The 115343-nt window shown below is 72.4% G+C and carries 92 protein-coding genes, 1 tRNA gene, 1 rRNA gene and 1 other RNA gene (1 of these 95 running past the window's edge); 61 read left to right on the forward strand and 34 right to left on the reverse strand.

Going from position 1 to position 115343, the window contains the following annotated elements:
- Window positions 1-72: ribosomal RNA gene (gene rrf / locus E5083_RS32275) — 5S ribosomal RNA — on the forward strand; the annotation flags it as partial.
- A 93-nt stretch (window positions 73-165) separates the two neighbouring features.
- On the opposite strand, the gene E5083_RS29195 is transcribed toward rrf, so the two are convergent.
- From E5083_RS29195 to E5083_RS29215, 5 genes are read right to left on the reverse strand one after another with little or no spacing between them, the layout of a single operon-like run.
- A complete protein-coding gene (locus tag E5083_RS29195) occupies window positions 166-1476 on the reverse strand; it encodes a DUF58 domain-containing protein (RefSeq protein WP_135788687.1) in 1311 nt (436 codons plus the stop codon).
- Entirely contained in the window at window positions 1476-2465 is a 990-nt protein-coding gene (locus E5083_RS29200; protein WP_135788782.1) for an AAA family ATPase, read from the reverse strand. The genes E5083_RS29195 and E5083_RS29200 overlap by 1 nt, the downstream gene beginning before the upstream one ends.
- Window positions 2465-3640, reverse strand: a complete 1176-nt coding sequence (locus E5083_RS29205) for a DUF4350 domain-containing protein (RefSeq protein WP_135788688.1) — start codon at window positions 3638-3640, stop codon at window positions 2465-2467. The genes E5083_RS29200 and E5083_RS29205 overlap by 1 nt, the downstream gene beginning before the upstream one ends.
- Entirely contained in the window at window positions 3637-4368 is a 732-nt protein-coding gene (locus tag E5083_RS29210; protein ID WP_425276763.1) for a DUF4129 domain-containing protein, read from the reverse strand. Before E5083_RS29210 ends, E5083_RS29205 begins: the two co-directional genes overlap by 4 nt.
- A 4-nt stretch (window positions 4369-4372) precedes the next feature.
- The gene (locus E5083_RS29215) at window positions 4373-5734 is read right to left on the reverse strand and encodes a DUF7847 domain-containing protein (protein WP_135788690.1); all 1362 of its coding nucleotides are present in this window, start codon (window positions 5732-5734) and stop codon (window positions 4373-4375) included.
- Window positions 5735-5874: 140 nt separating this feature from the next.
- Between E5083_RS29215 and mtnA the strand changes: the two genes are divergently transcribed.
- The 7 genes from mtnA (at window position 5875) to E5083_RS29250 (ending at window position 14734) form a co-directional block, all read left to right on the forward strand.
- Window positions 5875-7017, forward strand: a complete 1143-nt coding sequence (gene mtnA / locus E5083_RS29220; protein ID WP_135788691.1) for an S-methyl-5-thioribose-1-phosphate isomerase — start codon at window positions 5875-5877, stop codon at window positions 7015-7017.
- 150 nt (window positions 7018-7167) lie between these two features.
- Entirely contained in the window at window positions 7168-7857 is a 690-nt protein-coding gene (gene mtrA, locus E5083_RS29225) for a two-component system response regulator MtrA (protein ID WP_190045392.1), read from the forward strand.
- 1 nt (window position 7858) lies between these two features.
- The gene (gene mtrB, locus E5083_RS29230) at window positions 7859-9922 is read left to right on the forward strand and encodes an MtrAB system histidine kinase MtrB (protein WP_208754194.1); all 2064 of its coding nucleotides are present in this window, start codon (window positions 7859-7861) and stop codon (window positions 9920-9922) included.
- Entirely contained in the window at window positions 9912-11780 is a 1869-nt protein-coding gene (locus E5083_RS29235) for an LpqB family beta-propeller domain-containing protein (RefSeq protein ID WP_135788692.1), read from the forward strand. The genes mtrB and E5083_RS29235 overlap by 11 nt, the downstream gene beginning before the upstream one ends.
- A gap of 135 nt (window positions 11781-11915) precedes the next feature.
- Window positions 11916-12767: a ComF family protein gene (locus E5083_RS29240; protein WP_135788693.1), complete on the forward strand. Its 852-nt coding sequence runs from the start codon at window positions 11916-11918 to the stop codon at window positions 12765-12767.
- A gap of 325 nt (window positions 12768-13092) precedes the next feature.
- The gene (gene hpf, locus E5083_RS29245; RefSeq protein WP_031182675.1) at window positions 13093-13785 is read left to right on the forward strand and encodes a ribosome hibernation-promoting factor, HPF/YfiA family; all 693 of its coding nucleotides are present in this window, start codon (window positions 13093-13095) and stop codon (window positions 13783-13785) included.
- A 202-nt stretch (window positions 13786-13987) separates the two neighbouring features.
- Entirely contained in the window at window positions 13988-14734 is a 747-nt protein-coding gene (locus E5083_RS29250) for a response regulator (protein WP_135788694.1), read from the forward strand.
- On the opposite strand, the gene E5083_RS29255 is transcribed toward E5083_RS29250, so the two are convergent.
- Both E5083_RS29255 and E5083_RS29260 read right to left on the reverse strand, forming a co-directional pair.
- Entirely contained in the window at window positions 14731-15921 is a 1191-nt protein-coding gene (locus tag E5083_RS29255; RefSeq protein ID WP_135788695.1) for a winged helix-turn-helix domain-containing protein, read from the reverse strand. The genes E5083_RS29250 and E5083_RS29255 overlap by 4 nt on opposite strands.
- Complete coding sequence (locus tag E5083_RS29260) at window positions 15918-16565, reverse strand: GNAT family N-acetyltransferase (RefSeq protein WP_135788696.1); 648 nt, start codon at window positions 16563-16565, stop codon at window positions 15918-15920. Before E5083_RS29260 ends, E5083_RS29255 begins: the two co-directional genes overlap by 4 nt.
- A gap of 252 nt (window positions 16566-16817) precedes the next feature.
- Between E5083_RS29260 and secA the strand changes: the two genes are divergently transcribed.
- Window positions 16818-19661 carry a preprotein translocase subunit SecA gene (gene secA / locus E5083_RS29265; protein ID WP_135788697.1) on the forward strand — a complete coding sequence of 948 codons (2844 nt, stop codon included), beginning with the start codon at window positions 16818-16820 and terminating at the stop codon, window positions 19659-19661.
- A gap of 131 nt (window positions 19662-19792) precedes the next feature.
- Here secA and E5083_RS29270 read toward each other — a convergent pair whose 3' ends face one another.
- Entirely contained in the window at window positions 19793-20239 is a 447-nt protein-coding gene (locus E5083_RS29270) for an Rv3235 family protein (RefSeq protein WP_135788698.1), read from the reverse strand.
- 303 nt (window positions 20240-20542) lie between these two features.
- Here E5083_RS29270 and E5083_RS29275 point away from each other — a divergent pair, with 303 nt between their 5' ends.
- The 4 genes from E5083_RS29275 to E5083_RS29290 all read left to right on the forward strand — a co-directional run bounded on the left by E5083_RS29275 (window position 20543) and on the right by E5083_RS29290 (window position 28798).
- Window positions 20543-21037 (forward strand): DUF6912 family protein, encoded by a 495-nt coding sequence (locus E5083_RS29275; RefSeq protein WP_135788699.1) that lies wholly within the window; start codon window positions 20543-20545, stop codon window positions 21035-21037.
- 58 nt (window positions 21038-21095) lie between these two features.
- Window positions 21096-21764, forward strand: coding sequence for an HAD family hydrolase (locus E5083_RS29280; protein ID WP_135788700.1), 669 nt, complete (start codon window positions 21096-21098; stop codon window positions 21762-21764).
- Window positions 21765-22247: 483 nt separating this feature from the next.
- Window positions 22248-27191, forward strand: coding sequence for an NAD-glutamate dehydrogenase (locus E5083_RS29285; RefSeq protein ID WP_135788701.1), 4944 nt, complete (start codon window positions 22248-22250; stop codon window positions 27189-27191).
- A 209-nt stretch (window positions 27192-27400) separates the two neighbouring features.
- On the forward strand, window positions 27401-28798 hold the full coding sequence (locus E5083_RS29290; RefSeq protein WP_135788784.1) for a hypothetical protein: 1398 nt from the start codon (window positions 27401-27403) through the stop codon (window positions 28796-28798).
- A gap of 7 nt (window positions 28799-28805) precedes the next feature.
- Here E5083_RS29290 and E5083_RS29295 read toward each other — a convergent pair whose 3' ends face one another.
- The 4 genes from E5083_RS29295 to E5083_RS29310 form a co-directional block, all read right to left on the reverse strand.
- A complete protein-coding gene (locus E5083_RS29295) occupies window positions 28806-30464 on the reverse strand; it encodes a glycosyltransferase family 2 protein (protein WP_135788702.1) in 1659 nt (552 codons plus the stop codon).
- Entirely contained in the window at window positions 30461-32659 is a 2199-nt protein-coding gene (locus tag E5083_RS29300; protein ID WP_135788703.1) for a CDP-glycerol glycerophosphotransferase family protein, read from the reverse strand. The genes E5083_RS29295 and E5083_RS29300 overlap by 4 nt, the downstream gene beginning before the upstream one ends.
- Window positions 32660-32763: 104 nt before the next feature.
- Window positions 32764-33594 carry an ABC transporter ATP-binding protein gene (locus tag E5083_RS29305; RefSeq protein ID WP_208754196.1) on the reverse strand — a complete coding sequence of 277 codons (831 nt, stop codon included), beginning with the start codon at window positions 33592-33594 and terminating at the stop codon, window positions 32764-32766.
- Complete coding sequence (locus E5083_RS29310) at window positions 33587-34495, reverse strand: ABC transporter permease (protein WP_135788704.1); 909 nt, start codon at window positions 34493-34495, stop codon at window positions 33587-33589. Before E5083_RS29310 ends, E5083_RS29305 begins: the two co-directional genes overlap by 8 nt.
- A gap of 177 nt (window positions 34496-34672) precedes the next feature.
- Between E5083_RS29310 and E5083_RS29315 the strand changes: the two genes are divergently transcribed.
- Window positions 34673-35296: a TetR/AcrR family transcriptional regulator gene (locus E5083_RS29315; RefSeq protein ID WP_135788705.1), complete on the forward strand. Its 624-nt coding sequence runs from the start codon at window positions 34673-34675 to the stop codon at window positions 35294-35296.
- A 7-nt stretch (window positions 35297-35303) separates the two neighbouring features.
- Here E5083_RS29315 and E5083_RS29320 read toward each other — a convergent pair whose 3' ends face one another.
- Together E5083_RS29320 and E5083_RS29325 are read right to left on the reverse strand one after the other, a co-directional pair.
- Complete coding sequence (locus tag E5083_RS29320; protein WP_425276764.1) at window positions 35304-36896, reverse strand: glycosyltransferase family 2 protein; 1593 nt, start codon at window positions 36894-36896, stop codon at window positions 35304-35306.
- A gap of 25 nt (window positions 36897-36921) precedes the next feature.
- Window positions 36922-38190, reverse strand: a complete 1269-nt coding sequence (locus tag E5083_RS29325) for a glycosyltransferase family 87 protein (protein WP_135788707.1) — start codon at window positions 38188-38190, stop codon at window positions 36922-36924.
- A gap of 154 nt (window positions 38191-38344) precedes the next feature.
- On the opposite strand from E5083_RS29325, the gene E5083_RS29330 reads away from it, so the two are divergent.
- Window positions 38345-39913 carry a glycosyltransferase family 39 protein gene (locus E5083_RS29330; protein ID WP_341869894.1) on the forward strand — a complete coding sequence of 523 codons (1569 nt, stop codon included), beginning with the start codon at window positions 38345-38347 and terminating at the stop codon, window positions 39911-39913.
- Here the strand turns inward: E5083_RS29330 and E5083_RS29335 are convergent.
- Window positions 39855-40367, reverse strand: a complete 513-nt coding sequence (locus E5083_RS29335) for a MarR family winged helix-turn-helix transcriptional regulator (protein ID WP_135788708.1) — start codon at window positions 40365-40367, stop codon at window positions 39855-39857. The two genes, E5083_RS29330 and E5083_RS29335, sit on opposite strands and share 59 nt — an antisense overlap.
- Window positions 40368-40496: 129 nt before the next feature.
- Here E5083_RS29335 and E5083_RS29340 point away from each other — a divergent pair, with 129 nt between their 5' ends.
- Window positions 40497-40910, forward strand: coding sequence for an organic hydroperoxide resistance protein (locus E5083_RS29340; RefSeq protein WP_135788709.1), 414 nt, complete (start codon window positions 40497-40499; stop codon window positions 40908-40910).
- A gap of 16 nt (window positions 40911-40926) precedes the next feature.
- On the opposite strand, the gene E5083_RS29345 is transcribed toward E5083_RS29340, so the two are convergent.
- From E5083_RS29345 to E5083_RS29375, 7 genes are all read right to left on the reverse strand, one after another.
- Window positions 40927-43143: a bifunctional glycosyltransferase/CDP-glycerol:glycerophosphate glycerophosphotransferase gene (locus E5083_RS29345; RefSeq protein WP_135788710.1), complete on the reverse strand. Its 2217-nt coding sequence runs from the start codon at window positions 43141-43143 to the stop codon at window positions 40927-40929.
- A 6-nt stretch (window positions 43144-43149) separates the two neighbouring features.
- On the reverse strand, window positions 43150-45351 hold the full coding sequence (locus tag E5083_RS29350; protein WP_135788711.1) for a bifunctional glycosyltransferase/CDP-glycerol:glycerophosphate glycerophosphotransferase: 2202 nt from the start codon (window positions 45349-45351) through the stop codon (window positions 43150-43152).
- Window positions 45352-45476: 125 nt separating this feature from the next.
- Entirely contained in the window at window positions 45477-47663 is a 2187-nt protein-coding gene (locus E5083_RS29355) for a bifunctional glycosyltransferase/CDP-glycerol:glycerophosphate glycerophosphotransferase (RefSeq protein ID WP_135788712.1), read from the reverse strand.
- Window positions 47664-47803: 140 nt separating this feature from the next.
- Complete coding sequence (locus E5083_RS29360; RefSeq protein ID WP_135788713.1) at window positions 47804-48721, reverse strand: carbohydrate ABC transporter permease; 918 nt, start codon at window positions 48719-48721, stop codon at window positions 47804-47806.
- Window positions 48718-50061 (reverse strand): carbohydrate ABC transporter permease, encoded by a 1344-nt coding sequence (locus tag E5083_RS29365; protein WP_208754200.1) that lies wholly within the window; start codon window positions 50059-50061, stop codon window positions 48718-48720. The genes E5083_RS29360 and E5083_RS29365 overlap by 4 nt, the downstream gene beginning before the upstream one ends.
- Before the next feature lie 7 nt (window positions 50062-50068).
- Window positions 50069-51445, reverse strand: a complete 1377-nt coding sequence (locus tag E5083_RS29370) for an ABC transporter substrate-binding protein (RefSeq protein WP_135788715.1) — start codon at window positions 51443-51445, stop codon at window positions 50069-50071.
- A gap of 174 nt (window positions 51446-51619) precedes the next feature.
- A complete protein-coding gene (locus E5083_RS29375; protein ID WP_135788716.1) occupies window positions 51620-54796 on the reverse strand; it encodes an FtsK/SpoIIIE domain-containing protein in 3177 nt (1058 codons plus the stop codon).
- A gap of 364 nt (window positions 54797-55160) precedes the next feature.
- On the opposite strand from E5083_RS29375, the gene E5083_RS29380 reads away from it, so the two are divergent.
- From E5083_RS29380 to E5083_RS31390, 4 genes are all read left to right on the forward strand, one after another.
- Complete coding sequence (locus E5083_RS29380; protein WP_135788717.1) at window positions 55161-56858, forward strand: serine/threonine-protein kinase; 1698 nt, start codon at window positions 55161-55163, stop codon at window positions 56856-56858.
- A gap of 132 nt (window positions 56859-56990) precedes the next feature.
- The gene (locus E5083_RS29385) at window positions 56991-58205 is read left to right on the forward strand and encodes a serine/threonine-protein kinase (protein WP_135788718.1); all 1215 of its coding nucleotides are present in this window, start codon (window positions 56991-56993) and stop codon (window positions 58203-58205) included.
- Window positions 58206-58736: 531 nt separating this feature from the next.
- Window positions 58737-59843, forward strand: a complete 1107-nt coding sequence (prfB, locus tag E5083_RS29390) for a peptide chain release factor 2 (RefSeq protein WP_135788719.1) — start codon at window positions 58737-58739, stop codon at window positions 59841-59843.
- Between the two features lie 327 nt (window positions 59844-60170).
- Window positions 60171-61049, forward strand: coding sequence for an LPXTG cell wall anchor domain-containing protein (locus E5083_RS31390; protein WP_167513663.1), 879 nt, complete (start codon window positions 60171-60173; stop codon window positions 61047-61049).
- 93 nt (window positions 61050-61142) lie between these two features.
- On the opposite strand, the gene E5083_RS29400 is transcribed toward E5083_RS31390, so the two are convergent.
- On the reverse strand, window positions 61143-61337 hold the full coding sequence (locus E5083_RS29400; RefSeq protein WP_030810994.1) for a hypothetical protein: 195 nt from the start codon (window positions 61335-61337) through the stop codon (window positions 61143-61145).
- 246 nt (window positions 61338-61583) lie between these two features.
- On the opposite strand from E5083_RS29400, the gene ftsE reads away from it, so the two are divergent.
- The 5 genes from ftsE (at window position 61584) to ssrA (ending at window position 65568) form a co-directional block, all read left to right on the forward strand.
- The gene (ftsE, locus tag E5083_RS29405) at window positions 61584-62273 is read left to right on the forward strand and encodes a cell division ATP-binding protein FtsE (RefSeq protein ID WP_030810993.1); all 690 of its coding nucleotides are present in this window, start codon (window positions 61584-61586) and stop codon (window positions 62271-62273) included.
- Between the two features lie 23 nt (window positions 62274-62296).
- Complete coding sequence (ftsX, locus tag E5083_RS29410) at window positions 62297-63217, forward strand: permease-like cell division protein FtsX (RefSeq protein WP_030810990.1); 921 nt, start codon at window positions 62297-62299, stop codon at window positions 63215-63217.
- Window positions 63218-63284: 67 nt separating this feature from the next.
- A complete protein-coding gene (locus tag E5083_RS29415; protein ID WP_208754202.1) occupies window positions 63285-64472 on the forward strand; it encodes a S41 family peptidase in 1188 nt (395 codons plus the stop codon).
- A gap of 66 nt (window positions 64473-64538) precedes the next feature.
- Entirely contained in the window at window positions 64539-65090 is a 552-nt protein-coding gene (gene smpB / locus E5083_RS29420) for an SsrA-binding protein SmpB (protein ID WP_135788720.1), read from the forward strand.
- Between the two features lie 109 nt (window positions 65091-65199).
- Window positions 65200-65568, forward strand: a transfer-messenger RNA (tmRNA) gene (gene ssrA / locus E5083_RS29425).
- 76 nt (window positions 65569-65644) lie between these two features.
- Here the strand turns inward: ssrA and E5083_RS29430 are convergent.
- Window positions 65645-66829 (reverse strand): MFS transporter, encoded by a 1185-nt coding sequence (locus tag E5083_RS29430; protein WP_135788721.1) that lies wholly within the window; start codon window positions 66827-66829, stop codon window positions 65645-65647.
- Window positions 66830-66914: 85 nt separating this feature from the next.
- Between E5083_RS29430 and E5083_RS29435 the strand changes: the two genes are divergently transcribed.
- From E5083_RS29435 to E5083_RS29480, 10 genes are all read left to right on the forward strand, one after another.
- A complete protein-coding gene (locus E5083_RS29435; RefSeq protein ID WP_135788722.1) occupies window positions 66915-67880 on the forward strand; it encodes a LysR family transcriptional regulator in 966 nt (321 codons plus the stop codon).
- Window positions 67881-68241: 361 nt separating this feature from the next.
- Window positions 68242-69033, forward strand: coding sequence for a hypothetical protein (locus E5083_RS31555; RefSeq protein ID WP_208754206.1), 792 nt, complete (start codon window positions 68242-68244; stop codon window positions 69031-69033).
- A gap of 17 nt (window positions 69034-69050) precedes the next feature.
- Complete coding sequence (locus E5083_RS29445; RefSeq protein ID WP_135788723.1) at window positions 69051-71198, forward strand: bifunctional polysaccharide deacetylase/glycosyltransferase family 2 protein; 2148 nt, start codon at window positions 69051-69053, stop codon at window positions 71196-71198.
- Window positions 71195-72379, forward strand: a complete 1185-nt coding sequence (locus E5083_RS29450) for an acyltransferase family protein (RefSeq protein WP_135788724.1) — start codon at window positions 71195-71197, stop codon at window positions 72377-72379. Before E5083_RS29445 ends, E5083_RS29450 begins: the two co-directional genes overlap by 4 nt.
- A gap of 89 nt (window positions 72380-72468) precedes the next feature.
- Window positions 72469-73032 carry a CGNR zinc finger domain-containing protein gene (locus tag E5083_RS29455; RefSeq protein WP_135788725.1) on the forward strand — a complete coding sequence of 188 codons (564 nt, stop codon included), beginning with the start codon at window positions 72469-72471 and terminating at the stop codon, window positions 73030-73032.
- Window positions 73033-73302: 270 nt separating this feature from the next.
- A complete protein-coding gene (locus E5083_RS29460; RefSeq protein ID WP_030810966.1) occupies window positions 73303-73896 on the forward strand; it encodes a sigma-70 family RNA polymerase sigma factor in 594 nt (197 codons plus the stop codon).
- On the forward strand, window positions 73896-74717 hold the full coding sequence (locus E5083_RS29465; RefSeq protein WP_135788726.1) for an anti-sigma factor family protein: 822 nt from the start codon (window positions 73896-73898) through the stop codon (window positions 74715-74717). The genes E5083_RS29460 and E5083_RS29465 overlap by 1 nt, the downstream gene beginning before the upstream one ends.
- Before the next feature lie 98 nt (window positions 74718-74815).
- Complete coding sequence (locus E5083_RS29470; protein WP_135788727.1) at window positions 74816-77131, forward strand: HelD family protein; 2316 nt, start codon at window positions 74816-74818, stop codon at window positions 77129-77131.
- Between the two features lie 324 nt (window positions 77132-77455).
- Window positions 77456-78880, forward strand: a complete 1425-nt coding sequence (locus E5083_RS29475; protein ID WP_135788728.1) for an NAD-dependent malic enzyme — start codon at window positions 77456-77458, stop codon at window positions 78878-78880.
- Window positions 78881-79146: 266 nt separating this feature from the next.
- Window positions 79147-79428: an HU family DNA-binding protein gene (locus E5083_RS29480; protein WP_018549700.1), complete on the forward strand. Its 282-nt coding sequence runs from the start codon at window positions 79147-79149 to the stop codon at window positions 79426-79428.
- A gap of 83 nt (window positions 79429-79511) precedes the next feature.
- Here the strand turns inward: E5083_RS29480 and murA are convergent, their stop codons facing one another.
- Window positions 79512-80852, reverse strand: a complete 1341-nt coding sequence (murA, locus tag E5083_RS29485; protein ID WP_031182632.1) for a UDP-N-acetylglucosamine 1-carboxyvinyltransferase — start codon at window positions 80850-80852, stop codon at window positions 79512-79514.
- A gap of 246 nt (window positions 80853-81098) precedes the next feature.
- Here murA and E5083_RS29490 point away from each other — a divergent pair, with 246 nt between their 5' ends.
- From E5083_RS29490 to E5083_RS29525, 8 genes are all read left to right on the forward strand, one after another.
- Window positions 81099-81674: a YqgE/AlgH family protein gene (locus E5083_RS29490; RefSeq protein ID WP_161191914.1), complete on the forward strand. Its 576-nt coding sequence runs from the start codon at window positions 81099-81101 to the stop codon at window positions 81672-81674.
- 29 nt (window positions 81675-81703) lie between these two features.
- Window positions 81704-81988, forward strand: coding sequence for a DUF3039 domain-containing protein (locus tag E5083_RS29495; RefSeq protein ID WP_030810948.1), 285 nt, complete (start codon window positions 81704-81706; stop codon window positions 81986-81988).
- A gap of 134 nt (window positions 81989-82122) precedes the next feature.
- Complete coding sequence (locus E5083_RS29500) at window positions 82123-83796, forward strand: beta-N-acetylhexosaminidase (protein ID WP_244317688.1); 1674 nt, start codon at window positions 82123-82125, stop codon at window positions 83794-83796.
- A 225-nt stretch (window positions 83797-84021) separates the two neighbouring features.
- Window positions 84022-84915, forward strand: a complete 894-nt coding sequence (locus E5083_RS29505) for an FAD binding domain-containing protein (protein ID WP_030810943.1) — start codon at window positions 84022-84024, stop codon at window positions 84913-84915.
- Window positions 84912-86342 (forward strand): 2Fe-2S iron-sulfur cluster-binding protein, encoded by a 1431-nt coding sequence (locus tag E5083_RS29510; RefSeq protein ID WP_135788731.1) that lies wholly within the window; start codon window positions 84912-84914, stop codon window positions 86340-86342. Before E5083_RS29505 ends, E5083_RS29510 begins: the two co-directional genes overlap by 4 nt.
- On the forward strand, window positions 86339-88645 hold the full coding sequence (locus tag E5083_RS29515; RefSeq protein WP_135788732.1) for a xanthine dehydrogenase family protein molybdopterin-binding subunit: 2307 nt from the start codon (window positions 86339-86341) through the stop codon (window positions 88643-88645). The genes E5083_RS29510 and E5083_RS29515 overlap by 4 nt, the downstream gene beginning before the upstream one ends.
- A gap of 219 nt (window positions 88646-88864) precedes the next feature.
- Window positions 88865-89971 (forward strand): SUKH-4 family immunity protein, encoded by a 1107-nt coding sequence (locus E5083_RS29520; RefSeq protein ID WP_135788733.1) that lies wholly within the window; start codon window positions 88865-88867, stop codon window positions 89969-89971.
- Between the two features lie 29 nt (window positions 89972-90000).
- Window positions 90001-90876 (forward strand): glycosyltransferase family 2 protein, encoded by an 876-nt coding sequence (locus tag E5083_RS29525; protein ID WP_135788734.1) that lies wholly within the window; start codon window positions 90001-90003, stop codon window positions 90874-90876.
- Between the two features lie 44 nt (window positions 90877-90920).
- Here the strand turns inward: E5083_RS29525 and E5083_RS29530 are convergent, their stop codons facing one another.
- The 3 genes from E5083_RS29530 to E5083_RS29540 form a co-directional block, all read right to left on the reverse strand.
- Window positions 90921-91322, reverse strand: a complete 402-nt coding sequence (locus tag E5083_RS29530) for a PIN domain-containing protein (RefSeq protein WP_135788735.1) — start codon at window positions 91320-91322, stop codon at window positions 90921-90923.
- Complete coding sequence (locus tag E5083_RS29535; protein ID WP_135788736.1) at window positions 91319-91567, reverse strand: type II toxin-antitoxin system CcdA family antitoxin; 249 nt, start codon at window positions 91565-91567, stop codon at window positions 91319-91321. The genes E5083_RS29530 and E5083_RS29535 overlap by 4 nt, the downstream gene beginning before the upstream one ends.
- A gap of 88 nt (window positions 91568-91655) precedes the next feature.
- Window positions 91656-91727 (reverse strand) — tRNA-Cys (locus E5083_RS29540).
- Window positions 91728-91904: 177 nt separating this feature from the next.
- Here E5083_RS29540 and E5083_RS29545 point away from each other — a divergent pair.
- From E5083_RS29545 to E5083_RS29570, 6 genes are all read left to right on the forward strand, one after another.
- Window positions 91905-93308, forward strand: coding sequence for an MFS transporter (locus E5083_RS29545; RefSeq protein ID WP_135788737.1), 1404 nt, complete (start codon window positions 91905-91907; stop codon window positions 93306-93308).
- 41 nt (window positions 93309-93349) lie between these two features.
- The gene (locus E5083_RS29550) at window positions 93350-93550 is read left to right on the forward strand and encodes a ribbon-helix-helix protein, CopG family (protein ID WP_016826066.1); all 201 of its coding nucleotides are present in this window, start codon (window positions 93350-93352) and stop codon (window positions 93548-93550) included.
- Window positions 93547-93936: a type II toxin-antitoxin system death-on-curing family toxin gene (locus E5083_RS29555; RefSeq protein ID WP_135788738.1), complete on the forward strand. Its 390-nt coding sequence runs from the start codon at window positions 93547-93549 to the stop codon at window positions 93934-93936. Before E5083_RS29550 ends, E5083_RS29555 begins: the two co-directional genes overlap by 4 nt.
- Window positions 93937-94057: 121 nt before the next feature.
- Window positions 94058-95851 carry a DEAD/DEAH box helicase gene (locus E5083_RS29560; protein ID WP_135788739.1) on the forward strand — a complete coding sequence of 598 codons (1794 nt, stop codon included), beginning with the start codon at window positions 94058-94060 and terminating at the stop codon, window positions 95849-95851.
- A gap of 278 nt (window positions 95852-96129) precedes the next feature.
- Complete coding sequence (locus tag E5083_RS29565; protein ID WP_135788740.1) at window positions 96130-96771, forward strand: IclR family transcriptional regulator; 642 nt, start codon at window positions 96130-96132, stop codon at window positions 96769-96771.
- A gap of 348 nt (window positions 96772-97119) precedes the next feature.
- A complete protein-coding gene (locus E5083_RS29570) occupies window positions 97120-97911 on the forward strand; it encodes a YlbL family protein (protein WP_135788741.1) in 792 nt (263 codons plus the stop codon).
- Here the strand turns inward: E5083_RS29570 and E5083_RS29575 are convergent.
- Window positions 97908-98390: an Lrp/AsnC family transcriptional regulator gene (locus E5083_RS29575; RefSeq protein WP_135788742.1), complete on the reverse strand. Its 483-nt coding sequence runs from the start codon at window positions 98388-98390 to the stop codon at window positions 97908-97910. The genes E5083_RS29570 and E5083_RS29575 overlap by 4 nt on opposite strands.
- A 123-nt stretch (window positions 98391-98513) precedes the next feature.
- On the opposite strand from E5083_RS29575, the gene hppD reads away from it, so the two are divergent.
- Window positions 98514-99659 carry a 4-hydroxyphenylpyruvate dioxygenase gene (gene hppD / locus E5083_RS29580; protein ID WP_135788743.1) on the forward strand — a complete coding sequence of 382 codons (1146 nt, stop codon included), beginning with the start codon at window positions 98514-98516 and terminating at the stop codon, window positions 99657-99659.
- Between the two features lie 53 nt (window positions 99660-99712).
- Here the strand turns inward: hppD and E5083_RS29585 are convergent, their stop codons facing one another.
- The gene (locus E5083_RS29585; RefSeq protein ID WP_135788744.1) at window positions 99713-101191 is read right to left on the reverse strand and encodes a tetratricopeptide repeat protein; all 1479 of its coding nucleotides are present in this window, start codon (window positions 101189-101191) and stop codon (window positions 99713-99715) included.
- 92 nt (window positions 101192-101283) lie between these two features.
- Here E5083_RS29585 and E5083_RS29590 point away from each other — a divergent pair, with 92 nt between their 5' ends.
- Window positions 101284-102702: an FAD-binding oxidoreductase gene (locus tag E5083_RS29590; RefSeq protein ID WP_135788745.1), complete on the forward strand. Its 1419-nt coding sequence runs from the start codon at window positions 101284-101286 to the stop codon at window positions 102700-102702.
- Window positions 102703-102743: 41 nt separating this feature from the next.
- On the opposite strand, the gene E5083_RS29595 is transcribed toward E5083_RS29590, so the two are convergent.
- Complete coding sequence (locus tag E5083_RS29595) at window positions 102744-103157, reverse strand: SsgA family sporulation/cell division regulator (protein ID WP_135788746.1); 414 nt, start codon at window positions 103155-103157, stop codon at window positions 102744-102746.
- 235 nt (window positions 103158-103392) lie between these two features.
- On the opposite strand from E5083_RS29595, the gene E5083_RS29600 reads away from it, so the two are divergent.
- Together E5083_RS29600 and E5083_RS29605 are read left to right on the forward strand one after the other, a co-directional pair.
- Complete coding sequence (locus E5083_RS29600) at window positions 103393-104685, forward strand: RDD family protein (RefSeq protein WP_135788747.1); 1293 nt, start codon at window positions 103393-103395, stop codon at window positions 104683-104685.
- Window positions 104686-104746: 61 nt separating this feature from the next.
- Window positions 104747-105484 (forward strand): RDD family protein, encoded by a 738-nt coding sequence (locus E5083_RS29605; RefSeq protein WP_135788748.1) that lies wholly within the window; start codon window positions 104747-104749, stop codon window positions 105482-105484.
- A 90-nt stretch (window positions 105485-105574) separates the two neighbouring features.
- Here the strand turns inward: E5083_RS29605 and E5083_RS29610 are convergent, their stop codons facing one another.
- Window positions 105575-105868 carry a hypothetical protein gene (locus tag E5083_RS29610; protein ID WP_167513665.1) on the reverse strand — a complete coding sequence of 98 codons (294 nt, stop codon included), beginning with the start codon at window positions 105866-105868 and terminating at the stop codon, window positions 105575-105577.
- Window positions 105869-106239: 371 nt separating this feature from the next.
- Here E5083_RS29610 and E5083_RS29615 point away from each other — a divergent pair, with 371 nt between their 5' ends.
- Window positions 106240-108597 carry an immune inhibitor A domain-containing protein gene (locus tag E5083_RS29615; protein WP_135788749.1) on the forward strand — a complete coding sequence of 786 codons (2358 nt, stop codon included), beginning with the start codon at window positions 106240-106242 and terminating at the stop codon, window positions 108595-108597.
- A gap of 121 nt (window positions 108598-108718) precedes the next feature.
- The gene (locus E5083_RS29620; RefSeq protein ID WP_135788750.1) at window positions 108719-109024 is read left to right on the forward strand and encodes a hypothetical protein; all 306 of its coding nucleotides are present in this window, start codon (window positions 108719-108721) and stop codon (window positions 109022-109024) included.
- A gap of 227 nt (window positions 109025-109251) precedes the next feature.
- Here E5083_RS29620 and E5083_RS29625 read toward each other — a convergent pair whose 3' ends face one another.
- Complete coding sequence (locus E5083_RS29625) at window positions 109252-109845, reverse strand: isochorismatase family protein (RefSeq protein WP_135788751.1); 594 nt, start codon at window positions 109843-109845, stop codon at window positions 109252-109254.
- 59 nt (window positions 109846-109904) lie between these two features.
- Window positions 109905-111251 carry a nicotinate phosphoribosyltransferase gene (locus E5083_RS29630; protein WP_135788752.1) on the reverse strand — a complete coding sequence of 449 codons (1347 nt, stop codon included), beginning with the start codon at window positions 111249-111251 and terminating at the stop codon, window positions 109905-109907.
- Between the two features lie 57 nt (window positions 111252-111308).
- On the opposite strand from E5083_RS29630, the gene clpS reads away from it, so the two are divergent.
- The 6 genes from clpS to E5083_RS29660 form a co-directional block, all read left to right on the forward strand.
- Entirely contained in the window at window positions 111309-111626 is a 318-nt protein-coding gene (gene clpS, locus E5083_RS29635; RefSeq protein ID WP_031182609.1) for an ATP-dependent Clp protease adapter ClpS, read from the forward strand.
- A gap of 9 nt (window positions 111627-111635) precedes the next feature.
- Entirely contained in the window at window positions 111636-112244 is a 609-nt protein-coding gene (locus tag E5083_RS29640) for a DUF2017 domain-containing protein (RefSeq protein WP_135788753.1), read from the forward strand.
- A gap of 348 nt (window positions 112245-112592) precedes the next feature.
- Window positions 112593-114011, forward strand: coding sequence for an amino acid permease (locus tag E5083_RS29645; protein WP_135788754.1), 1419 nt, complete (start codon window positions 112593-112595; stop codon window positions 114009-114011).
- 145 nt (window positions 114012-114156) lie between these two features.
- On the forward strand, window positions 114157-114579 hold the full coding sequence (locus E5083_RS29650; protein WP_135788755.1) for a M67 family metallopeptidase: 423 nt from the start codon (window positions 114157-114159) through the stop codon (window positions 114577-114579).
- 174 nt (window positions 114580-114753) lie between these two features.
- Window positions 114754-115032, forward strand: a complete 279-nt coding sequence (locus E5083_RS29655; protein ID WP_031182605.1) for a MoaD/ThiS family protein — start codon at window positions 114754-114756, stop codon at window positions 115030-115032.
- Window positions 115033-115049: 17 nt separating this feature from the next.
- A protein-coding gene (locus E5083_RS29660; RefSeq protein ID WP_031182604.1) for a PLP-dependent cysteine synthase family protein crosses the window boundary here: on the forward strand, window positions 115050-115343 show its 5' end (the start). 657 nt of this gene lie beyond the right edge of the window; only the first 294 of its 951 coding nucleotides appear in the window; its start codon is at window positions 115050-115052; the stop codon falls past the right edge of the window.

The following is a 115343-nucleotide window of genomic DNA, read 5'->3' on the forward strand; positions in this document are numbered from 1 at the left end:
CCGGAAGCTAAGCCTCACAGCGCCGATGGTACTGCAGGGGGGACCCTGTGGGAGAGTAGGACGCCGCCGAACTAATTTTAAGGGAAACCCCCGCACCATACGGTGCGGGGGTTTTCTGCGTTCAGGGCAGTTTTCCCTCCGAAGAGGGGGAAGCGTGAATACGCCTCAGAGACGGCCCGCCGCTTTCAGTGCCAGATAGGCGTCGGCCAATGCGGGAGCAAGTTCCTCCGGCGTCGCGTCCACGACCGTCACCCCATGGCGACGAAGCTGCTCGGCCGTGCGCTCCCGTTCATGCTGAGCCTGCGCCGCCGCCGCGGCCTCATACAGCGCGTCGATGTTTCCTCTGCCCTGTGCCATGCGCGCGATATGCGGGTCGGCCACCGAGGCCACTAGGACCGTGTGGCGCTGAGTGAGCTGGGGGAGCACCGGCAGCAGGCCCTCCTCGACGGGGGCCGTGTCGAGCGATGTCAGCAGGACGATCAGCGAGCGGCGCGGTGCCGTACGCAGGGTGGTTGCCGTGAGACCTCGGGCGTCGGTCTCGACCAGTTCCGGCTCCAGCGTGGCCATCGCCGTGACGAGGGACGGCAGGAGCTGGCCGGCGGACTTGCCCTGGACCAGGGCGCGTACCTGTCGGTCGTAAGCGAGCAGGTCCACGCGGTCGCCGGCGCGGGAGGCGAGAGCCGCCAGGAGGAGGGCCGCGTCCATCGAGGCGTCCAGGCGGGGTACGTCGTCGACGCGACCGGCCGAGGTGCGGCCGGTATCGAGGACCAGCAGGATGCGCCGGTCGCGCTCCGGGCGCCAGGTGCGTACGGCGACGGCGGACTGGCGGGCGGTGGCTCGCCAGTCGATGGAGCGGGTGTCGTCGCCGGGGACGTACTCGCGGAGGCTGTCGAATTCGGTGCCTTCACCGCGTGTCAGAACGGTTGTCCTACCGTCTAGTTCACGCAATCGAGCGAGTTTCGACGGGAGATGCTTTCGGCTGGTGAAAGGGGGCAAAACCCGTAGTGACCAGGGCACTCGGTGGGTGCCCTGACGGGAAAACAGCCCGAGGGGCCCGTAGGAGCGGATCGTGACGCGGTCGGCTTGGCGGTCCCCGCGGCGGGTGGGGCTCAACCGGCTTGTCACACGGCGTCGTTCGCCGGCCGGGATGTCCAGACGGTGCCGGGAGCCCTCGACCTCGGTGCCCAATTTCCAACTACTGGGTGGCCACGCGTCCCGCAGCCGTCCCCGCAGCGGGCGGCGGGACGGGTTGGTGACGGTCAGAGTGATGTCGGCGGTTTCGCCGAGACGAGTGGAGGTGTCGCCGGAGCGAGTGAGGACAAGGCGTCGTACGGGCGCCGCGAGCGCGAAGTCACAGGCGCAGGCCAGCGCCAGTGAGCCGTTGACCGCGAGGAGGCCCGTCCAACTGGGCTCCAGCAGGCCGACGGGGAGGGAGCCGAGGGCCGCGACGAGGGCGGCGCGTCCGGTGAGCGGCATCAGCGGGGTACCGGGACCTGGGCGAGGACCGAGTTGATGACCGAGTCGGCGGTCACGCCCTCCATCTCCGCCTCCGGGCGCAGTTGGACCCGATGCCGGAGGGCGGGCAGCGCCAGAGCCTTCACGTCGTCGGGAGTGACGTAGTCACGGCCCGTCAGCCAGGCCCAGGCGCGGGCGGCGGCGAGCAGTGCGGTGGCGCCTCGGGGGGAGACGCCCAGAGTGAGTGAGGGGGACTGGCGGGTGGCGCGGCAGATGTCCACGACGTAGGCCGTGATCTCGGCGGAGACGGTCGTCTCGGCCACGGCGGCGCGGGCGGCCTCGAGGTCGGCCGGGCCGGCGACAGGGCGTACACCCGCTGCTCGCAGGTCGCGGGGGTCGAAGCCCGAGGCGTGGCGGGTCAGGACGTCGATCTCGTCCTCGCGGGAGGGCAGCGGGATCGTCAGCTTCAGCAGGAAGCGGTCCAGTTGGGCCTCGGGGAGGGGATAGGTGCCCTCGTACTCGACCGGGTTCTGGGTGGCCGCGACCAGGAACGGTTCGGGGAGGGGGCGCGGCATGCCGTCGACGGTGACCTGGCGTTCCTCCATGGCTTCGAGGAGGGAGGACTGGGTCTTGGGCGGGGTGCGGTTGATTTCGTCCGCGAGGAGGAGGTTGGTGAAGACGGGGCCGGGCTGGAAGGAGAACTCGGCGGTGCGGGTGTCGTAGACGAGGGAGCCGGTGACATCGCTCGGCATGAGGTCGGGCGTGAACTGGACGCGCTTGGTGTCGAGTTCGAGTGCCGAGGCCAGGGCGCGGACCAGGAGGGTCTTGGCGACGCCGGGGACGCCTTCGAGAAGGACGTGGCCCCGGCACAGCAGGGCGACGACGAGGCCGGTGACGGCGGGGTCCTGGCCGACCACGGCTTTGGCGATCTCGGTGCGCAGGGTCTCCAGTGAGGCACGGGCGGCGGCCGCGTCCTCGGTGTTCCCGGCGCTGTCAGTGGTCGGGGCCATCATGAACGGCGTACCTCTCTTTCGAGGGCGTCGAGTCGGTCGGTGAGTGCGATGAGGGCCGCGTCGTCGCGGGGCGGCGCTCCGAAGAGGAGGGAGTGCAGGGCCTGTTCGCCGCTGTCGGGGAGACGCGCGGACAGGGCGGGGAGCAGGGCTTCGGGGGTGTGCGCCTGGGCGGCGGGGACGCCGACGAGCGGGGCCAGGCGGGTGCGGGCCGTGGAGCGCAGGGCGGCGGAGGCGCGGTCGCGGGCGTCGGCCTTGCGGTAAAGGCGGGCGCGGCCCTCGGTGGTCTCGGAGGCGCGGATGACGACGGGCAGCCTCTCGGGGACGAGGGGGCCGAAGCGGCGGCCGCGCCAGAAGGCGGCGAGTACCGCTGCGACGAACAGTTGCAGGGTGCCCCAGAGCCAGCCCGAGGGGAGCAGGTCGAAGAGGCTTTTGCGGCCGGTGTCGGTGGCGGAGGAGTCGGCGAGCGAGGGGAGGTACCAGACCAGATGAGGCCGGGAGCCGAGGAGTTGCAGGGCGAGCGAGGCGTTGCCCTGCTTGTCGAGACGGTTGTTGAGGAGAATGTCGGGCGCGCCCAGGAGGACGGTGTCGCCGGTGCCCGAGGTCGCCGGGAGGCGGAGGAGGGTGGCGCGGCGTTCGCTGGGGTAGCAGGTGTCGGCGTCGTCGGCGGTGGTGCGGTAGCGGATGCCGCCGGTCTCGGCGCTGCCCGCCCGGCGGGCCTCGGGGAGGGTGCAGTCGGGGTCGAGTGTGGTCTCGAGGGTGGTGACGGGGCTCGCGGTGACGCCGGGGGCGAGGCGGCCGACGGACCAGTCGCCGGGGGCGACGAGCACGGTGCGGCCGCCGGAGGACGCCGTGGCCTTGGCGAGCCGCGACTGCTGGCGGTGGCTCAGCAGGTCGGGTACGGCGACCAGGAGGGTGGTGTCCGGGCCGGCGGCCCTGCGTGCCGCGTCGACGGTGGTGACCACGCGGGTGGTGACCCCTCGGTCGGCGAGGAGTTCGGCGACGGCCCGGCTGCCGCGGGGGTCGGCCGAGCGGGGGTCGAGGTCGCCGTGCTTGGTCTGGGAGCGGATGACGGCGATGGCGACGGCGCCGACCAGCAGCAGGACGACGGCAAGGGCGATGCCCCGGTTGCGGGTCCAGATCTGACGGACGGTGAGGGCGGACGAGGTGGTCATCCGGTCTTCCCGTCGGGAGCGGCGCTGTTCACCAGGGTGGGGCGGGCGCGTTCGAGGCCGCTGTCGAGTTGGGTGACGCGTTGGTACGTCTGCTGGTCGGCGGTGCGGCCGCCGTATGTGACGTCGTCGAAGTGGCGGGCCGCCGCGAGGAGTCCGTCCGCGTGGGCGGGGAGGGTGCGGCCGGCCTCGGCGGCGGCTTCGTCGGCGGTGCGGCCGGGGCGTACGTCGAGCAGGGCGCGTTCCTCCAGAGCGCGGACGATGGCCCGCATGCGTTCCTGGACCGCCTGGTTCCAGTGGCCCTGGGCGGCGTGCGCCTCGGCGGCGGCCCGGTGTTCTGCGGCGGTGCGCGGGCGTTCGTCGAAGAGCGGGGCGGTCGCGACGGGGCTGCGGCGTGGGGTGCCCAGCCGCCACCACAGGGCGGCCAGGACGGCGATGACGCACAGGACCACGACGAGGAGGCCGAGCGAGCCGCCCGGTGTCGCCGAGGCGGCCTTGGCGAGGAGCTTGCCGAGCCACTCCCAGAACGCGTTCAGGGCGCGCTGGAACAGACTGGGGTCGTTCTCGTGGTACATCCGCTTGGCCAGCTCCCGGCGGGCCGCCTCGCGGGCGGGATCGCGCGGGACGGTCACGGGCGGCTCGTCGCCGGAGCCGCGCGACGCGAAGGTGGTGAGGCGGGCGGCGCCGGACATGGCCGACGCCGCCGTGAGAACTCCCCCCGTCATGCTCACCGCATCAGCTCCCCGGCACCGGGCCGGGCGTGGCGCCGGGGGTGTAGCCCTGGACACCGGCGGCGCGGGCCAGTTCGAGGTCGAGGGCCTCGCGGCGGATGCGCTGGTCGATGTAGAGGAGCACGGTGACCCCGGCCTTGACCGGCAGGGTGAGCGTGGCGCCGATGACCGAGCCGATGCCGGTGATGAGCAGGAACGACCAGCCGGCCGGCTGGGCGCCGGTGCCCATCAGGGCGGTCATCTTCTCGCCGTTGACGGCGAACGCGATGACGGTGAAGGGGATCACCGCGATCCAGGAGACCATGTTGGCGATGAGCCCGGCGAGGAACTGCACGCCGAGGACGCGCCACCAGGAGCCCTGGACCAGCTTGGCCGACCGGCTCAGCGACTTCCACACGCCCTGCCGCTCCAGCATCAGCGCGGGCGAGGCGAGGGAGAAGCGGACGGTGAGCCAGATCATGACGACGACGGCCGCCAGGATGCCCAGGACGAGCAGGATGACGGCAGGGGCGTCGAAGCCCGCGACGAGCCCCACGACGAGGCCCGGCAGCGCGCCGACGACCAGGACGCCGCCGGTGATGAGGGCCAGCAGCATGAGGAGGCCGAGCAGCTTGAGGAGCTGGCCTCGGGACTCGCGCCACGCCTCGCCGATGGTGATCGGCTTGCCGAGGACGGCGCGGCTGGTCACGGTCGTCAGCAGCGCGGTGGCCGCGATGGTGCCGACCACGGAGACCACGCCGACGAGCAGCGCACCGGCCGTGATCGAGCCGAGGGAGCGCAGCGCTTCGGTCGGGGTCACATCGGGGTCGCTGAGCGTGCTGGTCGTGTCCTTCAGGAGAACGCCCTGGAGGAGGAGAGCGCAGAGCTCGGTGAGGACCGCCACCGTCAGCGAGATGCCGAGGACGGTGCGCCAGTAGGCGCGCATGGTGGAGATGGCGCCGTCGAGTATCTCGCCGATGCTGAGCGGGCGGAGCGGGATGACACCGGGCTTCGCGGCGGGCGGGGGACCGCCCCAGCCGTTGCCCCAGGCCGGCGGGCCGCCCCACCCGGCGGGCGGCTGGCCGCCCCAGCCCGCGCCCGGTGGTGGCGGCGGGGGTGCCTGGCCCGGTGCGGGCGCGCCGGTGGGCGCCGACCACTGTCCGGGCGGCGGCTGACCCTCGGCCCACTTCGCTTGGGGAGCCTCCGGGTCCTTCGCGTCCGAGATCTTCGCGTCCGGGCTCTGCGGAGCCTCGCCCGGCTGCGCCGCCGGTGCGGCGTGCGCGGGCTGGTCGGTGGGCGTGGGCTCGGCCGCGCCGGCCGCGCCGGTCTGCCGTTCCTCGGACGACGGGTCGGGTCCGGGCGAAGCCCAGCCCGGCGTGTCACTCATCGAAGCTCCTTCACGGTGCCCGTCCGCGGTCGCGGCGGCAGGTTGGCAGCCATCGTGCCATGGCCAGGTCACGGTGTGACCTGCTGCGGTGGGCCCCGTACTCCATCAATTCTCCGCCGGATACGGGGCAGACTCACCGCATGGCTGATCAGCAGGCGCGACCCGGTGAGGACAAGCGGCCGAGCGAGATACCGGTCATCCGATGGGAGGAACCACCCGAAGGACCCGTACTGATCCTTCTCGACCAGACCAGGCTTCCGTCCGAGGAGGTCGAGCTGGTGTGCACGGACGCGTCCGCGCTGGTGGAGGCGATCCGTTCGCTCGCGGTGCGCGGCGCGCCGGTGCTGGGCATCGCGGGCGCGTACGGCGTCGCGCTGGCCGCCGCGCGCGGCTTCGACGTGGATGAGGCCGCCGAGGCGCTGGAGAGTGCCCGGCCGACCGCGGTGAACCTGTCCGTCGGGGTGCGCCGGGCCCTGGCCGCGTACCGGGACGCGCTGGCCGCGACCGGCGATCCGACGGCGGCCGCCACGGCGGCGCTCGCGTCGGCGCAGGCGCTGCACCGGGAGGACGCGGAGGCGAGCGCGCGGATGGCCGCGCACGGTCTGGCGCTGCTGGACGAGCTGATGCCGGGCGGCGGCCACCGGGTGCTGACCCACTGCAACACCGGTGCGCTGGTGTCGGGCGGGGAGGGCACGGCGTTCGCGGTGGCGCTGGCCGCGCACCGGGTGGGGCGGCTGCGGCGGCTCTGGGTGGACGAGACGCGCCCCCTGTTGCAGGGGGCGCGGCTGACGGCGTGGGAGGCGGCGCGCAGCGGGATGGCGTACACGCTGCTCACGGACAGCGCGGCCGGGTCGCTGTTCGCGGCCGGGGAGGTGGACGCGGTGCTGGTCGGCGCGGACCGGATCGCGGCCGACGGCTCGGTGGCGAACAAGGTCGGCAGCTATCCGCTGGCGGTGCTGGCGCGCTACCACCACGTGCCGTTCATCGTGGTGGCGCCGGTGACCACGATCGACCCGGACACCCCGGACGGGGCGTCCATCGAGGTCGAGCAGCGGCCGGGCTTCGAGGTGACCGAGATCCTCACGCCCCAGGCGTCGGCGGTGGGCGGAGGCGGCGGGGTGCCGCTGGCGCCGCTGGGCACGCAGGCGTACAACCCGGCGTTCGACGTGACACCGCCCGAACTGGTGACGGCGATCGTCACCGAGGAGGGCACCGTCTCTCCCGTGACCCCCGAGGCACTGGCGGCGCTGTGCGCGAGGTCCCGGGCCACGCCGACCGCCTGAGCCCCGCACCGGCTGCCGGAGCCGCCCGCCCGATCGGCCCCGGCAGCCGCCCCCTGCGCGACAGGGGCAGACAGTGACCGCCCCGTACGACTATCGTCACAGGCCAGTGACGTGCCTCACCTGCGGCTCTGTCGTCGTTATGAGAATGGGATGATGTCGTTTATGAAGGGACGAGTCCTTGTCGTCGACGACGACACCGCACTGGCCGAGATGCTCGGCATCGTGCTGCGTGGTGAAGGTTTTGAGCCGTCTTTCGTAGCCGACGGGGACAAGGCGCTGGCCGCTTTCCGGGAGTCCAAGCCCGATCTGGTGCTGCTGGACCTGATGCTGCCCGGCAGGGACGGCATCGAGGTGTGCCGCCTGATCCGGGCGGAGTCCGGGGTGCCGATCGTGATGCTCACCGCCAAGAGCGACACCGTCGATGTCGTCGTGGGCCTGGAGTCGGGCGCGGACGACTACATCGTGAAGCCGTTCAAGCCGAAGGAGCTGGTGGCCCGTATCCGGGCGCGGCTGCGGAGGTCGGAGGAGCCGGCGCCGGAGCAGCTCACCATCGGTGACCTGGTGATCGATGTGGCCGGGCACTCCGTGAAGCGGAACGGGCAGTCGATCGCGCTGACCCCGCTGGAGTTCGACCTGCTCGTCGCGCTCGCGCGCAAGCCGTGGCAGGTGTTCACCCGTGAGGTGCTGCTGGAGCAGGTCTGGGGTTACCGGCACGCCGCCGACACCCGCCTGGTCAACGTGCATGTGCAGCGGCTGCGTTCCAAGGTCGAGAAGGACCCGGAGCGGCCGGAGATCGTGGTGACCGTCCGAGGTGTCGGCTACAAGGCCGGACCGAGCTGACATGTCCGGGGACAGCGCCGCTTCGGCTCCCGGCCGGCCCGGCGCCGGTCCGGGACGTGCGTCCGGCCGCGGTGCGGGGAATCCGCACCGAGGCCGCCCCTTCACCGCCGCCCTCTTGAGCGGCGGTGTCCAGGGCAGTCCGGTCGTCCGGCTGTTCATCCGCTGGGTGCGCCGTCCGCTGCTGCCCGTCATGCGGCTGTGGCGGCGCAACATCCAGCTCCGGGTCGTCGCCACCACCCTGCTGATGTCGCTCGGGGTCGTGCTGCTGCTCGGCTTCGTCGTCATCGGCCAGGTGCGCAACGGGCTGCTGGACGCGAAGGTCAAGGCGTCGCAGAGCCAGGCCACCGGCGGCTTCGCCGTGGCCCGGCAGAGCGCGGACGAGACCGCGGCCGCCACCCACGGCAGCACGGGCGGCAACGGCACCGACGGCCAGCAGTCCCAGAACGTCATCCAGTGGATGAGCGACCTCGTGGAGTCGCTGTCCAGCGGCGGTTCGGGCGCCTTCGACGTGGTCACGCTGCCCGTCGGCGACGACAGCGGCGGCGGCCGCAGCCCGCGTGGTTCCGGGTACGTCAGCCCGGCCGAGAGCGTGCCGGCGAGCCTGCGCGACCGGGTCAACAGCAGCTCCAGCACGGCCGCCGCGCAGAGCTACACCCGGATCGTCTACAGCAACCGCAAGGACTCCCAGCCCGCGCTGGTCATCGGCAAGCAGGTCAACGACCCCAACGGGCACCCGTACGAGCTGTACTACCTCTTCCCGCTCACGCAGGAGGAGAAGTCGCTCAGCCTGGTCAAGGGCACGCTGGCGACCGCCGGGCTCTTCGTGGTCGTGCTGCTCGGGGCGATCGCGTGGCTGGTGGTGCGGCAGGTCGTCACGCCGGTGCGGATGGCGGCCGGGATCGCCGAGCGGCTGTCCGCCGGGCGGCTCCAGGAGCGGATGAAGGTCACCGGCGAGGACGACATCGCGCGCCTGGGCGAAGCCTTCAACAAGATGGCGCAGAACCTCCAGCTCAAGATCCAGCAGCTCGAGGACCTCTCGCGGATGCAGCGGCGGTTCGTCTCCGACGTCTCGCACGAGCTGCGTACCCCGCTGACCACCGTCCGTATGGCCGCCGACGTCATCCACGAGGCGCGCGCGGACTTCGACCCGATGACCGCGCGGTCCGCCGAGCTCCTCGCGGACCAGCTCGACCGGTTCGAGTCGCTGCTCGCGGACCTGCTGGAGATCAGCCGGTTCGACGCGGGCGCGGCCGCGCTGGAGGCCGAGCCGATCGACCTCAGGGAGGTCGTACGGCGGGTCGTCGGCGGGGCGGAGCCGCTCGCCGAGCGCAAGGGCAGCCGTATCCGCGTCGTGGGTGATCTGCAGCCGGTCGTCGCCGAGGCGGACGCCCGGCGGGTGGAGCGGGTGCTGCGGAACCTCGTGGTCAACGCCGTCGAGCACGGTGACGGCAAGGACGTGGTGGTCAAGCTGGCCAGCGCGGGCGGCGCCGTCGCCGTCGCGGTGCGGGACTACGGCGTCGGGCTCAAGCCCGGTGAGGCCACCCGCGTCTTCAGCCGTTTCTGGCGGGCCGACCCGGCACGCGCGCGTACCACCGGCGGCACCGGTCTCGGGCTGTCCATCGCGCTGGAGGACGCCCGGCTGCACGGCGGCTGGCTCCAGGCGTGGGGCGAGCCGGGCGGCGGCTCGCAGTTCCGGCTGACCCTGCCGCGTACCGCCGACGAGCCGCTGCGGGGCTCGCCGATACCGCTGGAGCCCAAGGACTCGCGCCGCAACCGGGGCCTGGACGACGGCGGTACTCCGCGTGGGGGAGCGGAGAAGCTGGCGACGGTCCCGGTGCAGCAGAACGGCGGCAACGCGTCCGCGCTCCCGCCGCGCCAGGGCGCCGCGCCGGTGGCCGACCCGACGGCGCTGCCCGGCAACGGCAACGGCAACCGTGTGGTGCCCCGGCCCGCGAACGGCGGACGGCGGCCCGACGACAGGACCGGCACCCAGGTGCCCGACTCCCGCCCGGAACCGGCCGGGCAGGACTCGACCGAGGCAGGGGAGGCGTTCCGTGGTCGCTGACCGCGAGGGGGGCGCCCGGCGTACGCCGGGGCGCGCGGTGACATACGCGGTCTGCGGGGCCGTACTGCTCGGCGGCTGCGCCTCGATGCCCGACAGCGGGGATCTGCGCAACGTGGAGTCCACGCCGCGCCAGGACACGGGGGTACGGGTTTTCGCCGTGCCGCCCGCCGAGGGGGCTTCCCCCAGCGAGATCATGCAGGGCTTCCTGGAGGCGCTGACCAGCGACGATCCGCACTACGACACGGCGCGCAAGTACCTCACCGCCCAGGCGGCGCGCGCCTGGCGGCCGGAGCGGTCGGCCACCGTGCTCGCGGACGGGCCCGGCATCATGGCCGAGACCCCGCCGGCCGGCCGGGAGCCCAACACCGGGCGCACCTACGCCCTGGCCGGCGAGCGGGTGGCCACGGTGGACGATCAGCAGGCGTACGCCCCGGCGCACGGCGACTACCGCGCCAAGGTGCATCTGATCCAGGACCCCAAGAGCGGGCAGTGGCGCATCGACGCCCCGCCCGACGGTGTGGTCATGGGTAAGTCGGATTTCCAGCGCAACTACACGTCCGTCGATAAGTACTACTTCGCCAACCACACCAGGGCAGGGACGACCGGGGACCCCGTGGCGGTGGCCGACCCGGTGTTCATGCGCAGCAAGGTCGACCCGATGACCCAGTTGGTGCGCTCCCTGCTGAGCGGGCCCACCACCTGGCTCGGCCCGGTGGTCAGGTCCAGCTTCCCGACCGGTACGGCGCTGAAGGACGACACCACCGGGCTGGCCCCGGACGACGAGAACCGGCTGACCGTGCCGCTGAACGCCAAGGCGGCCCATGTGGGCCCGGCGCGGTGCACGGAGATGGCGACCCAACTGCTGTTCACCCTGCGGAACCTGGCGCCGACCCTGGAGTCGGTCGACCTGCGGGGGCCCGGCGGGGTCCAGTTGTGCGACCTGACGGAGAGCCGCGCGGACTCCGTCGCCTGGCACGCCTCCGCGCAGAGCCCGGACTACCTCTACTACCTGGACGGCAAGCACCGGCTGACCCGGCTGCCCGCCTCCGGCGCGGGTACCGGCGGCACCCCGGTGCCGGGCGCGTTCGGCGAGGGCACCAAGCAGCTCGGGTCGGTCGCCGTCTCGCGGGACGAGCGCACGGCGGCCGGGGTCAGCGCGGACGGCAGGTCCCTGTACGTGACCCCGCTGGCCGCCACCGCCCCGCTGGAGCCGCCGGTGCTGACCAGCCAGGGGCCCGGTACGGACACCCGGCTCAGCCGGCCCGGCTGGGACGCGCGGGGCGACCTGTGGGTGGCCGACCTGAACCCGGCCCGGCCCCAGCTCTACGTCGTCCCGCAGGGCACCGGCAAGCCGGTCGCGGTGACGCTGCCGGAGCTGCCCGGCCCGATCCGGGACGTACGGGTCGCGGCGGACGGGGCGCGAGTCGCGCTGGTGGTGGCGGCCAAGGGCGACAAGCAGTCGCTGCTCATCGGCCGGATCGAGGGCGGGGACAGCGTGAGCGCCGACGTGCAGAGCGGGGACAGCACCCCGGCCGAGCCTCCGGCCGTCGTCGACCCGCGTCCGGCCGCGCCCGACATGGAGCAGGTCACCGCGCTGTCCTGGGCCGGAGACAGCCGCCTCGTCGTGGTGGGCCGCGAGCAGGGCGGTGTGCACCAGATGCGCTATGTGCAGGTGGACGGCTCCGCGCTGGAGGGTCCGGCGCCGGCCGCGCTGTCGCGGGTGAAGGCGATCGCCGCCGCCGAGGACGACCGGGTACCGCTGGTGGCCTACTCGGAGGACGGGATCGTCCGGCTGCCGTCCGGGGCGCAGTGGCAGAAGGTGGACAAGGACGGGACGGCGCCGGTCTATCCGGGCTAGCAGGCCGCTGAGCTGCGGGTTCCCGGCGCTCCTCACTCGTGCGGGTGAGGGGTGTCGGGCCACGGCCGGGGTTGTCCACAGGGGTGTTTTCCACAAAGGTGGCCGGGTCGGCCGGGCCTCGGCACAGTGGTGAGCATGCGGGGATGGATGCGGGACCTCAGCGACCTGGCGCTGCCGACCGAGTGCGGCGGCTGCGGGTCACCACCGGCTGTGCTGTGCGCACGGTGCCGGGCGCTGTTGGAGCGGGCGGAGCCGCGCCGGGTGCGGCCGGTGCCCGAGCCGCCCGGGCTGCCGGTGGTGCACGCCGCCGCGCCTTACGCACGGGAGGTACGGGCACTCCTCCTCGCGCACAAGGAACGGGGCGCGCTGGCGCTCACCGGGGCGCTGGGCGGAGCCCTGGCGGAAGCCGTGCGTGCCGGGCTGGGGGCGGAACCAGGCCGAAGTACGGCGGAGTCACGCGCGGGGCCGGTGCTCCTCGTGCCCGTGCCGTCCGCCCGCTGGGCCGTGCGGCGGCGGGGGCACGATCCGGTGCGGCGGATGGCGCTGGTGGCGGCCGGGCGGCTGCGGCGGGCCGGTGTCCCGGCGCGGGTGGCCGCCGTGCTGCGGCAACGGAGGCCGGTGGTCGACCAGGCGGGGCTGGACGCCCGGCGGCGCCGGGAGAACCTCGCGGGAGCGCTGGAGGTGCGCGCAGGCGGCGCACAGCTCCTCGCCGGCGGACGGGTCGTGCTCGTCGACGACCTGATCACCACCGGCGCGAGCCTGGCCGAGGCGGCGCGTGCCCTGCGCGCGACGGCCGGAACACGGTGGGAGCGGGACATGCCTGTGTATCGCGGCGCAACTCGGGAAGGTAGGGAGGAACGACAGACCGGGCCGCGAGCGCAGAGAGGAAAGTCGGTGCATGGGGCACCGGAAAAGGAGCCGATGAACATCATCGGAAGTGCCGTCCGGGCAGCGGTGATCGCCGCGCCCCGTGATTCTTTCGAATAAGCGGGGAACCGACCGAGAACGTGCGTCGTTGCAGGTAGCGAGGGGAGTAATTCACCTGATCGGAGGTACGCCTCAGTAGAGGGTGACGACATCCGTCCGGGCGAGATATGTTCGGTTGTGAGGAAAGGCCCAGGCCACACCTCTCATATCCGATTGCCGCGCCGTGGGTTTTCCGCAAACCCACGCGCGACGGGGATGGAGATCTCGCCCATGGGGGAGGAGGAGGTGGAAGTCACCGAGTCCGAGGTTCCGGGGCTCACCGGGACCTGGTGCGAAAGGGAGACGCTCCGCCTAGGGCGTGAGCGATCCGGGAACGGAGTTCTGCGTGGACATCGTCGTCAAGGGCCGCAAGACCGAAGTACCTGAGCGGTTCCGCAAGCACGTGGCCGAGAAGCTGAAGCTGGAGAAGATCCAGAGGCTCGACGGCAAGGTGATCAGCCTCGACGTCGAGGTGTCCAAGGAGCCCAACCCCCGTCAGGCCGACCGCTGTGACCGGGTGGAGATCACGCTCCACTCCCGCGGTCCGGTGATCCGGGCGGAGGCATCGGCCAGCGACCCGTACGCGGCCCTCGACATGGCCGCGGAGAAGCTGGACGCACGGCTGCGCAAGCAGCACGACAAGCGAGTCGTGCGCCGGGGCGCACGACGCACCCCGGCCGCAGAAGTACCCGACGTCGTCCCCGGCGTGGCGACGCTCTACCCCGACGGTGAGCCCGTGCCGACCGCCGAGTCCGACGGGGTGCCCACCAAGAGGATCGGCTCGCTGGAGGTCAAGGGCGACGGCCCGCTGATCGTCCGCGAGAAGACCCACGTCGCCTCCCCGATGAGCCTTGACCAGGCCCTCTACGAGATGGAACTGGTCGGCCACGACTTCTACTTGTTCGTCGACTCCGAGACCAAGGAGCCGAGCGTCGTCTACCGGCGGCACGCCTACGACTACGGCGTCATCCACCTCAACACGGACCCGATGGTGGCGGAGGCGCAGCCGCCCGCGGCGGGTGACACGCTGGGCGGCTGACCTGCCCGGCGGGAGCGGAGACGGTGCCCCTGGGACGCGTGTGCGCCCCCAGGGGCACCGGTGTGCGACCAGTTCGCCCCCTGTGCGTCACCGTTCGGGCGCCGGAGCATGAAATCATGACCGCACCGGCCCAACCGGTGGGCCGCTGCCTTGGGTTGGCGATGGCACGGAACACGGGCCACAGCCTTCAGGGGGAGGAACGATGGCGGACACCTTCGGACCGATGCGCGACGCGGGCGCCGACGACGGCGTCATCGGCGTGGAGCCGGACCTGGACCCCGGACGCGACGAGCCGATCCGGGTGCTGGTGGTCGACGACCACGCGCTGTTCCGCCGCGGTCTGGAGATCGTGCTAGCGGCCGAGGAGGACATCCAGGTCGTCGGCGAGGCCGGGGACGGCGCCGAGGCCGTGGACAAGGCGGCCGATCTGCTGCCCGACATCGTGCTGATGGACGTGCGGATGCCCCGGCGGGGCGGGATCGAGGCGTGCACCTCCATCAAGGAGGTCGCCCCCAGCGCCAAGATCATCATGCTGACGATCAGCGACGAGGAGGCCGACCTCTACGACGCCATCAAGGCGGGCGCGACCGGTTACCTGCTCAAGGAGATCTCCACCGACGAGGTGGCCACCGCCATCCGCGCGGTCGCGGACGGGCAGTCGCAGATCAGCCCCTCCATGGCGTCCAAGCTGCTCACCGAGTTCAAGTCGATGATCCAGCGCACCGACGAGCGGCGCCTCGTGCCCGCGCCCCGGCTGACCGACCGGGAGCTGGAGGTGCTCAAGCTCGTCGCCACCGGGATGAACAACCGGGACATCGCCAAGGAGTTGTTCATCTCCGAGAACACCGTGAAAAACCACGTCCGCAACATCCTGGAGAAGCTGCAGTTGCACTCCCGGATGGAGGCGGTCGTCTACGCGATGCGCGAGAAGATCCTCGAGATCCGCTAGGAGAGCGCGCGGGCCAGCTCCAGCGTGAGCGGGGCGCGGAGTTCGGGGGCGTCGACCCGCTCCACCCGTACGTCCGTGCAGCCCACCCAGGACGCGGCCTCCATCAGGGCCTGGGCCACGCCCGGTACCGCTTTCGGGCCGTCCAGCGTGACCTGGCGGGCCACCAGCGTGCGGCCCTCGCGCGCCGGGTCCACCCGGCCGATCAGCCGCCCGCCGGACAGCACCGGCATCGCGAAGTAGCCGTACACCCGCTTCGGCTTGGGGACGTACGCCTCCAGGCGGTGGGTGAAGCCGAAGATCCGTTCCGTGCGGGCCCGTTCCCAGATCAGGGAGTCGAACGGGGAGAGCAGGGTGGTGCGGTGGCGGCCGCGCGGGGGCGTCGCCAGTGCGGCCGGGTCGGCCCAGGCGGGCCTGGACCAGCCCTCGACCTCGACCGGCACCAGCCCGGATTCGGCGATCACCGCGTCGACCTGCTCGCCCCTGAGGCGGTGGTAGTCCGCGATGTCCGCGCGGGTGCCCACGCCCAGCGCCTCGCCGGCCAGCCGGACCAGGCGGCGCAGGCACTCGGCGTCGTCCAGGTCGTCGTGGAGCAGCTCCTTCGGGATCGCGCGCTCGGCGAGGTCGTACACCCGCTTCCAGCTCCGGCGCTCCACGCAGACCACCTCGCCGTACATCAGCGCGCGCTCCACGGCGACCTTGGTGCCCGACCAGTCCCACCAGTCGCTGGTGCGCTTCGCGCCGCCCAACTCCGTCGCGGTGAGCGGGCCTTCGGTGCGGAGCTGCTTGATGACCTGGTCGTACACACCCTCGGGCAACTGGTGGTTCCAGTGCGGGCGGTCGCGGTAGGCGCGGCGGCGGAACGCGAAGTGCGGCCACTCCTCGACGGGCAGGATGCACGCGGCGTGCGACCAGTACTCGAAGGCGTGGGGCGCGCCGGAGGCCGGGGTGTGCCAGTAGGCCGACTCCACGGACGGGCGGCCGATCGCGCCCAGCCGCGCGTACGGGATCAGCTCGTGGGAGCGGGCCAGCACCGAGATGGTGTCGAGCTGGACCGCGCCGAGCGCCCGGAGCACCCCGCGCGCGCCCGAGCGGCGGTCGGGGGCGCCAAGGAAGCCCTGGGCCCGCAGGGCGAGTCGGCGGGCGTCGTCCGCGGTGAGGGTGACAGCGGGGCGCGGCAGGGTCGTCATGACGGGGACGATAGAGGGTGCCACTGACAGTCCCCGCCGACCTGCGCTTTCGCCTCTGAAGGCCGGGCGGGCCGGGCGGGGGCGGGCAGATACGGCACCGTGGAGCGCAGTCCGAGGTCCGAGGGGAGCAGCGAGCCCACCCAGGAGTCCCGCAGGATGCCCCGGCTGCCCACGCCCGCGCGCAGGACGCCCTCGACGGTGAAGCCGAGCCGTTCGGCCACCGCGCGGGAGGCGCTGTTGCCCACCTCGGCGCGCCACTCCAGCCGGTCCACCGCGAGCGCGGTGAAGGCCCAGCGGGCGACGGCGGAGGCGGCCTCGGTGACGTACCCCCGGCCCCGGTGCTCGCGCGCGGCCCAGTAGCCGAGTTCGCCGTGGCCGGGGCCGCGCATCACGACGCTGAGCATGCCGGTCAGCTCCCCGGCCGGCAGGAAGGCGCCGAAGGTGTACATCGAGTCGTCCGCCCAGCTCTCGGGCACGGTGCCGCCGACGAAAGCCTCGGCGTGTTCCCGCAGGTAGGGCGAGGGGAAGGAGGAGATCCAGCGCTGGATCGCGGGGTCCTGGGCCGCCACGAACACGGCCTCGGTGTCGTCCGGGCGGACGGCGCGCAGCAGCAGGCGTGGGGTGGTCAGTACGACGGGGTCCATCCGGCGAGTGTGCGCGGAGCGGACATTCCGTGCCAACGGATTTCGCCCTGCGTGAGCGACGTATCACCATTCGCGCAAATCATCGGCGTGGCGCGGCACCATCCGGGGTCCCCGGACGTTGTCCAAGGGGAAGGACCACTGCGCCGCCGGGCCTCCCGGCGCGGCGGGGTCCTCGCATACGATGGCCGTTGCTCAATCAAGTCTTATGGAAACCGACCGTCCCAGGCCCGACCGGCAAGGAGACCACCCCCCGTGTCCGTCCTCTCGAAGATCATGCGTGCAGGCGAAGGCAAGATCCTGCGCAAGCTGCACCGCATCGCGGACCAGGTCAACTCCATCGAAGAGGACTTCGTCGACCTCTCCGACGCCGAGCTGCGGGCTCTCACCGAGGAGTACAAGCAGCGGTACGCGGACGGCGAGACCCTGGACGACCTGCTCCCCGAGGCGTTCGCCACCGTCCGCGAGGCCGCCAAGCGCGTCCTCGGCCAGCGTCATTACGACGTGCAGATCATGGGCGGCGCCGCGCTCCACCTCGGTTACGTGGCCGAGATGAAGACCGGTGAGGGCAAGACCCTCGTCGGCACCCTGCCCGCGTATCTGAACGCCCTGTCCGGCAAGGGCGTCCACCTGATCACGGTGAACGACTACCTGGCCGAGCGCGACTCCGAGATGATGGGCCGCGTCCACAAGTTCCTCGGCCTCGAAGTCGGCTGCATCCTGGCCAACATGACGCCGGCCGAGCGGCGCGAGCAGTACGCGTGCGACATCACCTACGGCACGAACAACGAGTTCGGCTTCGACTACCTGCGCGACAACATGGCGTGGGCGTCGGACGAGCTGGTGCAGCGCGGCCACAACTTCGCGATCGTCGACGAGGTGGACTCGATCCTCGTCGACGAGGCCCGTACGCCGCTGATCATCTCCGGCCCCGCCGACCAGGCCACCAAGTGGTACGGCGACTTCGCCAAGCTGGTCACCCGCCTCAAGAAGGGCGAGGCCGGCAACCCCCTCAAGGGCATCGAGGAGACCGGCGACTACGAGGTCGACGAGAAGAAGCGCACCGTCGCCATCCACGAGTCCGGTGTCTCCAAGGTCGAGGACTGGCTGGGCATCGAGAACCTCTACGAGTCGGTCAACACCCCGCTCGTCGGCTACCTGAACAACGCCATCAAGGCCAAGGAGTTGTTCAAGAAGGACAAGGACTACGTCGTCATCGACGGCGAGGTCATGATCGTCGACGAGCACACCGGCCGTATCCTCGCGGGCCGCCGTTACAACGAGGGCATGCACCAGGCGATCGAGGCGAAGGAAGGGGTGGACATCAAGGACGAGAACCAGACGCTCGCCACGATCACCCTGCAGAACTTCTTCCGCCTCTACAAGCGCCAGGACCACCAGGGCAAGGAAGTGCCCGGTCTCTCCGGCATGACCGGTACGGCGATGACCGAGGCCGCCGAGTTCCACCAGATCTACAAGCTCGGCGTGGTGCCGATCCCGACCAACCGGCCCATGGTCCGCAAGGACCAGTCGGACCTGATCTACCGCACCGAGGTCGCCAAGTTCGAGGCGGTCGTCGACGACATCGCCGAGAAGCACGAGAAGGGCCAGCCGATCCTGGTCGGCACCACCTCGGTGGAGAAGTCGGAGTACCTCTCCCAGCAGCTCAGCAAGCGCGGCATCCAGCACGAGGTGCTGAACGCCAAGCACCACGAGCGTGAGGCGTCGATCGTCGCGCAGGCGGGCCGCAAGGGCGCCGTGACGGTGGCCACCAACATGGCCGGCCGCGGTACCGACATCAAGCTCGGCGGCAACCCCGAGGACCTCGCCGAGGCGGAGCTGCGCCAGCACGGGCTCGACCCCGAGGAGCACATCGAGGAGTGGGCGGCCGCGCTGCCCGCCGCGCTGGCCCGGGCCGAGCAGGCGGTGAAGGCCGAGAAGGAAGAGGTCGAGCTGAGCGGCGGTCTCTACGTCCTCGGCACCGAGCGGCACGAGTCGCGGCGTATCGACAACCAGCTCCGCGGCCGGTCCGGCCGTCAGGGCGACCCCGGCGAGTCGCGGTTCTACCTCTCGCTCGGTGACGACCTGATGCGGCTGTTCAAGGCGCAGATGGTGGAGCGCGTGATGGCCATGGCCAACGTGCCGGACGACGTGCCGATCGAGAACAAGATGGTCACCCGCGCGATCGCGTCCGCGCAGTCGCAGGTCGAGCAGCAGAACTTCGAGACGCGCAAGAACGTCCTGAAGTACGACGAGGTGCTCAACCGGCAGCGCGAGGTCATCTACGGCGAGCGGCGCCGCGTCCTGGAGGGCGAGGACCTGCAGGAGCAGGTGCAGCACTTCATGAACGACACGATCGACGCGTACATCGCGGCCGAGACCGCCGACGGGTTCCCCGAGGACTGGGACCTCGACCGGCTGTGGGGCGCCTTCCGGCAGCTCTACCCGGTGAAGGTCACCATCGAGGAGCTGGAGGAGGCCGCGGGCGACCGGGCCGGGCTCACCGCGGAGTTCATCTCCGAGTCCATCAAGGACGACATCCACGCCCAGTACGAGGCGCGTGAGGAGCAGCTCGGCTCCGAGATCATGCGTGAGCTGGAGCGGCGCGTCGTGCTGTCGGTGCTGGACCGCAAGTGGCGCGAGCACCTCTACGAGATGGACTACCTCCAGGAGGGCATCGGCCTCCGCGCCATGGCGCAGAAGGACCCGCTGGTCGAGTACCAGCGCGAGGGCTTCGACATGTTCACCGCCATGATGGAGGGCATCAAGGAGGAGTCCGTCGGCTACCTGTTCAACCTGGAGGTCCAGGTCGAGCAGCAGGTCGAGGAGGTCCCGGTGGAGGCCCAGCCGGTCGGCGAGGGCGTCCAGGACACCGTGCCCGCGCAGGTTCCCGCCGGGGCGCGTCCGGAGATCCGGGCCAAGGGCCTCGACGTGCCGCAGCGCCGCGAGCTGCACTTCTCCGCGCCCACCGTGGACGGCGAGGGCGGCGTCATCGAGCGCGACCTCGAGGACGACGAGCCCATCCGCTCCGAGTCCGACGGCCTCACCCGCGCGGAGCGCCGCCGCCAGGCGAAGGGCGGCCGGCGCCGCAAGAAGTAGCGTGCGCGAGGCTTGAGCAGTGAACCGGGGCCGGGTCCTCCCTAACGGGGGTCCGGCCCCGAGTCGTGTCGTACCAGTGCTAGGGGGCGGGGCGACAGCCCATATGGCTCCTGAGGCCCGCTAGGCGCCCTTCAGGGCGCTGCTGGCCGGCGGGCCGGCGGGGTGGCCAGTTCTACCGCTGTGCAGCGCCAGCGGAGGTCTTCCGACTGTTCGAGGCGGAAGGCGAGGGCTCGGAGGTGGTTGCCGGCGGCGATGCGGGCGAAGACTTCGAGGGCGCCGGTTCGGGGGACGAACCAGCCGAGGTCGTGGACGGTGGGGCGGGGGCCGTGGGTGCGGAGGGGGGTGCGTTCGGCGAGGCGGACCAGGTCGTCGTAGGCGGAGCCGGCGGTGTGGCGGAGCATCCAGTGGACGGGGCGCTGGCCGCTCAGGACGGCCAGCAGGCGGTCGGCGAAGAGGTCGGTGGGGCGCGCCGTCGTGGTGCGGCTGCGTGTGGGGGTGCCGGGGCGGCGGGTGTCGTGGCGGGTCGGCGGCCGGTGGTGCGGCCGGGTCTGCGGCTTGCGGCTCATGACCTTGTTCATGGAAGTCCCCGTTCGGCCGGCCCGGTATGTACCGGGCGGTAACTCAAGTAGGTGGGGACCTTGTACGGGGGCGGGGACCGGCCCGGCAAGGAAGCTCGGCCGGTGTCGCGGGCCTCGCGGGGTTCACTTATCCGTGTGACGGAGGGCTCCGTGGACCCCGTGGTCGCACGGTGCGGGAGGGTGACCCGCGGTGCGGTGGGCTGACGCCGTACGGGGGTCGGGCGGGAACTCGAAAGGGGACGGCCGCACGTATTCTGGAGGCCCTCCTTTGACCAGGAAAGTGACCAGGAAAGAGCGGCCCGCATGCGCGTCTACGTACCCCTGACCCTCCCCGGCCTCGCCAAGGCCCACGAGACGGGTGTGCTGGCGGCGGACCCCTTCGCCGCCTACGCCGTGACGCCCGCGCTGCGCGAGTGGTGCGGTACGGACGACCTGGAGGAGCTGGAGTACACCGCGCTCGGCGAGGCCGCGAACGCCTCGCTTCGGCTGCTGGCCGCCGAAGCCGAGGCGGCCCCGCGCCGCATCGTCGTCGCGGTAGACGTCGCGGACGGCGCCGTCACCCCCGACCCGGACGGCCTCGGCGAGGTGACCGTCGCCGCCTCGGCCCGGCTCGCCAAGGCCGCGGCCGTGCACGCCGACGCCGACGACGCGGAGGCCGACGTCACCGCCGCCGCCCGGGCCGTCGAGGCGGCCGACGCCGGCGACGACACGGCCCGCAAGGCCGTGGACGCCGCCGACGACCACGAGCTGTTGTGGTTCGCCACGCAGGAGATCCCCAGCCTGCTCGCAGCCCCCTGACCTGCATAAACCCCCTCGCCCATACCCGCTGTCAGTGGTCCCCGGTACCTTTTTGGGCATGGGGATGCAGCAGAGCGCACACATCGTCTGGGACTGGAACGGGACCCTGTTCCACGACAACGACGCGATCATCGGGGCGACCAACGCGGCCTTCGCCGAGCTGGGCCTGGAGCCGATCACGCTCGAGCGGTACCGCGCGCTGTACTGCGTCCCCGTACCGAAGTTCTACGAGCGCCTGATGGGCCGGCTGCCCAGTGACCTGGAGTGGGAGGTCATGGACGGCGCCTTCCAGCGGCACTACGCCGAGCACCGGGTGCGCTGCGGGCTCACCGAGGGCGCGGCCGAGCTGCTGGCCGGCTGGGGCGCGGACGGCCACAGCCAGTCCCTGCTGAGCATGTACGGGCACGAGGAGCTGGTCCCGCTGGTGCGCGGCCTCGGCATCGAGTCGCACTTCCTGCGCGTCGACGGCCGCACCGGCCCCTCCGGCGGCAGCAAGGCCGAGCACATGGTCCGCCACCTCAAGGCGATGAGCACCCTGGTCGACCCCGAGCGGACCGTGGTCATCGGTGACGCGGCCGACGACGCGCTGGCCGCCCAGCACGTCGGCGCGCGTGCCGTGCTGTACACGGGCGGCTCGCACGGCCCCGAGAGCCTGCGCGGCGCCGGTGCCCCGGTGGTGGACAGCCTGGCCGAGGCCGTCGCGGAGGCCCGCCGAATAGCGTCGTAACGGTGTCGCGGTCGTTCCCGCCCTGGCGCGAATACGCCACCGGCCCCCTCGTCGCCGCTGTGCAGAACGTCAAACTTCACCCCCCGGTTTTGTACACATACGGCTCATGACGGGGCCCCCGTCGGGAGCGATAGCCTTGTGGCGTGATCAGCGCGATATCTCGCGGGGACGCCACAGTCCCTGCCCTGCGCCCGGACCGCACGGACGAACTCCGTGACCGGGCGGCGGTCGCTGATCTTCCCGGGCGGGACGGGGGCGTCGCAGCCCCCAGGACACCGGGGACGGCCTCCGGCACGACGGTGCGGAGAGCAGCGTCGCTTCCGACAAGTCTGTCGACAATGGCCGAAATCCCCCCGCCCATCTCACCTCGCGGCATAGCGTCGGAACGGACCGGACACCTCGGGCCGTGGCGTCATACCGGAGGGGAAGAGACCGTACTTCCTTCTACGTCACGCAACGGCGCGCGACAGGAGCCAGAGGACAATGCAGACCAAGCTGGACGAAGCCAAGGCCGAGCTGCTCGATCGGGCCGCTCGGGTAGCTGAGAACAGCCCGGTCGGGGGGCACCTACCGACCGGGACCACGAGCGAGGGCACCTCCGGCACCCCGGACAGCGAAGCGGTGCTCGCGTTCCTCCAGCGCTACTACCTGCACACCGCCCCGGAAGACCTGGCCGACCGCGACCCGGTCGACGTCTTCGGTGCCGCGGTCTCCCACTACCGTCTCGCCGAGACCCGCCCGCAGGGCACGGCCAACGTGCGGGTGCACACCCCGACCGTGGAAGAGAACGGGTGGACGTGCAGCCACACGGTCGTGGAGGTCGTCACCGACGACATGCCCTTCCTGGTCGACTCGGTCACCAACGAGCTGACCCGCCAGGGCCGCGGCATCCATGTCGTGATCCACCCGCAGGTCGTCGTCCGCCGCGATGTCACCGGCAAGCTGATCGAGGTCCTGCCCACCGGCCCGCACGGCGAGCTGCCGCACGACGCGCACGTCGAATCCTGGATTCACGTCGAGATCGACCGCGAGACCGACCGCGCCGACCTCAAGCAGATCTCCGCCGACCTGCTGCGCGTCCTGTCCGACGTGCGCGAGGCCGTCGAGGACTGGGAGAAGATGCGCGAGGCGTCCGTCCGGATCGCCGACGAGCTGCGCGACGAGCCCCGCCCCGCCGACCTCCCCGCCGCCGAGGTGGACGAGGCCCGCGAACTGCTGCGCTGGCTCTCCGCCGACCACTTCACCTTCCTCGGCTACCGCGAGTACGAGCTGCGCGGCGACGACTCGCTGAGCGCCAAGGCCGGCACCGGCCTCGGCATCCTGCGCTCCGACCCGCACCACTCCGAGGACGACGAACACCCGGTCAGCCCCTCCTTCGAGCGGCTCCCGGCCGACGCCCGCGCCAAGGCCCGCGAGCACCGCCTGCTGGTGCTGACCAAGGCCAACAGCCGGGCCACCGTGCACCGCCCGTCGTACCTGGACTACATCGGCGTCAAGAAGTTCGACGCGGACGGCAACGTCGTCGGCGAGCGCCGCTTCCTCGGGCTGTTCTCCTCCGCCGCGTACACCGAGTCGGTGCGCCGGGTGCCGGTGATCCGCCGCAAGGTCGCCGAGGTGCTGGAGCGCGCCGGGTTCTCGCCCAACAGCCACGACGGCCGCGACCTGCTCCAGATCCTGGAGACCTACCCGCGCGACGAGCTGTTCCAGACCCCGCCCGCCGAGCTGCAGTCCATCGCCACCAGCGTGCTGTACCTCCAGGAGCGCCGCCGGCTGCGGCTCTACCTGCGCCAGGACGAATACGGCCGCTACTACTCGGCCCTGGTCTACCTGCCCCGCGACCGGTACACCACCGGCGTCCGGCTGCGGATCATCGACATCCTCAAGGAGGAACTGGGCGGCATCAGCGTCGACTTCACCGCCTGGAACACCGAGTCGATCCTGTCCCGGCTGCACTTCGTCGTCCGCGTCCAGCCCGGCACCGAGCTGCCCCAGCTCTCCGACGCCGACAAGGAGCGCATCGAGGCCCGCCTGGTCGAGGCCACCCGCTCCTGGTCCGACGGCTTCGCCGAGGCGCTCAACGCCGAGTGCGGCGAGGAGCGCGCCGCCGAGCTGCTGCGCCGCTACAGCAACGCCTTCACCGAGGGCTACAAGGCCGACCACTCCCCGCGCGCCGCGGTCTCCGACCTGGTCCACCTGGAGCGGCTGAGCAACGAGAAGGGCAACGACTTCTCGCTCAGCCTGTACGAGCCGGTGGGCGCCGCCCCCGGCGAGCGCCGGTTCAAGATCTACCGCAAGGGTGACGCGGTCTCCCTCTCCGCCGTGCTGCCGGTCCTCAACCGGCTCGGCGTCGAGGTCGTCGACGAGCGCCCCTACGAGCTGCGCCGCACCGACCGCAGCACCGCGTGGATCTACGACTTCGGCCTGCGCCTGCCGCAGACCGCCGGCGGCGCCGACCACCTGGGCGAGGACGGCCGCGAGCGGTTCCAGGACGCGTTCGCCGCGACCTGGACCGGCCAGGCGGAGAACGACGGCTTCAACGCCCTCGTGCTGAGCGCCGGGCTGACCTGGCGGCAGGCGATGGTGCTGCGCGCCTACGCCAAGTACCTGCGCCAGGCGGGCTCCACCTTCAGCCAGGACTACATGGAGGACACCCTCCGCAACAACGTCCACACCACCCGGCTGCTGGTCTCCCTGTTCGAGGCCCGGATGTCCCCGGACCGGCAGAAGGCCGGGCTGGAGATCACCGACGCCCTGCTGGAGGAGCTGGACGCCGCGCTGGACCAGGTGGCGAGCCTGGACGAGGACCGCATCCTGCGTTCCTTCCTGACCGTCATCAAGGCCACCCTGCGCACCAACTTCTTCCAGGAAGCCCGCGACGGCGGCCCGCACGCGTACGTGTCGATGAAGTTCGACCCGCAGGCCATCCCCGACCTGCCCGCACCGCGCCCGGCGTACGAGATCTGGGTGTACTCCCCGCGCGTCGAGGGCGTGCACCTGCGCTTCGGCAAGGTCGCGCGCGGCGGCCTGCGCTGGTCGGACCGGCGTGAGGACTTCCGTACCGAGATCCTCGGCCTGGTCAAGGCGCAGATGGTGAAGAACACCGTCATCGTGCCGGTCGGCGCCAAGGGCGGGTTCGTCGCCAAGCAGCTCCCCGACCCGAGCGTGGACCGGGACGCCTGGCTGGCCGAGGGCATCGCCAGCTACAAGACGTTCATCTCCGCCCTGCTCGACATCACCGACAACATGGTGGCCGGCGAGGTCGTCCCGCCCGAGGACGTGGTCCGTCACGACGGCGAGGACACCTACCTGGTGGTCGCCGCCGACAAGGGCACGGCGACGTTCTCCGACATCGCCAACGAGGTCGCCCAGTCCTACGACTTCTGGCTCGGGGACGCCTTCGCCTCCGGCGGCAGCGCGGGCTACGACCACAAGGGCATGGGCATCACCGCGCGGGGCGCCTGGGAGTCGGTGAAGCGGCACTTCCGCGAGCTGGACCTGGACACCCAGTCCGAGGACTTCACGGTCGTCGGCATCGGTGACATGTCCGGCGACGTGTTCGGCAACGGCATGCTGCTCTCCGAGCACATCCGCCTGGTCGCCGCCTTCGACCACCGGCACATCTTCATCGACCCGGTCCCGGACGCGGCCACCGGCTACGCGGAGCGCCGCCGCCTGTTCGAGCTGCCCCGCTCGAGCTGGGCCGACTACGACACCTCGCTGCTGTCGGCGGGCGGCGGGATCTTCCCGCGCAGCGCCAAGTCGATCCCGCTGAACCACCACATCCGGGAGGCGCTGGGCATCGAGGAGAAGGTCTCCAAGATGACCCCGGCCGACCTGATGAAGACGATCCTCAAGGCGCCGGTCGACCTGCTGTGGAACGGCGGCATCGGCACCTACGTCAAGTCCTCGGCGGAGACCGACGCCGACGTCGGTGACAAGGCCAACGACGCCATCCGCGTCGACGGCGCCGACCTGCGCGTCAAGGTCGTCGGCGAGGGCGGCAACCTGGGCCTGACCCAGCTCGGCCGGATCGAGTTCGCGCTGCAGGGCGGCCGGATCAACACCGACGCCATCGACAACAGCGCCGGTGTGGACACCTCCGACCACGAGGTGAACATCAAGATCCTGCTCAACAGCCTGGTCACCGACGGGGACATGACCGTCAAGCAGCGCAACAAGCTGCTCGCGGAGATGACCGACGAGGTCGGCGCCCTGGTCCTGCGCAACAACTACGCGCAGAACACCGCGCTGGCCAACGCGCTCGCCCAGTCCAAGGACATGCTGCACGCGCAGGCCCGGTTCATCCGGCACCTGGTGCGCGAGGGCCACCTCAACCGGGCGCTGGAGTTCCTGCCCACCGACCGCCAGATCCGGGAGCGGCTGAACCAGGGCCAGGGCCTCACCAGCCCCGAGACCGCGGTGCTGCTGGCGTACACGAAGATCACGGTCGCCGAGGAGCTGCTGCACACCTCGCTGCCGGACGACGCGTACCTGCGCGGGCTGCTGCACGCGTACTTCCCGACCGCGCTGCGCGAGCGGTTCGCCGAGGTCATCGACAGCCACCCGCTGCGCCGGGAGATCACCACCACCGTGCTGGTCAACGACACGGTGAACACGGGCGGTACGACGTATCTGCACCGGCTCCGCGAGGAGACGGGGGCCTCGCTGGAGGAGATCGTCCGCGCCCAGACCGCGGCCCGCGCGATCTTCTGCTCGTCCCCGGTGTGGGACGCGGTGGAGGCGCTGGACAACCAGGTCGACGCGGCCGTGCAGACCCGTATCCGGCTGCACTCGCGCCGGCTGGTCGAGCGCGGCACCCGCTGGCTGCTGAACAACCGGCCGCAGCCGCTCCAGCTCGCCGAGACCGTGGAGTTCTTCGCGGACCGGGTCGAGCAGGTCTGGCAGCAGATGCCGAAGCTGCTGCGCGGCGCGGACCTCGAGTGGTACCAGCACGTGTACGACGAGCTGTCCGCCGCCGGTGTCCCGGCCGAACTGGCCACCCGCGTGGCCGGGTTCTCCTCCGCCTTCCCGGCGCTGGACATCGTCTCGGTGGCCGACCGCACGGGCAAGGAGCCGCTGGACGTGGCCGAGGTGTACTACGACCTCGCCGACCGGCTGCACATCACCCAGCTCATGGACCGCATCATCGAGCTGCCCCGCGCGGACCGCTGGCAGTCGATGGCCCGCGCCTCCATCCGCGAGGACCTGTACGCGGCCCACGCGGCGCTCACCGCGGACGTGCTCGCGGCGGGCAACGGCACCTCCACGCCGGAGCAGCGGTTCAAGGCGTGGGAGGAGAAGAACGCGCCCATCCTGAGCCGGGCCCGCGCCACGCTGGAGGAGATCCGCAGCTCGGACGCGTTCGACCTCGCCAACCTCTCGGTGGCGATGCGCACGATGCGGACGCTGCTGCGCACGCACGCGTGACCGGCGCCGCCTGAGCGTAGGGGCGCCCCCGGACCGGAGAACCCGGCCGGGGGCGCCCTTGTCGCTTTAGGAGTGTTCTGTCCGTTTCGGATAGGGTCTGGCCCGTGACAGCGAACCTCACCGGGTCCCGCGCACGGCGGGCCCGTCCGTCGTCGCGGGAGGCCCCGTCACTGGTGGCCGTCGCCCTCGCCGCGCTCGTCCCGCTGCTGATGCTGCTGGCCGTGGTGCGGCTGCCCTGGGCCGGTGACCTGGGCATACACGCGGCGACGGTGCAGCGGCTCCGGCACAGCCTGCTGGACCCCGGCAACCCGCTGGTCGACGCGGAAACCCCGAGCCCGTACTACTCGCCCTGGATACTGGTACTGGGCCTGCTCGCCCGGCTGACCGGGCTGCCGGTGTTCGTGGTGCTGCGGATCGGCGCGCTGGCCGGGCTCGGGCTGCTGTTCACCGGGGTATGGCGGTACGTGCGCACGCTCAGCGCGCACCGGGCGGCGCCCGCGCTCGCCCTGCTGTGCCTGGTCCTCCTGTGGGGGCCCGACCTGCTCAACTGGAGCGGTTTCCTCGGCCTGAACTCCCTCGCGCTGACGGTCGCGTATCCCAGCGTGTTCGCGCTCGGGCTGTCCTTCCACTTCTGGGCCTGGCTCACGACCACCCTCCGCGCGCCCACCGGCTGGGCCCGCTGGCTCGGCCTCGGCGCGCTCTGGGCGCTGATCCTGCTCTGCCACCAGTTCACCGGCGTGGTCGCCACCCTCGGCGCGCTCGCCACGGTCCTCGCCGCCCGCCCGGACCGCCAGGTCCTCCCGAGGCTCGCCGTCGCGCTCGCCGTGGGTATCGTCCTGCTGTGGCTGTGGCCGTACTACGACTTCTTCGCGCTGTTCTCCGCCGGCACCGGGCTTGAGGCGATCCACCGTTCGCTCTACTCCGACCTGCTCGGCCGGTTCGGGCTGGCCCTGCTCGGGGTCGTCGCCCTCGCACTTCGCTGGCGGCGCGACCACCGGGACCCGCTGGTGCTCTTCTTCGCCCTGGGCGCCCTGCTGTTCGCGGCCGGGGGCCTTACCGGGCACTACTCCTGGGGCCGCGCCGCGCCCGCCGCGCTGATCCCGGCCCAGCTCGCGGCCGCGCTGGAGACGGTGTCGGCCGGGCGGCGGGCGTACCGGCTCGGCTGGGCCTGCGTGCTCGGGGCCGCCCTGGCCGTGGGCGCCTGGGGCCAGGCGGGGATGCTCGGCTATGTCGTCCCGCGCGACGCGCTGCCCGCGCCGGTCGCCGCCAAGTACCGCCCGCCGTGGGTCGGTTACCACTGGATCACGCCCTGGGTCGGCTACGGGCAGGTGGTGATGGCCCGTACGGTGCCGTCCCGGCAGATCCCCGCCTACGGCCCGTACACCGTGGCGCCCGGCTACCCGGACGTGTTCCTGCCGGACCAGGGCGGCCGGGACGCGGCGGTGCAGCGGTACTTCGACGCCGGTACCTCCTCCGAGACCCGGCGGGCCATAGCGCGCCGGTACGGGGTGCGCTGGGTGATCGGGCCGGCCGCCGACGCCGAGCCGTGGCTGCGCCCGGTGACGACCGGCCCGGCCGGACAGGTGCTCTACGCGGTGCGCGACTGAGCGGGGCTCACTTCAGCGCGCTCGTCACCAGCCGGAACGCGTTGCGCACCCGCGGCCGGTCGATCCTGCGCACCACCGGCCGCAGCACCCGCGCCGTGACCCCCACCGGCTGCCAGCGGATCTGGAGCCGGCCGGGGTTGCGCCCCTCGGGCTCGACCGTGATCCGGTGCGCCGCGCCCCCCGACTCCACCCGCGCGGACAGCGCCGGGAAGGTGAGCGGTGCCAGCAGCAGCCCCGAGTGCGCGAGGCCCTGCTGCTGGAGGCGGACCTGCGGATGCCGGACCCCCTCGAAGCCCTGGAGGGGGAGCCGGGCGAGGGTCAGGTCCAGATGGACCCGGCCCTCGAACACGCCGGGCCGCACCGGGTCCAGCCGGAACGGCACCGTCAGCCGCCGCCGGCCGGGGGAGAGCAGCAGCCCCGCCCGCTGCGGGCCCACCGGGAGCCGCAGTCCGGGGTCGTAGGTGCGCACCGTCAGGGTCAGCGCGGCGCCCGGGCCGGGCCGCAGGTCGGTGATCTCGTGCCGGAAGAAGGCGGTGGAGAAGGGGCGGGTCTCCAGCTCCAGGTCGGTCAGGTCCAGCTCCCGCCGCCCCCGCTCGGTCCTGGGCACCGAGCCGCCCCAGTAGGGCGTGCCGTCGGTGTCAGCGGTGACCTCGCGGGGGGCCACCGGGTGCCCGAGACCCCGCGCGGCGAGCCGGACCCCGGCGAGGTCGCCCGCGCGCAGCAGCTCCAGCACCACCCGCTCGGGGCGGGGCAGCCGGGCGTAGGCGCCCTCGGCGAGGGTGTCCAGGTAGGGGTTCATGACCTCGGCGAACTCCGCCAGCCAGGCGTCGTCCCGGTAGGGCAGGTCGCCCGCGTACATCCGGAAGTCGTGCTTGAGGAACTTGAAGTCCTTGTCCTCGCGCAGCCCCGCCTGCCCGCTCTCCACCAGGAAGGCGTCGATCAGGCGCTGCACGTGCACCCGGTCGGCGACGTTGGAGATCTTGTGCCGCTGGTTGGAGATGGAGGCGCTGGACTGGTCCGCGTACGGCTCGATGTACCAGGTGTAGACCGGGTCCGGGATGATCGTGAACGCCCGCGCGAGGCCGTACGCCTGGGCCGAGAAGAGCTGGTCCTCGTAGTGGATGCCCTCGGGGAAGCGCAGGTGGTGGCGGTCGAGGAAGGCGCGGGCGTACATCTTGCTGGTCGACAGGTGCTCGAAGAGCAGCCGGGGGTCGGCCGCGATGCCGTTCAGGGTGCGGCGCTCGCGGACCAGGTGCGGCATCCAGGTGGTGCGGCGGCCGTTGTCCACCCGGACCCGGCGCACCGCGCCCATGGTGAAGTCGACCTCGCGCTCCCGGTGCGCCGCGAGTAGCAACTCGACAGCGCGGGGCGGGAGTTCGTCGTCGCTGTCGAGGAACATCAGATACGGGGCGCGGGCGATGTCGATGGCCCGGTTGCGCGGGGCGCTGCACCCGCCGCTGTTCTCCGGCAGGCGCAGGTAGCGCACCCGGCTGTCCTCGGCGGCCAGCCGCCGGGCCACCTCGGGGGTGTCGTCGGTGGAGTGGTCGTCGCTGATGACGATCTCGATGTTCTCGTGGGTCTGCGCGCGCAGGGAGGCGACCGCGCGGGGCAGCCGGGCCGCGTCGTTGTAGACGATGACGGTGACCGTGACGTCGGGGGTCGTCATCCTTGGAGCTCCTCGGGCGTCGGGGCGGGGGAACGTTCCTCCAGCTCAAGCACGGGCGGCAGCGCCTCCTCGGGCTCACCGAGGAACACCCGCCGCACGACCCGTTCGGCGGCCCGGCCGTCGTCGAACTCGCAGAAGCGGCGCCGGAACGCCGTGCGGGCCTTCGTCGCGGTCTCGTCGCGCCAGGCGCCCGAGGTGAGGATCTCGGTCAGCTCCTCCTGGGTGCGGGCGACCCGGCCGGGGGCCTCGGCCATCAGGTCGAAGTAGACCCCGCGCGTGGTGCGGTAGGTCTCCCAGTCGTCGGCGTGCACGACGATCGGGCGGTCCAGGTTGGCGTAGTCGAACATGATCGACGAGTAGTCCGTGACCAGCACATCCGCGGCCAGGCAGAGTTCCTCGACCGGGTCGTAGGCGGAGACGTCGATGATGCGGCCGGTGCGGCGCAGCCCGGTCAGCGGGGAGGCCGCGCCGCCGCCGTAGAAGTAGTGGGCGCGCACCAGCAGCACGGTGTCCTCGCCCAGCCGGTCGGCGAGGGTGGCGAGGTCCAGGCGCGGGGTGAACCCGGCCTCGTAGTCGCGGTGGGTCGGCGCGTAGAGGACGGCGGTGCGGCCGGGCGGGATGCCGAGGCGCTCGCGGGCGGCGCGTACGTCATCGGCCGTGGCGGTGTAGAAGACGTCGTTGCGCGGATAGCCGTGGTCCAGCGAGGTGTAGCGGGCCGGGTAGGCACGCTCCCACATCCGGGTGGAGTGGCTGTTGGCGCTGACGCTGTAGTCCCACTTGTCGATCCGGGACAGCAGGGCGGCGAAGTCGAGCCCCTGGGCGGCCGCCGGGTGCTCCCGCTGGTCCAGGCCCATGCGCTTGAGCGGGGTGCCGTGGTGGGTCTGGAGATGGACCGAGCCGGGGCGCTTGACCACCGCGTTGGGGAAGTTGACGTTGTTGACCAGGTACTTGGCGGTGGCCAGCGTCTCCCAGTAGCGCCGGGTGCCGGGAATGACATGGTCGGTGCCGTGGGGAAGAAGGGCCGCGTTCTCCTTGGTCACCACCCACACCGGGTGGATGTGCGGGGCGAGTTCGGCCAGCTTGGCGGCGATGGCGGCCGGGTTGCAGGCCACTCCCCGGTCCCAGTAGGCCGCGAACACCGCCAGGTGGGGATCGAGCGGGCGGGTGAGCGCCCTGCGGTACTGCTGTTCGCGCAGCCGCACCCCGAGCCGCCGCTTGCGGGCGCGGACCGCCTTGCGGGCCGAGCGCCGGGTGCGGTTGGCGGTCTGCAGCGCCCGGTACCTGGTGTACGCGCCCTCCTCCAGCAGCGCGTGCCGTACGCCTTCCAGGCCCGCCGGGCGCTGGTGGCCCTCGGGGCGCCAGCGGACGGCGGCGGCCGAGGCACGGCGGAAGAACTCGCGGGCCACCGGCTCCGGCATGCCCTCGCGGGCGAAGACCCGCACCAGGTCACGGACCATCAGCCCGTACAGCACCGCCCGCACCGGGCGGCGGCCCTCGGTGAGGGCGAGGAGGCGCTCGTAGCGGTCGATCAGGGCGTAGCGGTCCTCGGGGGTGCGCGGGGGCAGGCTCTCCCGGCGCAGTCTGCGGTCGTCGTACGCCGTCTGGTCGAGGCAGGCCACGCGGTCGGCGCGGAGCAGGGCGGCCTGGGCGGTGAAGTTCTCGTCGCCGCCGGAGAACTCCTCCTCGTGCTCCCGCCAGAACGCGGCGCGCACCGCGCGGGTGCCGAGCAGCGGGGTGAGGCGGAGCAGGTCGGGCGAGTCGTCCAGGGTGACGGCGGCACGGCCGGCCCCGGCGAGCAGGCGGCCGTCGCGGGAGGGGACGGCGGTGGTGCGCCAGGTGGTGGTGACATGGTCCAGCAGCACGACGTCGGTGCGCTCGTCCAGTTCGGCGGTGCGCTCGGCCAGCAGCCGGGGGGCTCCGGCGGGCAGCCCGTCCTTGGCGTGCACGAAGTGCAGCCAGCGGCCCGAGGCCCGCGCGGCCCCCGCCGACCGGGCCTCGGCGTCCGGCGTGCCCTCGGGCAGCGGCACGGTGACCGTCTCCGGGGCGTGGCCCTCGGCCGTCTCCCGCGCCCAGTCGCCGACCGCCGCGACGATCACCTCGGTGTCCGGGAGCGGATGCGCGTCCAGGGAGTCGAGCAGTTCGGTCAGATGCCCCTGCGTGTTGGGCCCGTAGACGATGACGCTGAGTTGGGGCATCTGGAGGGGCTCCTTCGGCTCTTCGTCCCGGCGGTCACCTTTCATAACATACTGTCATTACACGACTGAAAGGGATATCCACGCGTGAAGCGGAAGCCCCTTGGCTACTTCTTCTTGCGGTCGCCCGTGAACGCCTCGTACTCCTTGAGCACGTCCTCGGTGGCGCCGTCCATGCGCAGCTCGCCGCGCTCCAGCCAGAGCACCCGCTCGCAGGTGTCGCGGATGGACTTGTTGTTGTGGCTGACCAGGAAGACCGTGCCGGCGTGCTTGCGCAGCTCGCGGATGCGGGCCTCGGAGCGCTTCTGGAAGGAGCGGTCACCGGTGGCCAGCGCCTCGTCGATCAGCAGCACGTCGTGGTCCTTGGCGGCGGCGATGGAGAAGCGGAGCCGGGCCGCCATGCCCGAGGAGTAGGTGCGCATCGGCAGGGTGATGAAGTCGCCCTTCTCGTTGATCCCGGAGAAGTCGACGATGTCCTGGTAGCGCTCCTTGATCTGCTCGCGGGACATCCCCATGGCGAGACCGCCGAGGTGGACGTTGCGCTCGCCGGTCAGGTCGCTCATCAGGGCCGCGTTGACGCCCAGCAGCGAGGGCTGGCCGTCGGTGTAGATATGGCCGTTCTCCACCGGGAGCAGGCCGGCCACCGCCTTGAGCAGGGTGGACTTGCCGGAGCCGTTGGAGCCGATCAGGCCGATCGCCTCGCCCCGGTGGGCGACGAAGGACACCTTCTTCACGGCGTGCACCCGGCGCACCCCGGCCGCCTTCTCGGCCTTGCCCCGGCGCAGGATGCGGTTGAGGGCGGCGGTGGCCGAGCCCCGGCCCGCGCCGGTGCCGTTGACCCGGTAGACGATGTCGACGCGGTCGGCGACGACGGTGGGGACCTGCTCGGCGCTCGCGCCCTGAGCGGTCGGGACGGGGGAGATGGTCTGCTCAGCCACGGCCGTAGGTCTCCTCAGCCTTCCAGAAGTAGATGAAGCCGCCGATCCCGGCGGCGACCGCCCAGCCGGCCGCCGCGAGCCACACGTGCGGGGGCAGCTTGCCGGCGCCGAAGCTGTCGATCAGCGCGAACCGCATGAGGTCGATGTAGAGCGCGGCCGGGTTGTACTCCAGCAGCAGCGACAGCGCGCGCGGCTGGTCCTTGGTGTGCTGGTCGATGCTCCACATCACGCCGGACACGTACATCCAGGTGCGCAGCAGGAACGGCATGAGCTGGGCGATGTCCGGGGTCTTGGCGCCCATCCGGGCCAGCACCATCGACACGCCCGCGTTGAACACGAACTGCAGGACCAGCGCGGGCAGCGCCAGCAGCCAGGACGCCGAGACCGGCACGCCCACGCAGAGGATGATCGCGATCAGCGCCAGCATCGAGAACAGCAGTTGCTGGAGCTGCTGGAGGCAGAACGAGATCGGCAGCGCGGCGCGCGGGAAGTGCAGCGCCCGCACCAGGCCCAGGTTGCCGGAGATGGCCCGCGTGCCCGCCATGATCGAGCTCTGCGTGAACGTCCACACGAACACGCCCGTCACCAGGAACGGGATGAAGTCGGCGACCCCGCGCTTGGTGCCCAGCAGCACGCCGAAGATGAAGTAGTAGACCGCCGCGTTCAGCAGCGGGGTCATCACCTGCCAGAGCTGACCGAGCTTCGCCTGGCTGTACTGCGCGGTCAGCTTGGCGGTGGCGAAGGCGGTGATGAAGTGCCGCCGGTCCCAGAGCTGCCGGACGTACGCCGGTACGGAGGGGCGGGCGCCGCTGACGGTCAGGCCGTGCCGGGCGGCCAGTGCCGCCAGGTCGCCGTCGGCCGGAACCTGCATCGGGGGCGGTGCGTCGAGGACATGGCTCACATCCGCTGCTTTCGATCGGGTGGTGGGGGAAGCGCGGTCCGGCCGTTGCCCGCCGTTTCCGCACGCTTTCCCGTACGTTTACTTACGTCGGGACGGGACCGTATCGTCGCAACGGGAGAGTAGGCCCATCCGGCGACGGAACGCAACCGTTGCGTCGTCCCGCCTATGCTGGTGGGCATGACGACCAACGCCGACGAACCGCCGGCGCGCCCGCGCCGGGCCCCGGCCGGTGCCGCCGTGCTCCGGGAGGACGTGACGGAGGCGATCCGCGCGGCCGTCTTCGAGGAACTGGCCGCCGTGGGGTACGCCCGGATGTCCATCGAGGGCATCGCGCGCCGGGCCGGTGTCGGCAAGACGGCGGTGTACCGGCGCTGGCGCTCCAAGCTGAACCTGGTGCTGGACGTGGTCTCCGCGATGGCGGTCCTCGGCCTGCCCGCCCCGGACACCGGCTCCCTGGAGGGCGACCTCCGGCTGCTGTACGAGGTGATGTCGCGCGCCCTGCGCCACCCGGTGGCCTCGCAGATCATCCCCGACCTCCAGGCGGAGGCCGCCCGCAACCCGGAGATGGCCGAGACCCTCCAGAAGGCCGTGCGGGACGGGCAGGACGGGGTCGCGTCCAAGATCGTGGCGGCGGCGCGGGAGCGGGGCGAGGTGAGCGCGGACCTCGACCTGGACCTCGCCCTCGACCTGATCTCCGGCCCCCTCTACTGGCGCGCGGTGATCATCCGCAGCCCGAAGCTGCCGAAGGGCTATCTGGCGAACCTGGCGAAGGCGACGGCGGGCGCGCTGAAGGCGCTCTAGGCGGCGATCAGCCGCCGATCAGCCTCCGCAGCCGGCCCCGCGCCACCCGGGCCGCCCCTGCCGGGCCCGTCGCCACGCGCAGGGACAGGGCGCCGGAGTGGGTGGCGTAGGGGTGGGCCAGCAGGACCAGGTGGCGCGGGCTGGGCAGGGCGCGTCTGCGCAGGTGGGGGCTGTCCGTGCGGGCGTGGGCGGTGATGTCCCGGTGGGCGCCGTCCTTGTAGTGGACGGTGAGGCACAGGTCCCAGACGCCCGCGCCCAGCGCATGCAGGTCGACGGCCGCCTCGGCGGTCCAGGTGCCGTTCGGCGCGGGGGCCAGCGGCAGCGTGATGTGCCGGGCCGGGCGGCCGGTCGTCCGGTCGTGCCAGCGGGCGGTCACCGCCAGCGGGCCCGCCTCGGCGAGCCGGCCGTACAGCTCGTGCAGGCGCAGCCGGAGCCGGGCGCCGCGCGCGTGCGGGAGCAGTTCGGCGTCCATCGCGCAGGGCAGCGCCTCGGTGGGGCAGGTCAGCAGGGGGGTCAGGTCGACGCCGGGATGCGCGTCCGACCAGACGGGGGTGCCCTCGGGGGTGCGGGCGTACGGGGGGAGCAGGCGGGCCGGGCGGGCGGCCAGCTCGCGCAGCCGGGGGAGGTCGCGCGGCTCGGGGGACGCCAGCACGAACCGGCCCAGCAGGGTGCCGGGTGCGGCGGGGTCCCGCGCCCAGTCCTCGGCGTCGTACCCGGCGAGGCAGTTGCGGGTGTGCACCCACCAGGCGCGGCGGTACTCCGGGTCGCGCAGGCCCAGTTCGCGCAGGTACATGCGCAGTTCGTGGTCGAGGAACTTCGCCCGCGCCGCCCGCGCCAGCTCCGTCTCACCGGCGCCCCGCAGGATCTCGTACGCCTCGGCGCAGGCGCGGGTGCGGGCGTGCCAGTTGCCGATGTGCTCCCGGTTCAGGGAGAGCGAGAGCTGTTCGGCGGCCCGGCGGACGTGCCAGACGTAGACGAGGTCGGGGACGAGGGCGAGGCGGGGGGCGGCGGCGAGGACGCGGGCGGTGAAGACGAAGTCCTCGTAGAGGTAGCGGCCCTCGGGGAAGCGGATGCCGTTCACCCGGAGGAAGTCGGTGCGGTACAGCTTGTTGACGCACAGGGTGTCGTGGACGAGGTGCGGGCGCTCGGCGGGGTGCCCGATCAGCGCCGGCTCCGCGAACAGGCGTGCCTGCCAGGGGTGTTCGCGGCCCGAGGGCAGTTCCCGGCGCACGCACAGCCCGGCCGTCACCTCGGCGCCCGTCTCCGTCGCCGCCCGCAGCAGCGCGGCCACCGCGCCGGGCGGCAGCAGGTCGTCGCTGTCCAGGAACATCACGTACGGCAGGCTCACCGCGTCGGTGCCGGTGTTGCGCGGGGTGCCGCAGCCGCCGCTGTTGACGGCGTGCCGGAGCACCCGCAGCCGGGGCTCGGCGGCCGCGAGCCGGTCCAGGATCTCGGCGCTGCCGTCGGTGGAGCGGTCGTCCACGGCGATGACCTCGCCCACCGCCGGACCCTGGTCCAGCGCGGAGCGCACGGCGTCGGTGACATGGGCGGCGTCGTCGTAGCCGATGACCACGACGGCGACCTGCGGCGCTTCGGGCATGGGGTCCATGGTCGCTGCCGGGCCGTCAGGAACCGGTCAGAGCGGCGCGGTCCGGGACCCGGCCGGGCTCCGGCAGGGCGCGGCTCGCGGGCACGTTGGCCGGGGGCCGGGTGGACTGCCACAGCCGGACGAAGGACAGCACGGCGGCGCCCAGCAGCAGCAGGTTGCGGGCCAGGATGAGCAGGCAGCCAGGCCAGGTGCCGTCGATGACCGCGCCGTAGTTCATCGGGAAGACCAGGGTGCTCACCCCGGTGGCGATGAGGATCAGTACCGCCACCGGACGCTGGCGGGTGTGCCGGGAGGTCAGGCAGACGGCGGCCAGGCCCAGCAGCCAGATGAGGTACTGCGGGCTGATGACCCGGCTGGTGACGGTGAACAGCAGCACGGCGGTCAGCGCCGCGTCGTACGGCGTCGCCGGGGAGAAGTGCCGGGCCCGCAGTCGCCACACCACCAGCAGCGCGAAGGCGGCCGCCGTCAGGGCGAGGGAGGCGGTGGCGACCGTGTGCACCTGGGGGCCGACCAGTTCCATGGAGCCGTACTGGTAGCGCACCGTGCCGGACCAGCCCGCGTGCCGGGCCAGGTTGAGCGCGGTGCCGCCGAGCGACTCCAACTGGACGCCCCGGCCGCCCTGTTCGCGCAGGAACGCGAAGGGGTTGGCGAACAGCAGCGCCAGTACCGCGAGCGAGGCGCAGCCGGCCGCCGTCGCCCAGGACCACGCCGAGCGGGTCGCCCGTCCGCGTGACACGCCGAGCAGCACCAGCGCGGGCCACACCTTCACCACCGCGCCGAGCGCGCCGAACACCCCGGCCGCGCGCGGCGACCGGCCGAGCGCCAGCAGGGCGGCCACACCGAGCGCGGTGACCTGGACGTCGTAACGCGCCAGCGGCATGTGCAGCAGCAGCGGGAGACCGCCCACCCAGAGCGCGGCGCCGCGCAGACTGCGCCCGGTGCGCCGCCCGGCGACGGCCAGCGCCACCGCCACGGCCCCGTCCGCCACCAGCGTCAGCAGCACGAACGCCTCGAAGTACGACAGCCACGGCAGCAGCCCCGGCGCCAGCAGCACCAGCCCCGCGCCCGGCGGGTACTGCCACAGCGTGTCGTGCGTCGGGAACGTGCCCTGCGACAGCACGCCGTACCAGTGGAAGTACAGCCGCCACACCTCGCGCGACACCGAGCCGCCGCCCAGCACGTGCGCCGAGCCGAGGGTGAGGAGCCCCAGCATCAGCGCGCGGGTGGCGAGCCAGCCGGCGACGAGGGCGAGGACCGGACCGGAGGTGACACGGAGACGGTTCATCGCGTGGGAGCCTAATCCGCGCGGATGGTGTATCTCTGCCGATACGCCGTCAATGATCGGAAAAGACTGGCACATCGCAAAAGATCGGGCCGTGGTGGACGTCGGGCCTCTGGTGGAAACGCAGCCGCCCCGGGCGGCTGGAAGAACGGCGGCCGTGCCGGGCGGCGCGGACGCGGAGCGGACCGGCCGGGTGCCCTGGCGCGTCCGGTGGGGCGCACCCGTGTGCCTGCCCGCGCTGGTGATGCTCGGGCTCGGGCTGTGGGGGGTGGACCGGGGCGGGATATGGCGCGACGAGGCCGTCACCTTCCAGGTCGCCCGCCGCTCGGTGCCGCAGATCTGGCAACTGCTGCACGGCGTCGACGCGGTGCACGGCCTGTACTACCTGCTGATGCACGCCGTCCTCGCCTTTCACCCGGACGAGGTAACGCTCCGGCTGCCCTCGGTGTGCGCGGCGGCCGTCACCGCCGCCCTCGTCGGCGAACTGGGCGTCCGGCTCGCCGGGCCGCGCGTCGGCCTGTGGGCCGGACTGCTGTACGCCGTCTCGCCGTTGGCCGGCCACTACGCCCAGGAGGGCCGCTCGTACGCGCTCGTCGCGGCGGGCGCCACCGGCGCGACCCTGCTGTTCGTCCGCGGGGTGCGCACCGGCGCCTGGCGGGCCTACGGCACGGTCCTCGCGGTCACCTGCTGGCTGCACGAGTTCGCCGTGCTGCTGCTCCTGGCCCACGCGGCGTCCCTCGCGCTGGCCCGCGTCGGCGCGCGGGTGTGGCGGGGCTGGGGGAGCGCGGCCGGGCTCGTGACGCTCACCCTGCTGCCGATGATCCTGGTCTCGCACGCCCAGTCCGCCCAACTGGCCTGGGTGCGCCCGCCGACCTGGGCCACCGCCGACAGCCTGCTGCGCTGGTTCCTCGGTCCCGGCGAGGGCGTGTACTGGACCTGCCTGGTGCTCGCCCTGCTCGGCCTGGCCGGACTCGCCGGGCCACCGGGACGGCTGACCTGCGCGCGGGTCGGCCTGCCGCTCGCCGTGGTGCCGCCCGCCGCCCTGATGCTGGTCTCGCAGCTCTCCCCGCTCTACGTCGACCGGTACGTCCTCTACGCCCTCTCCGGCGCGCCCCTGCTGGTCGCCGCCGGCGCCGACCGGCTCGCCCGGCTCGCCGCCCGGCTGCGGCTGCGGGTGCCCCGGCCGCCGGTGCTGGCCCTGGCCGGGGCCGCGCTGGCCGTCCTGGCGCTGTGCCTCCAGCTCCCGCTGATGAGCGACGACCGCGACCCGGCCCACCGCCCGGACGACCTGGCCGCCGCGGCACGGGTCGCCGCGCGCGAGGTGAGGCCCGGCCAGCCGGTGCTGTTCCTGCCCACCCAGGCCCGCAACGCGGCCCTCGCCTACCCGGCCGCCTTCGCGGGCGTACGCGACATCGCCCTGGACGAGCCGGCCCCGGAGGCCGGGACGCTGTACGGCAGGGAGGCCGACGCGGCCGAACTGCGGCGGCGGCTGTCCGGGCTCGACCGGGTGTGGGTGGTGGCCGACCGGGACCTGCTGGCCGGCCGCTGGAGCCCGAGCGGCCCCACCGAGCGCGCCAAACTGGCCGTACTGGCCCAGGAGTTCATGCCCGCCGAGGAGTCGGCCGACGGCGACGCGAGCGTACGGCTCTACGTCCGCCGGGTCGCCCTCAGCGCGCTGCCGGGCCTTGCTCCAGTTCCCGCACCGCGGCGTCCAGCGCGCCGGTGAGCCGGTCGAGGCGTTCGCGCAGCTCGCCGATCTCGGCCGGGTCGGCCCCGGTCGCGGCGGCGATGCGGCGGGGCACCTCCAGCGCCCGCTCGCGCAGGGCCGTGCCCTCGCCGGTGAGCGTCACCCGCACCGAGCGCTCGTCGCTCGCGCTGCGCTCCCGGCGCACCAGACCGGCGCCCTCCAGCCGCTTGAGCAGCGGGGAGAGGGTGCCGGAGTCGAGCCGCAGATGCTCCCCGAGCTGCTTGACGGGCAGCGCGCCGCGCTCCCACAGCACCAGCATCACCAGGTACTGCGGGTAGGTGAGCCCGAGGTCCTTGAGCAGCACCCGGTAGACGCCGTTGAAGGCGCGGGAGGCGGCGTTCAGGGAGAAGCAGATCTGCCGGTCCAGGCGGAGCCAGTCCGGGTCGGCGGCGTCGGTGGCGGGACCGGCCGACGGGGTGGGCGAGACGCTCATGACACCCAGGATAGCGGGACGGTGGCAGTTTGGTTGTGCACAATTTAATTGTGTGCTCTACTCGATGGCGAGGGTGGCGGTCCTCCTCGGCCCGCCGCCACCGACTTCACCGAGAGGACCGGTCTCCCCATGGACGCGCTCTACACCGCCGTCGCCACCGCCACCCACGGCCGCGAGGGCCGCGCCGTCTCCTCCGACGGCCGCATCGACCTGCCGCTGGCCATGCCGCCCGAGATGGGCGGCGACGGCCAGGGCACCAACCCCGAGCAGCTCTTCGCCGCCGGTTACGCCGCCTGCTTCGGCAGCGCGCTCGGCCTGGTCGGCCGCCAGGCCAAGGTGGACGTCTCCGACGCCGCCGTCACCGCCGAGGTCGGCATCGGCAAGGAGGGCGAGGGCTTCGGCCTCAAGGTGACGCTGCGCGTCGAGCTGCCCGACACCGTGGACGAGGAGACCGGCCGCAAGCTGGTCGAGACCGCCCACCAGGTCTGCCCGTACTCCAACGCCACCCGCGGGAACATCGAGGTCACCCTCGTCGTCGAGTGAGCCCCCGCCGCACGTCTCACGGGGACCGGGTGAGCTGATCGGCTCCCACGGCCGGGCCGGGGATGCGCGCCGCACCGGTGGCGGGCATCGCCTCGCCGAGCAGCAGGGTGCGTACCACCCGCTCGGCGGCCCGGCCGTCCTCGAACTCGCAGAAGCGCGCCCGGAAGTCGGCCCGCAGTGCCGCCGACTCCCCGTCCCGCCACGCCCCGGACTCGAACAGCCAGGCCAACTCCCGCTGCGAGTACGTCACATGGCCCGGCGGCCGGGCGGTGAGGTCCAGATAGGCGCCCCTGCTCGCCCGGAAGGTGTCCCAGTCGTCGGCGTGGACCACGATCGGGCGGTCCAGTACGGCGTAGTCGAACATGACCGACGAGTAGTCCGTGACCAGCACGTCCGAGGCCAGCATCACCTCCGCCGCCTCCGGCTCGTCCGTCGCGTCGACCACCACCCCGCGCCGGGCCAGCTCCGCCAGACCCGCCCCGCGCGCCGGGCCGTTCGCCAGCGACGGGTGCAGCCGCACCACCAGCGTGTGCCCCTCGCCCAGGCCGGCCGCGAACGCCGCCAGGTCGATCCGGTCCGCGTGGCCGCCCCGGACGTAGTCGCGCCGGGTCGGGGCGTAGAGCACCACCGTGTGGTCCTCGGGGATGCCGTGCCTGCGGCGGAACTCCCGGCCCCGCGAGGCGCCCGCGCCCACCAGGACGTCGTTGCGCGGGCTGCCGGTGCGGACCGAGGTGAAGTGGCAGGGGAAGGCCCGCTCCCACACCAGCTCCGCGTGCCGGTTGGCCACCAGGCCGTAGTCCCAGCGGTCCGCCCGGCGCAGCATCCGGGGCACGTCGAAACCGAGCCGGGCGCCGGGCCGGTCCAGCAGATCGGCGCCCAGGTACTTGAGCGGGGTGCCCTGGTGGGTCTGGATGTGCGTGGCGCCGGGCCGCTTGACCAGCGCGCCCGGCCAGTTGACGTCGTTGACGAAGTACGAGGCCCGGGCGGTGACCTGCAGATAGCGCCGCGAGCCCAGCAGCACGTACTCGGTGTCCGGGGGCAGGGTCGCGGCGGTCTCCTCGTCCCGCACCACCCACACCCCGCGCAACTGAGGTGCGATCACCTTCGCCGCCCGGTACACCGCCGCCGGGTCGCCCAGCATGCCCCGGTGCGAGGACGCCGAGTACACCACCAGACCGGGGTCCAGCGGGCGGCGCGACTGCACCGCCGACCAGCCGCGCCGGGCCCGGGCCCCGGCCGCCGTCCGCAGCCGTGCCGCACGCCGTCCGGCCTCCCGGCCCGCCTGCGCGGCCCGGCGGCGCAGGAGGTACGCCCCGTAGCCGCCCTCCAGCACACGGGTCTCACCCTCGGCGCGGGTGCCCTCCGGCTTGTGCGTGCGGAACATCTCCGCCGTGCGCCGGAAGAACTCGGCCTTGTCACCCGGCGGCAGCCGGTCCGGCTTGGCCAGGATGTCCAGGCAGTGCTCACCCATCTTGCGGTGCAGATACGGCCGCCAGCGCCACAGCTCCGGGTTCGCCTCGACGAACGCGAAGACCCGCTCGTACTGCTCGTGCACGTCGAAGTGCTTGCGGCTGGTGGTGGAGAGGATGTTGCCCTGCCTGCGCTGGCGGTAGTGCAGACAGATCCGGTCCAGGGTGGCGATCCGCCCGGCGCTCAGCATGACCGGGAAGGTCCAGGGAGTGTCCTCGTAGTAGCCCGGCGGGAACGCGAAGCCGTGGCCCGTGACGAAGTCGCGGCGGTAGACCTTGTTCCACACCACCATCAGCAGGTCGAGGATCTCCGGCCGCTCGGCCGCCGTGAAGGTGCCGTCCTCGGCGGCGAGGACATGGGCGAGGACGTTGCGACGGGTGCCGCCCCACCAGTAGGTGCGGGCGTAGTCGAAGACCAGTACGTCCGGGTCCCCGGTCTCCGCGAGGCGGCCGGCGACGGCGGCCAGGGCGCCAGGGGTGAGGGTGTCGTCGCTGTCGAGGAAGAGCAGGTAGTCGCCGGTGGCGTGCGGCATCCCGGCGTTGCGGGCCCGGCCGAGGCCGACGTTCTCCGGCAGGTGCAGCACCTTCACGCGGGGGTCGCGGGCGGCGTACTCGTCGAGGATCGCGCCGCAGCCGTCCGGTGAGCGGTCGTCCACGGCGATCACCTCCAGGTCGCCGAAGGACTGCCCGAGCACCGAGTCCAGGCACTCGCGCAGGAAGCCCTGCACCTTGAAGCAGGGGACGATGACACTGAAGCGGGGCACGGCGGATCAGCTCCTCACGAGGGACGCGGCGGCGGGGGCGGGCACACGCTCCGCGAGCGGCACCACCGGCGGCAGCGCCTCCGGCGGTTCACCGAGCAGCACCCGGCGCACGACCCGCTCGGCCGCCCGCCCGTCGTCGAACTCGCAGAACCGCTCCCGGAACACGGCCCGGCGCGCGGCGGACTCCTCACCCCGGTACTCGCCCTCGCGGAACACCCGCGCCAGCTCCTCGGGCGTCCGGACCACCGGGCCCGGCGCCTCCGCCATCAGGTCGAAGTACACGCCCCGCGTCTCGCGGTAGACCTCCCAGTCGTCCGCGAACACCACGATCGGGCGGTCCAGGTTGGCGTAGTCGAACATGATCGAGGAGTAGTCCGTGATCAGCGCGTCCGCCGCCAGGCACACGTCCTCCGCCGAGCGGTGCGCGGTGACGTCGATGATCCGGTCCGAACTCCGGGCCGTGCCCCGGTCGTAGAAGTAGTGGGCGCGCAGCAGCACCACCACGTCGTCCCCGGCCGCCTCGCAGAACGCGGCCAGATCCAGGCCGGGTTCGAAGCCGGTGGCGTGGTCGCGGTGGGTGGGCGCGTACAGCACCGCCGTGGCTCCCTCGGGGACGCCCAGCTCGCGGCGGACGCGGGCCACGTCGTCGGCGGTCGCCGTCACATACACGTCGTTGCGCGGGTAGCCGTACTCCAACTGCTCGTAGGCGCCGGGGAAGGCGCGCTCCCACATCTGCGTGGAGTGCCGGTTGGACGACAGGTTGAAGTCCCAGCGGTCCACCCGGCCCAGCAGCTTGGTGAAGCTGCCCGAGCGCGCGGCCACCACCGGGTACGTCGACTGGTCCACGCCCATCTTCTTCAGCGGGGTGCCGTGCTGGGTCTGCAGATGCGTGCTGCCGGGACGCTTGACGACACCCTCGGCGAAGTTGGCGTTGTTCACGAGGTACTTGGCGCGGGCCAGCACCTCCCAGTACCGGCGCGAACCGATCACCGCGTACTCCACGCCCTCCGGGACCGTGTGCGCCTGGTCGGCCTCCACCAGGAACACCGACCGGATGTGCGGCGCGAGTTCACGCGCCTTGGCGTGGATCGCGGCCGGGTTGCAGGCGTACCCCCGGCCCCAATAGGCGCAGTACACCGCGAGGTTGGCGTCGAGGGGGCGGCGCAGCGCGCGGGCGTAGCGCAGCCGGGTGCGCAGCATGCGCGGCTTCGGCAGCCGGCGCAGCACCCCGGCGGCCACCCGGTTGGCCCCGCGCAGCGCGCGGAACGGGGTGTACGCGCCCGTCGCCAGCAGCCGGTGCTGCACCCCGAGGCTCCCGCCGGGCACCCGGTACCCGGCCGGGCGGTGTCTGCGGTACAGCCGTCCGGCGCGGCGGAAGAACGCCCGGTGGCCCTCGGTGAGCCGCTCGGGGCGGGACGCGGTCTTCAAGACCTGGGTGAAGAGCTGCCCGAACAGGGCTCGGGCCCGCTCCGCCGGGAGCGCGGACTCGGCTGCCCGGCGCAGCACCCGGTCCACCTGGTCCAGCAGGTCCCGCTGGTGCGGTCCCGGTGCGTTCAGCCTGCTGCCCTGGCGCCGGGCCCGGTGCCGGACGACCGGCCGGCGCAGCACCGCGATCCGTCCGGCGGCGACGGTGACCAGGCCGCCCCAGCCGAGGTCGGTGAAGTGGCCCTCGGGGAAGGCGAGTTCGTGTTCGGTGAGGAAGGAGCGCCGGTAGCAGGCGCTCCACGCGGGGAGCTGGGCACCGGTGAGCCAGGGGGCCGCGCCGGGCGCGAAGGCGCCGTTGGGAGCCTTGGCCAGCAGCGGGGCGGCCGGGTTGGCGGGCTCGCCCTCCCACCAGGGGACGCGCTCATACTCCGCGTACAGCACGTCGACGCCCGCGGTCTCGGTCAGCCGTTGGTCCAGCGCGGCCAGCGCGCCGGGCAGCAGCAGGTCGTCGCCGTCCAGGAACAGCACGTATCCGCCGCGCGCGGCCCGCAGCCCGGCGTTGCGCGCCCCGCTCAGTCCGGCCGACGGCGGTGAGTTCACCGGGAGCACCCGCCGGTCGCGCTCGGCGAATCCGGCGGCGACGGCGGCGGCCGGGGCGTCGGGGGAGTCGCAGACCGGGATCAGTTCCAGGTCGCCGAAGGACTGGGCGAGGACCGAGTCGAGGGCCTGCGACAGCCGGCCCGGGACCCCGTGGGAGGGGACGATGATGCTGAAGCGGGGCATGCTGTTCTTTCTGTCGTCTTGCGGCCGCGGCCCGGCCGCCCGGCCGGACGCCAGGTGGACGGCCGGGTCGGCGTGGGCCGCGTCGTGCCGAGGGGCATGGAGACTCCCGGAAGGTCCAACGGTGTTCAGCGGCCCTCGGTGACGGGGAGCGGGCCGGAAGGTTGCGGCACGGCCGCCAGCGGCGCCCTGACCTGGCCCTCGGCCACCGGCCGCACCGGCCCGCGCGCAGCGGGCGGCACCGCCGGCTGCCCCAGCACCACATGCCGGACGACACGCTCACCCGCGTCGCCGTCGTCGTACGGGCAGAAGCGCTCCCGGAACGCCGCCCGCAGCCGGGCCGAGCGCACCCCGCGCCAGTGGCCGGAGGCGAACACGTCCGCGACCTCCTCCTCGGTGCGGGCCAGCGGTCCCGGCGGACAGGCGAGCAGGTCGAGGTAGGCGCCCCGGACGGTGCGGAAGGTGTCCCAGTCCCCGGTGTGCAGCACCACCGGCCGGTCCAGCCCGGCGTAGTCGAACATCAGCGGCGAGAAGTCGGTGAGCAGCGCGTCCGAGGCCAGGCACAGGGACGGCAGGTCGGGATGGGCGGAGACGTCGACCAGCCGGGCGTCCTTCACCGGCTCGTCGATCGGGGCGCGGCTCAGCAGGGTGAACCGGGGCCCGAGCAGGCCGAGCAGCCGGCCGGGGTCCAGCGGCGGGGTCTGGGTGCGCCGGTGGTCGCGGCGCGCGGGCACGTACAGCACGGCGACCGCTCCCTCGGGTACGCCGAGGGACGCGCGCAGCCGGGCCATGTCGGCCGAAGTGGCGTGCTGGAAGGCGTCGTTGCGCGGGCTGCCGTACTCCAGCGTGGTGTAGCCGCCGGGGTGGGCCCGCTCCCAGGTCAGGGTGGAGTGCCGGTTGCCGGAGAGGACGTAGTCCCACTGGTCGACCTCCCGCAGTTGCCCGGCGAAGTCCGTGCCCAGGGCGGCCGCCGGGCGTTCCTGGAGGTCGAGGCCGGTGTGGCCGAGCGGGGTGCCCTGCCGGGTCTGCACGTAGACCTGGCCGGGGCGCTTGATGAGGCCGGGCCCGAAACCGGCGTTGTGCACCAGGTACTTGGAGCGGGCCAGCGCGGTGAAGTGGGCGGCGGTGCCGGGGCGGCCGAGCCAGGCGGTGCGGATGTGCGGGGCGTGCGCGCGGAACGCGGCCTCCAGGGCGCTCGGGTCGCAGCCCTGGTCGGGGGCCGGGTCGGCGGCGAAGAGGGCATGGTCGGCGCGCAGGGGGAGGAGCCGCTGGACGCGGTAGTGCAGGCGCAGCAGGGCCGCGCGCAGCTTTCGTGTCCCACGTGCCGCCGAGGCGCGTGCGTGGCGGCGGAGGGCGGCGGCGAGGCGCAGGGTGCGGAAGGTGCGGTGCAGGCCGTGGCGGACCAGGGCGCGGCGGAGGCCGGGGGGTACCGGGGTGCCCGGGGCGCGGTGGCGGCGGCAGTGGGCGCGGGCCCGGCGCAGGAACGCGGGGTGGCTGCCCCGCGGGAGGCGGTCCCGGCGGGTGGCGATCGTGGTGAGGTGGTCGAGCATGCGGGCGTACAACTCGGGCCGCCAGCGCTCCCGTTCGGGTCTCTCTGCCAGGTACGCGAAGACCCGGTCGTACTGGTCGAACACGTCGAAGTGGCGGGGGCTGGTGGTGCGCAGGATGCTGCCCCGGCGGCGCTGGCGGTAGTGCACGCAGACCCGGTCCAGCGTGGCGAGCGAGCCGGCCGCCATCAGCACCGGGAAGGTCCAGGGGGTGTCCTCGTAGTAGCCCGGCGGGAAGCGGAAGCCCTCGCGGGTGACGAACTCCCTGCGGTACGCCTTGTTCCACGCCACCATCAGCACCCGCAGCAGCCCCGGCCGGTCCGCCAGGGTGAAGGGGGCCGGGCCGTCCTCGGTGAGCCGGTCCGCGAGCCGGTTGCGCAGGGTGGTGCCGTCCCAGTGGGTGCGGGCGTAGTCGAAGACCAGCACGTCCGGCTCGCCGGTGGCCGCGAGGCGGTCCGCGATCGCGCGCAGAGTGTGCGGGGTGAGGGTGTCGTCGCCGTCGAGGAAGAGCAGATAGTCCCCGGCCGCTTCTGCGATGCCCGCGTTGCGGGCGGGGCCCAGCCCGGCGTTCTCCGCGAGGTGCACGGCCCGCACGCGGGGGTCGCGGGCCGCGTACTCGTCGATGATCGCGCCGCAGCCGTCCGGCGAGCGGTCGTCCACCGCGATCAGCTCGAAGTCCGGGAACGACTGCGCGAGCACCGAGTCCAGGCACTCGGCGAGATACGCCTGGACCTGGTACGCGGGGACGATGACGCTGAACCTGGGCAAGGCACATCCATGGGTCGGTCGGCGCGGGCCTTCTGCCCGGCAACGGCCGCCCAGGTGACTTGGTTACGGCTCCTACGGCATACGGGGGACGCCCGGGGGAACCGCACGGATTCCCCCGGGCAACACCTGTACGGGCACGGTTACTTGACCGCGCCCGCCATCACCCCGGACACGAACTGGCGCTGGAAGGCGAAGAACACGGCCAGCGGGATCACCATCGACAGGAACGCGCCGGGCGCGAGCACGTCGATGTTGTTGCCGAACTGCCGTACCTGGGTCTGGAGCGCCACCGTGACCGGCTGGGAGCCGGACTTGGTGAACACCAGCGCCACCAGCATGTCGTTCCACACCCACAGGAACTGGAAGATGCCCAGGCTCGCGATGGCGGGCGCGCCGAGCGGCATCACCACCCGCGCGAACAACCGGAGTTCGCCCGCACCGTCCAGCCGGGCCGCCTCCAGCAGCTCGCGCGGGATCTCCGCGAAGAAGTTCCGCAGCAGGAACACCGCGAACGGCAGCCCGAACCCGATGTGGAACAGCACCACACCCAGGATCGAGCCGAACAGCCCGACCTTGCCGAAGAGTTCGGCGATCGGGATCAGCGCCACCTGCACCGGCACCACCAGCAGCGCGACCACGCCGAGGAACCACCAGTCGCGGCCGGGGAACTCCATCCACGCGAACGCGTAGGCCGCCAGCGAGCCGATCACCACCACGCCCAGCGTCGCCGGGACCGTGATCAGCACGGTGTTGACCAGCGAGTGGGTGATGTCGCCGTTCTCCAGCAGCTTGCCGTAGCTCTCGAAGGTGAGCTTGGACGGCTCGGTGAACACCGTCCACCAGCCGCTCGCGTTCATGTCCTCCGGCGAGCGCAGCGAGGAGATCAGCAGCCCGATGGTCGGCACCAGCCAGAACAGCGCCACCAGGACCAGCACGAACTGGATCAGCCCGCCGCCCAGCTTCTCCACCAGCCGGGCACCCAGTGAACGCCGGCCCCGCACGGTGTCCCGGGCGGGCAACTCGCGCACCCGTCCCGCACTCTCGGTGTGCGTGCTCATGGCCTGCCCTCCCGCCGCAGCCTGCGGATGTTGAACAGCATCACCGGGATCACCAGCAGCAGCAGGAACACCGCGATGGCGCTGGCCACACCGGGCCGCCCCTCGGAGAAGCCCTTGCGGTACAGCTCCAGCGCCAGCACATTCGCGTCGTCCTGGGACGAGCCCGGCGCGATGATGTAGACGAGGTCGAACACCTTCAGCACGTTGATCATCAGGGTGACGGTGACGACCGCGAGCACCGGCGCCAGCAGCGGCACGGTCACCTTGCGGAACACCTGCCACTCACTGGCGCCGTCCACCCGCGCCTGCTCCAGCAGCTCCCTCGGCACCCCCGCGAGCCCCGCCGCGATCAGCACCATCGCGAAGCCCGCCCACATCCAGACGTAGGAGCCGATGATCGCCGGGGTGACCAGCGCCGGGCCCAGCCAGTCGACGCCGTTGTACGCCTCCTTGAAGTTGGCCGCCGGGAGCCGCAGTTGAGCCCCGTCCGCCGAGGCGGGCAGGGTGAAGGTGCCGTCACCGGCCGCCTTCGCCGAGGCCACCACCTTGCCGTCCTTCACGGCCTCGATCCGCATCCCGGCGTACCCGCGCTCGGTCGCGTCCGGGGCGCCGAGCTTCCCGACGCCCTTGCCGCGGGTGAAGTCCTGCCAGACCGTGCCGGTGACCTTCCCCGGCTCCGGCCGGGCGGTGACGGCCCGCTTGGCGTCGTCCGGGAACTGGTCCGGGGCCACGCCGACCATGGGCAGCGCGACCGGGGTGCCCGCCTTCACCGGGTCCTTGGTGACGAAGGCGCCGCCCTGTCCCACCAGCGGCGACTCGCGGCCGGGGTGCGCCTTGGGGAACGCCGACGCCTGGGCGAAGGAATCGTGCACCCCGACCCACACCGCGTTGGCGACCCCCTTGTCCGGGTCCTGGTCGTACACCAGCCGGAAGATGATCCCGGCCGCCAGCATCGAGATCGCCATCGGCATGAAGACGACCAGCTTGAACGCCGTTCCCCAGCGCACCCGTTCGGTCAGCACCGCGAAGACCAGGCCGAGCGCGGTGGAGACGGTGGGCGCGAACACCACCCAGATCACGTTGTTCTTGAGCGCGGTGCGGATGCCGTCGTCCGTGAACAGCGCCTGGTAGTTGTCGAACCCGGCGAACTGGTCGCCCGAGGAGTCGTAGAGACTGCGGACGACCGAGTAACCGATCGGGTAGAGCACGAGCGCGCCGAGCAGCACCAGGGCCGGCAGCAGGAAGAGCGCCGCCACCACCTTGCGCGTCCCGGTCACGCTCCTGCGGCTCTTCGGCGCGGCCGGGCCCGAAGGGGCGCCGGCCGCCGCTGCCGATGCCATGACCGGATCAGCCCCCGTTCCCGTACGCGGCCGCCGCGTCCTTCTCCAGCCTCGCCTGGGTGCCCGCGACGTCCTTCGGGTTCTTCAGGAAGTCCTGGAGGTCCTTCCACTCGCCCTTGCCGGGCGTGCCGCCGAACGCCTGGGGCGCCTGGTCGGACATGTCGAAGCGGAAGTCGTCGCCGGACTTGATGAGCGCCTTGGCGATGGTGCGCTGGGTGTCGTTCGGGTAGGCCGAGTCCGGCACGTTCTTGTTCGGCGAGAGATAGCCGCCGAGCTTGGCCTGAACCGTCGCCGCGTCCGGGGACGCCAGGAAGGTCGCCAGCGCCTGGGCGCCCTTGGAGTCCTTCAGGATCACCGCCGCGTCACCGCCGGAGACCACCGGCGCGGTCGAGCCGACCGACGGGAACGGGAAGACCTTGGCGTCCGCGCCCACCTTCGCCTTGGTCTCACCGATGTTGACCTGCGCGAAGTCACCCTCGTAGACCATCGCGGCCTTCGGCTGGTCGCCGCCGGTGAAGGTCTGCGTCACCGAGGCCGGGAACTCGGTCTGCAGCGCGCCGTCCGCGCCGCCCGCCACATAGTCCTTCTTGCCCCAGATCTGCGCGAGCGTGGTGAGCGCCTGCTTGACCGAGGGGTCGGTCCACTTGATCTCGTGCTTGGCGAGCTGGTCGTACTTCTCCGGTCCGGCCTGGGAGAGATAGACGTTCTCGAACCAGTCGGTCAGCGTCCAGCCGTCCGCGCCGCCCACCGAGAAGGGGGTGACACCGGAGTCGTACACCGCCTGCGCGGCGGTCAGCAGCTCGGCCCAGGTCCCCGGCTCCTTGGCGCCCGCGTTCTCGAAGACGGGGGCGTTGTACCAGATCAGCGACTTGTTGGCGGCCTTGTAGTAGACGCCGTACGGCTTGCCGTCGACCTTGCCGATGTCCTGCCAGCCCTGCGAGTAGTTCTTCGACAGTTCCTTCACGGCCTCCGGGCCGAGCGGCTTGGCCCACTTCTTGTCGACCGCCTGCTTGATCGCGCCCGGCTGCGGCAGCAGCGCCACGTCCGGCGGCTGCCCGCCCGCGATCTTGGAACCGAGGAAGTTGATGATCGGGTCCTGCGCGGGCACGAACGTCACCTTCGCGCCCGTCCGCTTCTCGAACTCCGCCAGCACCTTCTTGAAGTTCGCCTGCTCGGTGCCGGTCCAGACGGCGGCGACCTCGAGTTCCGTGCCGTTGAGCTTCGGCAGGGTCACCGTGGAGCCGGTGGCCCCGCCGCCGCCCTCGTCGGCGTCCTTCCCGCCGTCGCCGCCGGAGCAGGCGGTGAGCGTCAGGGCCCCCGCCAGCAGCGCGGCGAGGGCGGCTCCGGCCCGGTGTCCTCGGATGGTGTCGCTCGGCTTGCGCATCACTTCCCCGTTCGTCGTTCTCCGTTGAACGCCTGAACTCTGCGTGTGCGCTCCGGTGTACGCCGGGCCGCCCCGGTGCGGCAAGAGCACCCGCACGGTCCGGCCACGCATCGTGACCGGCTCGTGATCATCGGGGTATGCGCGCCGGAGAGGGGGAATTCCGGTGCCTGACGGTCAGAGCAGCGAGGGCACCTGACCGGCCGACACCTGGCGGGCCGCCCGCTCCACCGCGCTCGCCAGCAGGGCCAGGTCGGTGGGGCCGTTGCCCAGCTCGCGCACCGGGCGCCGGGTGGGGGGATCGCCCATCCGCTGCCAGTCCAGCGGCAGTACGGTCGGCCGCTGGGTCGCGGTGCGCGGGATACGGCCCGTCACCCGGCCGCCCTGCACCCCGGTGACCCGGCCGTCGGGGTACGCCAACACCCCGCGCCCCGGCGCCGGTTCGCCCTCCGCGCCGCGCTCGGCCGCGCCCGTACCGCGTCCGCCGGAGGGCGCGTCCAGCGTCACCCGGAGGGTGGCCCGCCGCGCGGGTTCCGTCTCCGCCGTACGGCCGCCGGTGCCGGTCGCGGTCACCAGGTGCACGCCGAGCCGCTCGCCCTCGCGGGCCACCGCCTCCAGCGCCCGGACCACCGAACCGGCGGCGGGCCGGCCCGGCGAACCCAGCGCGGGGGAGACCAGGGCGTCCAGGTCGTCGACGACCACCACCAGCCGGGGCAGCGGGGGCGCCGCCTCCGTGTGCTGCCGGGCGGCACCGGGCCGCAGCCGCAGCGTGGAGCTGGGCGGCGCCTCCAGGTCACCGTTGCCCGGACCGCGTCCGCCGGGGCCGCGCTGGGCGACCATCCGGCCGGACACCTCGTGCGCGGTGTGCCAGTGCGCGAAGTCGGTCAGCCCGACCAGCTCCGCCCGGCGCTTCAGCTCCGCGCTCAGCGACTGCGCGAACTCCCGCATCCGCACCGGGTCGTTGGCGATCAGATGCGTGGTCACATGCGGGATGTCCGTACAGGAGCGCAGCCCCTCGCCGGCCCCGGCCGCCGTGCCGACGCCGTCCCGGCCGTCGATCAGCACCATGCCGAGCCGGTCCGGGCGCTCGGCGGCGGCCAGCGACGCCACCACCGCCCGCAGCAGCTCCGTACGCCCGCTGCCGGGCGGGCCCTCGACCAGCAGGTGCGGGCCGTCGGCCACCAGGTCGGCGGTGACCGGGCCGCGCGGCCCGGCGCCCAGCACCGCGCGGGCCCGGCCGCCCAGCGACTCGGTGTCGTCGGCCGCGTCCGCCCAGCGGGCCATCAGCGAGGCCGGGGTGGCACGGGCCAGCCCCAGTTCGTCCAGCAGCCGGGCCGACAGCGGCAGCGGCACCGCCACGCGCGTGTGCCGGTCCTCGTCCGGGGCGTCCGGGCGCAGCGGGGCCAGCGCCCGCGCGAACCGCTCCGCCCAGGCGGGCGACACCGCGTCCACGGCGGCGAGGGTGCCCGGTCCCACCGGACCGGTCGGCGCCACCCGCATCAGCCGCAGCGCGGTCGCCACGTCACCGCTGAGCAGCGCCACCGCGCCGCACTCGCGGAAGGTGGGCGTCGCCGCGCAGGCCGCCTCGTAGGTCTGCATGAGCGGCGAGGCGGGGGAGGCGGGCACGGTCTCGGCCAGGCACACCACGTGCACCCCGGCGCGCGGCCCGCTCACCGCCAGCCGCGCCACGTCCTCCCGCAGCGCCGAGCCGCCGGGGTCGCCGTCCACCACGACCACCGTGTACGGCCCCGGATGCCCGTCCGGGCCGGGCCGGAAGGAGGCGGGGTCGGCGTGGGACTCCACGCGGCGCAGCAGCTCGCCGGTGCGGGCCGCCGCCTGTTCCCGGTCGTAGGCGAGCAGCAGCCGGCAGTCCTGGCCGTGGCCCGGCCGGACGTGCGGCAGCCAGCCCAGCCAGGACCACTCGGCGGTGCGCTCCTCCACCGGGCGGGCGCGGTCCGCGCTGATCAGCACGATCTCCAGCAGGTCCGGCGAGTGCAGCGCGGCCAGTTGTGCCAGCACCGCGCGGGCCAGCCCCGCGAGCCGGGGGCGCGGCCCGGCCAGGCCCAGGGCGCCCGCCTCGCGCAGCGCGGCCGTCACCGGCACCGCGGGCAGCGCCGAGCCGTCGGGCGCGGTCCGGTCGGCGGTGCCGAGCCGCACGGCCAGCGCCTCGTGGTGTCCCGGACCCCGCTCCCAGAGCCGGGGGCCCGGACCGAGCGCCGTCAGCAGCAGCGCGGCCGGGTCCGGCCAGGTCTCCGGGCGCCGGAACGCCTCGGGGAGTGCGACGGGGGCCGCCTCGGCGTACGGCGCCTCCTCGGCGGGGAGGTGCTCGCCCCGGCCGCCGGTCAGCTTGCGGGCCCAGGCGCCGATGCCCCGGCGCCTGGGCATCTCGGTGCCCCTGAGGGGGGTGCCCTTACGGGTGGGGGAGTCCAGCTCGTCGGGGTGGGCGTCGTCGGGGCGGTGGCCGGCGTGGGTGTCGTGCTCCCGGTATCCGCCGGTGAGGTGGTCGGGGGCCCGGCTCTCGATCCGGGGTGCCCGGCCCTGCTCCGGTACGGCGGCCCGCTCCATGCGCTCGGCGCCGATCCGGTCCGCGGTGCCGTACGCGTGCCCGGTCGGGCCGTCCGGCGCGGTCGCGGGCGGGGCGTTGTCCGGGGTTTCCCAGGGGCAGGCGTCCGGGTCCTCCCCGAGGGGCACCCGGACACAGCCCTCGCCGTCCGGCACGGTGCGCACCCGCGCTCCGGGTCCCCCCGACGGGGTCACCCGGAGCGCGGATTCACCCAGGCGCAGCAGACCGCCCGACGGAAAGCGCAGCGGGCGGCCGGTGACGCGGGCACCGTCCAGCGTGGTGCCGTTGGTGGAGTCGAGGTCGGCCACCGAGACTCGGCCCTCGGCGGTGACCGTGACCGCGCAGTGCAGCCGGGACACGTCAGGGTCGTCCAGGGGTACGTCGGCGTCGGCGGAGCGGCCCACCGTTATCCGGCCGCCGTGCAGCAGATGGACCCCGCCCGCGTCCGGGCCCGCGACCACATGGAGCTGGGTCGGGGCGTCGTCCAGCTCGGGATGCGGCTCCGGGGCCACCGGGGCGCCCAGCGACAGCACCGCGCCGTCGACCAGCGGGGGCTCGCCCAGGGTGTGGCGGCGCGGGTCCAGGCGGTCCGTGCCCGCGTACAGCACCACGGGGGCCCCGCCGCCGTCCCGGCCGGCCCCGCTCTCGCCGGTGACCGCCGAGGCCAGCGCGGGCGCCACCGCCGCCAGCTCGGTGCCGGTGGGCGCGGTGACCAGCACGTCGCGCGTCGCGGCGCCACCCCGCCTCGGGGACGCGCCCTGCGGATCTACGACGGTCAGCCGGATCTGCATCGCCGTCAGCGGTCCCTTCCGCCCGGCCGCGGAGGTCCCCCACTCCGCGCGGGCACGTAGGCCAGTACTGCACGCATCCTCGCACCTGTCGTGGCCCTCCCGCCCGCCTCCCGGTACGAAGTGATCTTGATTGGTCAGCTCTGCCCCCAAAAGTGCCTGACCGGTAACGCGGCGGCGATCACTTGAGATCGGTCACGCACCTCGATGGGCAACCGGTGGACCCGAGGTGAGCGTCTTTCCTCCGAACATGGACCGGATGCCGCGCGTATCACTCAGGGAGCGGCTTCGGGACGGGCCACTACAGTGGTCGGAACGCCGGAACACCCGGCGGAGATCAGCGAACAAGCAGCAGGGAGCGCGTGACGTGCGGCCAGTCGGCAGCAAGTACCTGCTCGAGGAGCCGCTCGGACGCGGCGCCACGGGCACCGTCTGGCGCGCCCGCCAGAGGGAGACGGCGGGCGCCGAGGCGGCCGTGGCGGGCCAGCCCGGCGAGACGGTCGCCATCAAGGTCCTGAAAGAGGAGCTGGCCAGCGATCCGGACATCGTGATGCGCTTCCTGCGCGAGCGCTCCGTCCTGCTCCGGCTCACCCACCCCAACATCGTCCGGGTCCGCGACCTGGTCGTCGAGGGTGATCTGCTGGCGCTCGTCATGGACCTCGTCGACGGTCCCGACCTGCACCGCTACCTGCGTGAGAACGGCACCTTCTCGCCGGTCGCCGCCTCCCTGCTCACCGCGCAGGTCGCCGACGCGCTCGCCGCCAGCCACGCCGACGGCGTCGTCCACCGCGACCTGAAGCCCGCCAACGTGCTGCTGCGCCAGTACGACGGCCAGATGTACCCGATGCTGACCGACTTCGGCATCGCCCGGCTGGCCGACTCACCCGGCCTGACCCGCACCCACGAGTTCGTCGGCACCCCGGCCTACGTCGCCCCGGAGTCCGCCGAGGGCCGCCCGCAGACCTCCGCCGTCGACGTCTACGGCGCCGGCATCCTGCTGTACGAGCTGGTCACCGGGCGTCCGCCGTACTCCGGCGCCACCGCCCTGGAGGTGCTGCACCAGCACCTCAGCGCCGAGCCGCGCCGCCCCTCCACCGTCCCGGACCCGCTGTGGACGGTGATAGAGCGCTGCCTGCGCAAGAACCCCGAGGAACGGCCCAGCGCCGAGAACCTCGCCCGCGCCCTGCGCGTGGTCGCCGAGGGCGTCGGGGTGCACGCCAACCCGGCGCAGATCGCCGCCGCCGAGGGTGTCGCCGCGCTCCTCGCGCCCGACCCCGCCCCGGCCCCTGTGCCGGACGTGCCCGGCGCCTCCGATGCCACGCAGGTACTGCCCCCGAACACCGCCCAGGCGGCCTACGACCCCAACGCGGCCACCAGCTTCCTGCCGCACACCGCCGGTACGCAGGGCGCCGCCGACCCGACCACCGTCCTCCCCAGCACCGGAGCGGCCGACCCCACCACGGTCATGCCCCCGATGCCGCAGGGCCGGCCGGGCCAGTACGACCCGCAGGACCCCTACGGGCAGAACCAGCAGAACCAGCAGAACGCCCAGAACCCGGACCAGCCGCACCCCTGGCAGACCCAGCTCCGCGCGGCCCGCGACCGCAACGAGCAGACGCAGGTGCAGTACCTCGACCCCGACGAGGACCCGCTGCGCCGCCGCCCCCAGCGGCAGGCCGCCCGCCCGCAGCACCAGCCCCAGCAGCCCCGCCAGCAGCAGCCGCAGCAGCGTCCGGCGCCCCGGCGCTCGACCCCGCAGCCGCAGCAGTACGCCCCGCCGCCGCAGCCCCAGCGGTACGCGCCTGAGCCGCAGCGGCCCGCGCGCGAGCCCCGGCCGCCCCGGCAGCGCAGCGCCAACCCGATGAAGATCCCCGGTCTGGGCTGCCTCAAGGGGTGCCTCTTCACGCTTCTCATCCTGGTCGTGGCGAGCTGGCTGATCTGGGAGCTGACCCCGCTGCACACCTGGGTCGGCCAGGGCAAGGGCTACTGGGACCAGCTCAGCGACTGGGCCGGCTCCATCTCCGACTGGTTCAAGAACCTGGACAGTTCCTCCGGCGGCAACTGAACTGCCGCTCGCGGGGCCGGTTCTGGGGACTTGTCGACACCCAGCGGGTGATTTCCGGCTCCGCGGTGAAGGTGGCCCCCACGGGCGCGTAGTTTTGTCGACCGGGGCAACACGCGTCTGGTGGGAGCAGTCTTGGCACGGAAGATCGGCAGCCGGTACACCGCCAACCAGATCCTGGGGCGGGGCAGCGCCGGGACGGTGTGGCTGGGCGAGGGACCGGACGGGCCCGTCGCCATCAAGATGCTGCGCGAGGACCTCGCCTCCGACCAGGAGCTGGTCGGCCGCTTCGTGCAGGAGCGGACCGCGCTGCTGGGGCTTGAGCACCCGCACATCGTGACCGTGCGGGACCTCGTGGTCGACGGCAACGACCTCGCCCTCGTCATGGACATCGTGCGCGGCACCGATCTGCGTACGCGGCTGGACCGCGAGCGCCGGCTCGCGCCCGAGGCGGCGGTGGCGATCGTCGCGGACGTCGCGGACGGGCTCGCCGCGGCGCACGCGGCCGGGGTCGTCCACCGGGACGTCAAGCCCGAGAACATCCTCCTCGACATGCGCGGCCCGCTCGGGCCCGGCGGCGCCCACCCGGCACTGCTCACCGACTTCGGGGTGGCCAAGCTCATCGACTCGCCCCGGCGCACGCGGGCGACGAAGATCATCGGTACGCCCGACTACCTCGCCCCCGAGATCGTCGAGGGCCTGCCGCCGCGTGCGGCCGTCGACATCTACGCCCTCGCGACGGTCCTGTACGAGTTGCTCGCCGGCTTCACGCCCTTCGGCGGCGGCCACCCCGGTGCGGTGCTGCGGCGGCACGTCACCGAGACCGTCGTCCCGCTGCCCGGCATCCCCGAGGAGCTGTGGCAGCTCATCGTCCAGTGCCTCGCCAAGGGTCCCGCCTCCCGGCTCCGCGCCTCCGAACTCGCCGCCCGGCTGCGTGAACAGCTCCCCACCCTCGCGGGCATCCCCCCACTGGAGGTCGACGAGCCCGACCCCGAGGCCGCCCCGGAGGAACCCCCCGCCCCCCTCCCCTCCGGCGAACCCGCCCGCCGCCGAGGCGCCGTCTCCCTCGTCCCCGGCCCCAAGCCCGACTCCAACCGCGACACCCACACCTCCATGCGAGTCCCGGCCCCCGACGAACTCGCCGGCGGCGCCCACGGAACGGCTCGCGCCCCGCGCACCCCCGGCGCCCCCCGCCCCGGCTCAGCCCGCCACCGAGCCGCGGCCCGCCGCCGAAAACTCACCCTGACCATCGCAGGCACCCTCCTCCTGGCAGCAGTCGGCTATGGTCTGTGGACCACCTCCACCAACGACACCCCACCCCAGGAAACCCAGACCACGTCGACCCCCTGACCCCCTGGGGCTCCGCCCCAGACCCCGCTTTCCCACCCGCCCACCCACCCGTCTCGGTTGGCGGAGAGGCGAGGCACGGAGGTGGGCGGGCGAGGGGGTTTCCGGCGAGCGCCGGGGCCAACGTCCGCGGACCACGCGCCCCCGGCACGGGTTTCCCACCCGCCCACCCGTCTCGGTTGGCGAAGAGGCGAGGCACAGAAGGGGTGGGCGAGGGTTGCCGGTGAGGGCTGGGGCCGGTGTCCGAGGACCGCACACTCCTGGCAGCGGTGTTACCCACGCGCCCGTCTCGGTGGGCAGTGCGGTGAGACCGTGAAGGGGGACGCGGGCGAGTGGGCGGCCGTGAGTGCCGGGGCCATGCAGCCCAGGTCAGGCATATTCAGCCCGTCCGGCGTTTGAGGACGAGGCCCCTTCGGGCCGACAGCGGGGGTCCGGGGGCGGCAGCCCCTGGTACGCCGGGAGCAACACCCCGCAGGCCGGTGGTACCGACCGCCGGGGACCGACCCCGCCCGGCGGAGCCGTTACGCTGGGGGCGTGGCAGTCGTCGATGTATCCGAAGAGCTGAAGTCCCTCTCCTCGACCATGGAGTCGATCGAGGCCGTCCTGGACCTCGACAAGCTGAGGGCAGACATCGCCGTGCTCGAGGAGCAGGCGGCCGCGCCGTCCCTCTGGGACAACCCGGACGAGGCGCAGAAGATCACCAGCAAGCTCTCCCACCTCCAGGCCGAGGTCAGGAAGGCCGAGGGGCTCCGCGGCCGGATCGACGATCTCGCCGTCCTCTTCGAGATGGCCGAGGAGGAGGACGACCCGGACACCCTCGCCGAGGCCGAGTCCGAGCTGGTCGCGGTGAAGAAGGCGCTGGACGAGATGGAGGTCCGTACCCTCCTCTCCGGCGAGTACGACTCCCGCGAGGCGCTGGTCAACATCCGCGCCGAGGCGGGCGGCGTCGACGCCGCCGACTTCGCCGAGCAGCTCCAGCGCATGTACCTCCGCTGGGCCGAGCGGCACGGCTACAAGACGGAGATCTACGAGACGTCGTACGCCGAGGAGGCCGGCATCAAGTCGACCACCTTCGCCGTGCAGATCCCGTACGCGTACGGGACGCTCTCCGTCGAGCAGGGCACGCACCGCCTGGTGCGCATCTCGCCGTTCGACAACCAGGGCCGCCGCCAGACCTCCTTCGCGGGCGTCGAGGTGCTCCCGGTGGTGGAGCAGACCGACCACGTCGAGATCGACGAGTCGGACCTGCGCATCGACGTGTACCGCTCCTCCGGCCCCGGCGGCCAGGGCGTGAACACGACGGACTCCGCGGTCCGCCTGACCCACCTCCCCACCGGCATCGTGGTCTCCTGCCAGAACGAGCGCTCGCAGATCCAGAACAAGGCCACGGCGATGAACGTCCTCCAGGCCAAGCTGCTGGAGCGCCAGCGCCAGGAGGAGCGCGCCAAGATGGACGCCCTCAAGGGCGACGGCGGCAGCTCGTGGGGCAACCAGATGCGGTCGTACGTGCTGCACCCGTACCAGATGGTCAAGGACCTGCGCACCGAGTTCGAGGTCGGCAACCCGCAGTCCGTGCTCGACGGTGAGATCGACGGCTTCCTGGAGGCCGGAATTCGCTGGCGCAAGCAGCAGGAGAAGTAAGTTTGTCGACATGACAACCTCTCGCAACTGCCGTCCGATGGGCGGCAGTTGTTTTATGTGTGGGGTTTAGGTCACAGTCACATCAACCAACTCCCGCCAAACGCACCCCCCATGGGACATTGCGCCCGCAACGCCCTTGACGTTGCTTAAAAAAATGGGAAAGGTGAAGCGCGGCATGCGTATCCGTGGGGCGCATGTGAACCGGGGGAACGGGAGAGTGCCAGGTGCCGGCCGAGAGCCGGTACCGGTGTCGTCAGCTACCTCCGTCGAGCACGGCCCGCCCCATGCGCAGCCACATCGACAACAGCTACTGGGGGTAGCAGCCATATGACGAAGAAGACGCGCGTCCGCGTCGCACGCATAGCCGCCGGCGCCGTGATGGCCGCCGGCGCCTCGCTGATGGTGGCCGGCGTGGCCTCCGCCGACCCGGGCCCCGAGCCCGACCCGACCTGTGGCGTCCTCGTCACCTGCACCGACCCGGACCCCGGCACGGACGGCGGCACCTCCGAGGGCGGCAGCGAGGGTACGACCGGCGGGGACACCACCGGCGGCGACACCACCGGTGGTGACACGACCGGTGGTGACACGACCGGCGGCTCCGAGGGCGGCGACGTCAGCATCGGCGGGGTCATCGGCGGCGTGATCGGCGGCGGCGACTCCGGTGGCGACACCACGGGCGGCGACACCACGGGTGGTGACACGACCGGGGGCAACACCACGGGCGGTGACACCACCGGCGGCAACACCACGGGTGGCGACACCACCGGCGGCTCCACCACGACCGGCGGCGGCGACACCACGGGCGGCTCGACCACCACCGGTGGCGGCTCCACGACCGGTGGCGGCTCCACGGGCGGCTCCACCACGGGCGGCGGCTCCACGGGCGGCGACCAGTCCACCGGCGGCACCTCCGGCGGTTCCGCCACCGGCGGCAGCTCCACCACGGGCGGCAGCGACACCACCGGCGGTACCACCCCCGACGGTGGCAACGACAACGTCTCCCAGGAGGAGGGCACCTCCGCCCTCACCGACACCGGCTCGGACACCACCGCGCAGCAGAACGGGAACGGCAAGCAGCTCGCCGAGACCGGTGCGGGCGAGACCACGTTCCTGCTGGCCGGCGCCGCGACGATGATCGCGGGCGGCGTCGCCTTCCGCGTCCTGCCGCGCCTGGCGGGCAACCGCGGCGGCGGCACGGCCGCCTGAGGGTAGCCGAAACGTCACTCCGCGCAACCCGGGCGGAGAAAGGGAAGGGCCCGGAGCACCCGCTCCGGGCCCTTCCCCGTGCTTGAAGGAGACCTAGACGGTCTGGTGCGCCAGCAGCGCCGTCAGCGCGATCAGCACCACCAGCAGCGCGACCAGCGCCGCCGGGCTCACCCCGCCCAGGAACCCCGCCTGCTGCTGGAGCCGCTCACGGCTCGCCCGGCACACCGGGCAGCGGCCCTCGCTCACGGGGGCCGCGCAGTTCGCGCACACCAACCGGTCGTACGTCATGCGCTCGCCCTCCTCGTGCCAGGCCCTCAACCCCGTACAACGCCGACGGGAACGAGAACGTTCCCCCTCCACTCTGCCAGGTTCCCCCCGAAAGAGCGCGGGCGCTCGGGAAAGCGGGGAGAGCCGCCCGTAGAACCGCCCGTACAAAAACGCACAAGTCTCTCCCAACGCGACCGGGCCCTGCGTAGGCACTCCCGGTTCGCGTATGGTCACGCTCATCATCCCCCGGCGACCCGTGGTGCATCCGTGATCCGATTCGACAGTGTCTCCAAGGTCTACCCCAAGCAGACCCGCCCCGCCCTCAGGGAGGTGTCCCTGGAAGTGGAGAAGGGCGAGTTCGTCTTCCTCGTGGGGTCGTCCGGCTCCGGCAAGTCGACCTTCCTCCGGCTCGTCCTCCGCGAGGAGCGGTGCAGCCACGGCCAGGTGCACGTCCTCGGCAAGGACCTCGCCCGGCTGTCCAACTGGAAGGTGCCGCAGATGCGCCGCCAGCTCGGGACGGTCTTCCAGGACTTCCGCCTGCTGCCCAACAAGACGGTCGCGGAGAACGTGGCCTTCGCGCAGGAGGTCATCGGCAAGTCCCGCGGCGAGATCCGCAAGTCCGTGCCCCAGGTGCTCGACCTCGTCGGGCTCGGCGGCAAGGAGGACCGCATGCCGGGCGAGTTGTCCGGCGGTGAGCAGCAACGCGTCGCCATCGCGCGGGCGTTCGTCAACCGGCCCAAGCTGCTGATCGCGGATGAGCCCACCGGCAACCTCGACCCGCAGACCTCCGTCGGCATCATGAAGCTGCTCGACCGCATCAACCGGACGGGCACCACCGTCATCATGGCGACGCACGACCAGAACATCGTGGACCAGATGCGCAAGCGCGTCATCGAGCTGGAGAAGGGCCGCCTCGTACGCGACCAGGCCCGCGGCGTCTACGGCTACCAGCACTAAGCGGAAAGGCTCGACCAGACGCCATGCGCGCCCAGTTCGTCATGTCGGAGATCGGTGTCGGTCTCCGCCGCAACCTGACGATGACCTTCGCCGTCATCGTCTCCGTCGCCCTGTCCCTGGCCCTCTTCGGCGGCTCCCTGATGATGAGCGACCAGGTGAGCACCATGAAGGGCTACTGGTACGACAAGGTCAACGTCTCGATCTTCCTCTGCAACAAGAGCGACGCCCAGTCGGACGTCAACTGCGCCAAGGGCGCGGCCACCGAGGATCAGAAGAAGCAGATCCAGGCCGACCTCGGCAAGATGTCCTCCATCGTGGAGAAGGTCACCTACGAGTCGCAGGACACCGCCTACAAGCACTACAAGGAGCAGTTCGGCAACTCCCCGCTGGCCAGCTCGCTGACGCCGGACCAGATGCAGGAGTCGTACCGGATCAAGCTCAAGGACCCGCAGAAGTACCAGGTGATCGCCACCGCGTTCAACGGGCGGGCCGGGGTGCAGTCGGTGCAGGACCAGCGGAGCATCCTCGACAACCTCTTCCAGTTGCTCAACCTGATGAACCGGGCCGCGCTGTTCCTGATGGCGCTGATGCTGTTCGTGGCGCTGCTGCTGATCGTCAACACCGTGCGGGTGTCGGCGTTCAGCCGCCGCCGGGAGACCGGGATCATGCGGCTGGTCGGCGCCTCCGGGTTCTACATCCAGGCGCCGTTCATCATGGAGGCCGCGGTCGCCGGACTCATTGGCGGCAGCCTCGCGTGCGTCTTCCTGGTGCTGGGCCGGTACTTCACCATCGACCACGGCATGGCCCTGTCCAGCAAGCTGACGCTCATCAACTTCATCGGCTGGGACTCGGTGTTGACCAAGCTGCCGCTGATCCTCGCGACCAGCGTGCTGATGCCTTCCCTGGCGGCGTTCTTCGCGTTGCGCAAGTACCTGAAGGTGTGACACATGCCAAGAGGGCCGTACAGGCATCCGTCTGTACGGCCCTTCGCGTTGTCCTAGACTCACCGCCATGTCAGGCAACGCCCTGTTCCGCCAGCCCCGCCGCAAACGCCGCGGGGCCGCCCTGACATTGGTGTTCGCCGGAGCGCTCACCGCGGGGGCCGTCACCGGCTCCCTGCCGGACACCGCGCAGGCCCGCCGCCTGGACGCCAACGCCCAGTCGGCCGAGGGCAGTCGGGCCACCGGGAAGCCCCGCCCCGAGGACGTGCGCCGGGCCGCCGCCGAGGCGATGGCGAAGGGCGAGTCGCCCACCGAGGCCGCCGAACAGGCCGTCAGCCGCAGCGGGGACCGCTGGGCCGCCGTCTACTCCGAGGACGAGTACGCCGAGTTCCGCGACGCCCTGGACGGCGAGTACACCGGCGTCGGACTGTGGGCCAAGCGCGCCCGCGACGGACAGGTCACCGTGAGCCGCGTACGGTCCCACTCGCCCGCCGCCGACGCCGGCATCCGCAAGGGCGACCGGCTGCGCAGCGTCGACGGGCGCGGGGTCGACGGCCGCCCGGTCACCGAGGTGGTCTCCCTGCTGCGCGGCGACGCCGACGACGCCTCCGCCGGCACCCCGGTCACCGTCGGCATCCAGCGCGGCGCCGACTCCTGGTCCCGCACCCTGCACCGGGCCCGGCTCTCCACCGACCCGGTGACCGTCACCGACCCGGTCGCCGGGGTCGTCGTGGTCCGGGTGTCCGCCTTCACCAAGGGCTCCGCCAAGGCCGTACGGGACGCCGTACGGCGTGCCCCGGCCGGCAGCGGGGTCGTGCTCGACCTGCGCGGCAACTCCGGCGGCCTGGTCACCGAGGCCGTCGCCACCGCCTCCTGCTTCCTCGACGGCGGCCTGGTCGCCACCTACGACGTGGACGGCGCCCAGCGTGCCCTGCACGCGGCCTCCGGCGGCGACACCGCCCGCCCGCTGGTCACCCTGGTCGACGGCGGCACGATGAGCGCGGCCGAGCTGCTCACCGGCGCCCTGCAGGACCGGGGCCGGGCCGTGGTGATCGGCTCGCGCACCTTCGGCAAGGGCTCGGTCCAGATGCCGACCGCGCTGCCGGACGGCTCGGTGGCCGAGCTGACCGTCGGCCACTACCGCACCCCCTCCGGCCACGCCGTCGACGGCCGGGGCATCACCCCGGACCTGGAGCCGGGCCCGAGCGCCCTGAAGCGCGCGGAAACGGTCCTCACCGGCCTCGGCGATCCCCGATAGCCCCCTGACCTCACCCCTAATCCGCTTCCCTTCGCCCCCCTCCATGGTGCGAAAATGGGCGGCACTATGAGCAAGGGAATGTACGTACCGAAGGAGTCCCAGCCCAAGCAGGGCGGGGCGGCCTTGGCCAAGGGCAAGGTCAAGGACGGCAAGCGCAAGCTCGTCGCCCAGAACAAGAAGGCCCGGCACGACTACGCGATCATCGACACCTACGAGGCCGGGATCGTGCTGTCCGGCACCGAGGTGAAGTCGCTGCGGCAGGGCCGGGCCTCGCTGGCGGACGGATTCGTCCAGATCGACGGGAACGAGGCGTGGCTGCACAACGCCCACATCCCCGAGTACAGCCAGGGCACCTGGACCAACCACGCCGTGCGCCGCAAGCGCAAGCTGCTGCTGCACCGCGAGGAGATCGACAAGCTGGAGGCGAAGTCCCAGGAGACGGGCCACACCATCGTGCCCCTCGCCCTGTACTTCAAGGACGGCCGGGCCAAGGCGGAGATCGCGCTGGCCCGCGGCAAGAAGGAGTACGACAAGCGGCAGACCCTGCGCGAGAAGCAGGACCGGCGCGAGTCGGACCGGGCCATCGCGGCCGCCAAGCGCAAGCAGCGCGGCGTCTGACCGGGCCCGCGGGAATAGGCTGGCACACTCCCGCGTTGGTCACGTACGATGGCACAGCACTCCATCGAGGGTGCGCCGCCTCCTGCGGGGGGCATTGAAAAAACAACATGGGGATGATCGGTTTCGACAGCGGATGTCGAAGCAGGGGAAGCGTGTCGAGGAAGCGGCAATGATCTCGTAAACCATATGTCGCAAAAAATAATCGCCAACACCAAGCGCGATTCCTTCGCCCTCGCTGCCTAAGTAGCGACTTGCGAAGTGTCAGCCCGGGGCTGTTCCCGACCCGGTTCCTGGCATCAGCTAGGGAACTAAACCTTGATCCCGGTCACGGGGTGAAGAGGGAAATCTAACAGTGACTGAGCCCGTCGGAGACTTGTCCGCGTGATCTCCGGGGCCGAGAAAATCGAAGCGGACTGCACACGGAGAAGCCCTGTTTCTGCACCGGTGGACGCGGGTTCGATTCCCGCCATCTCCACGATCGGAAGGCCCTCGGGCCTTCGGAACCCATGTGGGCAAAGGCCCCGTCGCTTTCGAGCGGCGGGGCCTTCGTCTTTTCACCGGGCGCCCCGCAGCACCCAGCCCAGCAGACAGGCCGCCGAGGCCGCCAGCGCCGGTATCGCGTACGCCGTGCCCGCGCCGAGGTGGTCCGCCGCCCAGCCGCCGGAGGCCGAGCCGCAGGCGATGCCGGTGAGCAGCGCGGTCACCACCAGGCTCATGCCCTCGTTCAGGCGCCCCTCCGGGGTGCGCTCCTGGACCAGCGTCATCGCGGTCACCATGGTCGGCGCGGTCGCCGTGCCCGCCACCAGCAGGGCACCCGCGAGCACCCAGAGCGACCCGGTGGTGGCCGCGAGCCAGGGCAGGGTCATCAGCGCGGCCATCGCGGGCAGACACCGCCGAAGCCGCCGTGCGGCCGGCCCCGGAGGCAGCGCCCCGTACAGCAGGCCCGCCGCGCACGACCCCGCCGCCTGGAGGGCGAGCACGACCCCGGCCAGCGCGCGGTGTCCCTGGGCGTCGGCGTACGCCACCGTGACGACCTCCATCGACCCGAACACCGCCCCGGTCGCCGTGAAGCAGACCAGCAGGGGCCGGATACCGGGGGCGCGCAGCGGGGACGGCGCCTTGGTGCGGGGGCTCGGAGGCGGCTCGGTCGCGCGCTGGGCGGTGAACAGCAGCATCCCGGCCGCCAGCAGCGCGGCCCCGGCGAGGGTGCCCGCCTCGGGGAAGAGGGTGCCGGTCAGGAAGGACGCCAGGGCCGGGCCCAGCATGAAGCACAGCTCGTCGGCGGCCTGCTCGAAGGAGTTCGCGGTGTGCCGGGCGTCGGGATCGTCCCGCAGCAGGTGGGCCCAGCGGGCGCGGGACAGCCCGCCGACGTTGGGCGTGGCCGCCCAGGAGGCGTACGCGGCGAACAGCGTCCAGTCGGGGGCGTCGTACCGCACGCACAGCAGCAGGGCGAGGGCGCCGAGCACCGCCACCAGGGTCGCCGGCCGGGCCACCCTCGCCTGCCCGTACCGGTCGACCAGGCGGGCCAGCCAGGGCCCCGCGAGCCCGCTCGCCACCAGCCCGGTCGCGCTCACCGCACCGGCCAGGGCGTACGAGCCGCGCGCACCGGCGATCATCACCACCGCGCTCACCCCGGCCATGCCCACCGGGAGGCGGGCGAGCAGGTTGCCGGCGGTGAAGGCGAGGCTGCCGGGGCGGGCGAAGAGCCGGCGGTAGGCCGGTGCGGTCTGCGGGGGCATGACGCTCACGCTCTCCCGCGCTGCGGACGCCGGTCCAACACCTGTTCCGCGCCGATTCACGCACCCGCGTTGTAAGTTCGCCGCCATGCCTCCCGCGATCGAACCCCGGCTGCTGCGCGCCTTCGTGGCCGTCGCCGAGGAACTGCACTTCACCCGCGCCGCCGCCCGGCTCTACGTCGCCCAGCAGGCGCTCAGCCGGGACGTACGGCGGCTCGAACGGGAGCTGGGCGCCGAGCTGTTCGTCCGCACCACCCGGCAGGTGACGCTCACCGCGGACGGCGAGCGCCTGCTGCCGCACGCCCGGCGGGTGCTCGCCGCCCAGGACGACCTTCTCGCCGCCTTCGGCACCGCCCGCCCGCTGCTGGTCGACGTCAACTCCGAAGGCCCCCTCACCGCCCACCGGGTGCTGCTCCGGGCCCGCGAACTGGCGCCCGCGCACGAGCTGTTGGCCCGCTACGAGCGCGGGCTCACCGGAGCGGCGGCCGCGTTGCTCGCCGGGCGGCTTGACGTCTCCTTCGGCCGCTACGCCGGTCTGGACCCGGCGCTGCGCTCCGACCTCGCCCAACAGCCGGTGCGCTACGAGCAGATGGCGGTGCTGCTGCCCGAGGACCACCCGCTGGCCGCGCTGCCCGAGGTGCCGCTCGGGGCGCTCGCCGGGGAGACGGTGTACGCCGGCGCGGGCAACCCCGGCACGCGGGAGTGGACCGAGCTGGCGCGTCAGCTCTTCGAGGGACGCGGCATCCGGCTCGCGCCACCCCATCCGGTGGTTCTCGGCGCCGAGGAGTTCGCCCGCGTGATGGCGGCGAGCCGGATGCCGGTGCTCGCGGTGGTGGATTTTCCGGCCATGTCGGGCGCGGCGCTGCGGCCGCTGGTCGATCCGGTTCCGCTTTCGCCCGTCTCGCTGGTGTGGCGGAAGGGGCTGGTCCATCCCGCGCTGGACGCGCTGAAGGCGGCGGCTGCCGAGCTGGCGCGCGCCGAAAGGTGGCTTTCGCCGCCCGGTGACCGATGGATTCCAGCCACCGATTTCGAGGTGATGAGCCGCCCTTTCTGACACTCCGAGCACACGCGGACTCACCTTGCGCTACATTCGGGGACCCGAGCACTGGGGTAGAGGGGGGCGCTCGGACCGGGTGGGGGCCTGGTCCGGCCGGCGCGTGCTCGGTGTCGCCGGCGCACCCCGGAACAGTCCCGTGGGGGGATGCGCGTACATGGAACAATGGCGGGAAGAACGCCGACCGGAATGGCCCGACGTGGCCTCGGCGGCACAACACATGCAGGTGACAGGGGGTTCCACCCAAGCTTTCCCGGAAACCGGAACCGTCGCGGAAGCCGACTTGGCGCCACCGCGCGGGGACCGGCCGGGCGGGGGACGCGCCGCGTTCCCACGCGTCGTACGTCCGTCCGACGCAGGAGTGTTCGCCGCGACGGAGATGCTCCGGGGCGGTCCGGCCGCCCTCGCCGGGGCCGACGCGACAGCCCTGCTCCCGCGCTCCGGGGCCCCGGACGTGGCGGCCGAGTTCCGCCCCTCCGGCGACCGCTCCGGCACGGCCGGCTCCGAGGCCCACGATCCGCACGAGGTGACCGTCCAGCTCGACTCCGTCCAGGCCGAGGGCCCGGAGCCCGCCGACGCCTCGGACCGGCCGGTGTTCGTGGACGAGTCCGGCCGCCGCAGCCGTACCTTCCGCCGCCTCGGCCTGCTGGTCGCCGGGCTCTGCGCGGGGTACGCCGTCGTCATCGGCGTCACCCTGCTCTCCGGCAGCTCCGACGCGCCCTGGCTGCCGGTGCCGCAGAAGGAGGACAAGCCCGCGAGCCGCGTCGACTCCTCGCCGGTGCCCAGCGCCTCGGCCCCGGCCGCGCCCGGCGGCGGCCACCCCGGCACCGGCACCGGTACGGGTACGGAACCGACGGCGCCGGGCACCGCACCGGCCACCGTCGCCGCCGTACCCGTACCGGGACGGCAGAGCCCGGCCGCCACCGGTACCACGGCGGCCCGGCCGCCCGCCGCCGCGAGCCCGACGCCCCGGCGGTCCGCGCCGCCCGCGCCCGGCGGGGTCAGCCCCAAGCCGACGCCCACCGCGACCGCGTCCACCGAGGCGTCCCCGGTGCCGAGCACCACCGCGCCCAGCCCGGCCGCCACCGAGTCCCCGGCAGGCGGAGGCGGCCCGCAGCCCCAGGGCTCGGCCGGCCGGCCCGCCGCGTCCTGAAACCGGAAGAACCTCCGATGACTCCGCGAACCGCCCGCCGGGCGCTGCCCCGGCGCCGCCGTCTTCCGCTGCGCCCGCTGCTGGCCTTCCTGTTCCTGCTCGCCACGCTGGCCATGCTCATGCTGCGCGGCTACGTCCACAACGAGATCCTCGCCGACCACCGCGTCCGGCCCGAGGCGCCCGGCGGGCACGTACCCGCGAAGGTCACCGACGGCGGTCCCGTCATCGACACCCGAGGGGGGCGCACCGACAGCCTCCGGGTGCCGAAGCAGCGCATCGTGCTGACCTTCGACGACGGCCCCGACCCGACCTGGACGCCCCAGGTCCTCGACGCGCTCAAGCGGAACCACGCGCGGGCCACGTTCTTCGTGACCGGCACGATGACCTCCCGCTATCCCGAGCTGGTCCGGCGCATGGTGGCCGAGGGGCACGAGGTCGGCCTGCACACCTTCAACCACCCCGACCTCTCCTACCAGTCCCAGCGGCGGGTCGACTGGGAGCTGTCCCAGGGGCAGTTGGCCCTCGCGGGCGCGGCCGGAATCCGCAGCTCGCTGTTCCGGCCCCCGTACTCCTCCTTCGCCTCCGCGATGGACGACCGCTCCTGGCCGGTGGCCAAGTACATCGGCGGGCGGGGCTACTTGATCGTCCTCAACGACCGGGACAGCGAGGACTGGCGCAGGCCGGGGGTCGAGGAGATCATCCGCCGGGCCACGCCCGCGAAGGGCAGGGGCGCGGTCGTCCTGATGCACGACTCCGGCGGCGACCGGAGCCAGACCATCCAGGCGATCGACACCCTGCTGCCCCGGCTCCAGGCCCAGGGCTACCGCTTCCAGACCCTCACCCAGGCGCTCGACGCCCCGAGCGCCGACACTCCCGTCACCGGGGTCGGCCTGTGGACCGGCAAGGCGTGGATCGCGCTGGTCAAGGCGGCCGACGGCATCACCGCCGCGCTCGTCGTGGGCCTCGCCGTCATCGGCGTCCTGGTCTTCGGCCGGTTCGGGCTGATGCTGCTGCTGTCCGCCACGCACGCCCGCCGCACCCGCCGCCGGGGCTTTCGCTGGGGCCCGGAGCCGGTCACCGAACCGGCGACCGTGCTGGTGCCCGCGTACAACGAGGCCAAGTGCATCGAGAACACGGTGCGTTCACTGGTCGGCGGGGAGCACCCGGTGGAGGTCATCGTCGTCGACGACGGCTCCTCCGACGGCACCGCCCGCATCGTGGAGGGGCTCGCGCTGCCCGGCGTCCGGGTGGTCCGGCAGCACAACGCGGGCAAGCCCGCCGCCCTCAACCGGGGCCTGGCGAACGCCAGTCACGACCTGATCGTGATGATGGACGGCGACACCGTCTTCGAGCCGTCCACCGTCCGCGAGCTGGTGCAGCCCTTCGCCGACCCGCGCGTCGGCGCCGTCGCGGGCAACGCCAAGGTCGGCAACAAGGACACCCTCATCGGCGCCTGGCAGCACATCGAGTACGTGATGGGCTTCAACCTGGACCGCCGGATGTACGACGTGCTGCGCTGCATGCCCACCATCCCCGGCGCCGTCGGCGCGTTCCGCCGTACCGCGCTGGAGCGGGTCGGCGGGATGAGCGACGACACCCTCGCCGAGGACACCGACATCACCATGGCCCTGCACCGCGACGGCTGGCGGGTGGTCTACGCGGAGAAGGCCCGCGCCTGGACCGAGGCCCCGGAGTCCGTACGCCAGCTCTGGTCCCAGCGCTACCGCTGGTCCTACGGCACCATGCAGGCCATCTGGAAACACCGCCGGGCCGTGCTGGAACGCGGTCCCTCCGGGCGGTTCGGCCGGGTCGGACTGCCGCTGGTCTCCCTGTTCATGGTGGTCGCCCCGCTGCTGGCCCCGCTGATCGACCTCTTCCTCGTCTACGGCCTGGTCTTCGGCCCGACCGGCAAGACCATCGCGTCCTGGTTCGCCGTGCTGGCCGTCCAGGCGGTGTGCGCGGCCTACGCCTTCGCGCTGGACCGGGAGCGGCTCACCCCGCTGATCTCGCTGCCGCTCCAGCAACTCCTGTACCGCCAGCTCATGTACGTCGTGCTGCTCCAGTCCTGGATCACGGCACTCACCGGCGGCCGGCTGCGCTGGCAGAAGCTCCGCCGCAAGGGCGGGGTGTCGGCCCCGGTCCCGGCCGAAGGAGCGCTGCGATGACGACGGCTCTCACTCCCGAAGTGGCTCCCGAGCCGGTACGGCGCCGAGCGCCGGTCCGGGACCGCTACTTCGACCTGCTCCGCGCGGTCGCCCTCTTCCGGGTCGTCTTCTACCACCTCATGGGCTGGGCCTGGCTGCCCGTGGTCTTCCCGTCCATGGGCGTGATGTTCGCCCTCGCCGGCAACCTGATGGCCCGCTCGCTGAAGCGCCCCGCCGTGGACGTCGTACGGGGCCGGCTGCGCCGACTGCTGCCCCCGCTCTGGCTGTTGGGGGCGCTCGGGGTGTCCGGCATGGTGCTCCAGGGCTGGCGGCCGGACGCCGAGGGGCACCCCGCCTGGTGGTTCGTCCACCTCGGCTTCTGGGTGCTGCCGCTGAGCGACCCGCCGTACGCGGGCACGCTGCCCGGCGTCCACGGGGTGCTCGGCCCGGACTGGGCGGCCGAACTGGCCGGACCGCTCTGGTACATCCGCGCCTACCTGTGGTTCGTGCTGCTCTCCCCGCTCCTGCTGAGGGCGCTGAAGGCGATCCCGTGGACCACCGTGCTGGCACCCGTCGCGCTGGCCGCGGCCTTCGAGTTCGGCCACCTCCAGCTTCCCGGCGAGCGCATCCCGTCGGCGCTGACCGACTTCAGCACCTTCGGCGCCTGCTGGATTCTCGGCATGGCCCACCAGCAGGGGGTCCTGAAGCGCATCCCGCGCTACGTGGTGCCGTCCGTCGCCCCCATCGTCGCCGGGCTGGGCCTCTGGTACGCGCTCACGCACGGCTTCCGGCCGGGGCACGACCTGGACGACATACCGTTCGCCCAGTCCCTCTGGTCCCTGGCCACCGTGCTGCTCCTGCTGCACATCAGCCCGACCTGGACCGAATGGCCCCGCCTGCTGCGCCCCTTCGACCGCCTGGTCACCCTGCTCAACTCCCGCGCGGTGACCATCTATCTCTGGCACAACCTCTGCATCCTGACCGCCTCCACCCTCTGGGACCAGCTCTGGCGCTACGACGTCCTGGACGAGAAGTGCCCCTGGCTCCTGGAGAGCCCCTGGCCCGTCCTCGCCCTCACCTGGACCCTGATCTGCGCCTGCGTCGTCACCTTCGGCTGGGCGGAGGACCTGGCGGCGAAACGCAGGCCCCAGCTCTGGCCGGACGGACGCCCGCGCCCGGCCGGCCACCACCGCGCGGCCTGACGGGCACGGGGGGTTCCGGCCGCCGGGCCGGAGGCGCACTGTGGAGGGGAGCGAGAAGACGCCCTCCTGCCCAGGCGGTGACGCAGCGCATGGCACTCGGTACGCCCCGATTCGACGCCGGGCGAAGTTGCCTGGACCTCCTGGCCACCGCGCACCCGGAGGAACGGATCGGTACGGCGGGGGAGTTGGCGGCCTGGGTGGTCGCGGCCGGGCTGGTGCCGACGGGGACTCCGCTGGGGCAGGCCGACGGGGTCTGGGTCGTGCGGTTCCTGGAACTGCGGTGGCACATAGAGAGGTTGGTACGAGCCTCCCGCGCCCCCGTTGACTCCCTGGACCGCGTCAACCGCACCGCCCGCGCCGCCGCACCCCCCGCCGTCCGGGCCGTCGCCCAGCAGAACGGGCCGCTCGTACGGGAGTTGGCCGAGGTGCCCACGGCCGCCGCGCTTCTCTCCCTCCTCGCCCGCGACGCCATCGACCTCCTCACCGACCCCCTCGCGCGGGCGGCCGTGCGTGAATGCGCGGGGGAGGGATGTCCGTTGCTGTATCTCGACACCTCGCGCGGGCGCCGCAGGCGATGGTGTTCCAGCGAGGTGTGCGGGAACCGTGAGCGGGTCGCCCGGCACCGCAGGCGGGTCGCGCTCGCACGGTCCTGAACGTCCGGGTACGGCCCAAGTGCCGGAAAAGCACCTTCACTTGGGTCATGTGATTTGGGCAACACGGGGTTTGCCTGACCATAAGTCAGGGCAGCGCAAGCTCGCTTGACGCCGTGTCGGAAATGTAAAGATCGCGCGGTGAGAATGTGCGCGCATGTCCCGCTCGTCACACCACCCTTGAGAAAAACACCACCCCACCTTGAACAACCACGCCTCCCGCCCCGTACGAAGGGGCGAGCGACCGACGGGGGCAAGCCCCGGACACCGGAGGTGGGCGTGCGCAAGGATGCGGCCGTGGCCAATGAACGTGGATCGAGGGCCCGACATCGCATGTCCTCGCAGCCCTCACAATCGTCGGAACCCGACGAGGAGTTGATGCGGGCCCTGTACCGGGAGCACGCCGGACCGCTGCTCGCCTATGTCCTCCGGCTGGTCGCCGGTGACCGGCAGCGCGCCGAGGACGTCGTACAGGAAACGCTCATCCGTGCCTGGAAGAACGCCGGTCAGCTCAATCGGGCGACCGGTTCGGTACGCCCCTGGCTGGTGACGGTCGCCCGGCGCATCGTCATCGACGGCCACCGCAGCCGGCAGGCCCGGCCGCAGGAGGTCGATCCGTCGCCGCTGGAGGTCATCCCCGCGGAGGACGAGATCGACAAGGCGCTGTGGCTGATGACGCTGACGGACGCGCTCGACGACCTGACCCCGGCCCACCGGGAGGTGCTCGTCGAGACCTACTTCAAGGGGCGTACGGTCAACGAGGCGGCCCAGACCCTCGGGATACCCAGCGGCACAGTCCGCTCACGGGTGTTCTACGCCCTGCGATCGATGAAGCTGGCGCTGGAGGAGCGGGGGGTGACGGCGTGATGAGCGTGTACGGGGGAATGCGAGGATTCGGCGCGGGGAGTACGGGTATGTCTGGCGGCATGCAGGGATCTCCGGTGCCGAACGAGCACGAGACCGTCGGCGCCTACGCCCTCGGAATTCTCGACGACACCGAGGCGACCGCGTTCGAGACGCACCTCGCCGGCTGCGAATGGTGCGCCCAGCAACTGGACGAACTCGCGGGGATGGAGCCCATGCTGGCCGCCCTCGCCGACCTGCCGGGCACCGGCAGCACCCCGGTCATCGGGGAGTCGCTGTCCGCGCGGCCCACCCCGAGGCTGGTCGAGAAGCTGGTCGACGAGGTGGCGGAGCGGCGCGCGAGCAAGCGGCGCCGCGGCTTCTACCTGGTCGCCGCCGCGGCCGCGCTGATCATCGGCGGCCCGGTGGCCGTGATGTCGGTGAGCGGTGGTGGCACGAGTCAGACGGCGACCCCGCTGGCCGCCTCCGCCAAGGACCACTTCGCCCAGTTGCCCACCAAGGTCACCGGCACGGACGCCGGAACCGGCGTCTCCGCGACCGTCGCCCTGCAGGGCAAGACGTGGGGCACCGACGCGGTGCTGCGCCTCGCCGGTGTCAAGGGCGAGCAGAAGTGCTCCCTGATCGCGGTCGGCAAGAACGGCGAGCGGCAGACGCTCGGCTCCTGGAGCGTGCCCAAGGACGGCTACGGCCTCCCGGACGCCAAGACCGAGCAGGCCCGCAACCCGCTGTTCATCGGGGGCGGCACCGCTCTCCAGCCCGGCGAGATCGACCACTTCGACGTCATGACCCTGGACGGCAAGAAGCTGGTCCAAGTGGACGCCTAGTGGGTGCCTGGCAGGTGCCTGAAATCACGCCCGCGTAGCTTTGCCGGGTCCTCTTCGCGTACGGTTGACGGCTGCCCAGCACGTCAGAAGGGGGCCCGGTGGCCGCTCAGGTTCAGCAGTCCGCGGATCTTTCGGTACACGGCGCGAACGACTCCGTCCGGGACCGGGAGATCAGCGTCGAACAGGAACACCTGGACCGGGTGTACCGGCGGCTCGAGGAGAAGATCCACGAGGCCGAGTTCCTGATGCACGACGCGGCCCAGCGCGGCCATGTGGGCACGCCGGGCGCGCTGGCCGAGCGGGACGCGCAGGTCTTCCGGGCCGGCATCCATCTCAACCGGCTGAACAACGAGTTCGAGGACTTCCTCTTCGGCCGGGTCGACCTGCTCCAGGGCAAGGACGGCAAGAAGGGTCCGGACGGCGCGTACACCGCCGTCGAGCCCGCCGAGGGTGCCGTGCGCCCCGACAACACCGCCGACATCGCCGAGACCCTGCACATCGGGCGGATCGGCGTGCTGGACGAGGACTACTCGCCGCTGGTCATCGACTGGCGGGCGCCGGCCGCCGCGCCGTTCTACCGCTCCACCCCGGTCGACCCCGGCCGGGTCGTGCGGCGCCGGGTCATCCGCTCCAAGGGCCGCCGGGTCCTCGGCGTGGAGGACGACCTGATGCGCCCCGAGCTGACGGCCACCCTGGACGGCGAGGAGCTGCCCGTCATCGGCGACGGCGCCCTCATGGCCGCCCTCGGCCAGGCGCGCGGGCACACCATGCGGGACATCGTCTCCTCGATCCAGGCCGAGCAGGACCAGGTCATCCGCGCCCCCGCCGCCTCCGTCACCTACGTGGAGGGCGGCCCCGGCACCGGCAAGACCGCCGTCGCCCTGCACCGCGCGGCCTACCTGCTCTACCAGGACCGCAGACGCTACGCGGGCGGCATCCTGATCGTCTCGCCGACCCCGCTGCTGGTGGCCTACACCGAGGGCGTGCTGCCCTCGCTCGGCGAGGAGGGCCAGGTCGCCATCCGCGCGATCGGCTCCCTGGTCGACGGTGTCGAGGCCACGCTCCACGACTCCCCGGCCGTCGCCCGCGCCAAGGGCTCGTACCGGATGCTGAAGGTGCTGCGCCGGGCCGCGCGCGGCGCCCTGGAACTCGGCAGCGACGGCAACGCGCTGCCCGACCGGCTCCGCGTGGTCGCCTTCGGCCGCCGCCTGGAACTGGAGGCCGGCGAGCTGGAGAACGTCCGCCGCACCGCGCTCGGCGGCACCGCTCCGGTCAACCTGCTCCGCCCCCGCGCCCGCAAGCTGCTGCTGGACGCCCTGTGGGCCAAGTCCGGCGCCGCCTCCCGGCACACCGACCCGGAGCTGGCCGCCGAGCTGCGCGCCTCCTTCGACGACGACGTTGCCGACGAGGACTCCTTCCTCGCCTTCCTCGACGCCTGGTGGCCCGAGCTGACCCCCAAGGGCGTCCTCGCCGCCATGGCCGACGAGAGACGCCTCGGCCGCTGGGCCCGCCGGGTGCTCAACCCCGGCGAGGTCCGCAAGGTCGCCCGCGCGCTGAAGCGGGACGGCTTCTCCGTGCACGACATCGCCATGCTGGACGAACTCCAGGCGATCCTCGGCGCCCCGGCCCGCCCCCGCAAGAAGCGCGAACTCGACCCGCTGGACCAGCTCACCGGCCTGGAGGAGCTGATGCCGGTGCGCGAGGAGACCCAGCGCGAGCGCGCCGAGCGGCTGGCCCAGGAGCGCACCGAGTACGCGCACGTCATCGTGGACGAGGCGCAGGACCTCACCCCGATGCAGTGGCGCATGGTCGGCCGCAGGGGCCGGCACGCCACCTGGACGGTCGTCGGCGACCCCGCCCAGTCCTCCTGGTCCGACCCGGACGAGGCGGCCGAGGCCCGCGACGAGGCCCTGGGCTCCAGACCCCGGCGCCGCTTCGAGCTGACCGTCAACTACCGCAACCCGGCCGAGATCGCCGAGCTGGCCGCCAAGGTGCTTGCCCTCGCCATGCCCGGCTCCGAGTCCCCCCGCGCCGTACGCTCCACCGGCGTCCGGCCGCGCTTCGAGGTGGCCGGGGACTCCCTGGCCGACACGGTCCGCGCGGAGGCCGAGCGGCTGCTCTCCCTGGTGGACGGCACCGTCGGCGTCGTCGTCGCCATGAACCGGCGCGAGGAGGCCCGCCGCTGGCTCGCCGGGCTCGGGGACCGCGTGGTCGCCCTCGGCAGCCTGGAGGCCAAGGGCCTGGAGTACGACGCGACCGTGGTCGTCTCCCCGGCCGAGATCGCCGACGAGTCCCCGGCCGGCCTGCGCGTGCTGTACGTCGCCCTCACCCGCGCGACCCAGCAGCTCACCGTCGTCTCCGGCGACCGCGACGAGCCGGACGCGGCCCGCGTCCCGGACCTGCTGCGGGACTGAACGGGGCTGTTTTACGGAACCTCGCGCACGGGGGAATGCCCCTGGGGGTCCGTTTGTTAGCCTTGACGTGACACCGGCCCGATCCAAGCCCCCGGGCCCAACCTTCGTCGCTACGAGCGACCACTTGCCGCGAGGCGAGCATGGCGGGTCGGTGTCATGAATGTGAGCGAGAGGCCCACGTCCTTTGTGACGTGGGCCTCTCGTCTTGGGCAACGGCCCGAGAACACAACGTCCGCAATCGGAGCCGACTACCACGTACTCGGCGGTAGGTGCGACGATCGGACGGCACAACACGCGACACGGTGAAAGCAGAGGAAGTCGGCCATGGCAACGGCGCCCAGCGTCTCCTACTCGATGACGGTCCGGTTGGAGGTGCCCGCGAGCGGAACGGCCGTATCGCAGCTCACCACCGCCGTCGAGTCCTCCGGAGGCTCGGTCACCGGCCTCGACGTCACCGCCTCCGGGCACGAGAAGCTCCGGATCGACGTCACCATCGCGGCCAGCTCCACCGCGCACGCCGACGAGATCGTCGAGGAGCTGCGGAACATCGAGGGCGTCACCCTCGGCAAGGTCTCCGACCGTACGTTCCTGATGCACCTCGGCGGCAAGATCGAGATGCAGTCCAAGCACCCCATCCGCAACCGTGACGACCTCTCCATGGTCTACACGCCCGGTGTGGCCCGCGTCTGCATGGCCATCGCGGAGAACCCCGAGGACGCCCGGCGCCTGACCATCAAGCGCAACTCCGTTGCGGTCGTGACGGACGGTTCCGCGGTGCTCGGCCTCGGCAACATCGGACCCAAGGCCGCGCTGCCGGTCATGGAGGGCAAGGCGGCCCTGTTCAAGCGGTTCGCCGGCATCGACGCCTGGCCGCTGTGCCTGGACACCCAGGACACCGACGCGATCGTGGAGATCGTCAAGGCCATCGCCCCCGGCTTCGCGGGCATCAACCTGGAGGACATCTCCGCGCCCCGCTGCTTCGAGATCGAGGCCCGGCTGCGCGAGGCCCTGGACATCCCGGTCTTCCACGACGACCAGCACGGCACCGCCATCGTCGTGCTCGCCGCGCTGACCAACGCGCTGCGCGTCACCGGCCGTTCGATGGAGTCCATCCGGGTGGTCATGTCCGGCGCCGGAGCGGCCGGTACGGCCATCCTGAAGCTGCTGCTGGCCGCGGGCGTCAAGAACGCCGTCGTCGCCGACATCCACGGCGTGGTGCACGCCGGCCGCGAGGACCTGGTGGACGCCTACCCGGACTCCGCGCTGCGCTGGATCGCGGACAACACCAACCCCGAGAACCTCACCGGCACCCTCAAGGAGGCCGTGCGCGGCGCCGACGTCTTCATCGGCGTCTCCGCCCCGAACGTGCTGGACGGCACCGACGTGGCCGCCATGGCGGACGGCGCGATCGTCTTCGCACTGGCGAACCCGGACCCCGAGGTCGACCCCGCGGTGGCCCGGCAGACGGCCGCCGTGGTGGCCACCGGCCGCTCGGACTTCCCCAACCAGATCAACAACGTGCTGGTCTTCCCCGGTGTCTTCCGGGGCCTGCTGGACGCCCAGTCCCGCACCGTCAACACCGAGATGATGCTCGCCGCCGCGCAGGCGCTGGCCAACGTGGTGACCGAGGACGAGCTGAACCCGAACTACATCGTCCCCAGCGTCTTCAACGACAAGGTCGCGGGCGCCGTGGCCGGGGCCGTCCGGGAGGCCGCCAAGGCGGCCGGAGCGGCTGCTGCGGCGTCCTAGCGGCGCTTGCCGTAGGGTCGGGGAGGTTGTGTGGACCGGCGCGGCCTCCCCTACGGCGAGTCGTCGGTTCCCCGGTCGTGACGCCCTCTAGGGTGTCGGCGGGGCAGGCGCTTTCCTGTGACTCCCCAGGGTGGTCTCATGACTCCTACGGGTGCCGGATTGGCTTTCCCGCCGCAGGTAGGGGCAGGATGCGTCTCTGGGCGCGAGCGCATCGGCATCGATCTCACCTCACGCCTCATTGGCAAGAAGAACACGGGAGTAAGAACATGAACCGCAGTGAGCTGGTGGCCGCGCTGGCCGACCGCGCCGAGGTGACCCGCAAGGACGCCGACGCCGTGCTGGCCGCGTTCGCCGAGGTCGTCGGCGACATCGTCTCCAAGGGCGACGAGAAGGTCACCATCCCCGGCTTCCTGACCTTCGAGCGCACCCACCGTGCCGCTCGTACCGCGCGCAACCCGCAGACCGGTGAGCCCATCAACATCCCGGCCGGCTTCAGCGTGAAGGTCTCCGCGGGCTCGAAGCTCAAGGAAGCCGCCAAGGGCAAGTAACCCCCATAACGCAAAGTGGGCGGCTCCCCGTGAGGGGGCCGCCCATTCTGCGTACGCGGAGTACTCGGCGTACTTCGGGGCTGTCAGCCGAGCGCCTTGCCCGGCAGTTCGACCTTCGCGCCCAGTTCCACGAGCTTCTCCATGAAGTTCTCGTAGCCGCGGTTGATCAGGTCGATGCCGTGGACCCGCGAGGTGCCCTCGGCGGCGAGGGCCGCGATGAGGTACGAGAAGCCGCCGCGCAGGTCGGGGATGACCAGGTCGGCGCCCTGGAGCTTGGTGGGGCCGGAGACGACCGCCGAGTGCAGGAAGTTCCGCGCGCCGAAGCGGCAGTCCGAGCCGCCCAGGCACTCGCGGTAGAGCTGGATGTGCGCGCCCATCTGGTTCAGCGCCGAGGTGAAGCCGAGCCGTGACTCGTACACCGTCTCGTGGACGATGGACAGGCCCGTGGCCTGGGTGAGGGCCACCACCAGCGGCTGCTGCCAGTCGGTCTGGAAGCCGGGGTGCACGTCCGTCTCCAGCGCGATGGACTTGAGCTGGCCGCCGGGGTGCCAGAAGCGGATGCCCTCGTCGTCGATCTCGAAGGCGCCGCCGACCTTGCGGTAGGTGTTCAGGAACGTCATCATCGAGCGCTGCTGGGCGCCCCGGACGTAGATGTTGCCGCCGGTCGCGAGCGCCGCGGAAGCCCAGGAGGCGGCCTCCAGGCGGTCCGGGAGGGCGCGGTGGTTGTAGCCGCCGAGCGAGTCCACACCGGTGATGCGGATCGTCCGGTCGGTGTCCATGGCGATGATCGCGCCCATCTTCTGCAGTACGCAGATGAGGTCCTCGATCTCGGGCTCCACGGCCGCGTTGGACAGCTCGGTGACACCCTCGGCCAGCACGGCCGTCAGCAGCACCTGCTCGGTGGCGCCCACCGACGGGTACGGCAGGTCGATCTTCGTGCCGCGCAGCCGCTGCGGGGCCTCCAGGTACTGGCCGTCTGCCCGCTTCTCGATGGTCGCGCCGAACTGGCGCAGCACGTCGAAGTGGAAGTCGATCGGCCGGCCGCCGATGTCGCAGCCGCCGAGGCCCGGGATGAAGGCGTGGCCCAGACGGTGCAGCAGCGGGCCGCAGAACAGGATCGGGATACGGCTGGAACCCGCGTGGGCGTCGATGTCGGCGACGTTCGCGCTCTCGACGTAGGTCGGGTCCAGGATCAGCTCGCCCGGCTCCTCGCCCGGCCGCACCGTCACCCCGTGCAACTGGAGCAGGCCGCGCACGACCCGCACGTCTCGGATGTCCGGGACGTTGCGCAGGCGGCTGGGCGCGCTGCCCAGAAGGGCGGCGACCATGGCCTTCGGCACGAGGTTCTTCGCACCGCGGACACGGATCTCGCCCTCCAGCGGGGTTCCGCCGTGGACAAGCAGGACATCGTCGTTGACGGTCATGAATCTCGCGTTCCGATGAGTCGGGCAGGGGTCGGCCGATCACTTTGCGCAGGGGCCGGAGAGACAGGGTAATCGCCGATCACCCTTCGTCCGTAAGCCCGAGTACCCGCCAGCCGTGTCACAACACGAACGGTTTCCTGACGGGCACGTCGGGTCACCGGAGCTGTGCGCCTCCGTACGGACGTGCTCCCTGTTCATGCGCCTCCAGGCCCCCACACGGGCCCAAGATGCGGGATCATGTCTGGCATGACCGAGGTGTCCTCGCTCACAGGGCGGCTGCTCGTGGCGACCCCCGCTCTGGCGGACCCGAACTTCGACCGCGCGGTGGTGCTCCTCCTCGACCACGACGAGGAGGGCTCCCTGGGTGTGGTCCTCAACCGGCCCACCCCGGTGGACGTGCGGGATGTGCTGGCCGGCTGGGCGGCCCTGGCGGGCGAGCCCGGCGTGGTCTTCCAGGGCGGCCCCGTCTCGCTGGACTCCGCGCTCGGCATCGCCGTGGTCCCCGGCGGCGGGGAGGGGGAGGGCGCGGCCCCGCTCGGCTGGCGGCAGGTGCACGGCGCGATCGGCCTGGTCGACCTGGAGACCCCGCCCGAGCTGGTCGCCTCCGCCCTCGGCGCGCTGCGCATCTTCGCCGGGTACGCGGGCTGGGGGCCGGGCCAGCTCCAGGACGAGCTGGACCAGGGCGCCTGGTACGTGGTCGAGTCCGAGCCCGGCGACATCTCCTCCCCGGCGCCCGAACGGCTGTGGCGTGAGGTGCTGCGCCGGCAGCGCGGAGACCTCGCGATGGTGGCCACGTATCCGGACGACCCATCGCTCAACTGATGCCCGTGAGCTTCAGTACCCTTGGGCTTATGAGCACTCTTGAGCCCGAGCGCGGGACTGGTACGGGGACCCTCGTCGAGCCGACGCCGCAGGTGTCCCACGGTGACGGCGACCATGAGCGCTTCGCCCACTACGTCCAGAAGGACAAGATCATGGCGAGCGCCCTGGACGGCACCCCCGTCGTGGCGCTGTGCGGCAAGGTCTGGGTGCCGGGCCGCGACCCGAAGAAGTACCCCGTCTGCCCCATGTGCAAAGAGATCTACGAGTCCATGAGCAGCGGTGGCGACAAGGGCGGGGACAAGGACAAGAAGTAACCCCGCCGTCCCCCCTTCACGGATTGCCGCCGGCGCCCTTCCCCGCGTTTTTCGCGCGTGTTTCACCGGGCGCCGGGGCAACGTCCCCCTGATATGGATTCCGGGCTGTGCGCCGAGGTATTGCGGGGGCTGAAGTGACGGATGTGATTCCGGCGCCGGTGGAGGCGTACGGGGGACCGGGCGAGGGATTCCTGCTCGGTCCCGGCACCGGTCTGGCGGCCTCGGGGGAGGGCGCCGAGAGCACCGCCCGCTGGCTGCGCGGCACCCTGGGCGCGGCCACCGGCTTCCCCCTGGCCCCGGCCGACCCCGCCGCCGAGAACGCCGTACGGCTCACCGTCGACCCGCGTCTCACCGCGGAACTCGGCGCCGAGGGCTACCGGCTCGACGTCACGCCCAGCGGCGCCGACCTGCGCGGAGGCGGTCCGGCCGGGCTGTTCTGGGGCGCCCAGACGCTACGGCAACTGCTCGGCCCCGACGCCTTCCGGCGCGCCCCGCTGCCCGGCCGGACCTGGCGGCTGCCGCCGGTGCGGATCAGCGACACGCCCCGGTTCGGCTGGCGCGGCATGCTGCTCGACGTGGCCCGGCACTTCATGCCCAAGGAAGGAGTGCTGCGCTATCTCGATCTGCTGGCCGCGCACAAACTCAACGTCCTGCACTTGCACCTGACGGACGATCAAGGCTGGCGCATCGAGATCAAGCGCCACCCCCGGCTCACCGAGGTCGGCTCCTGGCGCACGCGGACCAAATTCGGCCACCGCTCGTCCCCTCTCTGGGAGGCGAAACCGCACGGCGGCCACTACACCCAGGACGACATCCGGGAGATCGTCTCCTACGCCGCCGAACGGCATATCACCGTCGTCCCGGAAATCGATCTCCCCGGCCACTCCCAGGCCGCCATCGCCGCCTACCCGGAACTCGGCAACACCGACGCCGTCGACACCGCCGCCGTCACCGTCCGGGACGACTGGGGGATCTCCCCGTACGTGCTCGCCCCCACCGAGGCCGTCCTCGCGTTCTACGAGGGCGTGCTGGAGGAGGTGCTGGCGCTGTTCCCGTCGCCCTTCGTGCACCTCGGCGGCGACGAGTGCCCGCCGGACCAGTGGCGGAAGTCGGCCACCGCGCGGGCCCGCGCCGCCGAACTCGGACTCCTCGACGTGGACGGGCTGCGCGCCTGGTTCGCCGGCCACTTCGGGGCCTGGCTGGCCGCGCGCGGGCGCCGGATGCTCGGCTGGGACGAGATCCTCGACGGCCCGCTCCCGCCCGGCGCCGTGGTCTCCTCCTGGCGCGGGCACCGGGGCGGCCGGATCGCCGCGCGGGCCGGACACGACGTGGTCATGTGCCCCGAGCAGCACGTCTACCTCGATCACCGGCAGGCGCCCGGCGAGGACGAGCCGGTGCCCATCGGCTACGTCCGCACCCTGGCCGACGTCTACCGGTTCGAGCCCGTACCGGACGGTCTCACCGCCGAGGAAGCACGCCATGCGCTGGGCGCCCAGGCCAATGTGTGGACCGAGGTGACCGAGGACGCCGGACGCGTGGACTACCAGGTCTTCCCCCGGCTCGCCGCGTTCGCCGAGGTCGCCTGGAGTCCGCTGCCCGCGCCCGCCGAGCGGGACCTCGCGGACTTCGAGCGCCGGATGGGCGCCCACTACCGGCGACTTGACGCCCTCGGCGTCGCGTACCGGCCGCCCGGCGGCCCCCACCCCTGGCAGCGGCGCCCCGGAGTGCCGGGACGGCCTTTCGCCGGACCGCCCGCCGAGCCGGAACCCACGGCCCCCGTGCCCTCGAACGCCCGCCCGGACACGTAACGGGAGAACCACCCGTGACCTCACCGAAGAGGGTCAATCGGACCCACCCGAAGATGCTGGTGTAAACGGGACCATCCGCCCGATGGAGTGGGTCAACACCCCTTGGCCGACCCGCGCGTCCGAGCCTTGCGAAGATGTGCCAGAGTTGCCACGTCCGCCCTGTCAGCACGTACCGTACGGCAGCACAGGCGCGACCAGGTGGGGCAGCGGGAAGGGGCAGCCGGTTTGACCACGCACGCACCGCAGGCGGCACAGGCCGTCACGCTGCCCACGACGCTGGACGAGGCGGTGGCGGCCCTGACCGCCATGCCCGCCGCGGTCCCCGTCGCCGGCGGCACCGACCTCATGGCGGCCGTCAACTCCGGGCAGCTCAGGCCCGCCGCGCTGGTCGGCCTCGGCCGGATCAGCGAGATCCGCGGCTGGCAGTACCAGGACGGCCACGCGCTGCTCGGCGCCGGCCTCACCCACGCCCGCATGGGCCGCCCCGACTTCGCCGCGCTGATCCCGGCGCTCGCCGCCGCCGCGCGCGCCGCCGGACCGCCGCACATCCGCAACGCGGGCACCCTCGGCGGCAACATCGCCTCCGCCGCGCCCACCGGTGACGCGCTGCCGGTGCTGGCCGCGCTGGAGGCCACGCTGATCGTCGCCGGACCGGACGGCGCCCGCCGCGAGGTCCCCGTCTCGCACCTGCTGGCCGGGGTCGAGATGCTGCGCGGCGGCGAACTCATCGGCTACGTCCGGGTTCCGCTGCTGCACGCCCCCCAGGTCTTCCTCAAGGCCACCGGACGCACCGGGCCCGGCCGCTCGGTCGCCTCCGTCGCCCTCGTCCTCGACCCCGCCCGGCGCGGAGTGCGGTGCGCGGTCGGTGCCATAGCGCCGATGCCGCTGCGCCCGCTGGACGCCGAGCAGTGGGTCGCGCAGCTCATCGACTGGGACAACGACCGCGTCCTCGTCCCCGAAGCCCTGCAGGCGTTCGGCGAGTACGTCGCCGCGGCCTGCATCCCCGACCCGGTGCCGGAGCCGGACGGCACGGTCGTCCCGCTGCCGCCCGCGGTACTGCACCTGCGGCGCACCGTCGCCGCGCTGGCACGACGAGCACTGGGGAGGGCGCTGTCGTGACCGACGACCAGCGCGGACACGAGGACGACACGCCCCAGGGCGGCGGCCGCTGGAACCCGCTGCCCCAGGGCGAGTACGACGACGGCGCGACCGCCTTCGTGCAGCTCCCCGAGGGCGGCATCGACGCCCTGCTCGCCGGTGACAGCCCGCTGGCCGCGCCGGGCCACGGCTATGTGCCGCCCCGGATAACGACCCCGCCCGAGGACGAGAACGCGTGGGGCGCCCAGGAGCAGTGGCCCGCGCAGGACACCGTCCCGGCCCAGCAGCAGCCGCACGGCGACGACCGGTTCACCTACCAGCCCGAGGCGCAGGGGCACTGGGCTCCCGAGGAGACCGCCGCCGCGTCCGGCCACGACGTCACCGGGCAGTGGTCCGTGCCGGTCGCCGGGGGCGATCTGCCCGACGAGTCCGGCGAGTTCACCACCTCCGCGCTGGCCGAGCAGTGGGGCGCCGCCCCGCCCGTCCTGCCCGGCGGCGCGGCCGCGCCGTGGGTCACGGACACGATCGGGGGCGCTTGGGGCCCGCAGGAGTCTGCGGCGCCTGAGCAGGAGGCCGCTCCGGTCACTGATGCCGAGGAGGCCGCCGAGCCCGCCGAGGACGGCGAGAGCCCCGTGGAGGCCCCTGAGGGCGCCTCTGACGGCCCGTCGGACGAGGACGCGACCGGGGAGCCCGAGGCGGCTCCCGAGGCCGTGGAGGAGCCCCCCGCGGCCGAAGAGGACATGGCCGGCGAGGACGCCGAGGACGAGGAACCGCCACCCCCGCCCCAGGACGAACACCCCCTCGCCTCCTACGTGCTGCGCGTCAACGGCGCCGACCGGCCCGTCACCGACGCCTGGATCGGCGAGTCCCTGCTCTACGTGCTGCGCGAGCGCCTCGGCCTCGCGGGCGCCAAGGACGGCTGCTCGCAGGGCGAGTGCGGGGCGTGCAACGTCCAGGTCGACGGACGGCTCGTGGCCTCCTGCCTGGTCCCGGCGGTCACCGCCGCGGGCAGCGAGGTCCGTACCGTCGAGGGCCTGGCGAGCGGCGGGCACCCCTCCGACGTCCAGCGGGCGCTGGCCCGGTGCGGCGCCGTGCAGTGCGGCTTCTGCGTACCCGGCATCGCCATGACCCTGCACGACCTGCTGGAGGGCAACCCGGCCCCCACCGAGCTGGAGACCCGCCAGGCGCTCTGCGGCAACCTCTGCCGCTGCTCCGGCTACCGGGGCGTGCTCGACGCCGTACGCGACGTCGTCGCCGAGCGCGAGGCCGGCCTCGGGGCCGATGCCGAGCCGGACGACCCCGCCGCGCGCATCCCGCACCAGGCGGGACCCGGCTCCGGCGGCGTGCACCCCTCGGCGTTCGAAGCACCCGGTGCCTTCGGCGCGTTCGGCGCCCCGCAGGACCACCCGCACGACCCGCACCACGGCCAGGACGGAGGCCAGGCGTGAGCGACGAAGCCGCCACCGCGACCACGGCGGCGGAAGCCCCCGCGGCCGAGCCCCTGCCGCACGGCCTGGGTGCCTCCCTGCCCCACGCCGACGCCCGCGCCAAGACCGAGGGCACCTTCCCGTACGCGGCCGACCTGTGGGCCGAGGGCCTGCTGTGGGCCGCCGTGCTGCGCTCCCCGCACGCGCACGCGCGCATCGTCTCCATCGACACCACGCACGCGCGCGCCATGCCCGGCGTACGGGCCGTCGTCACCCACGAGGACGTGCCCGGCACCTCCCGGCACGGCCGGGGCACCCCCGACCGGCCGGTGTTCGCCTCCGAGGTGGTCCGCCACCACGGCGAGCCCATCGCCGCCGTCGCCGCCGACCACCCCGACACCGCGCGGATGGCCGCCGCCGCCGTCATCGTCGAGTACGAGCCCCTGGACCCGGTCACCGACCCCGAGCGCGCCTTCGAGGCCGAGCCGCTGCACCCGGACGGCAACCTGATCCGGCACATCCCGCTGCGCCACGGCGACCCCGACGCGGCCGGCGAGATCGTCGTGGAGGGCCTGTACCGCATCGGCCGCCAGGACCCCGCGCCCATCGGCGCCGAGGCCGGGCTCGCCGTACCGCGCCCGGACGGCGGGGTGGAGCTGTACCTCGCCTCCACCGACCCGCACAGCGACCGCAACACCGCCGCCGCCTGCTTCGGGCTGCCCGCCGACCGGGTGAAGATCGTCGTCACCGGCGTGCCCGGCGCCACCGCCGACCGCGAGGACCAGGGCTTCCAACTGCCCCTCGGTCTGCTCGCGTTGCGCACCGGCTGCCCGGTGAAGCTCACCGCCAGCCGCGAGGAGTCCTTCCTCGGGCACGCCCACCGCCACCCCACCCTGCTGCGCTACCGCCACCACGCGGACGCCGAGGGCAGACTCGTCAAGGTCGAGGCGCAGATCCTGCTGGACGCGGGCGCCTACGCCGACACCTCCGCCGACGCCCTGGCCGTCGCCGTCTCCTTCGCGTGCGGCCCCTATGTCGTGCCGAACGCCTTCATCGAGGGCTGGGCCGTACGCACCAACAACCCGCCCTCCGGCCATGTGCGCGGCGAGGGCGCGATGCAGGTGTGCGCCGCCTACGAGGCGCAGATGGACAAGCTGGCCAAGAAGCTGGGCCTGGACCCGGCCGAGGTGCGGCTGCGTAACGTGCTGGCCACCGGCGACGTGCTCCCCATCGGCCAGACCGTGACCTGCCCGGCCCCGGTCGCCGAACTCCTCACCGCCGTACGGGACTTCCCGCTGCCGGCCCTGCCCAAGGACGGCCCGGAGGAGGACTGGCTGCTGCCCGGCGGCCCCGAGGGCGCGGGCGAGCCGGGCGCGGTGCGCCGGGGCGTCGGCTACGGCCTCGGCATGGTGCACATGCTCGGCGCGGAGGGCACCGACGAGGTCTCCACCGCGACCGTACGCGTCCACGACGGCGTCGCCACCGTGCTCTGCGCGGCCGTGGAGTCCGGGCAGGGGTTCACCACGCTGGCCCGGCAGATCGTGCAGGAGACGCTCGGCATCGACGAGGTGCACGTCGCCCCGGTCGACACCGACCAGCCCCCGGCCGGCCCCGGCTGCCGGGGCCGCCACACCTGGGTCTCCGGCGGGGCGGTGGAGCGGGCGGCCAAGATGGTCCGCACCCAGCTCCTGCAGCCGCTGGCGCACCAGTTCGGCATGTCCACCGAGCTGCTCCAGATCGCCGACGGCAAGATCACCTCGTACGACGGGGTGCTCTCCACCACCGTCACCGAGGCGCTGGAGGGCAAGGAACTGTGGGCCACCGCCCAGTGCCGCCCGCACCCCACCGAGCCGCTGGATGGCGCCGGGCAGGGTGACGCCTTCGTCGGCCTCGCCTTCTGCGCGATCCGCGCGGTGGTCGACGTCGACGTGGAGCTGGGCTCGGTACGGGTGGTGGAGCTGGCGGTCGCGCAGGACGTGGGCCGGGTGCTCAACCCCGCGCAACTGGCGGCGCGGATCGAGGGCGGGGTCACGCAGGGCGTGGGCATCGCGCTCACCGAGAACCTCCGTACGCCGCGCGGGCTGATCCGCCATCCCGACCTCACCGGGTACGCGCTGCCGACCGCGCTGGACGCGCCGGACATCCGGATCGTGAAGCTGGTCGAGGAGCGGGACGTGGTAGCGCCGTTCGGCGCGAAGCCGGTCAGCGCGGTGCCGGTGGTGACGTCGCCCGCGGCGATCGCGTCGGCGGTGCGGGCGGCTACGGGGCGGCCGGTGAACCGGTTGCCGATCCGGCCGCAGGCGGCTGTGGTCAACGCGCGGTGAGCTGGGGTTTGTTCGGCTTCTTGGGGCGGCTGGGGTCGCCTTATGCACGGCTGAGGTCGCCTGTTCGGATGAACTTGCTTCCCTGAGGCAACGAGGTCGCGGGCCCGTGCGTCTTTCGGCTCGGGGCGTTGTCAGTGGTGCGGTCTAGGGTTCTTGGAGTCGGGGACGGCCGCCGCAGCGGAGCCCGCCGTACCGAGTCCGATCGCGGGGGAGCGAGCCATGAGCATGACCGATGCCGGGGTCACGGCGATCACGTTGACCGAGGCCGAGCTGGACGGCTGGGTCACGCACGCGCCGACGCGTGGGCTGCTCGCCGGTCCCGGACTGCCCCCGGACACCGGCCCGCTGACCTTCGCCCCCTTGCGCGCGCACGGGCTGCGCAGGCTCGCCGACGCGACCGACGGCCCGTGCCGGCTGGCGGACGAGCTGCGGGACCGGCTGGTCATCGGGGAACTGCTCAACCCGGCCGGGATGAACCGCGAGTCGATACTGCTCGACGGCGCGACGGGTGAGATCACCACCGCGTACCTCACGGCCCCGTCGCGCACGCGGCCGTTCGCACCCTCCCTCACCACCATGCTCCGCTTCGCCGCCGTCACCGAGGAACTGGCGGGCCTGCGCGGCCGGTTCGCCTCCCTCGCGGGCCAGTACGGGCCGGGTGTCGCCGGCGAGGCGTCCCGCCGGCTGCTGGCGCTGTTCGAGGCGGGGACGGACGGCGCGGTCCCGGCGTACTGGAAGGCGGCGGCGCTGATCCGCCCGCTGTCCCTGGTCCCGGCGCCGGGTTCGGCGGGGCTCGCCCTGGAGATGCCGGGTCGGCTGCTGGACGCGGAGTTCGGGCACGGGCGCGTGGCCCGCTTCGAGGAGACCGACTTCCCGCCCACCCTCACCCACGAGCCGACCCGCCGCTTCCTCCGTGAGACGGGGCTGCCGGAGCAGGTGGTCGACACGGAACTGCTGCTGCCGACGCTGACGGAGTACTACGCGGACGACTCCGAGCCCGCCCACCTCATCCGCCTCGGTTCCCTCACCCCGGACACCACCCTCGTCCTCAACGGCCACACCGGCGCGATCCTCACCCACACGGACTCCACCCTCCACCCCCTCAACACCGACGCCTCCACCCTCGCCTACACCCTCTGGCTCCTCCACCACGAACGCACCATCGACACCCACCTGTCGCACGAGCTGACAACCCTCGCGTACGACCAACTGGCAGCGGCGATGCTGGACACGCTGGCGGTCCTGGACCCGACGGGGGCGTCTGCCGGGGGCCCTTGGCACTACTGGACGGAGCTGCTGCGGGGGGAGGCGGGCGGCGTGCTCTGAGGGGCCCGGCGCGATAACGTCGCCCCACTATGAGCCCAAACGCACCTTTGTCCGTCGGCGCCGTGGTGCTGACGATGAACGACCGGCCGGTGGAGTTTCCGCGCGCCCTGGCCTGCCTGCTCGCCCAGGAGGGCATCGACCTGGACGTGGTCGTGGTCGGCAACGGCTGCGTCCCGGAACAGGTGCCGGCGGGCATCCGCACGGTCGTACTGCCGGAGAACGTCGGCATTCCGGAGGGCCGCAACGTCGGTGCCGCGCACGTTCGGGGGGAGTTCCTGTTCTTCTTCGACAACGACGCGCATCTGCCGGGAGGGGATGAACTCGCCCGGCTGGCAGCCGAGTTGGACGGGGACGCCGGACTCGCTTACGTCCAGCCCCGCATCGCCGACCCGGACACCGGCGTCACCCTGCGCCGCTGGGTACCCCGACTACGCGCGGCCGACCCCGCCCGGCCCGGCATCGTGACGGTGATGGCGGAGGGCGTGGTCATGATCCGCCGTACCGCGTTCGAGGCGGCCGGGGGCTGGCCGGGCCACTTCTTCCTGTTCCACGAGGGCATCGACCTCTCCTGGCGCCTCTGGAACCACGGCGGCACCGGCCGCTACGTCCCCGACGTCATCACCCACCACCCGGCAACGGACCCCTCCCGCCACACCCCCTACCACCACCTCAACGCCCGCAATCGAGTCTGGCTGGCCCGCCGCAACCTGCCCCGCGCGCTGATCCCCGTCCACCTGGCGACTTTCTCGGTGCTGACCCTGTTCCGCCTCCGCACCCGGTCCGCCCTGACCGCGACCCTGTCCGGCTTCCGCGAGGGCCTCCACACTCCCTGCGGCCCCCGCTCCCCGCTGCGCTGGACGACGATCGCCCGCCTGACCCTGGCGGGCCGCCCACCGGTCGTCTGACGCTTACGTTCACGGCTCGGGAGTGCTCCGGATGGGCCGGCGGGTCAGAGAGGGATGACGCGGACCTGGTTGCCGCAGAGTTTGGTCATGTCGTCGCTGTCGGAGGTCAGGAGGGCGACTGGTTTCGGTTGGCGCAGTGCGACCTCGGCGACCGTGGCGTCGATGGCGTACTTGTGCCCGTGCAGTCCGGCACCTTTGAGGAGATCCGCTGCCGCTTTCGCCGCTTGCTCGGTGACTGGTTCCACCTTGACGCGGGAGAGGGCCCAGTTCAGGCGAGGCATGTTGGTACGGGAGTGAGTGACTTCCACGATGGTGTTGGCCCCGATCACCAGGTCGGCCCCCAGGGCGTGAAGGACCCGCAGCACCGCGAGGAACTTGCGGTCCTGCGCGATCCAGGCGGAGAGCCCTTCCGCGTCCAGGACAACGGTCTCGATGCGCTCGCTCACGCGGCGTCCGCGCCCTTGGAGGAGCCGCCGTCTCCGAAGATCTTCGCGTGAGCCTCGGCGAGCTCCTCGTCACTGAAGCGTCCGTGCTCTTCTTCGTGGCGCCGAAGGTCATCGCCCAGAAGCTGGTGCCGGATCTGGCGGGCCACGGCTTCGGCCACATAGCCGGAGACGTTGTCCGTGAGCTTGCGAAGCTCCGCCACCTGGTCGCTGGGGAGCGTGACGGTGATGCGAGTCGTCGAGGACATACAGTAAGCATACTGGAGTATGCGCAGAATGGCCCGGGCTTCTCCGCCTGACGTCGCCAGTCGCGAGTCGTTGACCAGGGCTCTTTTGAGGCCGTGGCGGGAATCGAACCCGCGTAACTCGCTTTGCAGGCGAGTCCCTGAGCCACTCGGGCACACGGCCGTGTGCTGTGGAATGAACGTAGGGCGGGGTGGGGGAGGGGAGCAAGGGCGGGCGAGGGGGTGCAATGTGACTGCCATGTGGCGTTCACAGGGGGTGGGGGGACTACGGCGAAGGTCGTAGGGCGGGTAGGGCTTCCGACAGGGGTCAACCTGGGATACGGGCCTTACTCTGGCCCCTATGGCCGCCCTTGATTCTTCCGACAGTGTTGTCGCCGACCTAGCTCGCCACGAGGAGGGCGGGGTGTTGGGGCGGGTGCATCGGGCGCTCAGTGTGGGGATTGTTTCCGTTGTGCTGCTGATCGCCTTCGAGACGACTGCCATCGGGACCGTGATGCCCGTCGCGGCGCGGGAGCTGGACGGGGTTTCGTTGTACGCGTTCGCGTTCTCCGGGTACTTCACCACCAGCCTCACCGGGATGGTGCTCGCCGGGCAGTGGGCGGACCGACGGGGGCCGCTCGCGGCGCTGGCCACCGGGATCGGGGCGTTCGCGGGTGGGCTCGTGGTGTCCGGGACCGCGCAGGTGATGTGGGTGTTCATCCTGGGGCGGGCGGTGCAGGGGTTCGGCGGCGGGCTGGTGATCGTCGCGGTGTACGTGGTCGTCGGCCGGGCCTACCCCAAGCGGCTGCGGCCCGCGATCATGGCGGGGTTCGCCGCCGCGTGGGTCGTGCCCTCCATCGTCGGGCCGCTCGCCTCCGGTGCCGTCGCGGAACACCTGGGGTGGCGGTGGGTGTTCCTGGGCATCCCGCTGCTCGTACTGCTTCCGCTGGGTCTCGCCCTCCCGCAGATCCGGCGCCGGGCCGGCGGGCCCGTGGACCACGACGCCGGTACCCCCGCCTTCGACCGGCGCCGCATCCGGCTGGCGCTCGCCGTCTCGCTGGGCGCCGGGCTCGTGCAGTACGCGGCGCAGGATCTACGGCCGCTCTCGCTGGTGCCCGGCGTTCTCGGCGCCGCCCTGCTGGTGCCGGCCGTGCTGCGGCTGCTGCCGAAGGGGACGTACCGGGCGGTACGCGGGCTGCCGTCGGTCGTGCTGCTGCGCGGGCTGTCGGCGGGGTCGTTCATCGCGGCGGAGTCCTTCGTACCGCTGATGCTCGTCACCCAGCGGGGGCTGTCGCCGACGCTCGCCGGGTTCTCGCTGGCGGCGGGCGGGCTGACGTGGGCGGCGGCGTCGTGGGTGCAGTCGCGGGACCGGATGGAGCCGTACCGGGAGCGGCTGATGACGTTCGGGATGGTGCTGGTGGCCGCCGCCATCGCCGTCGCGCCCGCGGTGCTCGTACCCGCCGTGCCGGTGTGGACCGTGGCGGTCGCGTGGGGGTTCGGGTGCTTCGGGATGGGCCTGGTGATCTCCTCCACCAGCGTCCTCCTGCTCAAGCTCTCCGCCCCCTCCGAGGCCGGCGCCAACTCCGCCGCCCTCCAGATCTCCGACGCCCTCTCCAACGTCGTCCTCCTCGCCACAGCGGGCGCGGCCTTCGCGGCCCTGGGCTCCACAGGCGCCGAAGCCTTCGCGGCGGTCTTCCTGCCGATGGCGGCAGTCGCGGTGGTGGGGGCATGGGTGACGACGCGGCTGCGGGCGTCGGCGGGATAGGTGGTACCACTTAGGCCCCACCTCAGTGGTACCGTTTTGGTATGGCTATGAACCTGCGTCTCCGTGACGACCAGACGGAAGCCCTGAAGCTGCGCGCGGAAGAGGAGGGAGTCAGCATGCACGCCATACTTCTGAGGGCCGTGGACGACTACCTGGCGCGGACGGCGCACGAGGCGCTGGTCCGCAAGGCGGCGAAGGAGCAGACCGCCAAGTGGGCCGAGCTGCTGGAGCGGCTCAAGTGACGTGTGTTTACCTGTCCGCCGAGGACATCCTGTCCATCGCCGGGCACGCCGTCGACGACCAGGATGTCGTCGTTCGGGACGTGGGACTGCTGGAGTCTGCCGTGCACCGGCCTTCGGCCTCAATGTTCGGGCAGGAGGCGTACACGGACCTGTTCGACAAGGCGGCTGCGCTCCTGCAGTCTTTGGCGATCAACCACCCCTTCATCGACGGTAACAAGCGCACGGCGTGGGTGTCCTGCATGGTCTTCCTGGCCATGAACGGCCGGCAGCTGCGGGCGGACATCGACGCCGGTGAGCGGCTCGTGATCGCTGTCGCGACCGGGAGCATGGACGAGATCAAGGCCATCGCGGAGGCCCTGCGCGACTTGGCCGGACCCCCACTGTGACCTCAGTCCCACCCGCCCCGCCCCCCGCCCCGTCCGAGCACGGCGCAGCCGGTCGCGCCGGTAGGGTGGCCCGGTTGTCATACGTAGCCGAGTTGCCCCTGCGTACCCACCCCCGGAGACCGTGACTACCACCGCCGCTTCCGCCTCGAACCATCTGTCCCCCGCCTTTCCCGGCCGGGCCCCCTGGGGCACCGCCAGCAAGCTGCGTGCCTGGCAGCAGGGGGCGATGGACAAGTACATCCAGGAGCAGCCGCGTGACTTCCTCGCCGTCGCCACCCCCGGCGCCGGCAAGACGACCTTCGCGCTGACGCTGGCCTCCTGGCTGCTGCACCATCACGTCGTGCAGCAGGTGACCGTCGTCGCGCCGACCGAGCACCTGAAGAAGCAGTGGGCGGAGGCGGCGGCCCGGATAGGGATCAAGCTGGACCCGGAGTACAGCGCGGGACCCGTCGGCAAGGACTACCACGGCGTCGCGGTCACCTACGCCGGTGTCGGCGTACGCCCGATGCTGCACCGCAACCGCTCCGAGCAGCGCAAGACGCTGGTGATCCTGGACGAGATCCACCACGCCGGTGACTCCAAGTCCTGGGGCGAGGCGTGTCTGGAGGCGTTCGAGCCCGCGACCCGGCGCCTGGCGCTGACCGGTACGCCGTTCCGCTCGGACACCAACCCGATCCCCTTCGTCACGTACGAGGAGGGCAACGACGGCATCCGGCGCTCCTCCGCCGACTACACCTACGGCTACGGCAACGCGCTCGCCGACCACGTCGTGCGCCCCGTCATCTTCCTCAGCTACAGCGGCCAGATGCGCTGGCGCACCAAGGCGGGCGACGAGATCGCCGCCCGGCTCGGCGAGCCGATGACCAAGGACGCGGTCAGCCAGGCGTGGCGCACCGCGCTCGACCCGCGCGGCGAGTGGATGCCCAGCGTGCTGCGCGCCGCCGACCAGCGGCTCACCGAGGTCAGGAAGGCCATCCCGGACGCCGGCGCGCTCGTCATCGCCTCCGACCAGGACTCCGCCCGCGCCTACGCCAAGCTGATCCGCGAGCTGACCGGCACCAAGGCCACCCTCGTCCTCTCCGACGACGCGGGCGCCTCGAAGCGCATCGACGACTTCAGCGCGAGCAACGACCGCTGGATGGTCGCCGTCCGCATGGTGTCCGAGGGCGTCGACGTGCCCCGCCTCGCCGTCGGCGTCTATGCCACCACCATCTCCACCCCGCTGTTCTTCGCCCAGGCCGTCGGCCGTTTCGTACGGTCCCGGCGGCGCGGCGAGACCGCGTCCGTGTTCCTGCCGACCGTCCCCGACCTGCTGACCTTCGCCAACGAGATGGAGAAGGAGCGGGACCACGCCCTCGACAAGCCGAAGAAGCAGGGCGAGGAGGACCCGTACGCCGAGTCCGAGAAGGAGATGGAGGAGGCGAACCGGCAGGAGGACGAGGACACCGGCGAGCAGGAGCAGTTCTCCTTCGAGGCGCTGGAGTCCGAGGCCGTCTTCGACCGCGTCCTCTACGACGGCGCCGAGTTCGGCATGCAGGCCCACCCCGGCAGCGAGGAGGAGCAGGACTACCTCGGCATCCCCGGACTGCTGGAGCCCGAGCAGGTGCAGTTGCTGCTGCAGAAGCGGCAGGCCCGGCAGATCGCGCACAGCAAGAAGCGGCCGGACACCGAGGCCGACCTGCTGGAGCTGCCCGCCGAGCGGCGCCCGGTGGTCAGCCACAAGGAGATGATGGAGCTGCGCAAGCAGCTCAACACCATGGTCAGCGCCTACGTCCACCAGAGCGGCAAGCCGCACGGGGTGATCCACACCGAGCTGCGCCGGGTCTGCGGCGGACCGGCGAGCGCCGAGGCGACCGCCGGCCAGCTCAAGCAGCGCATCGCCAAGATGGGGGAGTGGGCGACCCGGATGCGCTGAGGCGCGCGCCGGGGCGTATGCGGACGAACACTGGCAGGCCGGAACGGGCCCTGACCGGATTCTGGACCGAGTCTTCCGCTGAGCGGACCGGCTCGCTACTGTCCCGCTACGCACACGCCCCGTGGCAGCGCCGCCGCGGAGCGCAGCCGTGAAGCGACGGGTCCGACAGCCGCCGGGCCGTCCTGCCGATCGGCGGCCTCTGATACGCGTCGCCGACGGGGCTCGGTGACGCGCGCCGCTCGGAGGGCGCCGACCTCACCGCAGAAGGAGGGGGCGTCGTGACCGCGGAGACCTCCCAGACGCTCGACCGGGGACTGCGCGTCCTCAAGCTGCTCGCCGACACGGACCACGGCCTGACCGTCACCGAGCTGTCCGGCAGGCTCGGGGTGAACCGGACGGTGGTGTACCGGTTGCTGGCCACGCTGGAGCAGCACGCGCTCGTCCGCCGCGACCTCGGCGGCCGCGCCCGCGTCGGGCTGGGCGTCCTGCGGCTCGGCCGCCAGGTGCATCCGCTGGTACGCGAGGCGGCGCTGCCCGCGCTGCGCTCGCTGGCCGAGGACATCGGCGCCACGGCCCATCTGACCCTGGTCGACGGTACGGAGGCGCTCGCCGTCGCCGTGGTCGAGCCGACCTGGACCGACTACCACGTCGCCTACCGCGCGGGCTTCCGTCACCCCCTGGAACGCGGCGCCGCCGGCAAGGCCATCCTGGCCGCCCGCCACTCCCCGGCCCCCGACCCTGGCTACATCCTCACCCACGGCGAACTCGAAGCGGGTGCCAGCGGCGCCGCCGCCCCCCTCCTGGGCGTCACGGGCGTGGAGGGCAGCGTAGGCGTGATCATGCTGACCGACGCGGTCCCGGAACGGGTGGGCCGCCGGGTGATGGAGGCGGCGCGGGAGGTCGCGGACGCGCTGAGGTAGGCCGTACGGGCGGTGCTGATGCCGGGAGGCGGGACGCGTGACCGGCCCTCGCCGGACGGGGGCCCGCCGGGGTGCGGCGCTTCCGCCCACTGCCCCGGCAGGCGGTGGCCGACGCGGACTTCGACCGGCGTCGGACCGGTGCTCGCCGGGCAGCCGCGCACCCCTTTGCCACGCGGCCATCGCGCGGGACGGCCACCGCCTGCTGCCCGCCTTCGGGGCAGTGCCGCGTCGTCCCGGCCGATCGGGAGGGGTTGTATCGCCGTCCACCCTCGGCCGCGCAGCTCCGCCCCCGCTCACCCAGCCCGTCCCGCCCCCGGCCGGAGACCCCTCGCGCGTTAGATTTACTCCGTGCTCTCACGTCTCTCGCGTTCCCGGATCATCGCCCTGTGCTCCCTGCCCGTCGTGGGGCTGGTGGCCGTCGCGGTGTTCGCGCCGTTGCCGTTCTCGGTGGCTCAGCCGGGGATGACGGCGAATGTGCTGGGGAAGAACGACGGGACGCCGGTGATCACGGTGGCCGGGGCGCAGACGCGGAAGACCTCGGGCGAGCTGCGGATGACGACCATCGAGGCCACCTCGCCGGGTACGCGGGTGTCCCTCGGGCAGGTGGTCGACAACTGGTTCCGCAGCGACCGCGCGGTGATGCCGTACGACGCGGTGTACCCGACCGGGGACACCATCAAGGAGATCGAGAAGCACAACACGGCCCAGATGCGGCAGTCGCAGGACGCGGCGACCACCGCGGCGCTGGACCACCTGAGCAAGGACCCCGGCGACGTGAAGGTCACCCTGCGCCTCGCCGACGTCGGCGGCCCCAGCGCGGGCCTGCTGTTCAGCCTCGGCATCATCGACAAGCTGAACGGCGACGGCAGCGGCGGCGACCTCACCGGCGGCCGGACCATCGCCGGTACCGGCACGATCGACGCGGACGGCAAGGTCGGCGCGGTCGGCGGGGTGGCCCTGAAGACGCAGGCCGCCCGGCGCGACGGCGCCACCGTCTTCCTGGTGCCGAAGGCGGAGTGCGCCGACGCCCACACCAACCTCCCCAAGGGCCTGCGCCTGATCCCGGTCACCACCCTCGACGGCGCCGTGGACTCCCTGGTCGCCCTGGAGAAGGGCACCGGGAAGATCCCGAGCTGCTAGTCCCCCTCGAAAAACTCCCCCGCCGCCTGCTCCACCAGCGGGATGATCCGCAGCGGCACCGGGTTCTCCATCACGATCGCCGTGGACGCCCGCACGATGCCGTCGAAGCCCACCACCCGGTCGATGACCCGCTGCAGATCGGCGTTGGAGCGGGCCACCAGCCGGCACAGCATGTCCCCGGTGCCGGTCGTGGTGAGCAGCTCCAGCACCTCCGGCACCCCGTCCAGATACGCCCGTACGTCCGCCCCCTGCCCCTGCCGGATCTGCAGCGTGGCGAACGCGGTCACCGGATAGCCGAGCGCCGCGGGGTCCACCTGCGGCCCGAACCCCCGGATCACCCCGCGCGAGCGCAGCCGGTCCAGCCGGGCCTGGGCGGTGCCGCGCGCCACCCCCAGCCGCCGGGACATCTCCAGCACCCCGATCCTCGGCTCCTCGGCCAGCAGCACGATGATCTGCCCGTCCAGCCGATCGATCGCCACGACGTCCTCCCCGGATGGTCATCCTGTACAGAAAGCCCGCCGGTACCGCCGTAAGGCTGAACAGAGTGACCAGCGATTACGCGAACTATTGCGCACCTTGCAGAGCGGGGCCACCCTTCGAACATGACGCAGACCACTCAGCACACTCCCGACACCGCCCGGCAGGCCGACCCCTTCCCGGTCAAGGGAATGGACGCGGTCGTCTTCGCCGTGGGCAACGCCAAGCAGGCCGCGCACTACTACTCCAGCGCCTTCGGCATGCGCCTGGTCGCCTACTCCGGCCCGGAGAACGGCAGCCGCGAGACGGCGAGTTACGTCCTGGAGAACGGCGCCGCCCGGTTCGTGTTCACCTCGGTGATCCGCCCCGCCACCCCCTGGGGCGAGTTCCTCGACCGGCACGTCACCGAGCACGGCGACGGCGTCGTGGACCTCGCCATCGAGGTCCCGGACGCCCGCGCCGCGTTCGCCCACGCCGTCGAGCACGGCGCCCGCCCCCTCACCGAGCCGCACGAGGTGAAGGACGAGCACGGCACCGTCGTCCTGGCCGCCATCGCCACCTACGGCGAGACCCGGCACACCCTGGTCGAGCGCTCCGGCTACGACGGCCCGTACCTCCCCGGCTTCGAGGCCGCCGCCCCGATCGTCGAGCCGCCCGCCCGCCGCACCTTCCAGGCCATCGACCACTGCGTGGGCAACGTCGAACTCGGCAAGATGGACGAGTGGGTGGCGTTCTACAACAACGTCCTCGGCTTCACGAACATGAAGGAGTTCGTGGGCGACGACATCGCCACCGAGTACAGCGCGCTGATGTCCAAGGTCGTCGCGGACGGCACCCTGAAGGTGAAGTTCCCGCTCAACGAGCCCGCCGTCGCCAAGAAGAAGTCCCAGATCGACGAGTACCTGGAGTTCTACGGCGGCCCCGGCGTCCAGCACATCGCGCTGGCCACCAATGACATCGTGCAGACCGTACGCACCATGCGCGCGGCCGGCGTCCAGTTCCTCGACACCCCGGACTCCTACTACGACACCCTCGGCGAGTGGGTCGGCGACACCCGGGTGCCGATCGAGACGCTGCGCGAGATGAAGATCCTCGCCGACCGCGACGAGGACGGCTATCTGCTGCAGATCTTCACCAAGCCGGTCCAGGACCGGCCGACGGTGTTCTTCGAACTCATCGAGCGCCACGGCTCGATGGGCTTCGGCAAGGGCAACTTCAAGGCCCTCTTCGAGGCCATCGAGCGGGAGCAGGAGAAGCGGGGCAACCTGTAACCCGGCTCCCCACAGACTGAGTTGGGGGCGCGAGGAGCGGTCGCGCCCCCAACTCACAGCACATCGGCGGGCAGTGGGCCCTCGGTCACCTCGCCCATGTCCGTCAGCGCGGCCCGCGCCTCGGGCGCCCACAGCGGTGAGAAGGCCGGGTTGACGAGCAGCGCGTCCTCCAACTGCCGCCGGGCGGAGCCGTATCGCTCCAGCTCGTACTCGATCATGCCCCGGTGGAAGTCGTGCGGCGCGCTGCGCACTCCGCCGCCCTTGGTCTTGTCGGTGGCGATGGTGGCGTATTTCAGCGCCTCCTCGTCCTCGCCCGCCCGGTGCAGCGCCCAGCCCAGCGCGTCGGCCACCTCGATGCCGGGCTGCCGCTGGTACTCCGCGCGCAGCCGGGTCACCGCCTCCTGCGGGTCGCCGTGGTCCGCCTCCAGCCTGCCCAGCAGGAGTTCCTCGTCGACGCCGTCGGAGGCCGCCTTCTCCGCCCGCTTCCGCGCCAGCTCGTACTGCGCCTCGGCGTCCTGGGTGCGGTTCAGCGACTCGTACAACTCGGCCAGCTCCAGGGTGACTTCCGCGTCCGGCCGCTTCGCGAGGGCCTGGTCGTACGCGGTGAGCGCGTCGGCGGTGCGGCCCTGGGCGGCCAGCGTGCGGGCCTTGCCGGCGCCCGCCGTCGCCTCGGCCGGGTCCAGGCGGAGGGCCTCGGTGAACTGGGCCAGGGCTTCGGGGAGTTCGCCGCGCTCCCAGGCCAACTGGCCGACCCCGGCGCGGTAGGCCGCCTGCTCGGCGGGCGTACCGGCGGCCGCGGCCGCGTCCGTGAGCTGGGCCAGCGCGTCCTCCCGCCAGCCCCGGTCCCGGTACACGGCCGAGGCCCGCGCCATCACGGCCGGGCGGTCCCCGGGGGCCGTGCGCAGCGCCATCAGCTTGTCCAGGGTGCTCCGGGCGGCGGTGTAGTCACCGAGCCCGTTGTACGCGTCGATCAGCGGGGGGTACGCCGACCAGCGCTTCGGGGTCAGCTTCAGCGCCTGCTCCCCGTACCGCCTGGCCGCCGCGAAGTCCCGGCGGGCGTTGGCCAGCGCGGTCATGCCGGCCAGCGCCTCGGTGTTCTTCGCGGCGCGCGTCTTCAGCGAGGTGCCGAGTGCCCGCTCGGCGCGCGGGAGGTCGGCCGCGTCGGCGGTGCGGGCGGACCGGGCCACGTAGGCCGCGCCGAGCACCGCCCAGGCGCGGGCGTCGGCGGGGCGGGCCCGTACCCCGGCCTCCTGCCGGGTGATCAGCTCCGTCAGGTCGGGCAGCGCCGCCGGGACGCCGGTGGTGACCGCCGTCAGCGCCCGCGCCTGCGGTCCGGGCGCGGGTGCCGGGGGCCGGTGCGGGGCCCGCTGCGGCGCCTCGCGCGGCAGCAGCGTCAGCGCCACGCCCGCCGCGGCCCCGCCCGCCGCCACGGTGAGCAGCGTGCGGCGCAGCCATCGCCGGGGGCGGCGCGGCGGGGGCTCGGCCACCAGGGACGTACCGGGCCGCGCGTCGCCGTACTGTCTCTTCGCCATGCCGTTCACTGTGCGTCAATATGACGAGCACATCCGGGTGGCCCAAGGGCGGCGCGTGCGGGGTTCACACCGATGGCCCCGAGTGACACGCTGTGATCATGAGCCGTATCGAAGCACCCCGCGACGGCGACACCGCGCCCGCCGAGACCCCCCTCATCGAAGCGCTGCTGGCGGGGCTGCCCGCCGGGGCCGTGCTCACCGATCCCGACGTCACCGCCTCCTACGCGCACGACATGGCGAGCTTCTGCCCGGCCGGGGCCCCCGCCGCCGTGGTCCTCCCACGCACCGTCGAACAGGTCCAGCACGTGCTGCGCACCGCGACCGCGCTGCGCGTGCCGGTCGTCCCGCAGGGCGCCCGCACCGGGCTGTCCGGCGCGGCCAACGCCTCCGAGGGCTGCATCGTGCTGTCCCTCACCAAGATGGACCGCATCCTGGAGATCAGCCCCGTCGACCGGATCGCCGTGGTCGAACCGGGCGTGGTCAACGCCGTGCTCTCCCGCGCGGTGGAGGAGCACGGGCTGTACTACCCGCCGGACCCGTCGAGCTGGGAGACCTGCACGATCGGCGGCAACATCGGCACCGCCTCCGGCGGCCTGTGCTGCGTCAAGTACGGGGTGACGGCCGAGTACGTCCTCGGCCTTGAGGTCGTCCTCGCCGACGGCCGTCTGATGTCCACCGGCCGCCGCACCGCCAAGGGCGTCGCCGGGTACGACCTGACCCGGCTCTTCGTCGGCTCCGAGGGCTCGCTCGGCATCGTGGTCCGCGCGGTGCTGGGGCTGCGGCCCAAGCCGCCCCGGCAACTGGTGCTGGCCGCCGAGTTCGCCACCGCCGCCGACGCCTGCGACGCGGTGTGCTCGATCATGGCCGGCGGGCATGTGCCCTCGCTGTTGGAGATGATGGACCGCACCACCGTCAAGGCGGTGAACGACTTCGCCCGGATGGGTCTGCCGGAGTCCACCGAGGCGCTGCTGCTGGCCGCCTTCGACACCCCGGAGCCCGCCGCCGACCTGGCCGCCGTCGGCGCCCTGTGCGAGGCGGCCGGGGCCACCGGGGTGGTCGTCGCCGACGACGCCGCCGAGTCCGAACTCCTGCTCCAGGCGCGGCGGATGTCGCTCGTCGCGCTGGAGGCGGTCAAGGGCACCACGATGATCGACGACGTGTGCGTGCCCCGCTCGCGGCTCGGCGCGATGCTGGAGGGCGTCGAGCGGATCGCCGCCAAGTACGACCTCACCATCGGCCTGTGCGCGCACGCCGGGGACGGCAACACCCACCCCACCGTCTGCTTCGACGCCCTGGACGAGGACGAGTCCCGCCGGGCCCGCGAGTCCTTCGACGAGATCATGGCGCTCGGCCTCGAACTCGGCGGCACCATCACCGGCGAGCACGGGGTGGGCGTGCTGAAGAAGGAGTGGCTGGCGCGCGAACTCGGGCCCGTGGGGCTGGAGATGCAGCGGGCCGTGAAGGACGTCTTCGACCCGCTCGGCATCCTCAACCCGGGCAAGCTGTTCTGAGCCGAGTTCTTGTGCGCCGATTTCTGGTGAGCGGGGGCGCCTCACCGGGCCAGCAGTTGGTCGAGCGCGTCGTCGATCCCGAGCTGGGCGGCCTCGGCGCCCGGCGGCACCGCCCGCAGGGTCCGCTCCAGCCAGGCGGACACCTGCGGGGTGGGCGCCTCCAGCAGAGCGTCGCCGTCCGGCGAGCTGAGCGCCATCAGCACCACGCTGCGGCCGTTCACCTTCGTCGGCCACACCCGCACGTCCCCGTGCCCGCACGGCCGGAACACGCCCTCCACCAGCAGCTCGCGGGCGAACGTCCAGTGCACGGGGAAGTCGGAGTTGATGTGGAAGGTGATGTGGACGGCGTAGGGGTCGTCGGTCCGGTACGCGAGCCGGGCCGGGACCGGGATGCTCCGCTCCGGCGAGAGGATGAGCCGCAGCTCCAGTTCGCGCTCCACCACCGTGTGCTCCATGACCTGTCTCCTTCGATCTGACCGCGGGCCGCTCGGACGGGCCCGTGCCAGGAGAGAGGGGGCAGGGGCACGGTCATTACGCGGGTTCCCGGAATTTTTTTTCCAACCGGCGTCGCGCGCCTCCAGGGGATCGCCCGGAAGGGGTCGGCTCCGGCCGGAGGGGGGTAAGGGGTGCCCCGGGTCTGATAGATGTGGAGGCTCCCTTCCACCCCCGAGCAGATACGGGACGACGGACATGAGCGCCCCTACGCCGGCCCACGGTGACGACAGGCCCCGTGAGGGCTACTACCCGGACCCGTCCATCCCCGGCTACGTCCGCTACTGGAACGGCACCGCCTGGGTGCCCGGCACCAGCCGCCCCGCCCCCGCGGACGGCGAACCGCTCACCGCCCCGTCAACCTCCGGCCCCGACACGCCCCCTGTGGAGGAGACGGGTCCGCATTTCTTCGAGGAGGGCGGCTCCGCCGACGCTCCGGCGGCCCAGGGCGAGGCACCTCCGGACACGTTCCTCTTCCGGCGCCCGACTCCGGGCCCGGCGGCGGGTTCGCCGGCGGGGGTTCAGCGGGACGACGGGACGATGACGTTCCGTCGGGTGCGGGCGGGGGACGCCGGGGAGGGCGCGGGGGCGCCGGGCCAGGGCGCTCAGGGCCCCACCGGGCCCACGGCGGGCGCGGCTCAGGGTTCCTCGGGGCCGGCGGGGGGCGCGGCTCGGGGTCCCGTAGGGGGACCAGCAGGATTCGGGGCCGCCCCCGACGCACCCGCCGCTCCCACGGCCCGCGCCGCCGTCGCACCCCCGGTGCCGGGGCAGGCAACGCCCGCCCCGCAGGCGGACCCCCGCAGACAGTCCGGTTTCCCGCAGGCGGCCGCCCCTTCCCCGGTACTCCCGCCCCAGGCCGGAGGCCCCCTCGCTCCCGGTCCCGGTGGCGGACAGGCGTCCTGGGCGCAGCAGGTGCACCAGTTGGCCGGGGCGGGCGAGGAACAGCCCGTGGCGCCGTGGAAGCCGCCGGTGGAGGACCCGTTCCTCGCGGCGGCCCGGCGCCAGGCGGAGGCCCGCCCGGCCGGACTCGGCAAGCGCTTCGCCGCCCGCCTGATCGACAACGTCTTCATCGGCGCCGTCACGGCGGCCGCGGCAGTGCCCCTGGGGGTACGCGCCGTCGACCACACGCAGAGCAAGATCGAGGCGGCCCGGCTGTCCGGCCGTACCGTCACCGTCTGGCTGCTCGACGGCACCACCGGCGTCTCGCTCGCCCTCGTCCTCGGCGTCCTGCTGGTCTTCGGGGTGGTGTACGAGGTGCTGCCGACCGCCCGCTGGGGCCGCACCCTCGGCAAGCGGCTGTGCGGCATCCAGGTGCGGGACATCGAGGGGCACCAGCCCCCGTCCTTCGGGGCCGCGCTGCGCCGCTGGCTGGTCTACAGCGTGCCCGGCGTCCTCGTCATCGGCGTGATCGGCGTGCTGTGGGGGCTGTTCGACCGCCCGTGGCGCCAGTGCTGGCACGACAAGGCGGCACACACCTTCGTGGCCGAATAGCGTCCCCCGTACGGCCGCCCGCCGGGTGCGGCGGCCCCGCGTTCGCGGTCGACTCGGTGCCATGAGCAGTGAACCGCCCCCCGGCTCCGGACCGCAGCCCCCCGACGACGACCCGCTGAGGAAGCGGCCCCCGTCGGACCCGGGGCAGGGGCCGGGCTCGCCGTACGACCGCCCGTACGGCGCCCAGCAGCCCCCGCCGCCCGGCGGCGAGCCCCCGCCCCAGGGCGGCGGCCCCTACGGGTCGGGCGGCCCTTACGGGGGCGGCCCGTACGGAGGCGGACCCTATGGAGGCGGTGGCCCCTACGGCGGAGGCCCCCAGGGCCCCGGCCGCCCCGGCGACCCCCTCGCCGGCATGCCCCCGCTCGCGGACAGCGGCAAGCGCACCGTCGCCCGCATCATCGACATGATCATCGTCGGCATCGCCGTCTGGCTGCTGACCTGGGCCTTCGGGGTGCACCAGTACGACGTGAACGGCGACCGGATGGAGGTCGGCAAGTCGCTCGGCCAGTCCATCATCGCCGCCGTGCTGTACGTCGCCTACGACACCATCCTGATCGCCCGCACCGGGCAGACGCTCGGCATGCGCCTGCTGAAGATGCGGGTGGCCAACCTGCACGACGGCGCCACCCCCTCCCGGCAGTCCTCGCTGATCCGGGCGCTGGTGCTGTGGCTGCCGTTCGCCTTCTGCTGCGCCTGCGTCTGGACCGCGATCTGCGGCGGCTGGAGCTACTTCGACCGCCCGTACAAGCAGGGCCTGCACGACAAGGCGGCGAAGACGGTGGTGGTCGCCACGACCTGACCGGGCCGGGGCACGGCGCGCCGGAGCGGCGGGCGGGGGAGAAGTCCCCGGCCCGCCGCTCCGGCGTGTGGTCTCAGCAGGCGGCCGCTGTCAGGACGCCGCGCGGCCGCGTACCGACTCCGCCGAGGCGCCGACCGGGCGGCGGCGCTCGGACAGCCGGGCGGGCTCGGCGGGCGTCGGCCCGGTGGCGGCGGTGGAGCGGGCCGGGCGCGGCCGGGGCAGCGGCACCGTCATGGCGACCAGCAGCCCGAGCGCGAGCGCGGCCAGCGCGATGACGGCGACACCGATGCCCGAGCTGGTCTGGGACAGGGCCAGCATGGCGACGGTGGAGAGGATCACGGTGCAGGAACCGTAGACGAGCTGTGCGACGGTCGGACGAGGCATGGCAATCGTGTCCTCGGAAGACGGGGGTAGGGGGTGCGCGGGGTGCCGTTTCGGCTCTCTTCGCGTCCATGCCCGAGTCCTGTGCCAGGTAAGCCCGCCCTCACCCCGGAGGGCGGTGCACAGGGGGCGCACGGAGTCATGGTCCACCTCAACTGGGGCGATGCACGCGCCCGTTCCGCTGTAGCACGTGTTCGTAAAGCGGACGCCAACTCCGCATAGTGCACTTGTCCTGTTCAAGTCAAGGTCTGTCTTTTCTGTGGAACCTCTAGTCAAATTACGGCACTTGAATACACGCGTTGATCGTGCGCGCACGGAATCTTCCAAGGTCCGGAACCCTCCTGCCGTGCGCGCGGCGCGGGGGAGGATCTCAAGTGACCAGCAGACCCTGGACGTTCAGAGCCGCGGCGATAGGCGTGGCCCTCGCGGCGTCGTCCGCCACCTTCGCCACGTTCGCTGTGGCCGAGGCCGGCACGATGGCCCGCCCGGCGGCCGAGAACCGCCATGACCCGGCCCCGGCCGGACAGCGGGAGCACGACCTCGACGGCCCGCTGAGCAAGACCCAGGAGGCTCAGCGCCAGGAGGCCCTGAACCAGCTCATCGCCGGCAAGGCCACGGCGAAGGAGCGCAACGGCTCCAAGGTCGTCCAGCTCAAGAGCAAGAAGGGCGACAGCAAGTACGTCGAGCTGAGCCGGGAGAAGACCGACAAGATCTTCACCATCCTGGTGGAGTTCGGGGACCAGACCGACCCCAAGTTCGGCGGCACCCCCGGCCCGCTGCACAACAAGATCGCCGCGCCGGACCGCAAGAAGGACAACTCCACGGCCTGGCAGGCGGATTACAACCAGAAGCACTACCAGGACCTCTACTTCGGCACCGGTGCCAAGACCGAGTCGCTGAAGAAGTACTACGAGAAGCAGTCCTCGGGCCGCTACTCGGTCGAGGGCGAGGTCTCGGACTGGGTCAAGGTCCCCTACAACGAGGCCCGTTACGGCAACAACGCGTGCGGCCAGACCAACTGCACCAGCGTGTGGAACGTGGTCAGCGACGGTCTGAAGTCCTGGGTCGCCGGGCAGAAGGCGGCCGGCAAGTCGGACGCCGCCATCAAGGCCGACCTGGCCCAGTACGACCAGTGGGACCGCTACGACTACGACGGCGACGGAAACTTCAACGAGCCGGACGGCTACGTCGACCACTTCCAGATCGTGCACGCCGGTGAGGACGAGTCCGCGGGCGGCGGCGCCGAGGGCGAGAACGCCATCTGGGCGCACCGCTGGTACGCGTTCGGCACCGACGCGGGCGCGACCGGCCCGGCCGGCAACAAGCTCGGCGGCGCCCCGGTCGGCGACACCGGCGTCTGGGTCGGCGACTACACCATCCAGCCGGAGAACGGCGGACTCGGCGTCTTCGCCCACGAGTACGGCCACGACCTCGGTCTGCCGGACGAGTACGACACCGACGGCGGCGACAACTCCACCGGTTTCTGGACCCTGATGTCCTCCGGTTCCTGGCTCGGCACCGGCAAGGACTCCATCGGTGACCTGCCCGGCGACATGAACGCGTGGGACAAGCTGCAGCTCGGCTGGCTGACCTACGACACCGCCAAGGCGGGTGTCTCCTCCTGGCACAAGCTCGGTGTCGCGGAGTACAACACCAAGTACCGCCAGGCCCTGTTGGTCACGCTGCCGGACAAGGCGGTCAAGACCGAGATCGTCACCCCGGCCGAGGGCGCGACCCAGTGGTGGAGCGGCAGCGGTGACAACCTCAAGAACACGCTGACCCGTTCGGTCGACCTGACCGGCAAGTCCAAGGCCACGCTGGGCCTGGACGGCTGGTACGACATCGAGGCCGGCTACGACTACCTCTACACCGAGGTCTCCACGGACGGCGCCAACTGGACCGCCCTGGACGGCACGGTGGACGGGCAGCCGATCCCGCGCGACGGCTCCGACAAGCCCGCGCTGACCGGCACGCTCGACGGCTACAAGAAGCTGTCGTACTCGCTGGACGCGTACGCGGGCCAGAAGATCCAGCTCCGCTTCCGCTACCAGACCGACGGCGGCGTGGCGTTGAAGGGCTTCGCGGCCGACGAGATCACGGTCACCGCGGACGGTTCGCCGCTGTTCTCGGACAACGCCGAGACGGCGGACGCCGGTTGGGCCGCGACCGGGTTCTCGCGCATCGGCGCGTCCTTCACCAAGGACTACGCGCAGTACTACCTCGCGGAGAACCGTCAGTACGTGTCGTACGACAAGACGCTGAAGGTCGGCCCGTACAACTTCGGTTACACCGGCACCGACCGGCCCGACTGGGTGGAGCACTACCCGTACCAGGACGGCCTGTTGATCTGGAAGTGGGACACCTCCCAGGCGGACAACAACACCAACGCGGACGCGCACCCGGGTACCGGTCTGATCCTGCCGGTCGACGCGCACCCGAAGGCGCTGAAGTGGTCCGACGGGACGCTGCTGCGGAACCGGATGCAGGCGTACGACTCGCCGTTCTCGCTCGACCCGACGGACGGGATCACGCTGCACAAGGCCGGCAAGGCGACGAAGATCAAGGCGCAGAACGGGGTGGCGGTCTTCGACGACCGCAAGAACACCTACTGGGACCCGTCGAACCCCACCGGTGGTGTGAAGGTCACTGACACCAACACCAAGATCAAGATCAAGAAGCAGGCGGACGACGGCTCCACGATCGAGCTGGAAGTCGGGCCCGCGGCGAAGTAAGCGGTATCTTCGCAGGTCAGAGACGTATCGGCGGTGACCCCCTAGCGGGTCGCCGCCGATCGTGTTTAGGTGCGTCCTGTGGATCGCTTATTGACACCTGACTGAACGGGGATGTGACCGCATGGCCGCAGGAGGATTCTGCAAGCTGCCCGGTGGGACGGTCGTGGTGGCCCTCAACCTGCCCCACGGCACCGCCGGCGTCCGGGTTCTCGTCCACGCGGGGAATCGTGCGAAGGCTTTGACCCGGCTGCGGAATCTCGGCCTGTGGTCCGTGTTCCTCCGCGGCAACACCGCCCCACCCACCCCGGACGAGGTGACAGCGGTCCTCCACCACCCCGACGGCCTCATATGGCGCACGGCCCCGACGGAGGGCACGGGCCTCTGGCGCCCCATCCGCGCCCTGCGATCCTCTGCGCTTCAGCCGTAGACCTTCGGCTGCGGGCCCGTCGTGGCTGGTCGCGCAGTTCCCCGCGCCCCTGGGGTGGGACATGTGTGCCGGAGCCTTCGGGTGGGCGCCGGTTCACGCACGCGACTCCGCCCAGGCTTGCCAACCCAGGGGCGCGGGGAAGCTCAGGGGCTGGACACCACCCAGGCTCGCCTACCCAGGGGCGCGGGGAACTGCGCGACAAGCCACAGCGGGCCCGCGGGCTGAAGCTAGGCGTTCACCACGGGCTTGCCCGTGAGCTGGACGCCGGCCTCGCGCAGGGACTCCAGCGCCTTGTCCGTCGTGTGCTGGGCCACTCCTGCCGTCAGGTCCAACAACACATGCGTGCGGAAACCCTCGGAGGCCGCGTCCAGGGCGGTAGCCCGTACGCAGTGGTCCGTGGCGATGCCGACCACGTCGACCTCTTCGATGCCGCGGGCGCGGAGCCAGTCCGCCAGAGTGGCACCGTTCTCGTCCGTGCCCTCGAAGCCGCTGTACGCGGCGGAGTACGCGCCCTTGTCGAAGACCGCGTCGACCGCGCCGGAGGCGACCGCGGGGGCGAAGTTGGGGTGGAAGCCCACGCCCTCCGTGCCCGCGACGCAGTGCGCGGGCCAGGAGTGGACGTAGTCGGGGTTGTCCGCGAAGTGGCCGCCCGGCGCGATGTGGTGATCGCGGGTGGCCACCACGTGCCGGTACCCGGACCCGGCCGCCTGCCCGATCAGCTCGGTGATCGCGGCGGCCACGTCCGCCCCGCCGGCCACCGCCAGACTGCCCCCCTCGCAGAAGTCGTTCTGCACGTCAACGACGATCAAGGCGCGGCGCATGGTGGTGTCCTTCGAGTGGGGTCCAAGGAATCGAGCCTAGAGACTTCCGGCCTCCGGCACTAGCTACCCGAGGGCACGTTCAGGTACTCCGTCGGGATGACGGGCTCCCCCCGGGAGAGCTGGGTCGCGGAGAGGGGGAGGTTGCCGCGCGCCGCGATGTGCCGTTCGCGCGCCGCGTCCAGGGGCTCACGGGCGACGACCTCGCCGCCCTTGACCAGCTCCACCAGCAACTGCCGGTCGGCCAGCTCGTCCGGTACCGCGCCGGTGCCCACGACCTCGGCCTCCGCGACCCCGTACTTGTCCAGCCGCCGTGCCGCCCACTTGCGGCCCCCGATGGAGGTCTTCCCGCCGCTGGACTTCTTCGCCACCGGCACCAGCTCGGCGGCGGGATCGGCGGACTCGGCGCGGGCGACCAGCTTGTACACCATCGAGCAGGTCGGATGCCCGGACCCGGTGACCAACTGCGTGCCCACCCCGTACGCGTCCACCGGCGCCGCCGCCAGCGAGGCGATGGCGTACTCGTCCAGGTCGGAGGTGACCACGATCCGGGTGTCCGTCGCGCCGAGGTCGTCGAGCTGCTGCCGCACCCGGTGCGCGACCAGCAGCAGGTCGCCGGAGTCGATGCGCACCGCGCCCAGCCCGGGCCCGGCCACCTCCACCGCCGTACGGACCGCCTCCGCGACGTCGTAGGTGTCCACCAGCAGGGTGGTGTCCGCGCCGAGGGCGTCGACCTGGGCGCGGAAGGCGTCCCGCTCCTGGTCGTGCAGCAGGGTGAAGGCGTGCGCGGAGGTGCCCACGGTCGGGATGCCGTACCTGAAGCCCGCCGCGAGGTCGGAGGTGGTGGCGAAACCGCCCACGTAGGCGGCGCGCGCGGCCGCGACGGCGGCCAGCTCATGGGTGCGCCGGGCGCCCATCTCGATCAGCGGCCGCCCGCCCGCGGCGGAGGACATCCGGGAGGCGGCGGCCGCGATGGCCGAGTCGTGGTTGAGGATGGAGAGGATCACCGTCTCCAGCAGCACGCACTCCGCGAAGCTGCCCTCGACCCGCAGCAGCGGCGAGCCGGGGAAGTACACCTCGCCCTCGGGATAGCCCCAGATATCGCCCTGGAAGCGGTAGTCCGCCAGCCACTTCAGGGTCGGCTCGTCGACGATCCCCCGCTCGCCCAGGAAGGCGAGCATCGCCGCGTCGAACCGGAAGTTCGTCACCGCGTCCAGCACCCGGCCGGTGCCCGCGACCACGCCGTAGCGGCGGCCGTGCGGCAGGCGTCGGGTGAAGACCTCGAACACGCTGCGCCGCTCGGCCGTCCCGGCCTTCAGGGCGGCTTGCAGCATGGTCAGCTCGTACTGGTCCGTGAAGAGCGCCGTCGACGGGACTTCGACCGGCAGCCCAAGGTCCGCTGTGTTCATGACGATGAAGCGTACTCCCATTTCGTCAGTGTGACGATTTCTGGGGTGCGTGGCAGCATGGCTGTTGTGACGTCACCCGCGCCCGTAGAGATCGAACGCACCGAATCGGCGGAGGAGACCTTCGCCGTACCCGAGCCGGACGTCCCCTGGATCACGATCGTCCACAATGATCCGGTCAACCTCATGAGTTATGTGACCTACGTCTTCCAGACGTACTTCGGCTACTCGAAGGACAAGGCCACCGAGCTCATGCTCGACGTCCACCACAAGGGCCGGGCGGTCGTCTCCAGCGGGAGCCGCGAGGAGATGGAGCGCGACGTGCAGGCGATGCACGGCTACGGACTGTGGGCCACCCTCCAGCAGGACCGGAAGTAACCGACACACATGCCCGGACACTTCGAACCGCTCCCCGGCGGCGGCGCGACCGTCGCGCTCGACGACGTCGAGATCTCCATCATCCGCTCGCTGGCCGTCCAGCTCCTTGAGCTGATCGGACCCGGCCCCGCCGAGGACACCGGCGGCGACCCGCTCGCCGAGCTGTTCGCCGAGGGCCCCAGCGAGCCGCCCGCCGACCCGGTGCTGCGCCGGCTCTTCCCGGACGCCTACACCGACCCCGAGCGGGAGCCGGGCGACCCGGCCGAGGCCGAGGAGCGGCGCGCGCACTCCGCCGAGTTCCGCCGCTACACCGAGAACGACCTGAGGGCCGGCAAGCGGGAGAACGCGCTCGCGGTCATCCGCACCCTGGACCAGGTCGCGTCGTCGGCCGAGGGCGGCGAGGCGGTGCTCAAGCTGTCGCCCGAGCGGTCCCGGCAGTGGCTCTCCGCGCTGAACGACCTGCGCCTGGCGATCGGCTCCCGGCTGGAGATCTCCGACGAGGAGGACACGGACCCGCTGTACCGCCTCCCGGACCAGGACCCGCGCAAGCCGATGGTGCTGGCCTATCTCTGGCTCGGCGGTCTCCAGGAGACCCTCGTCTCGACGCTGATGCCGTAATACGTCACTTTCGTGTTCGCTCAGAGGACGCTCAACTCCGGATAACGATCGCGTTACCGTTGCGGCCGTTTTTGAGGCATTTGGGCGTACTTTGTCCCATTCTTCCTGTGCGGTGCGCCACAGGACGCCCTCGGACCCCTCTTTGCTCAATATTGCGGCCGTGATAAATCTTCACGATCGCCCGGCGGACACCACCCATGTCGCGCCGGGTGCGCCACCGAGCCGGCGACCGCCGGCCAGGCAACGAGCGGGTCCCTGACCTGCTCACTCCATCAGTTCCGGGGGGATCGAGACCCGATCCGAGGCCGAGTGAAGGCCACGGGTCGGCATGGAGAAAGGCGCACCACCATGGCCTCTGAGAAGGTCACCGAAGCCCCTGAAGAGGGTTACGAGCGAGGGCTCGGCAGCCGGCAGGTCCAGATGATCGCCATCGGTGGCGCCGTCGGAGTCGGTCTGTTCCTGGGAGCCGGGGCGAACATCGCCAAGGCCGGTCCCAGCCTCATCCTCATGTACGCCCTCGCGGGCGTGATCATCTTCTTCATCATGCGAGCCCTGGGCGAGCTGCTGCTCTACCGCCCGGTGTCGGGCTCGTTCGCCGAGTACTCGCGCGAATTCCTCGGCGACTTCTTCGGTTACTTCACCGGCTGGACGTACTGGCTGATGTGGGTCGTGACCGGCATGGCCGAGCTGACGGCCGCCGCGATCTACGTCAACTACTGGTTCCCGGCCGTCCCGAGGTGGGTCACGGCGCTGGTCTTCCTGGTGGTCCTGTTCGGCGTCAACCTGATCTCCGTGAAGCTCTTCGGCGAGCTGGAGTTCTGGTTCTCGATGGTCAAGGTCACCGCCCTGATCGGCATGATCGTCATCGGCCTCGGCGTGCTGACCTTCGGCTTCAGCGCCGCCGGCGACACCGCCTCGGTGGCGAACCTGTACCAGTTCGACGGCTTCTTCCCCAAGGGCATCGGCTCCTCGCTGATGACCCTGCAGGGCGTCATGTTCGCCTACCTCGCGGTCGAGCTGGTCGGCGTCACCGCCGGCGAGTCCGAGGACCCGGAGAAGACGCTGCCCAAGGCGATCAACACCCTGCCCTGGCGCATCGCCCTCTTCTACGTCGGCGCCCTCACCGTCATCCTCTGCGTGGTCAAGTGGACCGAGTTCGCGCCGGGCGTCAGCCCGTTCGTGAAGGCGTTCGCGGTGATCGGCATCCCGGCCGGCGCGGGCATCGTGAACTTCGTCGTCCTCACCGCCGCCCTGTCCTCCTGCAACTCCGGCATGTACTCCACGGGCCGCATGCTGCGCACCCTGGCGGACAACGGCGAGGCCCCGCGGGTCTTCGCCAAGCTGTCCTCCACCAAGACCCCGGCGCTCGGCATCACCGTCTCGGTGCTGTTCATGGGCATCGGCGTGGTGCTGAACTACGTCGTCCCGGAGAAGGCGTTCGGCTACGTCACCTCCGTCGCCACCGCCGCGGGCATCTGGACCTGGCTGATGATCCTGATCAGCCACGTGCTCTACCGCCGCGCGGTCGCCGCGGGCAAGCTGCCCGCCTCGTCCTTCCCGGCACCGGGCGGCTCGGTCTGCTCGTACATCGCCATCGCCTTCCTGCTCTTCGTCACCGGCCTGATCGCGTACGATGCCGACTCCCGCGTCTGCCTGTACGTGATGGCCGTCTGGGCCGTCGCGCTCGGGATCGGCTGGCAGATCATGAAGTCCCGCACGCCGCAGAGCGGTGAGCGTGACGAGCCGGCGCTGGAGAAGGTGGGCTAGACCCGCCACAAAGGGCCATCGAGGACGCCTGGCCGCCGGGAGTACTCGTGGCACCCCCGGCGGCCGCCGCTCAAGGCGTCCGCCATGCGGGCCGTCCCGTACCGCACTGCGGTACGGGACGGCCCGTCCCCCTATCCTGGCCCGCATGCTGACCATCACCCAGGACCTGTACGACCGGATCGTCGCCCACGCCCGCGAGGACCACCCCGACGAGGCGTGCGGTGTGGTGGCCGGGCCGGAGGGCACCGGGCGCCCCGAGCGGTTCATCCCGATGCTGAACGCCGCCCGCTCGCCCACGTTCTACGAGTTCGACTCCCAGGACCTGCTGAAGCTCTACCGGGAGCTGGACGACCGCGACGAGGAGCCGGTGGTCATCTACCACTCCCACACCGCCACCGAGGCGTACCCCTCGCGCACCGACATCGGCTACGCCAACGAGCCCGGCGCGCACTACGTCCTGGTCTCCACGGCGGACGCCGACGGCCTCGGCGACTTCCAGTTCCGTTCGTTCCGCATCCTGGACGGAGAGGTCACCGAGGAAGAGGTCAAGGTCGTCGAGGCGTACTGATCCCCCTCCTGATCCCACTCCCCGGTCGGAAACCGTCCGCCATCCGGGACGGGATTCCGGTCGGTGGACCGGGAATCGATACGATGAGCCCATGGTTCTGACTGTGGTGCGCGCCTTCTGCTGACGTACCGAGCCGCAGCCCCGACGAACACCTTCGAACAGGAGCCCGCAACCATGGCCATCGAGGTCCGCATCCCGACCATCCTCCGCCAGTACACCGACGGCCAGAAGGCGGTCGAAGGCACCGGGGAGACCCTCGCCGACCTGTTCGCCGACCTCGAGACCCGGCACGCGGGCATCCAGGGCCGCGTGGTGGACGGCGGCCAGTTGCGCCGCTTCGTCAACGTGTACCTGAACGACGAGGACGTCCGCTTCGTCGACGGCATCGACACCAAGCTGTCGGACGGCGACACCGTGACCATCCTGCCGGCCGTGGCCGGCGGCATGGCCTGATCGGCCGCCGCGCTCCGATGCGTTACGACTCCCCGCTGGCCGCGGTGGGCAACACCCCTCTGGTGCGCCTGCCGCGGCTCTCGCCGTCCCCCGACGTCCGGATCTGGGCCAAGCTGGAGGACCGCAATCCGACCGGCTCGGTCAAGGACCGGCCCGCCCTGCACATGATCGAGCAGGCGGAGAAGGACGGCCGGCTCACCCCCGGCTGCACCATTCTGGAGCCCACCTCGGGCAACACCGGTATCTCGCTCGCCATGGCCGCCAAGCTCAAGGGCTACCGCATGGTGTGCGTGATGCCGGAGAACACCTCC

It is taken from the genome of Streptomyces bauhiniae, assembly GCF_004784475.1.
Lineage (GTDB): Bacteria > Actinomycetota > Actinomycetes > Streptomycetales > Streptomycetaceae > Streptomyces > Streptomyces seoulensis.

Coding starts and splice junctions, on each gene's coding strand:
- E5083_RS29195 (WP_135788687.1), bottom strand. CDS start 1,476: ATGCCGCTCACCGGACGCGCCGCCCTCGTCGCGGCCCTCGGCTCCCTC.
- E5083_RS29200 (WP_135788782.1), bottom strand. CDS start 2,465: ATGGCCCCGACCACTGACAGCGCCGGGAACACCGAGGACGCGGCCGCC.
- E5083_RS29205 (WP_135788688.1), bottom strand. CDS start 3,640: ATGACCACCTCGTCCGCCCTCACCGTCCGTCAGATCTGGACCCGCAAC.
- E5083_RS29215 (WP_135788690.1), bottom strand. CDS start 5,734: ATGAGTGACACGCCGGGCTGGGCTTCGCCCGGACCCGACCCGTCGTCC.
- mtnA (WP_135788691.1), top strand. CDS start 5,875: ATGGCTGATCAGCAGGCGCGACCCGGTGAGGACAAGCGGCCGAGCGAG.
- mtrA (WP_190045392.1), top strand. CDS start 7,168: ATGATGTCGTTTATGAAGGGACGAGTCCTTGTCGTCGACGACGACACC.
- mtrB (WP_208754194.1), top strand. CDS start 7,859: ATGTCCGGGGACAGCGCCGCTTCGGCTCCCGGCCGGCCCGGCGCCGGT.
- E5083_RS29240 (WP_135788693.1), top strand. CDS start 11,916: ATGCGGGGATGGATGCGGGACCTCAGCGACCTGGCGCTGCCGACCGAG.
- E5083_RS29250 (WP_135788694.1), top strand. CDS start 13,988: ATGGCGGACACCTTCGGACCGATGCGCGACGCGGGCGCCGACGACGGC.
- E5083_RS29255 (WP_135788695.1), bottom strand. CDS start 15,921: ATGACGACCCTGCCGCGCCCCGCTGTCACCCTCACCGCGGACGACGCC.
- E5083_RS29260 (WP_135788696.1), bottom strand. CDS start 16,565: ATGGACCCCGTCGTACTGACCACCCCACGCCTGCTGCTGCGCGCCGTC.
- E5083_RS29270 (WP_135788698.1), bottom strand. CDS start 20,239: ATGAACAAGGTCATGAGCCGCAAGCCGCAGACCCGGCCGCACCACCGG.
- E5083_RS29275 (WP_135788699.1), top strand. CDS start 20,543: ATGCGCGTCTACGTACCCCTGACCCTCCCCGGCCTCGCCAAGGCCCAC.
- E5083_RS29280 (WP_135788700.1), top strand. CDS start 21,096: ATGGGGATGCAGCAGAGCGCACACATCGTCTGGGACTGGAACGGGACC.
- E5083_RS29285 (WP_135788701.1), top strand. CDS start 22,248: ATGCAGACCAAGCTGGACGAAGCCAAGGCCGAGCTGCTCGATCGGGCC.
- E5083_RS29290 (WP_135788784.1), top strand. CDS start 27,401: ATGCTGCTGGCCGTGGTGCGGCTGCCCTGGGCCGGTGACCTGGGCATA.
- E5083_RS29295 (WP_135788702.1), bottom strand. CDS start 30,464: ATGACGACCCCCGACGTCACGGTCACCGTCATCGTCTACAACGACGCG.
- E5083_RS29300 (WP_135788703.1), bottom strand. CDS start 32,659: ATGCCCCAACTCAGCGTCATCGTCTACGGGCCCAACACGCAGGGGCAT.
- E5083_RS29315 (WP_135788705.1), top strand. CDS start 34,673: ATGACGACCAACGCCGACGAACCGCCGGCGCGCCCGCGCCGGGCCCCG.
- E5083_RS29320 (WP_425276764.1), bottom strand. CDS start 36,896: ATGCCCGAAGCGCCGCAGGTCGCCGTCGTGGTCATCGGCTACGACGAC.
- E5083_RS29325 (WP_135788707.1), bottom strand. CDS start 38,190: ATGAACCGTCTCCGTGTCACCTCCGGTCCGGTCCTCGCCCTCGTCGCC.
- E5083_RS29335 (WP_135788708.1), bottom strand. CDS start 40,367: ATGAGCGTCTCGCCCACCCCGTCGGCCGGTCCCGCCACCGACGCCGCC.
- E5083_RS29340 (WP_135788709.1), top strand. CDS start 40,497: ATGGACGCGCTCTACACCGCCGTCGCCACCGCCACCCACGGCCGCGAG.
- E5083_RS29350 (WP_135788711.1), bottom strand. CDS start 45,351: ATGCCCCGCTTCAGCATCATCGTCCCCTCCCACGGGGTCCCGGGCCGG.
- E5083_RS29360 (WP_135788713.1), bottom strand. CDS start 48,721: ATGAGCACGCACACCGAGAGTGCGGGACGGGTGCGCGAGTTGCCCGCC.
- E5083_RS29365 (WP_208754200.1), bottom strand. CDS start 50,061: ATGGCATCGGCAGCGGCGGCCGGCGCCCCTTCGGGCCCGGCCGCGCCG.
- E5083_RS29370 (WP_135788715.1), bottom strand. CDS start 51,445: ATGCGCAAGCCGAGCGACACCATCCGAGGACACCGGGCCGGAGCCGCC.
- E5083_RS29375 (WP_135788716.1), bottom strand. CDS start 54,796: ATGCAGATCCGGCTGACCGTCGTAGATCCGCAGGGCGCGTCCCCGAGG.
- E5083_RS31390 (WP_167513663.1), top strand. CDS start 60,171: ATGACGAAGAAGACGCGCGTCCGCGTCGCACGCATAGCCGCCGGCGCC.
- E5083_RS29400 (WP_030810994.1), bottom strand. CDS start 61,337: ATGACGTACGACCGGTTGGTGTGCGCGAACTGCGCGGCCCCCGTGAGC.
- ftsX (WP_030810990.1), top strand. CDS start 62,297: ATGCGCGCCCAGTTCGTCATGTCGGAGATCGGTGTCGGTCTCCGCCGC.
- E5083_RS29415 (WP_208754202.1), top strand. CDS start 63,285: ATGTCAGGCAACGCCCTGTTCCGCCAGCCCCGCCGCAAACGCCGCGGG.
- smpB (WP_135788720.1), top strand. CDS start 64,539: ATGAGCAAGGGAATGTACGTACCGAAGGAGTCCCAGCCCAAGCAGGGC.
- E5083_RS29430 (WP_135788721.1), bottom strand. CDS start 66,829: ATGCCCCCGCAGACCGCACCGGCCTACCGCCGGCTCTTCGCCCGCCCC.
- E5083_RS29435 (WP_135788722.1), top strand. CDS start 66,915: ATGCCTCCCGCGATCGAACCCCGGCTGCTGCGCGCCTTCGTGGCCGTC.
- E5083_RS29445 (WP_135788723.1), top strand. CDS start 69,051: ATGACTCCGCGAACCGCCCGCCGGGCGCTGCCCCGGCGCCGCCGTCTT.
- E5083_RS29450 (WP_135788724.1), top strand. CDS start 71,195: ATGACGACGGCTCTCACTCCCGAAGTGGCTCCCGAGCCGGTACGGCGC.
- E5083_RS29455 (WP_135788725.1), top strand. CDS start 72,469: ATGGCACTCGGTACGCCCCGATTCGACGCCGGGCGAAGTTGCCTGGAC.
- E5083_RS29465 (WP_135788726.1), top strand. CDS start 73,896: ATGAGCGTGTACGGGGGAATGCGAGGATTCGGCGCGGGGAGTACGGGT.
- E5083_RS29475 (WP_135788728.1), top strand. CDS start 77,456: ATGGCAACGGCGCCCAGCGTCTCCTACTCGATGACGGTCCGGTTGGAG.
- E5083_RS29480 (WP_018549700.1), top strand. CDS start 79,147: ATGAACCGCAGTGAGCTGGTGGCCGCGCTGGCCGACCGCGCCGAGGTG.
- murA (WP_031182632.1), bottom strand. CDS start 80,852: ATGACCGTCAACGACGATGTCCTGCTTGTCCACGGCGGAACCCCGCTG.
- E5083_RS29490 (WP_161191914.1), top strand. CDS start 81,099: ATGACCGAGGTGTCCTCGCTCACAGGGCGGCTGCTCGTGGCGACCCCC.
- E5083_RS29495 (WP_030810948.1), top strand. CDS start 81,704: ATGAGCACTCTTGAGCCCGAGCGCGGGACTGGTACGGGGACCCTCGTC.
- E5083_RS29520 (WP_135788733.1), top strand. CDS start 88,865: ATGAGCATGACCGATGCCGGGGTCACGGCGATCACGTTGACCGAGGCC.
- E5083_RS29525 (WP_135788734.1), top strand. CDS start 90,001: ATGAGCCCAAACGCACCTTTGTCCGTCGGCGCCGTGGTGCTGACGATG.
- E5083_RS29535 (WP_135788736.1), bottom strand. CDS start 91,567: ATGTCCTCGACGACTCGCATCACCGTCACGCTCCCCAGCGACCAGGTG.
- E5083_RS29545 (WP_135788737.1), top strand. CDS start 91,905: ATGGCCGCCCTTGATTCTTCCGACAGTGTTGTCGCCGACCTAGCTCGC.
- E5083_RS29550 (WP_016826066.1), top strand. CDS start 93,350: ATGGCTATGAACCTGCGTCTCCGTGACGACCAGACGGAAGCCCTGAAG.
- hppD (WP_135788743.1), top strand. CDS start 98,514: ATGACGCAGACCACTCAGCACACTCCCGACACCGCCCGGCAGGCCGAC.
- E5083_RS29585 (WP_135788744.1), bottom strand. CDS start 101,191: ATGGCGAAGAGACAGTACGGCGACGCGCGGCCCGGTACGTCCCTGGTG.
- E5083_RS29595 (WP_135788746.1), bottom strand. CDS start 103,157: ATGGAGCACACGGTGGTGGAGCGCGAACTGGAGCTGCGGCTCATCCTC.
- E5083_RS29600 (WP_135788747.1), top strand. CDS start 103,393: ATGAGCGCCCCTACGCCGGCCCACGGTGACGACAGGCCCCGTGAGGGC.
- E5083_RS29605 (WP_135788748.1), top strand. CDS start 104,747: ATGAGCAGTGAACCGCCCCCCGGCTCCGGACCGCAGCCCCCCGACGAC.
- E5083_RS29610 (WP_167513665.1), bottom strand. CDS start 105,868: ATGCCTCGTCCGACCGTCGCACAGCTCGTCTACGGTTCCTGCACCGTG.
- E5083_RS29620 (WP_135788750.1), top strand. CDS start 108,719: ATGGCCGCAGGAGGATTCTGCAAGCTGCCCGGTGGGACGGTCGTGGTG.
- E5083_RS29625 (WP_135788751.1), bottom strand. CDS start 109,845: ATGCGCCGCGCCTTGATCGTCGTTGACGTGCAGAACGACTTCTGCGAG.
- E5083_RS29630 (WP_135788752.1), bottom strand. CDS start 111,251: ATGAACACAGCGGACCTTGGGCTGCCGGTCGAAGTCCCGTCGACGGCG.
- clpS (WP_031182609.1), top strand. CDS start 111,309: ATGGCTGTTGTGACGTCACCCGCGCCCGTAGAGATCGAACGCACCGAA.
- E5083_RS29640 (WP_135788753.1), top strand. CDS start 111,636: ATGCCCGGACACTTCGAACCGCTCCCCGGCGGCGGCGCGACCGTCGCG.
- E5083_RS29645 (WP_135788754.1), top strand. CDS start 112,593: ATGGCCTCTGAGAAGGTCACCGAAGCCCCTGAAGAGGGTTACGAGCGA.
- E5083_RS29650 (WP_135788755.1), top strand. CDS start 114,157: ATGCTGACCATCACCCAGGACCTGTACGACCGGATCGTCGCCCACGCC.
- E5083_RS29655 (WP_031182605.1), top strand. CDS start 114,754: ATGGCCATCGAGGTCCGCATCCCGACCATCCTCCGCCAGTACACCGAC.